The sequence below is a fragment of the Butyrivibrio sp. XBB1001 genome, assembly GCF_000424505.1.
GTDB lineage: Bacteria > Bacillota > Clostridia > Lachnospirales > Lachnospiraceae > Butyrivibrio.
The window spans coordinates 173,014-288,356 of the sequence record NZ_AUKA01000001.1 but is presented as its reverse complement, the minus strand read 5'-3'; the positions used below and the strand labels follow the sequence as shown (position 1 = coordinate 288,356).

Here is a 115,343-nt window from a genome sequence, read left to right as displayed (position 1 = left end):
TTGAGAATAAAAAAATAACTATCCATGTTATTGAAGGACTGTTATAATAATATTCTTGGACTGTGTAATATTTAATGACTTTTAATATTAAATGTCATATAATTATAATTATTAAAATATGAAAAAAATATAAATTCTAAATGTATCTAGTTTTATATTAGTGGGGTAATATATGGTCGATTATACAGAAGGTGCTGGCTATCAGTACCATACTCATGTAAAAAAAGGTGATGTAGGAAGATACGTTATCCTGACAGGTGATCCTGGAAGATGCGAGACTATATCACATCTGTTTGATAATCCAAAATTTGTAGCTTACAACAGAGAATACAATACCTATACAGGAACTATTGATGGAGAGATGGTTACTGTAATGTCTCATGGCATTGGCGGTGCTTCTACAGCTATTGCAATTGAAGAACTTGTAAAATGCGGAGCAGATACTTTCATTCGAATGGGTACTTCTGGAGGAATGCAGGAAGATGTCATTGGTGGTGATATTGTAATTGCCAATGGCGCAATCAGAGCTGAGGGTACTTCCAAGGAGTATGCGCCTATCGAATATCCTGCTGTAGCATCTTATGATGTAGTTAATGCACTTGTTGAGGGGGCAAAAAAGGCTGGAGCCAAGTACCATGTAGGCGTTGCCCAGTGTAAGGACTCTTTCTTTGGACAGCATGAACCAGAGACTAAGCCTGTAGGACCAGAGCTTTTGTACAAATGGGATGCCTGGATCAAGTGTGGAGCACTTTGCTCCGAGATGGAGTCTTCTACTTTATTTATTGTTGGAAATTATTTGAGAGTTAGAACTGGAGCTGTTCTTTTGGTTGTTGCTAATCAGGAGAGGGCAAAAAAAGGACTTTCTAATCCTCAGGTTCATGATATGGATACTGTATATCGCACAACAATTGAGGCTATTCGTAACCTTATTGCTTTGGATAAAGCCTGAAAAGGTTTTATTATAAAAAGTCAACTTAATTCAAAATGGAGGGAAATTATGAAAAAGAGACTTTTTGCAGTCCTTATGGCTGCGACAATGGTTGCATCACTTGTAGCATGTGGTTCTACAGAGCCTGCAACTACAGAGCCAGCAACAGAGGAGGCAGCTCCTGCTACAGAAGAGGCAGCTCCTGCTACAGAAAATGCTGAGGCTCCAGCTACTGAGACAAGCTCAGACCTCAAGATCGCTATGATCACAGACTCTGGTGACATCACAGATATGTCATTCAACCAGACAACTTATGAGGCATGTGACGCTTTCTCTAAGGCTAACGGTCTTACATTCCAGTACTATAAGCCATCAGAAGACTCTGATGAGGCTCGTACTGCAGCTTTCAACAACGCTGTTGCTGATGGTTACAATGTAGTTGTTGTTCCTGGTTACCTTTTTGCTTCTATGATCGCTACAGTAGCTGACGCTAACCCAGACGTAACAATCATCGCTCTTGACGTTTCACAGGGTGACTTTGAAGGTGCTGGTATGACAGAGCTTCCTGCTAATGTTTGCTCATTCACATATCAGGAAGAGCTTGCTGGTTACATGGCTGGTTATGCAGTAGTTAAGGAAGGCTACAAGAAGCTTGGTTTCCTTGGCGGTATCGCAGTTCCTGCTGTTATCCGTTATGGTTATGGCTTCGTTCAGGGTGCTGACGCTGCTGCTACAGAGCTCGGTATTGCATCTGATGTAGAAGTTAACTATGTATATGGCGGACAGTTCTTTGGTGATGAGGCTGTTACAGCTACTATGGATACATGGTACTCAAATGGTACAGAAATCGTATTTGCATGTGGTGGCGGTATCTTCACATCAGCTGGTGAGGCTGCTAAGAAGGTAGATGGTAAGGTCGTTGGTGTTGACGTTGACCAGACTGGTACAATTGATGGACTTTACGGTGAAGGCGTTTGCGTAACATCTGCTATGAAGGGTCTTGCTGCAACAGTAAACACAACTCTTACAGATGTACTTGATGGCAACTGGGCTGCTCATTCTGGAAAGATTGAGAACCTTGGTATCGTTTCAGGTGATGACCCATCTCTTAACTACGTACAGCTTCCAACTGAGACATGGTCAATGAAGAACTTCACAGTTGATGATTACAAGGCACTTGTTAAGTCAATGGCTGATGGCTATGTAACAGTAGATAGCAATATCGATGTTATGCCTACAACAGCTATCAAGGTTACAACTTTTGATAACATTCACTAATTGAATAATTAGTTAGTTATGTTGTTCTTCAAAAGGGAAGGAAAACTATTTCCTTCCCTTTTTTAAGCAAATGATTTATACAAGGGCATAAATAGTGATATTACAAATAGATCTGTAATGTTACTTTTTATGGTTTTGTAACCAATTATTATTTTGTTAGGAAGGTGTTTACGTATGGATGATTATGTAATTGAGATGTTGCATATCACAAAAGAGTTTCCTGGCATAATTGCAAATGACGATATCACTTTGCAATTAAAGAAAGGTGAGATACATGCACTTTTGGGGGAAAATGGTGCAGGTAAATCAACTCTTATGAGTGTTTTGTTTGGACTCTATACACCTGAAAAGGGTGTTATCAAGAAAGATGGCAAGGAAGTAACCATCAAGAATCCAAATGATGCGACAGATCTTGGGATTGGAATGGTACATCAGCACTTCATGCTTGTAGATATTTTTTCAGTGCTTGATAACATCATTCTGGGGGCAGAGCCTAATAAGTTTGGCTTTTTGACCAAGAAGGAAGCAAGAAAGAAAGTTCTTGCTCTTTCTGACAAATATAATCTTAAGGTTGATCCCGATGCTCTTATTGAGGATATTACCGTTGGTATGCAGCAGCGTGTAGAAATCCTTAAGATGCTCTATAGGGACAATGAAATTCTTATCTTTGATGAGCCTACAGCTGTTCTCACACCTCAGGAGATTGATGAGCTTATGAAGATCATGAAGAATCTAGCTGCTGAGGGCAAGTCAATTCTTTTCATTACTCATAAGCTTAATGAGATCATGGAAGTTGCTGACAGATGTACTATTCTTAGAAGAGGAAAGTACATTGGAACAGTTAATGTTGCTGAAACAACCAAGGAAGAGCTTTCTTCTATGATGGTTGGCCGTGATGTCAAATTTGCTGTAGACAAAGAAGAAGCCAAGCCTGGGAAGGAAATTCTCAGAGTTGAGAATGTCTGCGTAAAGAGTAAAATACATCAGAACGATTCTGTACACAACGTTTCTTTCAATGTAAGAGAAGGTGAGATTGTATGTATAGCTGGTATCGATGGAAACGGCCAGACTGAGTTCATCGGAGCGTTGACAGGACTTGATGATATTTCCAGCGGTAAGATTTCGTTTATGGGGGATGATATCACTCATAAATCAATCAGATACAAGAATACACACGGTATGAGTCATGTCCCTGAAGATAGGCATAAACATGGCCTGGTTTTGGATTATACTCTAGAAGAGAATATGATCCTTCAGAGATACTTTGAACCTGATTTTTCATCTCATGGATTTATCAAGAAAAAGTCTATGAGAGAGTATTCTGATAGATTAACCGAGGCTTTTGATGTTAGAAGTGGACGCGGTGCTCAGACTATAGTAAGATCCATGTCTGGTGGTAATCAGCAGAAAGCTATCATTGCAAGAGAAATGGATAGAGATCACAAGCTTTTAGTTGCTGTACAGCCTACAAGAGGCCTTGATGTAGGAGCTATCGAGTATATCCACAAAGAAATAGTCAAGCAGCGTGATGAGGGCTGTGCTATTTTGCTTGTTTCGCTTGAACTTGAAGAGGTTATGAACCTTTCAGACAGAATACTTGTAATGCATGAAGGAGAGATTGTTGGTGAGGTGGATCCTAAGACAACAACTCTTCAGGAACTTGGCCTTTACATGTCAGGAGCCAAGCACGATGAGAGAAAGGAGGCGTTTAAGTAATGAAAGACAATACAAAATTTTTCAAGAAACCTGCTGTGCAGACAATTCTTGCTTCAGTACTATGCGCTATCCTTGGTATCGTTTTAGGATATATTATCCTGTTGTGCATGAATCCAGGCCATGCTACAGAGGGTATGATCGCTATTCTCAGAAATTTCTTTAAGTATAGTGCCAAGCCAACACAGCTCTGGTATTATTTTGGTTCAACCCTTGTTAAGGCAGTACCTGTAATACTCTGCTCAGAGGCTATTTTATTTGCTTATAAGGCAGGCCTTTTTAATATCGGTGTTGCAGGACAGTACACAATTGGTATTTTAGTCAGCCTGTATACATCACTTGCTCTTGGCTGGAACTGGTTTTTCTGCCTTCTTGCTGCAGTTATCTGTGGCGGTCTTTGGGGTGCTATCTGCGGATTCTTCAAGGCTTACTGCAATGTGAATGAAGTAATAGCTGGTATCATGCTGAACTGGATCAGCTTATACCTTTGTAATATTATTCTTTCTAATGAAAAGACTATGAATATCACTAAGTCTGAGACTTATGATATTGCAGCCAAGAATAAGGCAGGACTTCTTCCTGGTTTTATGCAGAGTGTTTTCGGAAATAACCAGTATATGACTATCGCAGTACCTATAACAGTTATAGTTGCTATTTTAATCTGGGTAGTACTTAGTAAGACAACCTTTGGCTTTGAGCTTAAAGCTACGGGACACAACAAGGATGCAGCTAAATATGCAGGTATGAATGCTAAGAGAAATATCATTCTTACACTTGCAATTTCTGGTGCTGTTTCAGGACTTGCAGCTTCACTTTTCTATCTTACAAGTATTGAGCATTACAAGATTGCTTCATCAGTTCCTGGAATGGGATTTTCAGGAATCGCTGTAGCTTTCCTTGGTGGTCTTCATCCAATAGGAGCCATAGTGGCTGGTCTTTTCGTTGAGTATATAACACTTGGCGGACAGTATCTTAATACAAACTACTTTAACCCACAGGTAGCGGATCTTATGATTGCAATTATCATTTACCTTTGCGGTTTTGTTCTTTTCTTTAAGACTGTGATCAACAAGCCAGGTAAGGCCAAGAAAAAAGATGCTGCGGATGAAAAAGCTGCAGCTAAAAAGGAGGTGAAGTGATGATACTACTTATTCAGTATACACTTATCTTCTCAGCAGTACTTATTCTGGTAGCTCTCGGAGGTATGTTCTCTGAGCGAAGCGGTATTATTAACTTGGGACTTGAAGGAATAATGGTTTTTGGTGCTATGGCTGGTGCTATGGTCATGGTTCTTTTACCTGATACTGCATCTAGATTTACTATTGTAACTCTGACTCTTTTAGCCGCAGCAGTTGTTGGAATGTTGTCATCACTTTTGATCGGTGTTGCCTGCATATATTTTAAGGCTGATCAGACACTTATAGGTACAGCTGTTAATATGCTTGCTACAGCCGCTGCAACAGTTATTGTCAAGGCATTTAATACTGCCCGTTCAAAGGGATCGGACTTTTCAGCCAAGCTTGACTATGTACGAGGCCATGATGCATTCATGTTTAATGTAGGATCACTTCAGCTTAGCTGGTTTATAGTAGTTGCAGCAATTCTTCTTGTTGTTGCTATAGTTCTTTTCTACAAGACTAAATTTGCACTGAGACTTCGTGCTTGTGGTGAGCATCCTCAGGCTGCCGACTCTGTTGGTATCAATGTCTATGTTATGAGATATGCAGGTGTGCTTATGTCTGGTTTCCTTGCAGGTCTTGGTGGACTGATCTATATAGCAGCAGCCAACTCCACATGGCATTTTGATTATGGCGTTGCTGGTGCTGGTTTCCTTGCTCTGGCTGTTATGATCTTTGGTCAGTGGAAACCAGAGAGAATTGCCTGGTCAGCAGTACTTTTTGCTGTATTTAGATCACTTTCAAATGTTTATATGGGAATTGGGTTCCTTAGTGTACTGAAAATTCCTGGTACAGTTTATAATATGTTCCCTTATATTGTTTCACTTATTGTTCTTGCATTTACTTCACAGAAGTCAAGAGCACCTAAGGCAGAGGGAATACCTTACGATAAGGGGTCAAGGTAATATATGACAACAGAAGAAATAAAGAGCCTTATTGAAAAGGCATTGGATATGAGAAATTTTTCTTATACTCCATATTCACATTACAATGTTGGGGCAGCACTTCTTGCTGCAAATGATGTAGTCTTCACAGGCTGTAATATTGAAAATGCATCTTTTACCCCTACTAACTGCGCTGAGAGAACAGCATTTTTTAAAGCAGTAAGTGAGGGAGTAAAGGAATTTAAAGCAATTGCTATCTGCGGAGGCGCGGAGGGAGCAGAAGTTTTAGATGATTGCAGCCCTTGTGGAGTATGCAGACAGGTTATGAGCGAGTTCTGTACAGATGAGTTTATTATTATCTGCGCTAAATCTGTAGATGATTATAAGGTATACACACTGCCAGAAATTTTGCCTGACAGATTTGGACCTTCTAACTTAATTAGGGCATAAAATTGTATAAATTATTGACTTCTTCCTGCTTGGTGTGTTATAGTATAGTACGTTGTGACAATCAGACGGTCCTCTGCTATAACATTAACCCAATTAACACTCGTTTATGGCAAGAACGTCCATAGAATAGGAGAAGAAATATGAGTACAATTATCGAAGAGCTCGAGAAAGAGCAGCTGAACGCTAATGCGCCTCAGTTCAACACAGGTGATACTGTAAGAGTACACGCTAAGATCAAGGAAGGAAACCGTGAGAGAGTACAGGTTTTCGAGGGAACTGTTAAGAAGATCCAGGGCGGAAGCAACCGTACAACTTTCACAGTAAGAAAAGAGTCTTACGGTGTTGGCGTTGAGAAGACATGGCCACTTCACTCACCTATCGTTGAGAAGGTAGAGGTTGTTAGAAGAGGTAAGGTAAGAAGAGCTAAGCTTAACTACCTTAAGGGACTTACAGGTAAGAAAGCTAAGGTTAAGGAACTTGTTACCAGATAATTTGTTTGATAGAGGCAGTTACTTTTTAGTAATTGCCTCTTTTTTCTTTAATAAAACTTTTTTGGGGAAAGAAAATGCGACGTAGGAGAAACAAACTATCTTTTTATCAGAAGAAGAAAACAATATCACCTAAGGTTATTAGAGAGGTCTTTTCATGGATAACTATGACCATAGGAATTGTAGCTTTCGCATTTTTGGTAGTATTTGTTTTTGGAATGCAGGTCAAGGTAATTGGTGATTCCATGGAACCTTCTGCAGTGAATGGTCAGACTGTCCTTGTTAACAGGCTGATTTACAAGATCCTTGGGCCATCTACCGGGGATATAATAGTGTTTTTACCTAATGGTAATTCTAATTCTCATTATTATGTAAAACGTGTAGTTGCTGTGCCTGGAGATAAGGTTCAGATAATAGATGGTCTTTTATACATAAATGGAGAAGTCCAGACGAAAGACCAGGAAAACTATGATAAAATGGAAGATGCAGGAATTGCTTCCAGTGAGATCAAACTTAAAAGCGGAGAATACTTTGTCCTTGGTGACAATAGAAATAGTAGTGAAGACTCAAGAAGTGCAAATATCGGCGTAGTTACCCAGAGTATGATGGTGGGTAAGGCATGGTTTAAACTAGGTTTTAAAGATAGTAGCGGAGGCTTTATTTTAAAGTAGTTAAAAAGGAAAGGTGAATTATGAATTTTCAGTGGTATCCAGGTCATATGACCAAGGCTATCAGAATGATGCAGGAAAATATCAAGCTTATTGATATCATTATTGAACTTACAGATGCCAGAATACCTGCAGCTGGCAGAAATCCAGACATTGATGAACTTGGCAAGAATAAGTACAGACTGATCATTTTGAATAAAGCTGATCTGGCGGATCCTAAGGTGACTAAGGAGTGGAAGGAATTCTATCAGAAACAGGGCTATTTTGTTATGGAGATGAATTCCAAGACGGGTAATGAACAGGGAAAGGTCAAGGAGCTTGTTCAGAATGCCTGCGCTGAGAAGATAGAAAGAGATAAAAAAAGAGGTATTGTGGGAAGACCTATCAGAGCTATGGTTGCCGGGATTCCTAACGTTGGAAAGTCGACTTTTATAAATAAGCTTGCAGGTAAAGCTGCAGCTAAGACAGGCAATAAGCCAGGCGTAACTAAGGGTAAGCAGTGGATTGCTCTTGGTAAGAATATGCAGCTTCTTGATACTCCAGGTATCCTATGGCCTAAATTTGAGGACGAAGAGGTAGGACTGCATCTTGCACTTATTGGCTCTATGAATGATGACAACCTGGATGGCACAGAACTTGCCTGTGAACTTATCAGAATTTTGAAAGAATCCTATCCAAATGCCATTAACGAGAAGTATAATATAACTAAGGAACAGCTAGAGGAACTTGAAAATGAGCAGTACGCAACTCCTCTTAGTGCTGTACTTTCTGCAATTGCGATAAACAGAAAGTGCTTTAAACAAGGGGCACAGCCTGATATGGACAGAGCAGCTGCACTTCTTTTGGATGATTTCAGGAACGGAAGGTTGGGTAAGCTTTCACTAGAAAGACCAAATGCCTAAATAATTAACTTACATTGGAGAGACCCGAATGGATATGAAAAAAGTATTAAAGGAAATATTGAGCACTATAATTTACTTGGGAGTTGTTTTTTTACTGACTTTTCTTTTTATTACCTTTGTAATGCAGAGAACAGAAGTAAGTGGACATTCAATGGAACCTACTTTGTATGATCATGACTCACTTCTTATCGAGAAGGTAACTTATAGATTTGGCGATGCCAACAGGTATGACATCGTTGTATTTCCTTACAGATATGGCAAAGATGAGTACTTTATCAAAAGAGTCATTGGACTTCCAGGAGAAACAGTTAGTATCGACTTGGAGGGCACAATCTATATAAATGGAGAAGTTCTGGACGAGCATTATGGTGCGGAGACTATTCTTGACCCAGGTGTAGCCTTTGACGGAGTTACACTTGGCGAAGATGAATATTTTGTAATGGGTGATAACAGAAACCACAGTATGGATAGTCGTGATCCATCTGTAGGTGTTATAAATAAAAAAGATATCCTGGGTCATGCGTTCCTGAGAATATACCCATTTGACAGCTTCGGAGGAATCAACTGATGCAGGCAATATCCGAAATAAAGGATGCTCTTAAGGCTTCTGATAATGAGGAAGCTTTAAAGGCTTTTATAAATTCTTATTCTGAAGATGACAGGGCAGGCGTTAAAAAGCTTGTGGAAACAGCTTCCAAGAAGCTGGATGCTCTTTATAAAGAGATAGACAGAATTGAGACTATGAAGAAATATGAAAAGGAATATGATAGTCTCGGCTTTTTATGCGGAATAGATGAAGTAGGTAGAGGGCCTCTTGCTGGACCTGTCTATGCTGCAGCTGTTATTCTTCCTAAAGATTGCGATATCTTATATCTAAATGATTCTAAGAAATTATCCGAAAAAAAGAGAGAAGAGTTATATGATGTTATCATGGAGAAAGCTGTCGCAGTAGGCATAGGCTCTTCTACATGTGAACGCATTGATGAGATCAATATTCTACAGGCAACTTATGAAGCTATGACTAAGGCTGTTAATAGCCTTTCCGTCAAGCCAAATGCTCTTTTGATAGATGCTGTTCATATACCTCAACTTGAGGATTATAAGCAGATATCAATCATTAAGGGAGATGCAAAAAGCGTTTCAATAGCTGCTGCCAGCATTGTTGCCAAGGTTACAAGAGACAGGATCATGAAGGAGTATGCAGAAATATATCCTGAATATGGATTTGATTCCAATAAGGGATATGGCAGCGCTGATCACATAAGCGCCCTCAAAAAATATGGTCCTTGCCCGATTCATCGCAGATCTTTTATAGGAAACTTTGTATGAGTAATATTTCTGGCGTTTCAAGTTCAGGTAATAACATACTCGTAACTGAAGGTCAGGTTTCTGACCTTCAGTCCAAGGCAGTCTCCGTTGAACTTAAAAATGGAGCTATGCTTAGCGGGAAAGTTTTGTCTGTAACCGACCTTGAGGGCGAGAAAATTGCTAGTATAGATATAGGAAACGCTACAATTTCTGCTAAACTTTCTGAAGGAATGGGCCTTAAAGAAGGACAGACTCTTATGTTTGCTGTCAGGGGTGCTAGCGCTGACAGCGTTTCAATCACACCGCTTTTTGAAAATACATCTATTTATCAGAGTACATTAAGGGCTCTTGAAGCTGCAGGACTTGAAGCTAATAATGAGTCCCTGCAGATGGTAAAAGATATGATGGAAGCAGGCCTTCCAATAGATAAATCATCTCTTCTGGAAATGAGCAAGAATCTAAATACCTTTTCTGATACAAGTATTCAGACACTTGTAGAAATGAAAAGTCTTAATATTCCAATAAATGAAAATAATATTGAACAGTATACAAGCTACAAAAATTATGAGCACCAGGTTACTACTGAAATGAGCAGTATAATTGATGAGCTTCCAAAGGCCTTTGATTCACTTATGGAAAGTGGCAATACCAGTGCGGCAATAAATTTGTATGGCAATATCCTGAAACTCTTTGGAGGAGAATTATCTTCTGAAGGCTTACAAAATGCCGTGAATACAACTCCTTTGTCACCTGAAAAGGCAGTTGAAGGTAGCGCAGAAAATGAAGAGGGGCCTTCTTTAGGTCTTTTAGGCGAAAAAGAGATAACAGCTGAATCTAGACAAAGTGCTGCTGACAGGGCACTTGCTCTTTTGCAGGGACAAAGCGATACTCCAAAAGAAAACGGGGAAAAAGGCTTAAATGGCCAGCTTCGGCTTTCGAATGACTTTTTGGATAACCTTCAGAATCTTAATATATCTGAGAAAACCTTGCAAAGTCTTGTAAAAGGTTTAGCGCTAGGAAATACTGATGCAAGTAAAACATTGTTTAAAGAGCTTGCAAATGCCTTCGAATCAGCTGATCTTTCTAACCCTGTTGAACTTGCCTCTTTTAAAAAGCTCTTTTCTTCAGAGGAATTTAAAGGCCTTTTGAAAGAAAATATAACTGATCAGTGGCTCCTTAGACCAGGCGATGTGGAGAAAAAAGAAAATATTGATAACCTCTATCAGAGGCTTGGCGCCCAGGCAAAGGGTCTTTTGGATTCAATTTCTGATACACTTGGACCACAGTCAAAACTTGCACAGTCTGCAAATAATCTTAGTAATAACCTGGATTTTATGAATCAGCTAAATCAGATGTTTCAGTATGTTCAGTTACCTCTTCAGATGGCTGGGCAAAATGCCAATGGAGATCTTTATGTCTATAGAAACAAGAATAAAAAAATGAGTGAAGATGGGTCAGTTAGTGCAATCCTGCATCTTGATATGGATAATCTGGGACCCATAGATGTTTATGTAAAGATGAAGGATATGAAGGTCACAACAAATTTTTATGTGGCCGATGATAGCGTTCTTGACCTGATAAATGACAATATTCATATTCTTAATGACAGGCTGGAAAAAAGGGGATATTCACTTAGTGTCAATTTGATGCTTCATGGGGATGAAAGCGGTGAAAATGATGCTGTGGATGAACTTTTATCAGTTTCAAGGACTCCACTTTTAACAACAAATTCTTTTGATGCGAGGGTGTGATAATGGCTGATGAAAAGAAAAAAGTAAAAACTGCCGTAGCCCTTGGCTATGATCCTGGAGAAGACGGAGCGCCTAAGGTAATAGCATCAGGAAAAGGAGCTTTGGCTGACAAGATAATAGAACAGGCTCAGAGTAATAAAATACCAGTCCATCAGGACGATAAGCTTGCAGATACCTTGTCCAAACTTGAAATCGGAGAGATGATCCCTCCAGAGCTTTATGAGGTTGTGGCTGAGATTCTCGTATTTGTTGATGCAATGGACAAGATAAAGGCAAAAGATAAGGCGAGAAAATAATAATTAGACAAATGTAAATTTTTATGATATCATGCCATTTATGTTTTTAAAGATGGGAACTAAATAATGAATAAGAGACAAGTAGGAGATTATTATGAATCCCTTGCTTGTACTTATCTTCAAGGCGAGGGAGTCAGGATAGTTGAGAGAAACTATAGGGCTCTTAGAGGTGAGATTGATATCATTGCCCGGGATGGGAAATACCTTGTCTTTATTGAAGTCAAGTACAGAAGGGATAAACGATTCGGAGCCCCTGAGGCTGCCGTTACATTTTCTAAACAAAGGCAAATCTGCAAGCTTTCTAAGCTTTATCTTTATTCAAAGAAATATTCCACTGATTTTCCAATTAGATATGACGTAATTGCTATTACAGATGTAGACAATACTGCTACAATTAGATGGTATAAGAATGCCTTCGATCATGTGGGCTAATATAAAGTTTTGTTTTGGGAGAAAATAATATGAAGAATATTTGTATAAGAAGAACTGGCGGAGATAGAACCCTTGAGCTAAGAGAAAAAAATGGAGTATATTATTTTGTTTTTCCAAGGCTTGAAAAAATAGATTTTATTGATCATCTGTTTAGCACAAGGCTAGGTGGAGTAAGTAGCGGCTGTTATAGTCAGATGAATCTAAGCTATACAAGAGGCGATATAAAGGAAAATGTGGATGAAAACTATATGAGAATTGCAGAATGCATGGGACATGGACATAGCCTCAAAGATTTTGTGTCTACCTTTCAGACTCATACTACTAATGTGAGGGTAGTCACAGAAAAAGACAGAGGAAAGGGCCCTTATATAGAAAGAGACTACACTGACGTAGATGGCCTTGTGACTAATGTTCCTGGAATCATTCTTTCTACCTTCCATGCGGATTGCCCACCAATTTATTTTGTGGACCCTGTACACAGGGCAATTGGCCTTTCACACTCAGGCTGGAAGGGAACAAAGGGCGAAATTGCAGTAAGAACTATAGAGGCTATGGCTCAAAACTATGGAACAAAGACGGAAGATCTTGTGACAGCTATCGGCCCTTCTATATGCGGACCATGTTATGAAATTGGAAGTGATGTGGCAAAAGAGTTTTCTGAGAACTATTCAGAAAAAGAACTTTCAGAAGAAGGAATACTTATTCCTTACCCAAATGACAAATACAGACTTTATCTTTGGAATGCCATTAGATTGTCTTTATTAAAGAGCGGAGTTAAAAAAGAAAATATTCTTGTTACTGATGTTTGTACTAAATGTAATTCCGATATTTTATTCTCTCATAGAGTACAACATGAAGATCGCGGCAATCTTGCGGCTTTCCTTAGTATAAGAGAGTAATAATAAACGAATAAGCGTAAATTTCTTAAGAAAAGAGGCAAAAAGATTAATAAATTTCGATGGTAAATCTTAAGAATTTAATGATTTAATTAAGATATAGATTGTAAAAAGGTGATAGTTATGGAAAACATTCTTGTTTGTGATGATGATAAGGAAATAGTAGATGCCATTGATATATATCTGGCAGAAGAGGGCTACACTGTGTTTAAGGCCTATGATGGACTGCAGGGACTGGATATTATCAGAAGAGCCAGAATACAGCTTGCAGTTGTAGACATAATGATGCCTAATATGGATGGTATCAGAATGGTCAAGGAACTTAGAAAGTTCAGCTCTATTCCGGTAATCTTTTTATCTGCCAAGTCCGAAGATTCAGATAAAATCCTAGGGCTTAATATTGGGGCGGATGATTATGTGACCAAGCCTTTTAATCCACTTGAACTTGTAGCCAGAGTTAAATCAAATATGAGAAGGTACACATCTCTTGGCTCTGAAACAGAAAATGATAATGTCTATTCTGCTGGAGGCCTTGTGGTGGATGACAACTCCAAGGAATGCTTTGTGTTTGGTGAAAACATAAAGCTAACTCCTTTTGAGTACAACATTCTGTGCTTCCTTGTCAAAAATAAAGGAAAAGTTTACTCAATTGACCAGATTTATGAAAACATCTGGCATGAGAGTGCCGGCAGATCAGATAATACTATTGCAGTTCATATCAGACATATTAGAGAGAAAATAGAGATTAACCCTAAGGAACCTAAATTCCTAAAAGTTGTTTGGGGAGTTGGCTACAAGATTGAGGATGAGGACTTATAATGCGACTTACAGGGAAACTAAAAAGAATACTAAAGATTTTTCAGCATGTACTTGCCGGCTTTATAGCTTTTGTGCTGGCTTATTCAATTTCCGGTTCAAGTATTGTCCTGACAGGAGCTGATGGCGATTATACTTACAATCTGTATAAGTCTGACAGAACACGAACATTTGAGGAATCTCTTTTGTTCAATAACATATTTGGCAATAATGCAGCCAGTGTACTAAGGCTTGTTTCCTTTAAAAGTCTTATGGAAACTGATGGAAACTATGATGGCGACAAGAACATAGATGTTACCGCCTATGTTAACAGGTTTACAATGGTGCCTGGTGACTATGTTACAGCTGTTTACCATTTATCAGACCTGTTGAAATGGGGACAAAGCGGTATTGATGTTGAAACCAAAGAGTTTACATCTGAGGAGGCTGCTTCTTTTCTTGGAGGAGCCACTACCTATACTCACATAAATAATAACAACTTTTCGGGTGGAATGAATTCCTATCTTAATTCTCAAATACCTGATAACACTCTTACCTTTACGATTTCTGGCAATTCCGTTATGGATTCTGGTGTTCATAATATACTGGTATCAAGATATCAGACTGTTGATGGCAAGAACATAGAGGACCTTGTTACAAACTGGGATGAATACATTTCTCTTTGTACAAATATTCAGGAGACGATTGGAGAACTGACAAGCAATTTTAAGGAATATGGCCAGCTTACTACTTATTACCAGTATCAGAATAGCAATGTAAGATTCTATGTTTCAAGAGTAATTAATGGCAAGACTCAGGTTTTCACTAACGTCAAGGAATTATCTGGAGATACAGTAGGAATCGATATTTTGGAAGTTTTCAAGGGCTATGGCAAATATGCTTATTATTGCCCCTATGAACTTAGATATGATACCAACACCCGGATTAAGGAAAATGTATTTAGATCATTAGTAAAGTCCTACAGCTATGCTTTTCCTGATCAGACTAAGATTTATATAGCTGTAGATACAGAAAACTATCCATGTAGTGATGATTTTACTCAGGGAAAGGCAAACTTTACAAAGTATATGCCTTATAGGACACAACTGTATATCTTATGCGGCATTGCCATAATAGCCTATATTGGGATTTTTGCTATCATATTCAGGGATGCCAGGAGAAAAAGGGCTGACGATGAAAATATTTCTAATGGACAAGCCTCCAGCGGTATTTTCTATTCTGAAGGAGTATTCCTTTTAGGTCTTGTTCTTGTTGCTATACCTATAATGATATTTATTATCGCAAGCTTTGCTATGAAAACCAGCTTTATCAAAATGACGCAGCTTGAGACCTTCCCTTATTATGTTGGGCTTTCTGCAATCCTTGCTGATATAGGTATACTGTATGTAATATATGAATTTACAAACAGAATAATTAATAGAAAACTGTGGAAGAGCAGCTTTACAAGAGTGGTGAGCTTTGGGGCAAGGGACGTTATCGTAAATACCACTGATAATGGTAATGTCTTTATCAGGACATGGGTCCCATATGTGATATTTGTTGCAATAAACCTTCTTTTGTTTGAGATAGGCCTGGCTGGTATTGTGATTGCTATCTTCATGGATCTTTTGATCGGAATATATCTGTATAGGCAAAATACTGACAGGGACAAGATCATACATGTCATAGAAAATATCAAAAATGGAGATGTCAAAGCTAAAGTTGATACTAGAGATCTACATGCTGATAATATCCTATTGGCTGACGCTGTTAATTCAATCGGAGAAGGTATAGAAAAGGCTGTAGAGACTAGCATGAAAGATGAAAAGCTTAAGGCTGATCTTATTACAAATGTTTCTCACGATATCAAGACACCGCTTACTTCTATAATTAACTATATTGGTCTTATAAAAAGAGAAAAAATTGAAAATCCAAAAGTCTCTGAATATGTTGAGGTCCTTGATAATAAGTCCCTTAAGCTAAAACAGCTTATTGAAGACTTACTTGATGCTTCAAAGATAAGCTCAGGCAATATCAGCATTACTCTTAGCAAGATAAACTTTGTTGAGCTTGTTAATCAGAATATTGGAGAATTTTACGAGAAGTTTGAAAATGCCAGACTGCAGCCAATCTTTAGATGCAATGAGAGTAGTATCCAGATCATGGCTGACCCAAGACACCTATGGAGGGTAATAGAAAATCTATTTAGCAATACTTGTAAATATGCGCTTCCGAATACAAGGGTTTACATGGATATGAAGCGCAAGGAAAAAGAGGATGGAAAGAGAGTTGTAGAATTTTCAGTAAAGAATATTTCTGCAAGAGAGTTAGATCTTGATGGAGATGATCTGGCTGAGAGATTTATAAGGGGAGATGAGTCAAGAACAACTGAAGGAAGCGGACTTGGCCTATCTATAGCCAAGAATCTTACACTTGCACAGGGAGGCGACTTTAAGATCAAATTAGATGGAGATCTTTTCAAGGTAATCCTTACCTTTGAGGAGGCATGATTTAAAAAGTTAGAAGCATTAGCAATTAGTTGATTTCTTTAAAAAAAGAGCCATGAAAACCAGAATAATACTGGATTTCATGGCTCTATTAACATCAATCAAAAAGTTCTGCTGGAGTCTTACAGCCTGAGTTATACTTACCGACAATCTCATGGATTTTGTCAGTAGGCATATTAACTGTTGACATTGAAGCGTCGTGATTTAAGAAATCGATAATAGTAGCAAGGAATTTGCCCATATCTGCAATAAATACGTATTCCCTTGACTTAACATCATCATTCATGTAAGTAAGGTTAGTGGTAATAACCGCATCAAAATAACCATTCTTGTAACCATCATCAAATTTGCTCATTCCGTCTGTGAAAAGACCAAATGTGGTACAGATGAATACGCGCTTTGCTCCCATGTTCTTTAGCTGTTTGGCAGTATCTATCATACTGGAACCAGAAGAAATCATATCGTCAATTATGATAACGTCTCTTCCGGAAATATCTGAACCAAGGAATTCGTGAGCTACAATAGGATTAGTTCCGTTTACAACATGAGCATAGTCACGTCTCTTGTAGAACATACCTGTATCTGCGCCAATTACGTTGGCAAAATATACGGCTCTGTCGAGAGCACCTTCATCAGGAGAAATAACAGTCAGATGATCTTTATCAACAATAAGGTCATCGATATGGGATAAAAGAGCCTTCATAAACTGATAGGAGGCAAGGAAATTATCAAAACCTCCAATTGGCTTGGCATTAGAGATTCTGGGGTCATGAGCATCAAAGGTGATGAAATTAGAAATACCCATATCATGAAGCTCTTTAAACATGGCAGCTGCATCAAGAGATTCCATACCATTTCTCTTGTGCTGTCTTCCCTCATATAAGAAAGGCATGATGACATTTATTCTCTTGGCCTTACCAGTAATTGCACCAATCACTCTTTTTAAATCCTGGAAGTGATCGTCGGGAGATTTGTGGTTGACGAAATTGTACATCTTGTAGGTGATGCTATAGTTGCAGACATCTGTAAGAATGTAGACGTCATTACCACGAACACTCTGTGCAATAGTAGCCTTGGCTTCACCACTTCTAAATCTGTCAAGGTTGATCTTGATCTGATAACTGTCCTTGACATAACCATGGAAAGCTGGATCGTTCTCGGGCATCTTGTAAAGTTCATGCCTGAACTGAGATATATATTTGTCTACACTATCTCCAAGATCCCTTGCTGAATCCATTACGATAAGGTTAAGCGGAGCTACAGGAATAGTAGCTTCTAGCTTGTGAAAATCTGGCATAATTATCCCCTTTTTTCATTGATAACATGTAATTGATACCTGGTTTTGATATCATATGATCGCGGTTTTCTTAAGTAAAAATTGCTCAAGATCCTACATCTTATGTTTTACCATCTTATTTACTGACACGTCAAGGAATTTCATGTATAATGAAGGTTATGAAAAAGTATAATGGACATTTAATAGGCAATGTTGAAGACGGCAGCATTGCTCAGGAACTAAATATAGAAAAGGGTGACTACCTACTGAAAATTAATGATCAGGAACTGGAGGATGTATTTGACTATCAGTACCTAGTACAAGATGATCATTTGGATGTTCTTATCAGGAAGGCTGATGGAGAAGAGTGGCTTCTGGATATTGATAAGGATTTTGATGAGGACCTTGGAATAGAATTCGAAAATGGCCTCATGGACAACTATAGACGTTGTAGTAATAACTGTATCTTTTGCTTTATTGACCAGATGCCAAAGGGAATGAGAGATACCCTGTATTTTAAAGATGATGATTCAAGACTTTCCTTCCTACAGGGGAATTATGTAACTCTTACTAATATGTCTGACAAGGATATAGACAGAATATTAAAATATCACCTATCACCAATCAATATCTCTTTTCAGACTACTAACCCAGAACTGCGCTGCAAAATGCTGGGAAATAGATTTGCTGGAGAAGCTCTTAAAAAGGTAGACAGACTCTGCGCTCCAGGAACTGGTATAGAAATAAACGGACAGATTGTTCTATGTAAGGGTGTCAATGATGGCCCTGAGCTGACAAGGTCCATAACAGATCTTACCAAGTATATTCCTAACCTTCAGAGCGTATCTGTTGTGCCAGTTGGTCTTTCCAAATATAGAGATGGCCTGTATCCGCTTGAGCCGTTTAACAAGGAGGATGCAGAAAAGGTTATCGATGAGATTGAATCCTGGCAGAAAAAGGTTTATAAGGAGCATGGAATTCATTTTATACACGCGAGTGACGAGTGGTATTTTCTGGCAGGCCGAGATTTCCCTGAGGAAGAACGATATGATGGTTATATCCAGCTTGAAAACGGTGTAGGAATGGTTCGGCTTCTCATAAATGAATTTGAAGAGTCTATGAAAATAGCTCTTTCTGAGCATATGGATCACATTAAGGGCCTTAAGAGGCATATCTCTTTTGCAACTGGTAAACTGGTATATCCTTGTATAAAAGAGCTTGTAGATAGAGCTGTATCAGTTTGCCCTGGACTAAATACATCAGTTTATGAGATAATCAATGAGTTTTTTGGCGAGAGGATCACTGTATCAGGGCTTTTAACTGGTCAGGATATTATAAAACAGCTAAAAGGTAAGGATTTGGGAGATGTTCTGTATCTTCCCGAGAACCTTCTTAGAAGCGGAGAAGATTATCTTCTTGATGACGTAACAGTAGGAGATATAGAAAGAGAGCTTAATGTCAAGGTGGGCATTGTCAAGTGTGATGGACATGACCTTGTATCCAAGCTTTTTGATATACATGTTGATGAGCTTTTCTGATTATTTATCAGGAGCTTTCCACTTAAATAGTAATACATAGATAAGGAAGTTTTTATGAGTAAAAGAAATATTGTAGCGGTGGTCGGTAGACCTAACGTAGGTAAATCTACACTTTTTAATGCGCTTGCTGGTAGCAGGATCGCTATTGTGCAGGATACACCTGGAGTAACAAGAGACAGAATATATCAGGATGTAGAGTGGCTGAATCACAGCTTTACTCTTATTGACACAGGCGGTATCGAGCCTGATTCCAAGGACATCATTCTGGCACAGATGAGAGATCAGGCCCAGATAGCTATTGATACAGCTGATGTTATCATCTTCATGGTTGATGTTAAGCAGGGACTTACAGATTCTGATTCCAAGGTTGCAGATATGCTTAGGAAATCTGGTAAGCCTGTTGTTTTGTGCGTAAACAAGGTTGATAACTACAATAGGGATTCACTTGATGTATATGAATTTTATAATCTGGGAATTGGAGAGCCTTTCCCTATTTCTGCTGTTAACAAGCAGGGTATTGGTGATCTTTTGGAAGAAGTAGTAAGCCACTTTAGCAAGTCATCTACTGATGAGGAAGAGGATGATTCTACTAAGATTGCCATTATTGGTAAGCCAAACGTTGGTAAGTCATCTATCATTAACAAACTTATAGGCGAGAACAGACTTATTGTTTCTGATATTGCAGGTACAACAAGAGATGCCATCGATACTCAGGTTAAATATAATGGCAAGAAATATACATTTATCGATACAGCAGGCCTTCGCAGAAAGAATAAGGTCAAGGACGAGCTTGAGCACTACATGATTGTTAGAACAGTAGGAGCTGTAGAAAGAGCAGATGTTGCTATCCTTGTTATCAATGCAGCTGAGGGCGTAACTGAGCAGGACGCTAAGATTGCTGGAATCGCCCATGAAAGCGGCAAGGCAGTTATTATCGCTGTTAATAAGTGGGATCTTATCGAGAAGGATAACCATTCTGTAAAAGAGTTTACTAAGGACATCAGAAATACTCTGGCCTTTATGAACTATGCCGAGATAATCTTTATATCAGCCGAAACAGGACAGAGACTTGTTAAGCTCTATGACATGATCGATATGGTTTCTGAGAACCATGCTATGAGAGTATCAACTGGTGTTCTCAACGAGATCATGACACAGGCTGTAGTAATGCAGCAGCCACCAAGTGATAAGGGCAAGATGCTTAAGCTTTACTATATTACTCAGGCTTCTGTTAAGCCTCCAACATTTGTTATCTTTGTAAATGACAAAAAGCTTATGCACTTTAGTTACACAAGATATATTGAGAATCAGATAAGAGAGGCCTTTGGATTTAAGGGAACACCTCTACGATTTATCATAAGGGAGAGAAAAGAGGACAAGTAAAATGGGACTTGGTTTACTACTTGAAAGAGTAATTTGCTTGGGGATCGGCTATGTATTTGGAATGATACAGACTGCAGTTTTTTATGGAAGACTTAAGGGAGTAGACATCAGAAAGGTTGGAAGCGGAAACGCTGGTACAACCAACACATTAAGAGTATTAGGACCAAAGGCTGGAGGAATAGTTCTTCTTGGCGATATGCTTAAATGCATGGCTGCCATTTTTATCACTTATCTTCTTTTTGGCAGAAGTAATCCTGATTTTATTATTCTTTATATGACTTATACAGCTGCGGGAGCTGTTCTTGGGCATGATTTTCCTGTTACTCTTAAGTTTAAGGGTGGCAAGGGAATTGCTTGCACTGCGGGCTACACAATTTATGCTGGAATACAGTTTACATGGCTTTTTATCCTTATGGGAGTAATCTCATTTTTCTTGCCATTTAACTTATTCCACATTGTCTCTGTTTGCAGTTTGTTTTACTACACCGCACTTCTTGTTATGTCTATAATCTATGGCCAGATGGGACTTTTTGGCGGATTGCCACAGGCTAACCTTATTGAAGTGTATGTGCTCTTGGGATTCCTTACTTTCCTTGCTTTTTATCAGCATAGAGGAAATATCAAAAAGCTCCTTGCGGGTCAGGAGAGAAAGACCTATATTTTCAAAAAGAATAAGATAGATTAATCGTAGGAGAAAATTGATCTTGGTAAAAGAAATAGGCATTATAGGTGCTGGTAGCTGGGGAATTGCCCTTGGTTACCTTCTTAAAAATAATGGTCATAATATTACTATTTGGTCCAGAAGACAGGAAACAGTAGATAAGCTTAGAGCTTATCACGGGAACGAAGACAAGCTTCCAGGTGTTATTTTGGATGATTCTGTTAAGTTTACCTGCAGTATGGAGGAAGCTATAAAGGATAAGGACATCGTAGTTTTAGTTGTCCCATCTTCTCATATGAGAGAGACTGTAAGACAGATGAAGCCTTATATTAATAGCACTGATGAACATCCTCAGATCATTGTTAACTGCTCAAAGGGTATAGAGGAGCAGAGCCTTATGGTCATGTCAGATGTTATTCTTGATGAACTTCCAGGAAGCCAGGTCTGTGTACTATCTGGCCCTTCACATGCAGAAGAGGTTGGAAAGGGCATGCCTACATCTATTGTAGTTGGAGCTTTTGACAAGGAAACAGCAAGGCTTGTTCAGAATGTCTTTATGAGTAATGTTTTCAGAGTTTACATCAGTCCAGATATGCTTGGAATAGAGATTGGTGCAGCTCTTAAAAATGTTATTGCACTTGCTTCTGGTATTGCTGATGGCTATGGGCTTGGAGACAATGCTAAAGCGGCCCTTATAACTCGAGGCATAGCAGAAATTGGAAGACTTGGAATGGCTATGGGTGGTAAATTTGAGACCTTTAGCGGACTTTCAGGTATTGGAGATCTTGTTGTTACCTGTGCTTCTATGCACTCTAGAAACAGAAGAGCAGGTATCCTTATTGGTCAGGGCAAATCTATGCAGGAAGCTATGGATGAAGTCAAAATGGTTGTTGAAGGCGTGTATAGTGCCAAGGCAGCAAGACTTCTTGCAGAGAAATATGATGTGGAGATGCCTATTGTAACTGCAGTTAATCAGGTTCTCTTTGAAGGCAAATCTCCAGAGGAAGCCCTCAATGATCTTATGATCAGAGATAAAAAGATTGAGAGCAGTAATCTTGATTGGTAATATTTTTTGATATTTAATTTCATAAAATCCATTGCAATTTGCAGGATATTACAGTATTATATGTGCAAATAAAAAATGTTTATGCAGAGTAGACGTTAGAGCGTTAAGTGCCTGGTGAACAGGGAGTTGTCATCGGGACGAAGAGTTTTTGACTCGCGGTTTTAGTGTCGCATCCCGCTGCTACATCATGTATAAGGATTATTATCATGCCTCTGATGTGGTTAAAGGAAAACTGCAAAGGAGGTATTATTATGTCTAAAAATCAATCTGTAACTGGAAAAGAAAACTTTTTTAAAAGAACTTTTGGCTCTCTGACTCAGCTAAAAGAAACTAAGGTTCTTACTATATGTGGCCTTATGGGAGCTCTTGCTATTATCTTGGGGCAGGTAGCGACAATCAAATTTGGCCAGTATGTACGTATCGGTTTTTCAGGGCTTCCCAATCAGATAGTAGATTACCTGTTTGGACCATGGATTGGAGCAATCTTTGGCGGAACCATGGACGTTGTTAAGTGGTTTATAAGTGGAGATGGAGATTTCTTCCCTGGATTTACTCTAACAGCTATGATAGGAGCCTTTTTATATGGCATTTTTATCTATAATAAGCCTGTAAAGCTTTGGAGAGTAATTTGTGCTCAGATATCTGTTAAGATAGTCTGCAATATTATTTTAAATACTTTGTGGCTTAATATGCTTTATGGAAAAGCTATAGCAGCTATTCTTCCAGCAAGAATTGCATCCAATGCCGTGATGCTTCCAATCGATACATTTATTATGTTTGTTATGCTTCAGGTAGTATGTAAGGTGAAAAAGAATATTTTTGACACCTGATGATATACGTTTTTTCCTTGACTTTTATTAATAAAAAAACTAATATATCTAAGTAAATAGAAATAGCGATGATCGGAATAAGTAAGAATCGCAGGCTGACAACAGAGAATAGCCGGTTGGTGAGAGGCGTATGTTAAGAGCGATGATGAATACCTCCGTGAGCTGCAGGTCGGAATGTTCCTTTGGAATTAGTATGATCTGCCGGTATTGACCGTTATATCAAGAGAGTATCGCTTATTTTTTGAGCCGTACTTACTGAGGCATATAGCGTGAGCTATGTGTGAATGAAGGTGGTAACACGAATTATTCGTCCTTCGTAATCAATAATGATTGCGAAGGACTTTTTTTGTGTAGAGAACTTGCTGAGGTATTATCGAAGCTAGTTCGAACCACTTCCGGACACTTAACGAGATTCTTTCGAGTTTAGTGAAGCGGAAGTTTCCTTTCTTCTCGCAATCATACATAATTTTGGAGGTGCGTAATGCAGATTTTTGAAGAGTTAAAGGCAAGAGGACTTATTGCCCAGGTAACAGATGAAGAGCAGATAAGAGAGCTTGTTAACACAGGTAAGGCAACATTCTATATTGGTTTTGACTGTACAGCAGATTCCCTTACTGCAGGTCACTTCATGGCGCTTACTCTTATGAAGAGACTTCAGATGGCTGGCAATAAGCCAATCGCCCTTATTGGTGGCGGTACAACAATGATCGGTGATCCATCAGGTAGAACTGATATGAGAAAGATGCTTACAAGAGAAGACATCGATCACAATGCAGAGTGCTTCAAGAAGCAGATGGAGAAATTCATCGACTTTGGTGAAGGCAAGGCTATGATGGTCAACAACGCAGACTGGCTTTTAAACCTTAACTACATTGAACTTCTTCGCGAGGTTGGTGCATGTTTTTCAGTTAACAATATGCTTAGAGCTGAGTGCTACAAGCAGCGTATGGAAAAAGGACTTTCTTTCCTTGAGTTCAACTACATGATCATGCAGTCTTACGACTTCTACTACATGTTCCAGAAGTACAACTGTAATCTTGAATTTGGTGGAGATGATCAGTGGAGCAATATGCTGGGCGGAACAGAGCTTATCAGAAGAAAACTTGGTAAGGACGCTCATGCAATGACTATTACCCTTCTTACAGACTCTCAGGGCAAGAAGATGGGTAAGACTGCTGGAAATGCTGTATGGCTTGATCCTAATAAGACATCACCATTTGATTTCTATCAGTACTGGAGAAACGTTGGCGATGCTGATGTAGATAAGTGCATTAAGATGCTTACATTTATTCCTATCGAGGAAATCCTTGAGATGGAGAAGTGGGATGACTCAAGGATCAATGAGAAGAAGGAAATTCTTGCATTTGAGCTTACAGCTCTTGTACACGGTAAAGAGGAAGCTCAGAAGGCGCAGGATGCTGCTAGAGCGCTTTTTGCAGGTGGTTCTGACATGACTAACGTTCCAGCTACAAGCCTCAAGGAAGAGGACTTCAGAGATGGAGTTATTGATATTCTTCAGGTACTTGTTTCTGCAGGCCTTTGCAACACAAGAAGTGAAGCAAGACGTGCTGTAGAGCAGGGCGGTGTTACATTTAACGACGAGAAGGTATCAGACGTTAAGACAACATACACCAAGGATGTATTTGCTGAAGGCGTTATGGTTCGTAAGGGCAAGAAGTCATACAAGAAAGTAACATTCTGATAAATACTAGATTTAATTGGCCTGTATTTTCGTAAATACGCGAAAATACAGGCTTTTTTTATAAAATTAAATCTAAAAATACTAACTAAAGGTTAATGTTTTTTCATTTTAATACATTATAAAATTAAAAATGGTGGCGCTCCTTTTTGAAATCAAAAAAGACGCCATTTCGCAAAAGGTTTTCTTATGAGAAAGGTGGGATTACATGAGTAAAAAGTTTCTAACGAAATTGCTAGCTCTAACATTGTGTGCAGGCCTTGTTCTTCAGCCTGTTACAGCTTTTGCTGACACTCCTGTTGAGAGTGAGACGACTGAAGTGGTAGCAGAAGAAGTTACTGAAGATATAACTGAAGAAATTAAAGAAGAAGTGCCTGAAGTAAAAGAAGAACTTCCAGAAGAAGTTACTCCTTTAGAAGCTGCAGCCGAAGAAGTAAAGCCAATGGATAATTCTTCGCTTCCTACCCTTAATGCATATATTAATGATGGATGGCTGTATATTGACTCTATTGGTGATGACTATTTTTACGATATTGTTGTTGATAATGGAGCAATAACTACCTCTAATATACCTTATAATCTTAATAAGTATTGCAATGAAATTGGTCTTTCAAGTGGTTCTTATAAAGTAACAGTTAGAGCATTAAAAAAACATACTTATGAGGTTTCTTCGCAGACAGCAGAGCTTACTTATGACTTTGTTGCTGATGATATTGTTCTTAGACCACTCACAAATGTTAAGATTGAGGAGGATATCCTTACATTTGATGCGTATGCAGAGAATTGCTTATATTTTGTGAAGGTGGATGGTCATGACCCAATCATAGCTACTACAAACAGGGTTGATCTTATATATAATTTCTTTAATATGGGCTTTACTCCTGGCAAATATATGCTACATATAACAGCCACAAAACAGAATTTTAAGCCTATTTCTCAGACCTATGATATTGAATATGCATACGCTATGGAGAAACCAGATCCGGAACCAGAACCGAAGATAGTTACTATTACAGAGGATTCGGTTTCTTCTGATGACCTAAAAAAGATGGGTAAATTTGGGCAAGATTGCGTGGCTCCAACATTTAACAGCTTTAATACTGCACTAGAATATACTTTTAAAGGATGGCAGGTTCATTCTGAAAAATATGATCCTAATAATCCATACGGTGACTGGGAGGATGCTGCAAGATTCATTGAAGGAAAGTATAGAGCTCTTTTATCAGTTAAAATTCGTGATTGTTACAATAATTATGAATTAGATCCAAATTTTAGACTTTATGTTAATGGTATCGGTTGGCGTTGGGTAGGTACTACATATGATGAGAATTTTAACTTAACTAGCATGACGTTTGCTTCTCCAATATATGAGTTAGAAGCTCCTGAATTACCCGAACCTACAATAATTTCAAAAGCTAATATAAAATCAGATCCTTCGCTTACCTTTACCATTGTTGATTATGGTAAATGCGTAGAACCTACACTTATCCCAGAGACTAATGGAATCAAGGTTACTTTCCTTGAATGGGTAAGAAAGAACGAAGAAGGCGATTTTGAAAGCTATAAAGAAGACAGGTTTGATGTAGGTTATTATAAGGCACGATTCAGAGTAGAAATTGATCCTGAGTATAAAAATAATAATTATAATTATTTATTAGATGCTGATTGTGAATACTATATGGATGGCAGAGATTGTTCTTTAGTATCAAGGGCATATGGACCAGAAGATAAAGCAACTGTGTTATCAGCTGTGGTTGATTCTCCTGAGTTTTACTCAAAATTCACTTATGGAGAGTACCTTTCAAGAGTAAGAGTAGAAAATGGAGTAATACGTTTTGATCCATACAGAGGTGCTGATAAATACGAAATTATTATTGCTCAGGAATCTTTCTATACTGAGGATAATTTCTTTGACCCTACAAATGCATTTTATAAGAAAGGTCTTCCATTTGGTTCCTATACAGTATATGTAAGAGCAGTAAAATCAGATCTGAAGCCTATCTCAGCTCTCACAGAGTTGAGATATCAGTATAGTAAATTGCCAGAAGCGGGCAAGCATAAGATTGAAACTATTAATGCCAAATCAAATATTGAAAAGATATTTGTAGAGGGCCAAAAATATGAAAATCTTACATTTGATGGTCCTGATACCGTTACATTTATGAGCATTCACTGGCAGAAGTATCTGCATGAGCAGTTCATTCCAGTAACCGCAGATGATAAGGATTACTTCTCAGAGGGCAGGTATCGTTTCAAGGTACTGTTACATATTAACAGTGAATATTATTATACACATGAGTTTGCAGATAATCCAAAGCTTATCGTTAATGGCGTAGAGTGGACTTGTGATGGTACGGATGCTTATGATGACGGAAGTATAATGAACATCTACTTCCTGTCACCTGAATATACAATTAAGGGGCAAGATGACCCGGATGAACCAGAAGATCCAGAAAAAATTAAGGGTACATGGACAACAAAGTATGGTTCTGTTTACTTTGTAACAGAAGATGGCCAGTATCTTACAGGAATGCAGAAGATTGATGGAGAATATTATCTCTTTAGTAAAAGAGGCACTCTTCAGAAAAACGTATTCTATACGGAAAATGGCAAGACTTACTACTTTGCTAAGGATGGCAAGATGGTAAAAGGCTTTAAGGACAAGTGGAGCGCAACTTATTACTTCGATGAAGAAGGCGTAATGCAGACTGGATTTGTAGACATTGATGGTGATACCTATTACTTCAAGGCTGATGGTAGACAGACTAAGAGTACATGGATCACTGTTGGCGGAGCTAAGTACTATACTAAGGCTGATGGAAAGCTTGCCAAGTCTGAAACTATTAAGAAGTGGGGCAAGAACTATTCATTTGATGCTGATGGAGTTCTGATTCCTTAAACTTTTAAGGCCAGTTGCTGATAATATTTCAGCAACTGGCCTTTTATATTGCAGAGCCGCTGATATGAAATATGTCAGCTAAGCTGACCAGCGGCTCGCAGACGAGTAGGAAGACTGACCGTCTTCTACTCGATTGTAATAGGAAAATATTAGTGGGTTTGAGCTATTTCTAAAGAAAAAAGAAATAGCTCATTTTTTTGTTGACAAAAATGAATATATGGGATAGATTAAACATATGAACAGATATTCATATGTTTGAATTAAAAGAGGTGATTTCTATGGCAATGAATGATGTTGAGCTGTGCGATGAGTTCTGCACCCACAGTAATGTAGTTCTTAAGACCAAGAGGCTTATGCCTGATGAAGATGAATTATATGATCTTGCAGAGCTTTTTAAGGTTTTTGGAGATTCAACCAGAATAAAGATTCTGTTTGCTTTGTTTGAGCAGGAAATGTGTGTATGCGATATTGCAGAGACACTTAATATGACTCAGTCAGCAATTTCTCATCAGCTCAAGGTTCTTAAACAGAGTAAGCTGGTTGGAAACAGAAGAGAAGGTAAGTCCATAATCTATTTTTTGGCTGATGATCATGTTAGAACCATTATTGATCAGGGACTTAATCATATTGAGGAATGATACAGAATATAGCTTTCAGAATTAAATCTGAAAGTTAATAATAAAAAATTCTAATGTAAAAAGGAGATATAGATATGAAGAAGACATTTAAGTGTGAAGTTGATTGTGCTAACTGTGCAGCTAAGATGGAAGATGCTGTCAAGAAGATTGAAGGTGTTGTAAACGCAAGAGTTAATTTTATGACTCAGAAATTTATTCTTGAAGCAGCTGATGACGTATTTGACAGCGTTTTTGAACAGGCAGTCAAGGCTTGCAAGAAGGTTGAACCTGACTGCGAAATCGAAGCCTGACATATTAAATGGTCTATGAGCTATTCAGACATACTTATAAGTGAATTATATTTGGCAGAAAGACTACATGATTAAGTGTATCAGAGGATACTTGTATGACAAAAAAACAGAAAAAAGTAAGAAACAGAATAATTGCTGTACTAATAGCTTTCGTAGTACTTCTTATACTTGATAAAACAGGTGTGCTTGAGCCTCTTCCATGGTTTGTTACACTAATAATATATGCAATCCCTTATGCAGTTATTGGCTACGATGTAATCAAAAAGGCCTGTATCAACATAAGTCACGGACAGGTTTTTGATGAGAATTTCCTTATGATGATCGCAACCTTTGGCGCTTTTGGAATTCAGGAGTATTCAGAGGCTCTTGCCGTAATGCTTTTTTACCAGATTGGTGAATTATTCCAGTCTGTAGCAGTTGGAAAGTCCAGGCAGTCTATAACTGAACTTATGAGTATTGCTCCAGAGTCAGCAAACCTTGTAGATGCTGATGGTAATGTGACAGAAGTTGATCCTGAGGAAGTTAGCGTTGGAGATATTATTCTTGTTCGCGCTGGAGAAAAGATACCTGTGGATGGCACAGTTATAGAAGGCGAGAGCTTTATTGATACAGCTGCTCTTACAGGAGAGTCAGTTCCAAGAAAAGCAGTTTCTGGAGATGAAGTTATAAGCGGCTGCGTTAATGGGGAGGGCATAATCAAGGTCAAGGTTGAAAAAGATTATGAAAACTCAACAGTTTCTAAAATTCTTGAACTTGTTGAAAATGCCAGCAACAAGAAGTCCAGAATGGAGAATTTTATAACAAGATTTGCAAGGGTATATACTCCGGTTGTGACTATAGGAGCTCTTTTACTTGCTATTATTCCTCCGATTTTTGGCCTTCTTCCATGGGCTGACAGTATAAGAAGAGCCTGCATTTTCCTTATTGTATCTTGCCCATGTGCACTTGTTATTTCAGTTCCTCTTGGATTCTTTGGCGGAATTGGAGCTTCATCCAAGATTGGTGTTCTTGTAAAGGGCAGCAATTACCTTGAATCTGTATCAAAGGTTGACACTGTTGTTTTTGATAAAACAGGAACCATAACAAAGGGTGAGTTTAAGGTTACTGAGATTATTTATAACAAAGGCCTTTTATCATCTGAGGCTGAGCTTTTAAAGATTGCAGCACATGGAGAGTCTTTATCAAACCATCCTATTGCCAGATCAATTTGCACTGCCTATGAAGAGGGAATATTTAGTGGTGGTACTAAAAATAAGATCGATAATGCGCTTATTGATGAGTCCAGAACAAAGGAAGAGTCTGGCCACGGCGTTATCTCTTTTTATCAGGGAAAAGAATTGCTTCTTGGAAATAAGAGACTGCTTGAAAGCAGGAATATAAAGTATGAAGCTATAGACAGAGCAGGAACAGTCGTTTATGTCGCTCTTGATGGAAATTACCTGGGAGCTGTCATAATTTCTGATGTTATAAAAGAGACATCTGCAGAAGCGATAAAGAGCCTTAAGGAAACTGGCGTTAAAAAGACCATTATGCTTACTGGAGATAGAGAAAAGGCTGCAAAGGATGTGGCTGAAAAAGTTGGCATAGATCAGGTAATTGCAGAGCTTCTTCCGGCCGATAAAGTCAGCAGGGTTGAAAAATTACTTTCTTCAATGGATAATGGTAGTAAGCTTGCATTTGTCGGAGATGGTATAAATGATGCTCCAGTACTTATGAGAGCTGATGTTGGTATCGCTATGGGATCTCTTGGAAGTGATGCTGCTATTGAAGCGGCAGACGTTGTCATAATGGATGATGATATTTCCAAGATTGCTTCAGTTATCGGAATTGCCCGCAAGACAATGAGAATTGTAAAAGAGAACATTGTATTTGCGCTGGCTGTTAAGCTTATAATCCTTGTACTTGGAGCGTTGGGACTTACTACTATGTGGCTTGCTGTATTTGGAGATGTAGGTGTTGCTGTCATTGCAATACTCAACTCCATGAGAGCACTTAAATATAAAAAATAATAGACATCTCCCCTTGCGATACTTACTTGATGACTGAAATTTGTTAGGGGGTAATATAAATGCCAAGAGCAGAACTAGACGTCGGTGGACTTTTGATGAAACTGGTAGCCAGAGAAACTGGCGAGATCAGTAAGGTTGATTATCATCCGCAGAAACCGGAATTTTCTCATGAAAGTGTTATTGGAGAAACTTATCTTGAGAGAAGATCACCAGAATCCCAGGGACTTAGTTCTGCTTTTTTTGCGTCCCTTATAAGAGACCTTAATGAGTCAAAAGATTGCAATATTCATAAGTTCATGGCGCTTCGCCATGGTAAGGTAGTGGCAGAATGCGCATTTGAGCCTTACGATATGGACACCTGGCATGTCTCTTTTTCCATGTGTAAGAGCGTTATAGGCATGGCTATTGGTATCCTGGTTTCTGAGGGAAAACTGTTTCTTGATGAAAAATTAAGCGATATCTTCAGTTCCAGAATGAGTCCTTTCGGGTTCCTTAAGAAAAATATTACAGTTAAAAACCTTCTTGTTATGAGCAGCGGAGTAGATTTTAGTGAAGCTGGAGCTATAAGCGGCAACGATTGGAGAAAGAGCTTTCTGGAGGCTTCTTTTAAATTTGAGCCAGGGGCCATGTTTGAATACAATAGCATGAATACTTACATGCTATCTGCGATCATCACAGAAAAGACTGGGATGAGCGCCTATGATTACATAAAAGAGAAGATTTTTATGCCAATGGGAATACTTAGAACCTATTGGGAGAGCTGCCCTCAGAGCATCACAAAAGGCGGATGGGGCCTGTTTATCAGGATAGAAGATATGGCCAAGCTTGGACAGTTATATTTGCAAGATGGCATGTGGGATAGACATCAGATTGTGCCAAAAGAGTGGGTGGAAGAATCCACAAAATGGCAGATTGAGACAGGAAAACCTGATAATGAACACTATGGTTATCAGCTATGGATAAATGACGACAGACCGGGCTCTTTTGCCTATAACGGAATGCTGGGACAAAATGTATTTGTATATCCTGATGTTGATATGGTTGTAGTCACAAATGGCGGAAATAGCGATATTTTCCAGACTAGTAAAATGGCAACAATTATCAGAAACTATATGAAGGAGCTGGTAATAGAAGAGGAATCAAAACCTGAAAATTTTGCTGATCTTAATAAGCTTAAGGCAATTTGTAAGTTTGTAAGTGGCCGCAGCAACAACTATCCAATAATCTGTTCTGGTGGCTGGAAGGAACGCAATATTAAGATGACAAAGGGAACACCTAGAAGATATGCGGTTTCATCAAATAATAAGCGTGCAAGCTTTAAAACAGCTGTGAGATCCTACAATGTCAGAAATGAGAACCACCTTATTTACGAATGGTTATCCAAGCTTGATGGTAAATGCTATGACATAGAACAAAAGGGTGTTGGCATCTTTCCTATCATGATGCAGGTTGTGCACAATAATTTTACAGATGGCATAAACAAGATAGGATTTAGGCTCTGGGATAAGAATTTCTTTTACATAGATATTTATGAGGGTATTGAAATCTACAGCCTTAGATGCGGCTTTGGTGGTAAAAGATATACCAGTAAAATTAACATGCACGGTGAAATCTACGAGGTTTCTCTTGTTTCTGTTATTACTACAGATGAGTATAACAGGCTGGTTATCAAAAATGAGATAAATTTCCTGGAAGAAGCATGTCTTCGAACATTTAATATCTATTTTGAAGATGATGCCTCAGACAGAGAAGACAGGAAAGGAACTTTTATATATCCATCTGTTCCATCCAGGATTGAAGTCAGGCTTCTTGAGACTCCTGGTACAGATATGCTGATTTCCACTATGAAAAGTATGGCACCAGATGCTTTTTCAGGAGTTCAGGGAATGGTTGTTAGCAGATTTTTTAAGGGAGGCCTAAAGGAAGCTCTTGAGCATGCAGTTAAAAATACAATTCAACCTGTTATTACAGGAGTTTTAGAGATCCCCGAACCTCTAGGAATAGAAGATGCAGAGGATGAAGAAAACTTAGATTCTGATGAAAATGGTTTAGATTTGGCAAACGATATAATGCCAGATAAAGCCGATGATGAAAATGGCAAAAATCCTAGTAATTAAGCCATGTTTCATGGTATACTCATATGTGCACTGATAGAAAAAATATCTTTTTGATAAGTATTATAAAGTGAGGTATTAAGATGAAAAACGCAATTTATGAAAAGCTTGAAAGCTGTGTAAAGGCAGTTAGAGAGAAGACAGATTTTGTGCCTGATGTTGCACTTGTTCTTGGCTCAGGCCTTGGTAACTACGCAGATAATATTAAGATTGAGACAGAGATCAGTTATAGCGATATTCCAGGATTTCCTGTTTCTACAGTTCCAGGTCATGCTGGAAAATTCATTTTTGGATATGTTGATAATGTGAAAGTTGTCTGCATGAAGGGCCGTGTTCATTTCTATGAAGGCTATGATGTAACAGATGCTGTTCTTCCTGCAAGACTTATGAAGATGCTGGGTGCAAAGATTCTTTTCCTTACTAATGCAGCTGGCGGACTTGGAGAGGGCTTTAAAGCAGGTGACCTTATGCTTATAAATGATCATGTTTCTATTTTTGCTCCTAATCCTCTTATCGGACCAAATGTTGATGAACTTGGCCCTAGATTTGCGGATATGTCTGAAGTTTATGACAAGGACCTCCAGGAAGTTATCAGAAATGCTGCCAAGGCTGAAGGCATTGACCTCAAGGAAGGTGTATACTGCCAGCTTACAGGTCCATCCTTTGAGAGCCCTGCTGAAATTAGACTTCTTGGTAAGCTTGGTGTATCAGCCGTTGGTATGAGCACAGTTATAGAAGCTATTGCAGCTAATCACATGGGCATGCGTATTTGCGGAGTTTCCTGTATTAGTAACCTTGCTGCGGGTATCAGCGATCAGCCTCTTTGCCACGAAGAGGTTCAGGAGGCTGCAGACAAGGCAGCTCCACTGTTTACAAAACTTGTTACAGAATCAATAAAAGCATTCAATATCTAAAATATAAAAAATGGAAAATGCCTATATACCAACCTATATAGGCATTTGACGTATATGGAGGAGATAATGAGAACCCGTTTTTTTAATGCAAGAGTTCTTACAATGGAGCCGGGGAAAGATATTTTTAAGGGCGAAGTCTGGGTTGTTGAGGACAGAATAATCTTTGTTGGAACAGAAGAAGAGGGAAGAGAATACTTAGCATCTCACAGGGAGGCAATGCTTGTCTGGGATAGAGAAATAGACTGTCATGAGAATCTTCTGATGCCAGGCTTTAAAAATGCTCATACACATTCTGCTATGGCTCTCATGAGATCTAAGGCGGATGACCTTCCGCTTCAGGACTGGCTTGGAAATCAGATTTTCCCTATAGAAGCCAAGATGACAGCAGAAGATATATACCATCTTAGCAAGATTTCTATTATGGAATATCTTACAAGTGGTATTACTGCGGCTTTTGAGATGTATCTGACTCCGTTTTCAGTTGCTGATTCCTTTAGGGACTGTGGTATGAGATGCGTTCAGACTAGCTGTGTCAATAATTTCAGCCAGTCAGTGGAGCTTTTAGAGCGCTACTATAATGAACTAAATGGAAGAGACCAATATAATTTCTTTATTCTCGGAGTCCATGCGGAATACACCTGCTCTAAAGAGCTTTTGGAAAAATGCGCTGACCTTGTAGAAAAATACAAGGCTCCTTTCTGGGCTCATATTCAGGAAACTGAAAAAGAAACAAAAGAGTGCATAGAACGATATGGAATGACTCCTATAGAGTTTTTTGATTCACTTGGCTTGTTTAACTATGGTGGAGGTGGCTATCACCTTGTCTGGACCAATGACAAAGATAGAGAAATCATGAAAAAAAGAGGCCTCTATGCTGTTACTAATCCTGGGTCCAATACCAAGCTTGCAAGCGGCATAGCTCCTATAGAAGAATATTTAAAGTGTGGGATACCTGTTGCAATTGGAACTGACGGTCCTGCCAGCAATAATTGTCTTGATATGTTTAGGGAAATGTTCCTGGTTACTGGCCTTGCGAAACTTCGCAGCATGAATGCAGCATCTGTTGATGCAGGTGAAGTTCTTAAGATGGCTACTGTAAATGGTGCCCGTGCTATGGGGCTTAATGACTGCGACTATCTTGCAGAAGGAAAGCTTGCTGATATCATTATGCTTGACTTACATCAGCCTAATATGCAACCAGTCAACAATATAGTAAAGAATATTGTATATAGTGGTAGTAAGAGCAATGTTCTTTTGACTATGATAGGTGGCATCATCCGCTATGAAAATGGTAAGTTCAATATCGGTGCAAGCCCTGAGGAAATATATCAGAAGGCAGATGAGATAAAGGCCAGATTATATAGTTAAAATGCAGCTTTTGTCAGACTTTATGTGAAAAGGAAAAAGTTTTATGGAGAGTATTATTTTACTTAGTATCTTAGCTGGAATATGTTTGATTGCTTACTTATTAGGGTTAAGGGATCAGAAAATTGCCGAAAAGGTGCTGATAAAGAAATTAAGGGATGGTTTTGGACAGGCGCCTATGAGGGAGTACAAGCAGGATGACTTGGATCATATTCCTGGTTACTATTCCAAGCATAAAGAGAGTTTTCAGATTGATGATACAACCTGGAATGATCTTAACATGGATGGAGTATTTGCCAGAATGAACTATTGCCTTAGTGCGACAGGAGAAGAATATCTCTATCACTTGCTTAGAAGCCCCAGACAGGAGGATGATTTTACTGATCAGGAGTCACATGTTCTTTTCTTTCAGAAAAATGATGAGGCAAGGCTTAAGTGCCAGCTTATTTTTGCGAAGATCGGAAGAAGAATAAGATATTCTATTTACGATTATATTGATTATCTGGACAAAGCTCCTGATGTATCTAATGCAAGGCACTTTTTGATGTTAGGTCTTATGCTTGCTGCAATTATTGGCTGCTTTTTTAATTTTAAAGTATTCTTTATAGTATTTATTTCACTTGTTGCCTACAATATTTTCAAGTATTTTGGCATTAAAAATCAGATTGAGCCTTATCTTGCATCTTTTGCATATATTCTGAGAGTAATCTATGCAACGGAGTACTTTGAAAAACTTGACTACAAGGAACTTAAAGAGGATATAGACAAAATGAGTGCTGCCGCTAAAAAGCTACGCCCATTTACAAGAGGCTCTTTTATCCTTATGAATAATACAAAAGTTAATGCCAGCGGAAATCCTATCGAGATTCTGCTTGACTATGTCAAGATGGCCCTTCACCTTGATCTTATTAAATTCAACCAGATGTACAAGCAGATCATGGACAATAAGGACGTTCTTGATGAGATCATAACAATTACAGGTAAGCTTGAGGCGGAAATTTCTATTGCCTGCTTTAGAGAGTCAAATAGCGGTTTTTACTGCCTGCCAAGCTTTGAAGGGGATAGATATGAAGGAAAAGATCTGATACATCCTCTTATTGCTGATTGCGTAAATAATAGCGTTGATACTAAAAAGGGTCTTCTTATCACCGGATCTAATGCTTCTGGTAAGTCAACTTTTCTTAAGACCTGTGCTATAAATGCTGTTCTTGCCCAGACAATTCATACAGTTCTGGGAAAAGAGTACAAGGCTCCACTATTTAGAATTTACTCTTCAATGGCTCTTAAGGATGATATTTTTGGCGGTGATAGTTATTATATTGTTGAGATCAAATCTATAAAAAGAATTCTTGATTCAAACAATGAGAAAGGCTGCCCAGTTCTTTGCTTCGTAGATGAAGTACTTAGAGGAACAAACACTATTGAGAGGATAGCTGCTTCAACCCAGATTCTTAAGAGCTTTGCAGAATCTAAGGTTATGTGTTTTGCGGCAACCCATGATATAGAGCTAACTGCACTTCTAAAAGAAGACTTTGATATTTATCATTTTGAAGGAAATGTTTCAGACAATGACGTTCACTTTGATTACATGATAAAAGAAGGACCTGCTACTAACAGAAATGCAATAAAGCTTCTGGGAGTTCTAGGTTATGATAAAAAAATTGTAGATGATGCTCAGATAATGGCTGAAAAATTTATTGAATCGGGCGTTTGGGCATAAACAGGAGTTAAATTTTTTATGAGAGTAGAAATATATTCTGATGGATCAGCTAGAGGAAATCCAGATGGACCAGGTGGGTATGGAACAATACTCAGATATGTAGATAGTAAGGGAGAAGTTCATGAAAAGGAACTTTCTGCTGGCTACGATAAGACTACTAATAACAGGATGGAGCTTATGGGTGCCATAGTTGGACTCGAAGCTCTTTTAAAGCCCTGCGATGTAGAAATGTTTTCAGATTCACAATATGTGATAAAGGCCTTTAATGAGCACTGGATAGATGGCTGGATCCGAAAAGGCTGGAAAACAGCTGGCAATAAACCAGTTAAAAATGTTGAATTATGGAAGCGCCTTTTAAAGGCCTGCGAGCCCCATGGCATACGCTGGAACTGGGTAAAGGGACACGCTGGCCATCCTGAAAATGAAAGGTGCGATGAGCTTGCTACTAAAGCTGCAGATCAGGAACCATCACAGCTATTGCACGATGATGGTGGGGATCTGAAGTGATCATCTTATGTGATCAAAAGCGTATATTGTTAAAATCATAAAAATCTCGACAATGCTTGTAATGTCGAGATTTTTTCTTTGTTGCACAAGACCGGCAAGCGAATGGATGCTTGCATACAAATTCATTAGCCGGTCGTAAGAATATGGAGCACTAAGTGCGGAATGTTCGTGTGCGAAATCGAGTAGGAGTCAGCATCTAAGATTATCATTTAATTTGATCCATTCAGATAGAGATAATGGAGTGTAGTCCGAGCGCTTGCAGAAACAATTGATCATATTACAGGGAATTGTGCTTTCATGCTCACTGCCTATTGGATAGTAAGGCGTTTCTCTTATTAGCTTTACTATCTGTTGCATTAGAATTTCATCCCTTGTTTCATGAACATGACCATATAGCATATAGTTTTTAGCGTCACCATTGTGACGCTTCCTGTATTGACCTTCGTAGAAGGGAATAGGATAATGAGAGCAGATAACTTTTTTTTGAGAATCTGTGATTTCACGATAGTTATCAATCCACTCAAATCTACCCAAGTCAAAATCAGGCTTTCCAACAAATTTATCATGATTACCTACAATGAGACAGAGTTTGCCCTTCAGGCGATGAATAAGTTCGTTTGTCTCCTCGACACTTCCAAGAGATAAGTCACCAAGAATGACCACAGTGTCTGACTTGGTGACTTTATTATTCCACTTTTCAATCATGTATTCATTCATTTCTAATACGGAGCCAAAACCACGCTTATCCATCTTCGTATTAAGTGCTCCATGATAAAAATGACAATCTGCAATATAATAGATCAAAATAAAAATCCTTTCCTGAAAACGATAAGATTATGCAAAGCCCGGAATGGTTTACAAAACGGCAAATACTCATTTGATTTATTGGCCTCGACTCCGCAGTTTAAAAAATCGCAAAATAATGAGCATTCTTGCCTCTTTGTAAACCGCTCCGGACCTTTGCACTTCTTTTACTTAGGATAGCATTTATGTGTTGGTATTTGCAATGTTTTGATATGTTGCGTGATGCAGACAATATGAAAATTTGTATTATACATGACTTGATATTTCTGGAATGATGCAAGATTATGTAAAAAACCTGTTATGTATCAATAGATTTAGGTAACGTAATGCAAATAATAGAAATATTTGCATTATACATGACTTGATATCTCAGGAATGATGCAAGATTATGCAAAAAACTTGTTATGTATCAATAGATTTAGGCAACGTGATGCAGACAATATAGAAATTTGTATTGTGCATGACTTGATGTTTCCAGAATGATGCAAGATTATGTAAAAAATTTGTTATGTATCAATAGATTTAGGTAACGTGATGCAGACAATATTAAAATTTGTATTATACATGACTTTATATCTCAGTATTGATGCAAGCAATAGAATAATCAGCATTTTGCATGACATATTCACTTTTTATTTTAGGATGCAGGTTACTTGCGGCTCACACCAAGAATAATGTGGCAAGGCGGATTTTTACTCGCGAGTGAGAAAAAACGCCGCCACAGGAATTCTTGGAAGAGCCGCCCTCAAATTAATATATTCTGTAGTTGCCGGAAAGTGCAAGTAACGCGAACATGTAGAGGCAGTTGTCATAGTAGCGGCGGATGCCCTTTCTAAGTGGCTGATTCCAGAACCATAAAACCCACTTCTTTGCAAGCTCAATTTCCTCTGGAGTAGTTGCTACCAGGGCGCCCTGAGCAATTGTAGATAAGAGTCCAAGAGGGTGGAGAACGGGCCTTTCTGTAGGAGTGCCATCTACCTTGTATGCGCACCTTACAGCTTCTAGACTTGTTCCCAAAAATTTCATCATACGAAGTGGAACTTCTCGCTGGCCCTTATCTTCTGAAAACCATACGCTGTCAAGGCCGATATTTGCTGCTGTTCTGTAGGCATCACTAAAGAAATCTCCAAAGTAGCCCCATGGGAGTTCCTTGTCCATTGGAGTGCCATCAAAATTTCCATATTCAGGACTAAGCCCTGTTTCAGGATGACAAGCCTTTACAAGATATTCTCTGCTAGCAGCTGCTGCCTCCTTAAAGAACTTCTTGTCCTCCTCATTGGCCCAAAGAGCAAATAACTCATAAAAGTGTGGGAGATGATAGGAAGGATCTGTAAAGCCAATTCCTGGAACAAAGAGAATCTGATGATTGTCATGATTCCACATAGGTGAACCTTTTCGTCCATTTTCACCTTTATGGATGCAGGCGCTTAAAATTTCGCGAGCTTCTCTACTATATTCAAAGATTCCTTCTCCATCGCCCCATCTATGGGAAGCAAAGAAAAGAGCCATTGCATAGAACTCTTCACCATCAGGAGCAGGGCCGTCTGCATTCTTTTTGCCATCTGTCTGACATGACCAGGCAAAATATCCTTCATTTTCACCTTCTGTCATGAACATATAGGTCTTGGACCATTTCCAGATACGGTCAAATTCTTCCTTCATATCAAGCTGAACACACATCATCATTCCATAGCTCATGCCTTCAGTTCTGGCATCATTATTGCCTGTATCGCACAGATAACCCATATCAGATCCTGCTTCATGATATATGCGTTCATTTTCATCGTAAAAGAAAGTTTGAACGGCCTCTTTTATTCTGGCCTGAATTTCATTTTCTGGAATTCCAATCTCCCTTAAAAAGTTTCTGTAATTGCCTGTTTTAAATGCTCCCATTGTGTATCTCCTAAATTTAAGCTGTTTTGTCTTTTTTCTGGTCTTTATTATTAAGGACCAGCTTATTTACTTTTATATCAAAAAGAGGCTGAGCCTTCTTTTTTCCAAGTATCACATCGTGCAAGCTCTTGAGAAGGATAGCAGATGGAAGACCAAGTGCAAATACTACAAGAACATATACGATCACGTATTTAATGTGATGTGGGCTCTTTACACCGCCGTCAAACTGCCAACCGAAGAGCTCTACATAAAGACCATGGATAAGATAGAATTCAAGAGTAATCTTGCCCATGAAATCAAGGAACTTGTTGCCAATCTTAAACTTCATTCCAAGAAGTAAAAGACACATTACGAACCAGGTGCAGAGAACTGACTGAGCAAGAACAGTAATTTCCCTGTTCTTTACAATGATTTCCTGTGGAAGCCAGCCTTCACCATAGTAGCCAAACATATTACCTACAATGCCTGTTCCTACGCGGATAGGGTAGTAAGCAAGAAGGAAAAGAGCCAGGTATGCCCAATAGAACTTCTGAACATGAGGAATTATCTTATTCTCAAACTTAGCAAATATGATTCCTACAGGGAATAGAAATACGCAGTTATACCACCACTCACCTCTTATCCAATAGTCGTTATGATTGATCCTTGTTCCAAGGAGCATATAAAGAACTACTAGCAGAGTAGTAGAAGTTACAGCAAGTCCATCCTTCTTAAAGAGTTTAAAGGAAATGTAGAAAAACAGATAAAAGAAAGGAAGGACAATTACGTACCAGGTATTTGGATTACATAGATCCAAACTTGTAAGATACAAAAGGATCTGCCTTCCATCCATCTTTTCCCCAATAAGAAGTCTTACAACAAAGAAGATAAATGTAGTTGTGTAAAGAGCAAGAACTACAGGCAGGATACGCTTTTTAAAGTAGCCCTTAAGATAGTTTTCCTTGGAATGGAAACTCTTGTAAACTCCATATCCATTAAAGAATAGAAACACTGAAACTAAAAGAAATCCCATATCAACGAAAATATCAAGACCATGAACAATTCTTGACTGTGGCTGGATCCAGGATGCACAGGTTTTCTGCGCAATGTGATGCAGCATTATGCAGATTGCAAGAAAACCTTGAAAAGCCTTGGTCTGCCTTAAAGATAGGAATTCTTCGTTAAACTTTTTGGGGCCAGTAAATTTGGCTCCCCATAATAAAATAACTGGTAAGATTACGTAGACTGAATAGATTGCTTGTTTCATACCAATACCTCCATAAAAAAATTTAGTCTAAAGACTAGTAACCCCACATAAATACTAGCTTTTTGAAGTATTTTTTTCTACGCATTTGTTTCTAAACAGTTGTCAGTTATTGCGAAATATTGAGTCCAAATTAGTGATCATAAAAGGTTATAAAAATAAGAAAAAAAAGAGTGACAGAAATTGTAAATCTGTCACTCCATAAACCTTGTTAAAAACTTATGTAAACGGCAATTATATCAATCGCTTACTAAATAATTACTCACCAAATACTGCAAGGTAGTCCTTCTGGAACTTCTCGATACCAGCATCTGTAAGTGGATGATGAACCATCTGCTCAATAACCTTGAAAGGAACTGTAGCGATGTCAGCACCTGCAAGAGCGCAGTCTGTAACGTGCATAGGATGACGGATAGAAGCTGCGATGATCTCTGTCTCAATGCCGTGGATGCTGAAGATCTCAGCAACTTCAGAAATAAGATCTGTTCCACGAACGCTGATGTCATCAAGTCTTCCAAGGAATGGGCTTACAAATGCAGCGCCAGCTCTAGCACAGAGAAGTGCCTGGTTAGCTGTGAAGATAAGTGTCATGTTAACCTTGATGCCTTCGCCTGAAAGAACTTTACAAGCCTTAAGACCTTCCTCAGTCATAGGAATCTTAACAACCATGTTAGGGTGAAGCTTTGCAATTTCACGGCCCTCTTTGATCATGCCTTCTGCATCAACAGTAGTAGCCTTAACTTCTCCAGAAATAGGTCCATCAACGATTGAAGCAATCTCTTTAACTACTTCATAAACGTCTCTGCCTTCCTTAGCAATAAGTGATGGGTTTGTTGTAACACCACAGATAACCCCCATGTCATTAGCTCTTCTGATTTCATCAATATTGGCTGTGTCCACAAATAATTTCATTGTTCATACTCCTCCTAAAGATAAGTTTATTACCAACCTAAATAATAATAACACGTAAATACACCGATTTATAATCTATTCTTGCTAGAACCTTATTATTTTATGCTTTTAAAAATAATTGACTTAAATGATTTAAAGCATTAAAGTAGTAAATAGGTCTATTAAAAATCTTATGGAAAAAAGTGTATTATTTGGGAGGATGTCTATGGTCATCAAAATTCTTTTGCTACTAGTTTTCTTTGCAACTATGCTCACCATTGGCTTTATCTGCCGGAAAAATTCAACTGATGTAAATGGTTTTGTTCTTGGAGGAAGGTCTGTAGGACCATGGGTTACAGCTTTTGCCTATGGAACTTCATATTTTTCTGCAGTCATATTTGTTGGATACGCAGGGCAGTTTGGCTGGAAATATGGAATAGCTGCAACCTGGGTGGGAATAGGAAATGCCCTTATTGGATCACTTCTTGCATGGAGAATACTTGGAAGAAGAACAAGAATCATGACACAGCACCTGGATTCTGCTACAATGCCTCAGTTCTTTGCAGCAAGATTTGGAGGTAATTCTCTTAAGATAGCAGCTTCCATAATAACTTTTATTTTCCTTATCCCATATACAGCATCCCTTTATAATGGCTTATCAAGGCTATTTGGAATGGCCTTTAACATTGATTATTCTATTTGCGTTATCGTAATGGCTGTGCTTACTGGAATCTACGTTATTGCTGGCGGCTACATGGCTACAGCTATAAATGATTTTATTCAGGGTATTATCATGCTCATTGGAATTAGTGCAGTTGTTTTGTCTGTTCTTAGCTCAAAAGGCGGATTTATTGCTTCCCTTGATGGGCTTGCCAGAATTTCTGATGAGGCTGTTTCTACTACACCTGGCGTTTTTGCATCTTTCTTTGGACCAGATCCTGTAAACCTTCTTGGAGTTGTTATTCTTACATCACTTGGCACATGGGGACTTCCTCAGATGGTTCAGAAATTCTATGCAATAAAAAGCGAGAAGGCCATTTCAAAGGGAACAATAGTATCAACTATGTTTGCTTTTGTGGTAGCCGGTGGATGTTATTTTCTTGGAGGCTTTGGAAGACTTTTTTCCGATAGAATAGATATAGCAGCAGGTGGCTATGACAGCATTATTCCGGCTATGTTATCAGGCCTTCCAGATCTTCTTATTGCTGTAGTAGTAGTACTTGTCTTATCAGCTTCTATGTCGACGCTTTCATCCCTTGTTCTTACAAGTAGTTCAACCCTTACCTTAGATCTTTTAAAGGGCCATGTGGTAAAGAATATGAATGAAAAGAAGCAGCTCCTTATTATGAGAGCTTTGGTTGTTGTATTTGTAGCTATTTCAGTTGTGATTGCTATTGTTCAGTATAGGCAGAATGTTACATTTATTGCTCAGCTCATGGGAGTATCATGGGGAGCCCTTGCAGGAGCCTTTCTTGCGCCATTCCTATATGGGCTCTATTACAAGGGTACAACTAAAGCTTCTGTCTGGTGCAGCTTTATCTTTTCAACTGTTGTAATGCTCCTTAATATGTTTGTCAGAAGCAGTTTCCCTAAACTTTTACAGTCTCCCATCAACGCAGGAGCCTTCTGCATGCTTGCAGGCCTTGTAATTGTACCTGTAGTTTCTTTGTTTACAAAAAAGCCTGATAAGGACTTGGTTGACAGTGCTTTTGCGTGCTATGATAAAGAAGTTATGGTACATCAGAGCCTTTCATTATCTGATGATGAGGATGTAGCATAAAAATCTCAACTGTAATGATGCAGGCTGCAGGAAATAAATGACTTCGGGGGGAGAATATGAATATTAGACGCGCGCAAGATAAAGATGCAGAAAAGATTTTAGAACTCTTAAAACAGGTGCTAGAGCTTCATGCACACATTAGACCTGATATATTTGTATCCGGAACTACCAAATATTCAAGAGAAGAGCTTCTTGAAATAATAGCTGATGATAAGAGGCCTATTTTCGTTGCAACAGATGAAAAAGATGATCTGATGGGCTATTGCTTTTGTGTTTTAATGGAGCAGCCAAAGAAAGAATATATGGTTCCTTTTAAGACTATATATATTGATGATCTCTGCGTTGATAAGCATTACAGAGGAAGACAGGTAGGAACTGCATTATTTGATTTTGTAAAAAAGTATGCCAAAAATCTTGGCTGTTATGATATTACACTTAATGTCTGGGAGGGCAATGAATGTGCCCAGAGATTCTACAATAAACTGGGAATGAGAGTTAAGGAAACTAATATGGAGTTTATATTATGATTTCCATCCGACTTTTGTAGCAGGTACGAATATGTGATAATATTAATGTTAAATGCAGTTATTGTTTTTGAGGGGGCTTAGCATGGATAATAACGAGTTTAACGGCGGAAATTCTCTGATGCTCAAGATCTGCGCTTTTATCGTAGATAAAAGAAATCTTTTCTTTCTGATATACGCTATTCTATGTATATTCTCTGCAATTTCCAGAAACTGGGTCAGTGTAGAAAACCAATTGGCTGAGTATCTGCCGGAATCTTCTGAAACCTGGCAGGGTCTTAAACTTATGGAAAAAGAGTTTACGACCTATGGTTCAGTTAAAGTCATGGTAGCAAATATTGATATTGACCAGGCGCTTCTTATCAAAGACGACATTGAAAATATTGATGGCGTCTTTTCCTGTGAGGTAGATGATTCTGAAGATCACTACAACGATGGTTGTGCTCTTTTTAATATTACCTTTGACTACGATGAGAAAGAGGAGATATGCCTTGATCTTTTAGAGCAGGTAAAAAAATATTTTGATAGATATGACTATTACCTATCAACAACCCTTGGTGACACTCAATCTGAGCTTATAGACAAAGAGATGAGTGTTATTTCTATTATTGTCGTTATTGTTGTAGTTGCAGTTTTGCTTTTGACGTCCCAGGCCTATGCAGAAGTTCCGGTTCTACTTCTTACCTTTGGAAGTGCAGCTCTTGTACAGATGGGAACAAATTTCCTTCTAGGAACCATTTCTTTTGTCTCAGATTCAGTAACTATCGTTCTTCAGCTAGCACTTTCGGTGGACTATGCTGTCATATTCCTAAACAGATATAAAGAGGAACATGAGAGCCTTCCCTATAGAGAGGCCTGTATCATGGCCCTTTCCAAGTCAATTCCTGAAATCTGCGGAAGTTCTCTAACAACAATCGGCGGTCTTGTTGCTATGCTATTTATGCAGTTTGGAATTGGCAGAGACATGGGCATCGTTCTAATAAAGGCTATTTTACTTAGCCTTTTGTCTGTATTTCTTTTGATGCCTGGTATCATCATGATCTTTGCCGGACTCATGGAAAAGACCCAGCATAAAAACTTTATTCCTAAGATTCCCTTTGTTGGGAAATTCGCTTATGCCACAAGGTACATTATTGCTCCCGCTTTTATTGTGACAATCATTGTTGCAAGCAGAATTTCAGCGGGAACTCCTTATGTTTATGGCTATTCACAGATTACACCACCCCTTATAAATGAGGTTCAAAAGGCCCAAAATATGCAGGATGAGAACTTTAATTCTGACAATATGGTTGCTCTTGTTTTCCCAAGTGGTGATTATGACAAGGAAAAAAAGCTTATCGAAGATCTTCTTGCTCAGGACTGCGTAACTAAAGTTACAGGTCTTGCTAATACAGAGGCTCTAAATGGCTATACGCTTACAGATAAGCTTACTCCCAGGCAGTTTTCGGAACTACTTAATATTGATTATGAGATAGCAGAGCTTGTTTATACAGCTTATGCCGTCAATGATGAAGATTACGCCAAGGTTGTAAATGGTCTTGCAGGCTACAAGGTTCCTCTTATAGATATGTTCATGTTCGTATATAAAGAAGTTGATGAAGGATATGTTACTTTATCTGACGAACTTATGGATAAGCTTGAAAACGCTAATACAATGATGAACTTTGCAAAAAAGCAGCTGCAGGGAGAGGAGTATTCAAGAATTCTGGTATTCCTTAGCCTTCCCCAGGAATCTGATGAGACTTTTGCGTTTCTTGAAAAAATGCATACTATGGCAGAAAAATATTACGACGAAGATAAAATATATGTAGTAGGGGAATCTGTCAGTCAGTATGACCTTAAAAAGTGCTTTGGAAGAGACAACAAGGTAACTGGCATTATCTCAATCCTGGCGGTTTTGGTGGTACTTCTTTTTACCTTCAAATCTGCTGGAATGCCGGTTCTTCTTATTGCCGTTATTCAGGGGTGCATCTGGATCAACTTCTCAATCCCTGCAATTGAACACGACAATCTCTTTTTCCTGGGATATCTGATTGTAAGCTCTATTCAGATGGGCGCTAACATCGACTATGCAATTGTTATTGCAGGGCGCTATACAGAGCTAAGAGCAGGCATGGGCAAAAAAGAGGCTATCATAAATACCATGAATCTGTCATTTCCAACTATCATAACTTCAGGAACTATGCTGGCTGTAGCTGGAACCTTAATTGGTAAGATGACGTCTGACTGTGCTATCTATGGTATTGGAAAATGTCTTGGCCGTGGAACAATCATATCTATTTTGATCACAATGTTTGTGCTGCCGCAGATACTTCTGGTGGGAGATAAGATAATCGAGCTTACAGCCTTTGTTATGAACATGCCTATGCAGGCGGAAGCAAGATCAGGGTCTATGAGAATTGATGGCCTTATAAGGGGCCACGTAGACGGCAATTTATATGGAACCTTCCATGGTATCGTTAGGGGCAAGATAAATGCTTTTATCGATAATAATGATGTAAAAGAGCTTGATGAGAGCAATGAGCTTTCAAATGATGCGACAACAGAGGAGGGCTGATATGAAAAAGAGATTATTTGCATTATTATTTGCCTTCATGCTTTTTGTTCATCCCGCTATGCTGGTATATGCTGAGAATTCTGAAAGTGAAAGCCTACTTCCTTCTGCTGACGACTTTAGGGATAAGAATCGTGTGGGCCTTTCTGAAAGCGGAGAAGTTGGTACAGGAACCCAGGAAGGAGCCAGGGAAAATGAGATAGACGTTGATGAGGACATCAAGGATGAAGTAAGTGCTCAGATACCTGATGAAATTGAAGAAATCACTATAAACTCTACTGAAGATTTTTTGAGATTTGCTGAAAACTGCAGGCTTGATACCTGGTCGGTTAATAAAAAGGTATCTTTAAATAGCGATATATCCCTTATTGGCACTGACTTTACAAGGATTCCTCAGTTTGGCGGATTCTTTGATGGTGGCGGGCACACCATAAGCGGACTTAATATTGGAACAGGTATTTCTAACTGCGGACTTTTTTCTAACATTCAAAAAAGTGGAGTAGTAATTAATTTAAATGTAAAGGGCACAATAATCCCATCAGGTGAGCAGGTAATGGTGGGAGGAATTTGCGCAGAAAATAGCGGAGTTATCAGTAAGTGCAGTTATACAGGCGTAATATCTGGTAATGACTATGTTGGCGGAATTGCCGGTATAAACCAGCTCTCTGGCGTTATAGATGATTGCACCTGCACTGGATATATTCACGGGGTTCATTTTACAGGAGGTATCTGCGGCGAAAACATAGGCAATATTACTGACTGCGTAAATAACGCTTCTGTTAATACTACAAATACTGATACGAAGATTACTATTGATGCCATGAGTACTCTTAATAAGGTTATTTCCCTTGTTAAAAATATTGATGAAACAAGCACAGAAGCAAATTCTGATGTTACAGTATCTGATGCAGGCGGTATTTCAGGTCTTTCTATAGGTATTATCTCAAGGTGCGTAAATACTGGTGATGTCGGGTATGAGCACGTTGGTTATAATATAGGCGGAATTGCAGGAAGACAGTCTGGCTTTGTTTATAAATGTACAAATAGTGGCTTGATCCTTGGAAGAAAGGATGTGGGAGGCATTGTAGGTCAGGCTGAACCTTATATTACAGTTGATCTTAGCACAGACGTAGCCTATCAGCTCTCTGAAGCTATAGGTAAGCTTCATGATATTGTAACCAAGACCCTTAATGAAACCAAGAATCAGTCCAACGTAATTTCTGGAAGGCTTTCAGTTATCCAGAATTTTACTTCGGGTGCCTTAAACGATGTTAAGTATATTGCAAATGGAACTATAGATTACGCAAATGGGATTTCCGGAGCAACTTCTGAAGCCTTTTCAAGAGTTGAATATGTTCTTGATGAAACCACCAAGCAGGGAGGCGTATTGGATCATACTGAAAGCGCAGCCGGCTATGGTAAAGATACGGCAAAAGAGCTAAAGGAGGCAGCTGATAATCTTGATGTCGACAAGTATCTGACAGGAGATGAGAAGCAGCAGTATGAGGAAGCATCTTCTTTACTTGAAACTGGTAGTGTTCAGTACGGAGAGCTGTATGATAGAGCCTATAGGCCTTTTTATAACTATTATGTTTACAATGGAGCTGGAGGTATAGATGGAGTAAAAGGTAGGACTGATACCTCGAAATTAGATTTTGTCAGGTCAGATGGAAGTGTTGAGACGGATTATACAGGCTGGAATTTGACTTATGAAGATTATCATGGAATTCATGATGGTACTTCTGAACATCCTAATGACGGAACTACTGATGACAAGACAATCTTTAGTTATATCTTAAACAAGCAGAAATTTGCCCAGGATGGAAGCTATAAATATAGTGACGGGACTAGTTTTCCTAATACCTCCGACACGGCTCTTTCAGAAGAAGCAAGAAAGGCTGCAAAGGAGGCTGCAGAAAAGTATGCAAGGTATTACTGGCAAAATCCAACTTCTGGTAAAGAGAATCATACTGGTTTCTACCTAAACGGAAGCGATTATGTTGCCTATTATGATACTGATATGGCCGCAGCTAGAGCTGTTGTAACAACTGTTATAACAAATCACAGACAGGACATACTTGTTGCCTTCGACAATGCAGGTGAAGATGCGGCAGTTGCCATGAGTTCTTTTGAAAAGGCAATGGACGAGCTAAAGACTGCAGGAAGCGGCACCAAGGATATTTTAAAGAACATTGCTGGAAGAGATAATATCTCTTTTCCTCAGTTTACCGATGAATACAAGGCCCGCACCACATCCTTTGTAAGCAACATGCAGGGGATGAACGATAACTTTGGACTTCTTAATAGTGAGATGAATAATGCTACAGGTGTAATAGTAGATGACCTTCAGGAAATGTCAGATCAGTTCAATGTGATCATGAACCTTTTCGCTGATGCGGTAGATGGCGTCCTTGAGATGGACTATACACAAAGCTTTGAAGATGTCTCTTTTGACGAAGCAAGAGAGTGCACTGATGCCACTATCGATATGTGCGTAAACTATGGACAGGTTGAGGGAGATATTGATACAGCCGGAATTGCCGGAACAATGGCTATTGAATATGACTATGACAAGGAAAGTGATATTACAGGAATAAAAGATAGCAAGCTAAATACTTCCTACATCACAAAATGTGTTATTAGAAACAGCGAGAACTATAACAGTATAACCTCTGAAAAGAACTATGTAGGCGGAATCTGTGGTCTTCAGGAGATGGGAACTGTCATAGGATGCGCAAACATGGGAAATCCAAAATCCAGCTCTGGTGAGTATGCTGGCGGCGTCTGCGGCAGGTCTTTATCCTATGTTACAGAGTCTACCTCTAGTGGGATTCTTGATGGAACATCATACATAGGCGGTATCTGCGGAGACGGCATGCATATTTCTGACTGTATGTCACTTGTAAAGATATGTAATGCAACAAGCTATTTTGGCGCTATTGCAGGGCATGTATCTGATGAGGGGGTTGTAAGAAACAATACTTTTATAAGTGATGAACTTGCTGGCGTTGATATATCAAGCTTTGCGTCCAAGGCTTATCCTGTTGAATTTGATGCAGGGTCTGTACCTTATGATTTTAAGAGCCTTACAATTAGTTTCGTTTTGGAGGATGACGAACTAGATAAGGGAAAAAAGATCATAAAAAAAGCCAATAAAAAGTATGGCGATAGCCTTGAATTTTCTGAGTATCCCCGAATTGACGAAAGGGAAGGATACTACGTTGACTGGGATATAGAAAATATAGTCAGAATAACAAACGACGAGATCGTTACTGCCAGATACGTTAAGTATAAAACTACTATAGGGGAAGTATTTACATCGGGACAGGATGATCTTTATCAGGGTGAAATCCTTGTTGATGGTAGCTTTAAAGCAGATGATAAGCTCGAAGTTGATAGAAAAGCAAACTATACAGTAGACACTATATCTGAAAGGATAGAAAACCTTTCTCAGTTTAGTGATTATGAGACAATAACAGTTAAAGTGCCAGAAGATGGCAATAAGGTTCACCGGATTAGATTTAAGCCAGAACTTGGACTTGGCGTATTGTTTCCTGAGTACAGCCTTTATCTTGTAGATGAAAATGGAAATAAAGTTGATCTTGCAAGCATTGGCGAAAAAGGGAAATACAGGTTATACGAAGTTGAAGGTGATGATTTTACCATTGGCGTAAGGTTTGAATCTACTAAGAAAAGAATTTATATGTTTATTGGATTAGCCATTGGTATTATTCTTGCTGTAATTATCGTAATAATAATTGTAATTGTAGTATTATCTCGCAAGAAAAATAAAATTTCTGATGCTATCAATGTTATTGCAAATAAAGTAACTGAAAAGATTGAAAGTAAAGAACAGCTATTTTATGATGATAGTAAGGATGAAAATAACGTTAAAAAGAATGAGAATAAAGAAAATAACGACATAAATAATTCTGACAAGAGTGAAAATGACGGTGATGAAAGCATGTAAAACAGGAGTATTTATGGAAACTGACCTACAGGCAAATTTGAGAAAATATTATACGAATATCAGACTAAGCGGTGGTTTTATCATAGTGTACATATTCTGGCAGATTTTAAAGATGCTTATGTTAATGTTTTTTGGCTATGAAAACGTGTATGATTTTTTTGAAGTAAGCAAGGAAGATTATGAAAGCTTAAAATATATTTTGATAATTATCACAGTGCTAATATATTTTGTTTTCTTTTCATTTCATTTATATGTTGGAATTGGCGCTTTTAGATTTAGAAGCGGACAAAAGATTAAGAAACGTTTTATTGTAGCCACAGTAATACTTCTTGTTATGTCTGTATGGAGTGCATTTCAGAATTTTTACAAAGATAATATAGATGATACTGTAATAGCCTCATTTATTCTGGATGCTACGCTTTGCTTTATTTTATCAGATCTTCTGATAACTCTTTTTAAAATAAAAAAGTCCCAAAAACTAGTAGAGGGGTAACTTATGCAGGAAGACTTCCACTATTATGCTACATATTGTGCTGCTTTTCTTGCGGGCTTTAGCCATGATGAGAGCCTTGATATTTGTTATAGTGCTCAGTTTGTTGATCTGTGCTCTAAGACTCTTTTACTCAAACTAAAGGCTCCTCTGATTGCAGCTACGACCCAGCTTCAACTTGAAATGATGGATTCAAGGACAGATATCCTTGCTCTTCAGGACATAACAAGGATATGGGCATCTTTTCATTTCCTTCCAAGAGACCTTTATGCCAAAAAGAAGTGGGCGACAAAAAGGTATTTAAATAAGTATCGCCTAATATGTGGCCCTAATGGTGAACTGGTAAAAGAGACAGTTGAGCTTGCCAAGGATAAGTCACTTCAGGCAATTGGCATTGCTATGCATGTTCTTGCGGATACCTGGGCTCATATGTATTTTGCGGGGACACCATCACTTTGTATCAATAATATCACTGGTGACTTTTATGAGAACTATGAAGATGGGGATCGGAAGATAAAGTTTAAACATAACCCTACTTCTCCTGATGACGTAGAAAAAGGAGCATATACAAACAGTCTTTTTCAAAGTAATGAAAATTCTATTATGAACCTTGGCCATGGAAGAGCAGGGCATTTCCCAGACTATTCTTTTGCCAGATACAGATATGTGCCTGCCTGGGGAGACTATAGCCTTATCTATAAGGATAATCCATCTGATTATTTGAAGGCTTTTTCTCAGATGGTCTATGCTCTTAAATATCTAAATGGAAGATTTTTTTCTTTTGACATAGAGCGTTATGACTATGAAGCAATAGAGCCCTATCGGGAAAGAATTGTGAAAATCCTGAAAAAAAGACAGTTAAATGCCTGTGCAGACTGGAAAGCCTTTGGAGAGGAACTATCAGGAGAGAGTATTCCGGATTTTGATATAGAAAGGTATCAATATGAATATATAAAGGCTGACAGAAGATACAAAAATAAAACCTTTTTAGCCAGGTTTTTTGCTGCAGCCATAGCACAGAAAGCCATGGTCACCAATGAAATTTTTAAGTCCGGTAATATTCTTGCGGGATTTACAAAAGAGATCAAGTACCAGGAAAAAGAAGATGATGATGACAAAATTAGAGAGTGGCTAAATAGCAAGATCAGGCAATGACAGGAGCTTTTCTATGACAAATATCCAAAAGATAAATAATGTAGTACTTGGAATTATATCAATAGTAGTAGCCATCTATATGATAATTGATCCTCAAGATGGCTACCTGCTCATGCTCTTTATTTTGTCTTTTAGTCTCGCTTTTAGAGGGCTAAAAGAGCTTTTTTACTTTTTTACCATGGGAAGACACATGGTGGGTGGAAGGTTCTCCCTTTATAAGGGAGTCTTTCTTTTGGACATCGGCTTTTTTACCGGCTCACTTATTGATATACCCAAAACGTACGTGATGATCTATCTTGTTATCATAAATGCCTTTGCTGGTCTTGTTGAAATCTTAAGGGTTATGGAAACAAGGCGCTATGGCTCTAAATCCTGGAAGCTTAAATTTTCTCATGGAATTATAAATATACTTCTGGCTGTTTTTTGTATTGTGTTTATAAAACACCAAAGAACGGTAATCCTGGTTTATGCGCTTGGACTTATTTATTCAGCCCTTATAAGGATCTTTTCAGCATTTAGAAAGACTGCATTTATTTTTATACAATAGATATCATTAAATGTTTGCGATATCTTCCTGGGAAAGGAGCTTAAGACCTGTATTTGCAAGTTTGGCCTCTGCTGCCTTGGTATCTGCAACTCTAAAGATCATGTATGCCTGAGACTTTGCACTGCGGCTTGGGAAGGCGTACATATACTCTATATTTACATCAGCCTCAGCAAAGTAATCAAGAAGCTTATCAAGTCCGCCAGCTTCGTCAGGGATTTCCACACCAAGGACAGAAGTAAGACTTGCTACAAAATCATTCTCTTTTAATGTATTTACTGCTTCGTAGGCGTCGTCCACAATGATCCTTGCAATACCAAAGTCCTTAGTCTCTGCAAGTGAAGTGGCACGCATATCTATATTGTTCTTGGCAAGTACACTTGTTAGCTTTTTTAAGGTGCCTGGCCTGTTTTCAAGAAAAACTGATATTTGTTTAATACTCATAAAATCCTCCGAATGATTTCTTTAAACTACGTTATCATTTGTTGATATACGAAACATACCTTGAACTAACGTCATTTTCGAAGTTCTATATCACTATGATATCATATTTTACGCTTATCAATAACTCTTACAGCCTTACCTTCACTTCGTTCTATAGTCTTTGGAGCAACAAGAGAAATCTTAACCTTGATTCCAAGCATAGCGTGCATGTCTGCTACAAGTTTCTTTTGTCTTTCCTCAATTTCACCCACATTATCAGTGAACATTTCTGGTGTCATTTCAACATTTACATCAAGGGAGTCAGTGTTGTTTTCTCTGTCTACTATAATCTGATAGTTAGCAGCATAACCGTTGTTTAAAAGAACTGTCTCTATCTGGCTTGGGAATACGTTTACACCGCGTACAATAAGCATATCATCGCTTCTTCCCATTGGCTTTGCCATCTTTATAAAGGTTCTACCGCAGGAACATTTGCCTCTTGTGAGCTTACAGATATCCCTTGTTCTGTACCTGATCATAGGGAAGGCTTCCTTGTCCACTGCTGTAAAAACAAGCTCGCCCTGACTTCCCTCTGGAAGGACTTCTTCTGTATCAGGGTCTATGATCTCTGCGATAAAGTGGTCCTCGTTTATATGCATGCCATCCTGAGCAGAACATTCAAAGGCAACTCCAGGGCCTGATAGCTCAGTCAGGCCATAAATATCATATGCTTTGATGCCAAGATTTTTCTCGATGTCCTGACGCATTTCTTCGCTCCAGGCCTCAGCTCCAAAAATGCCTGCCTTAAGAGGAATATCATCAGGGCCGTAGCCTTCTTCCTTAAATCTCTCAGAAAGATATGCTGCGTAGCTTGGAGTACAGCAGAGGATAGTGGCTTTTAAATCCTGTATGAACATTATTTGCCTGTCTGTGTTTCCTGAGCTTATGGGAACTGTAAGGCATCCTACCTTATGAGAGCCTCCGTTAAGTCCGGCGCCGCCTGTAAAAAGTCCAAAACCGTAAGCAACTTGGCACACATCATCTTTAGTTCCACCTGCTGCCACAATAGCTCTTGCGCAGCAATCCTCCCACAGATCAACATCATGCTGGGTGTAGAAAGCTACAACGCGTTTTCCCGTAGTTCCAGAAGTTGAATGGATTCTTACGCATTCAGACTGAGGAACACCAAGAAGACCAGTAGGGTAAGCATCTCTTAAATCTTTTTTAGATAAAAATGGAAGTTTATACAGGTCATCAACTGACTTGATATCATCTGGTGTAACACCTTTTTCTTCCATTTTTTTGCGGTAATAGGGGACGTTTTCGTAGACTCTTTTTACTTGTGCAACTAGTTTTTCGCTCTGCAATTTTTTTAGCTCTTCAGAAGAAGCTGTCTCAATTTCTTTTTGAAAATATTGTTCCATTTTTTTATCCCCCAACAGTTAAGAATGATTTTTGCCAAGTTCAAAGGCTTTCTTGTTCATTTCAAGAAACTTTTCTGGAACATTGGCTTCAAGACTCTTTATCCAGGCATCTTCTGGCAGATCAAAATAGTGAGAGAGCCTTCCAAGAAGTACAATATTCACTGCCTTTGATGAGCCGGCCTTGGTAGCAAGAGATAAGCAGTCAAGAGCATCAACTTTAGCTCCTGTAGCCTTTAATTTTTCTATTATGTTTTCTGGATACTCGCATGCACCTGTAATAACTGGCATTGGATCTATCTGCTGAGTATTTGTCACAATCTGTCCGTCCTTTTTAAGGTACGGAAGCCACCTTGCAGCTTCTAAGGCTTCAAAAGATACTATGAAATCCGCCTGGCCCTTGTCTATGACAGGAGAGTAGACTTTATCGCCATATCTTACGTAAGTTACAACGCTTCCGCCTCTCTGGCTCATGCCGTGAACTTCAGAAACTTTTACATCATATCCCTGAGATAAGAGAAGGTGCCCAAGGAGTTTACTTGCAAGAAGTGACCCCTGACCTCCGACACCTACGATCATTATATTTTTTGTCTCCATTTATTTTTCCTCCATTTTCGACCTAAAAGTGAACCCTAAACTTTTGTCCCCTAGTTCCATTTGCTCTAGGCAAGGGCTGAAACAGGGCAGAGCTGACTGCAGACATTGCAGCCTACGCAAAGAGTTATGTCGATGTGAGCCTTCCCGTTCTTCATTGATATAGCTGGGCAACCGATTCTCATGCAGGACTTACATCCAACACATTTTTCTGTGTTAACAGAAAGCGGAGGATTATGTTTGACGTATTTTAGAAGTGCGCAGGGCCTTCTTGAAATAATGACAGAAGGAGCATCAGCTGAGAGTTCTTCTTTTAAAACCTTGTCGCATTCTTCCAGGTTATAGGGGTCAACTACGCGAACTCTTTCAAATCCCATTGCTCTGCAGAGAGCTTCAAGATCAATCTTTCCAGCAGGATCACCTTTTATGTTGTAACCAGTTGTAGGATTCTGCTGATGGCCTGTCATTCCAGTTATAGAGTTATCAACGATAACTATTGTTGAGTTTGACTGGTTGTAGGCAACGTTTGCAAGGCCTGTCATACCAGAGTGCATGAAGGTTGAATCTCCGATAACAGCAACGGTCTTATGCTCGCTTTCTGCTCCTCTTACCTTGTTAAAGCCGTGGAGAGCGCCTATGGAAGCACCCATGCAAAGAGTCATTTCAATAGCTCCAAGAGGAGGAACAGCGCCAAGAGTGTAGCATCCAATATCACCTAAAACTGTACAGTTATTTTTTTTAAGAGTGTAGAACAAGCCTCTGTGAGGGCAGCCTGCGCACATTACAGGAGGCCTGTTTGGAATTTCAAAGTCTGTGGCAAAAGAACTGTCTACATCTCTGCCAAAAGCCTTTGCTATAAGATTTTGTGAAAACTCGTCAACTATTGGAAGTGTATCTTTTCCAGATACAGAAAGACCCAGGGCCTTTACATGATTTTCTATGATTGGATCAAGTTCTTCTACAACGTAGAGTTTATCTACTTTTGATGCAAAATCTTTTATAAGTATTTCTGGAAGTGGATTTGTCATACCAAGTTTAAGTACAGATACAGTATCTCCAAATACCTCTTTTACATACTGATATGAAGTTGAACATGTGATAATTCCAATTTCAGAGCCTATTACCTCTTCAACTCGGTTTAGAGGACAGTTTTCTGCATATGCTATAAGGTCTTTTGTACGCTGTTCTACGATGGGATGACGCTTTTTAGCATTTCCAGGCATCATAACGTATTTGGCTATATTTTTTTCATAGGGCTTATCTGGAACAAATCTATCCCCAACAGATACAAGGGACTGAGAGTGTGCAACTCTAGTGCACATTTTAAGAAGGACAGGAGTATCAAACTTTTCTGACATTTCAAAGGCGATTTTTGTAAATTCCAAAGCTTCTTCTGAATCAGAGGGCTCAATCATAGGTACCTTGGCTGCAATTGCATGGTGCCTTGAATCCTGTTCATTCTGAGAAGAATGCATGCCTGCATCATCAGAAACATCAATTACAAGTCCTGCGTTAACCCCAGTGTAGGACATAGTATAGAGGGGATCTGCTGCCACATTAAGGCCAACATGTTTTTGGGCGCAGAAAGCTCTTTTGCCGGCAAGGGACGCGCCAAAGGCGGCTTCCATAGCTACCTTCTCATTGGGAGCCCACTCGCAGTAGATCTCATCGTACTTGGCAGCCTCTTCAGTTACTTCTGTACTAGGAGTACCAGGATAACTTGAAATAAAACAGACGCCAGCTTCATATAATCCACGGGCAACAGCCTTATTGCCCAGTAGTAGCTGTTTATTAGTGCTAGAACTCATTAAAAATACCTCCTACCAATACTTTTTTAGGTCAACTTTCACATGCTTATGATTTAAAGTGGTAAAGTGGACCTATATAACAGAATAATAAAAAATAGATACAAAATCAAGCTAAATCTTGATATAGGGAGATTTATAGTTTATAATTTACTTTAGCACTTTAAAGTGCACAAGAAGGGGATTACATTTATGCCAATAACAGATTTACTTGAACGAAATAGCAAACTCTATGGGGATGAGGTAGCTCTTGTTGAGATAAATCCTGAAATTAGAGAGGAACAGAGAGTTACCTGGAGAGAGTACGAGCTGATACAGCCAACCTCCACAGCTTATTACAGAAGACAGATTACCTGGTCTGTGTTTGATGAGAAGGCAAATCGTGTAGCAAATATGCTTATGGAAAGAGGAATAAAGAAGGGGCAGAAATGCGCTATTCTTTTGATGAACTGCCTTGAGTGGCTTCCTATATATTTTGGAATCCTGAAATCCGGGGCTGTGGCTGTACCTTTAAATTTTAGATTTGATTCTGAGGAAATTGATTATTGCCTTAAGGCATCTGATTCTGATGTCTTATTCTATGGTCCTGAATTTATAGGAAGAATTGAGGATATTGCTCAAAAGCTTAAAAAGGAAATGCTTCTTTACTATGTTGGAGATCAGTGCCCATCATATGCAGAGGATTATTTTAGGCAGGTTTCCAATGCTTCTTCTGTAGCACCTAAGGTTTTACTTGAAGATAGTGATGATGCAGCTATTTATTTTTCATCTGGTACTACAGGTTTTCCAAAGGCTATTTTGCATATTCATACAGCTCTTATGCAGTCAGCCAAAATGGAGGCTATGCATCACGAAACAAAACATGAAGACTGCTTTTTATGCATTCCGCCACTTTATCATACAGGGGCCAAGATGCACTGGTTTGGATCATTATTTACAGGTAGCAGAGCAGTTCTTTTAAAAGGAAATTCCCCAGAATCAATATTCAGGGCAGTTTCTGAGGAGCATTGCACTATAGTTTGGCTTCTTGTGCCTTGGGCTCAGGACATACTGGCAGCTCTTGACAGCGGAAAACTTAAGCTTGAGGATTATAAGCTTTCTCAGTGGCGACTTATGCATATTGGTGCTCAGCCAATCCCACCATCACTTGTAAGGCACTGGCTTGAGTATTTTCCTCATCACAAATATGACACCAATTATGGACTTTCTGAATCAACAGGTCCTGGATGCGTACATCTTGGAATGGATCATGTTGATAAGGTTGGGGCAATCGGAGTTCCCGGCTATGGCTGGAAAACAAAGATTGTAGATGAAGAAGGAAAGCCTGTAGAAAAGGGAGAAATTGGAGAACTTTGTGTTAAGGGGCCTGGAGTTATGGTATGCTATTACAAAAATCCTGAGGCTACAGCAGAGATACTCAAGGATGGATGGCTCTTTACAGGTGATATGGCTCGTCAGGACGAAGATGGCTTTATCTTCCTTGTTGACCGTAAAAAGGACGTCATCATATCAGGCGGTGAGAACCTTTATCCTGTGCAGATTGAGAACTTCCTTATGAAGAATGATAAAATACATGACGTCGCAGTTATTGGTCTCTCTGATCCGCGACTTGGTGAGATTGCAGCTGCCATCATTCAGGTAAAAGAGGGAATGACTCTCTCGGAAGATGAAGTTGAAGCCTTCTGCGTGGATCTTCCCCGTTACAAGAGACCAAGAAAGATAATTTTTGATACTGTTCTTCGTAATCCTACAGGCAAGATAGATAAACCAAAGCTTCGCTTAAAGTACTGCGGAGATCACCTTGTTGAGAAGCAAAATAGGGCTTAAAACCTATCATATTTTTTTGTAAAAGAAGCTGCTAAGTCAGCTTCTTTTTTCTTTTTGAAACAATTTGCAAAATCCGATTGTTAGAATATTTAGAAAGATCATGATATATATACATTTAGCCTAAATGTATTTATAATAATGTCTATTTGAGTAGAGCTAAAATAATGAAAAAAGTTGAGGGAAACAATAAATGAGAACTAAGAAATTAAAAGATCTACAAAGTTCAGCAAGGCTTCTTTTTGCCTATCTGATGTTATCACACGCTATTCCGATTACCAGTGGTATTTACTTTGCCTACAAGGTTATTCCAGATTTTAAAGGGCAGTTTCTTCCATGGCTTTTACTATCCTTACTGGCATGTGTTTTGAACTTTATTCTTTACATTGTCTCTGTTGTTGGGATTATAAGAAACTCGACTCAGGTAGGGATTGTAACCAAGACAGTTGTATATTTCTGGGGATGGATATGGCCTTTTGATCTGTACATCTTGCCAAAGATCATTAAAACTGCCAAGGAAGAAGCTAAGTTTGAAAACAGCAAAATCATAACAAATGAGCAGAGGGCACCATATAGGATATGTCAGACTAAATATCCAATTCTAATGGTTCATGGAGTTTTCTTTAGAGACTTTAAGCCTGCTTTTTTAAATTATTGGGGAAGAATTGCTCCTGAACTTCAGCAAAATGGTGCAACAATATATTTTGGAAATCAGCAGTCTGCAGCATCTGTAGAAGAGTGCGGAAGAGAACTGGCTTTTAGAATAAAGCAGATCGTACAAGAAACGGGCTGCGAAAAGGTAAATGTAATTGCACATTCCAAGGGAGGACTTGATACAAGAGCAGCAATAGCAAGGTACGGAGCTGATGAGTATGTTGCAAGCCTCACAACAATCAATACACCTCACAGAGGTTGCGAATTTGCAGATTTTCTTTTAGATAAGATAGGACAGGGCTTTAAAGATAAAGTGGCTAATTCCTACAATGCAGCCTTAAGAAAGATTGGAGATCCTAACCCTAATTTCATTGAAGCTGTAACTGATCTTACTCATTATGCCTGCTCTGAGTTTAATAAAAGAACACCAGATTCTCCAAAGGTTTATTATCAGAGCGTTGGAAGCTATATGGGAAAGGCTTCTGGCGGAAGATTTCCTCTTAATTTTTCCTACCACCTTGTTAAGTACTTTGATGGCAGAAATGATGGCCTTGTTGGGGAGAAGTCTTTTAGCTGGGGATCGAATTTTACTTTCCTGAATCCGCCTTGTAATAGAGGTATATCTCACGGCGACATGATCGACCTAAACAGAGAAAACATACCTGGATTTGATGTCAGGGAGTTTTATGTTCAGCTTGTAAGCAATTTAAAACAACTTGGCTTTTAATCTTTTAAGGTCTTGTCAATTACAAGTGCAAGTAGAGCACCAAAAAATGCCATAAAAAATGAATCAAAATTAGAAATCAGATATTGTAGAAAACCTTCTGTGACATCAATGCCCTCGAGTCTTGCTACGGAAGGTTTTCCGCTTACTACAAGGTCTGCAGAATCTCTGCCATAAATGTACGTGGTCTTTAACTCTTTACCAGCTGTATACAAGTTCTGGTTCCCGCAAAAGAAACTATTCTGGGAAGCAGAAGATGTGTAATAAAGCTCAGCATTATCATTTTCTAAGGTGCCATAGACTTGTTTTACGGCTCCATTTAAGTAAAAATCATCATTAGAATCAGAGAGAGTCATCTGTAAGCTTTCTGAATCACCAATAGTAAAGCTGCAGCAATCTTTTAAATCTAGTTGTCCGCCGTTTTCGCTAATAACTTCTCCCTTTAATTTAATAACAGTATTAGAATCTGCAAATAATGGATATTCATTCCATATATGCAAATAATCAGAAGATAAAAAGCCTGACATATAAATCTCTGTATTATTTATAACTGTTTTCTGGCTTGTGCTGGCTTCATCAGTATAACCTTCAGTCAAACGATCACCTTTTTTTATTCTGATGGTATCAGCAAAGACCGAGATTGATTCAGAATCGGAGGGTGTAAAATGCATCTGAGGGCTTGAAATGCTGCCGGAAATGTTCTGCCCATAGTCAGAAACAGCATTTTTAAATTCTATAACAAGGTCATGAGGCTGTGCGCTATAGGTCTTTTCATCCAAGGAAAAAGAAATAGCGTCTTCGTTTGTTATAAAGCCGCCTTCAGCACTTACTGTAACGGCAACGAAATCAAGATTACCTTCAAAGCCATCAAGAACAATGTTTTTAGGATCACCCTGGATTATTATGGATGAATTATTTCGTTTTACAAGATACAAAATGCTAATGATTAAAAAAACGATAATAAAGATTCCAAGAAGAATAAAATAGATAAGATTTTTCTTTTTGCTAGTCATTATTATTTCCCCCGAAACACGTATTCTCATGGATAGAAGATAACTAGAACTGTAAATAGACTACTTTTATTACATAATAACATGATATTTATGCTGATTTGAAATTTTTCTAGAAAAATATTATTATAATAAATAATTGTACAAAATCTTTTTACTGGAAAAGGAAAAATTATATGGATAAATATATAGTAACGGGCATGAGCTGTGCTGCATGTCAGGCTAGGGTTGAAAAGGCCGTAAGTGGCCTGGAGGGAGTTGATAGCTGTAGTGTTAATCTTCTTACTAACACGATGTTAGTTGAGGGTAACGCAAATAGTAGTCAGATTATAGATGCAGTCGAGAAGGCAGGCTATGGAGCAAGCTCCATGAATGGTGAATCTAAAGTTTCATCAAGTGAAGCAGGCGCTGATAGTGGCAATTTATATGCTGCAGAGGAAGAGGCTCTTAAGGATCATGAAACTCCTGTATTAAAGAAAAGACTTATTTATTCTATTGGCTTTTTGATTGTCCTGATGTATTTTTCAATGGGGCATATGATGTTTGGATTTCCGCTTCCAGGCTTCTTTGATGGAAATCATGTGGCTATGGGGCTTGTACAGATGCTTCTGGCCATAATAATCATGTTTATCAACAAGAAGTTTTTTGTAAGCGGCTTTTCTTCTCTGATACATAGAGCGCCTAATATGGATTCCCTGGTTGCACTTGGAAGCGGTGCGTCATTTTTATACAGCCTTGTGGCTTTGTTTTTGATGACGGATGCTCAGGTAAAGGGCGATGCTGATGCAGTTATGGGCTATATGGACAATCTATATTTTGAATCAGCAGCTATGATCCTGACTCTTATCACTGTTGGAAAGATGTTAGAGGCAAGGAGTAAGGGAAAGACAACGGATGCTTTAAAGAGTCTGATCAAGTTATCTCCCAAGGAAGCTGTAATTTTAGATGATGCTGGAAAAGAGATAACTGTTCCAATTGAGAATATCAAGAAAGGAGATATTTTTGTTGTCAGACCTGGAGAGTCCATCCCAGTTGATGGCGTCATAGTAGAAGGAAACAGCGCTGTTAATGAATCTGCCCTTACAGGAGAAAGCATTCCTGTAGATAAATCTATAGGAGACAATGTTTCATCTGCAACAATAAACCAGGATGGCTTTATTAAGTGCAGAGCTGTCAGAGTCGGGAAAGATACATCTCTATCGCAGATAATCCAGATGGTAAGTGATGCTGCATCAACAAAGGCTCCGATAGCCAAGGTGGCAGACAGAGTAAGCGGTGTTTTTGTTCCTGTAGTTATAGGAATAGCTCTTTTGACCTTTATAATATGGCTACTTGTGGGAGCAAGTTTCCCGTTTTCTTTATCAAGAGCGATTGCAGTTCTTGTAATAAGCTGTCCATGTGCCCTTGGCCTTGCTACTCCAGTTGCCATCATGGTTGGAAATGGAATGGCTGCCAAAAACGGCATAATGTTTAAGACCGCTTCAGCTCTTGAAAATGCAGGAAAGACCAAGATAATAGCTCTTGATAAGACAGGAACTATCACAAAGGGTGAACCTGTTGTGACTGATGTTTTTACAGCAGAACACTTTTCGTCAAGCGGTTACTCAATTGGAAGACTTTCTGAGGATGAGCTTTTGGAAACTGCTGCAGCCCTTGAGAAAAAGAGTGAACATCCTCTTGCTAAGGCAGTTGTGAAATATACTGATGAGATAATTGTAGATTTAGAAGAGGAAGTTACAGATTTTAAGGCATATCCAGGAAATGGGCTAGAGGGATACTTTAACGGAAATCTGGTAAGGGGCGGTAACCTTGAATATATTAAAGAAAATGCAATTGTCTCTCCTGAAGTAGAATTGCGAGCCAAGGAACTTTCAAAAGAGGGTAAGACACCTTTGTTTTTCTCAAAGGGCAATGCTCTTTTAGGCATTATTGCTGTTGCTGACACTATTAAAGAGGACTCAGCCACAGCAGTCTCGCAGCTTAAGAATCTTGGTATTCATGTTGTCATGCTAACAGGCGACAATGAAATGACTGCCAGAGCAATTGGCCAAAAAGCTGGCGTTGACGAGATAGTTGCCGGAGTAAAACCTGAAGGAAAAGCCCAAGTGGTAAAAGAACTGTCTAAAAAAGGAATGGTTGCAATGGTTGGCGATGGAATAAATGATGCACCAGCCTTAACAACAGCAGATTTAGGAATTGCAATTGGAGCAGGAACTGATGTAGCTATTGATGCTGCAGATGTTGTTCTTATGAAGGATTCACTTCTCGATGCTGCTGGTGCCATAAGACTGTCCAGACAGACACTTAAGAATATCCATGAGAATCTTTTCTGGGCATTCTTTTACAATGTACTTGGCATACCGCTGGCCGCTGGAGCTTATTATCATGCATTTGGCTTGTCCTTAAGCCCTATGATAGGAGCTGCAGCTATGAGCTTATCAAGCTTTTTTGTAGTTACAAACGCCCTTAGACTTAATCTTTTTGATATAAAAGATTCTTCAAGGGATAAAAAAGTAAAGAATCCTGTTACCATAGATATCTATAGTAAAGATGCAAATAGTGATAAAATAGATACTAGTAATGAGGATTTAAATATAAAAACGGAGGAAAAACAAATGACAAAGACAATGAGAATTGAGGGCATGATGTGTGGCCACTGCGAAGCAAGGGTTAAGAAGGCTCTTGAAACAATAGAAGGAATTACACTTGCTGAAGTTAATCATGAAAATGGAACAGCTGTCATAACACTTACATCAGATGTATCTGACGATAAGCTTCGCCAGGCAGTAGAAGATCAGGATTACAAAGTTCTTGGAATCGACTGATATCATCTGTAGTGCTTGATTCATTAGCTAAGAAAGTATGGGCTGTTATCATTTTTGGTAACAGCCCATATAATTTTGGTTTATTGTAACATGGCGATAATAATGATATTCTAATTCATGGATTAGAAATATGAAAATGGGAGAGTGTTATGGAGAAGACAATAAAGATCAAATATTTTAATGATAAGCTTCAAAAGCTTGAATATATAGATGGAAAATCCGATTGGATAGATCTTAGAAGTGCAGAAGATGTTGATCTTAAACAGGGAGAGTTTAAGCTTATTCCACTTGGCATTGCCATGGAAATACCAGAAGGTTATGAGGCTCATGTGGTACCACGCAGTTCTACTTTTAAGAATTTTGGAGTGATCCAGGCTAATTCAATGGGCATCATAGATCATTCCTACTGCGGAGATAATGATCAGTGGTTTATGCCGGTAATTGCAATGCGCGATACTCATATTTCTTTTAACGACCGCATTTGCCAGTTCCGCATTATGGAGAATCAGCCAACTATTGTATTTGATGAAAAAGAACACCTTGAAGGCGCAGATCGTGGCGGCTTTGGATCAACTGGCAAAAATTAAGAGTTCTTTTGACACAGATTTCTTATTGTGCTATAACAGAACATTGTGACAAAAAAGTTTTTATGCTTCAATTTTGGAGCTTACAAGAATAATAAAACAAGGAGAACATCATGAAAATTCGTACAAGATATGCACCTAGTCCAACAGGACGTATGCATGTAGGTAACTTAAGAACAGCTCTTTATGCTTATCTTATTTCTAAGCATGAGGGTGGAGATTATATTCTGAGAATTGAGGATACAGACCAGGAGCGTTTTGTAGAAGGTGCTACTGAGATCATTTATCAGACACTTAAGGATACAGGTCTTGTACATGATGAAGGTCCTGATATCGGAGGCCCTGTTGGTCCTTATGTTCAGAGTGAGAGACAGAAATCCGGCATCTATATGCAGTATGCCAAGGAGCTTGTAGACAAGGGCGAAGCTTATTACTGCTTCTGTGATGAGGAGAGACTTGCTACTCTTGTTCAGGAGATTGATGACGGAAACGGCGGCAAGAAGCAGATCAGTGTATATGACAAGCACTGCCTCCACCTTTCAAAAGAGGAAGTTGAGAAAAACCTTGCTGAGGGTAAGCCTTTTGTTATCAGACAGAACAATCCTACAGAGGGAACAACTACTTTCCACGATGAGCTTTACGGAGATGTAACTGTCGAGAATAAGGAACTTGATGACATGATCCTTATTAAGTCTGACGGATATCCAACATATAACTTTGCAAACGTTGTTGATGATCACCTTATGGGTATCACACATGTTGTTCGTGGTAACGAGTACATTTCATCATCACCTAAGTACAACAGACTCTATGATGCATTTGGATGGGAAGTTCCTAAGTATATCCATTGCCCACTTATTACAGATGAGGAGCATCATAAACTCTCTAAGAGATCTGGTCATTCATCATTTGAGGATCTTATCGAGCAGGGCTTTGTTGCAGAAGCTGTAGTTAACTTTGTAGCTCTTCTTGGCTGGTCTCCAGAGGATAATAACGAGATCATGAGCCTTGATGATCTTATCAAGAAGTTTGACTATACACGTATCAACAAGTCTCCAGCTGTGTTTGATTATACAAAGCTTAAGTGGATGAACGGTGAGTACCTTAAGGCTATGGATGATGACAAGTTCTTTGAAATGGCCAAGCCTTACCTTGATAAAGCTATTACAAATGAGGCTCTTAAGTCAGATGACAAGAAGATGCATCAGATTGCATCAATGGTCAAGACCAGAATTGAGATATTCCCTGATATTGAGGGTATGGTGGATTTCTTTAATGAGATGCCTGAGTATGATACAGCAATCTTTACACACAAGAAGATGAAGACCAATGAAGAGACATCACTTGCTGTTCTTAAGGAGGTTTTACCTCTTCTCGAGGCACATGATGACTACACTAATGATTCACTTTTTGCACTTCTTTCAGACTATATCAAATCTCACGAGTACAAGAACGGATATGTTCTCTGGCCAGTTAGAATTGCAGTTTGTGGTAAGGAGATGACACCATGTGGAGCTACTGAACTCATGGAAGTTATCGGCAAGGACGAGACGATCGCCCGTATGAAGAAGAGCATAGCACTTCTTGAAAAATAATATAAATGGTAATGCCGCTCAGATGGAGGCAATTCTTCACGAGGATGGCCCTGCAATGATTCTTGCAGGGCCAGGGAGCGGCAAAACCTTTGTTATTGTCCATAGACTAAGACATCTTGTAGAGGAGTGTTCAGTAGATCCTTCACAGGTTTTAGTCATTACATTTACAAAAGCTGCCGCCCTTGAGATGCAGCACAGATTTTTAAAGATCACTGATTCTAATTATCCTGAGGTGTGTTTTGGCACATTTCATTCTGTTTTTTACCAGATCATTCGATCGTCGAATCCATCAAACAGATTACAGATCATAAGTGAGATTGATAAGTACAAGGTTGTTAAGGATATTATCTTAAGATTATCTAATAATGCCGGAAGTAACAGGCAGGATTTTATTGACTCTTTAGATATGATAGGAGATATACTGTCAGAAATATCGAGAGTTAAAAATGTAGGTTTTTCCAAGGAGGATAAGCACGAGAATGTCCCTCTTGGCAGTTATTTTAATGTGATATTTGAGGAGTATAACAAAGCTCTTAGGGAATTTGGACTACTGGATTTTGATGACATGATAATTGAATGTTACAAGCTTTTATGCGAAAACCAAGGCATACTTGAGAGTTTTAGTGAACGCTTTAGATATGTTCTGATTGATGAGTATCAGGATATAAATATGATGCAGTATAAGGTCATAAGACTCCTATGCAAAACTAATAATCTCTTTGTTGTAGGAGACGATGATCAGTCAATTTATGGCTTTAGAGGGTCGGACCCTTCAATCATGCAAAAGTTTGAGACTGAGTTTGATGGTATAAGTCCTAGGATCATAAATCTAAATATAAATTACCGTTGCGGTAAAAAGATATTATCAGCATCTAACAAGCTGATTGCAGATAATACAATCAGGTTTAAAAAAGAACTTGTTGCAGATGATTCAAATGGGGAAGGCTATGTTTATCCAAGGAGATATATTGATAAGGCTCAGCAGAATAAGGCAATCATAACCTTTTTATCTGATCATATGCATGAACTTGACAGAATTGCCTTTATCTTCAGGACAAACTCTGAGGCAATGTTCCTTGCAAATACCTGCAAAATGGCAGGTATTCCAACAAATCTTGATACAAAAGCAAAAAGTTTTGCGGACTCAAAAGCTGTAAGACTCTGCGAAAATTATTTAAGGTTTGTGTATGAGGGCAAAAAGAGGGAGTTCTTTTTCAAGATCATGAACAGTCCTAAAAGGTACATTAGTAGGAGTGCAGTAACGCAGAGCATTGTAAATGAGGCACTTCTTAGAAACTACTATCGGGGAAATTCAGAAAAGCTAAAGGAAATAGATAAACTATTTAGGCAACTTAATATGTTAGGACACATGAGGCCTACACTTACTATTAGATTCCTTAGAAATGAAATAGGAGTAGATAAGCTTTATCCTGGAGAAATCGATGCTTTAAACGAACTGTCAGAGCTGGCAACAAAATTTGAGGATAATAAATCTCTTTTAAAAGAGCTATCTGATATACGTGAGAAAAGTTTTCAGTTTCTCAAAAATCCTACAGCAAAAAGAAATGGAAAATGCGTATCTCTTCTAACGATGCATGGCTCTAAGGGGCTTGAATATGACTATGTTTGGCTTCCTGGACTTAATGAGGGAATAATTCCTAGTAGGAGTAGCGTGACCTTATCACAGATAGAAGAAGAGCGCCGTATGCTCTATGTCGGGATGACCAGGGCAAAACAGGCGCTCATAATGTCATATATTACAGGAACAACAGAAAATCCTATGTTGCCGTCAAGATTTCTAAGGCCCATAAGATATCTATGGGAGAAGGATCATTCTTCCCCGTCAAGTCCTTCCTCAGGAAGCTCTACAAGTTCATCAAACTCAACGTCATCAAGATAGAGGTCAAAGGCTTCAGATACAGCTTCATATTCAGCATCATCACTGATGTAACCAAGCTCGGGCTCCTTGTCATCTGAACCATCCCAGATAAATTCGTAGAACCAGACATTACCATCATTATTCTGACCATTTTTATCAAGTGGCAGAAGAACAATGTAATCTTTATTGTTAACTGTCAGAACAATCATAATAGCGCAATTGACAACCTCGCCGTGATCTAGCTCGATTTCTACGGTATCCTGCTCGCCATTTTCTATTCTGGTGTTCATTTCAGTAGCTACTTTTGAAAATTCCATAAATAGGCTCCTTTATATGTGTTTTACTAATTACACCTAGATTATAGCATAGATTGTGTGCATATAAAGCAAATATGTGATAAAATAAGACGGCTATTGTGAAAAATAAGGAAGTGTATCATGCGGGGAAAATTCGAAATTTGTAATGAAAAGCCATATCCTCTTGGCTGTTATATTGACTATGATAAGAGTCTTGTTGTAAGAACAGTTTTTTCAGAAGATGTAAAATGCGGTATTACTCTGTATCCTGAGTCTATGCAGGATGGCCTTGAGCCTTTATCCATAACCTTGCCCTCATCTCTTAAAAAGGGTGCTATTTATTCTGCCAGAATAAAGGGTATTGATAATATCGACAAATACAGATCCTACAACTATTTTCAGGGAAATTCATATTTTTGCGATGCCTATGCAAGGCATGTGATAGGCCTTGAGAGCTTTGGCAAGGATGTTCCTGACAATGAGATCAGGGCTTTTCTGACCAATAAATCCCGTTCAGATTATGATGTTTCTTGTTTTGATTGGGGTGGAGACGTATCCCCTAATATTCCTTACGAAGATAGCTTTGTTTATCTTTTGCATGTGCGCGGATTTACTAAGAGTTCTGGCAGCGGTGTTACACTTTCCAAGAGAGGAACTTTTGGAGGAATCCTTGAAAAGATCCCCTATCTAAAAGAACTTGGTGTTACAACACTTGAACTGATGCCTGCTTATGAGATGAATGAGGTTGAAAATCCTTTAAAGAGTGCCAGTAGCCTTGAAAAGATAGTTTATTCCAGAGATGGTTCTTTAGTTGATGGAAAAGATATCACAAAGAGGCTTAACTATTGGGGCTATAAGAGAGGTTACTATTTTGCTCCAAGAACTGCCTATTGTGAAAAACCAGAAATGGCAGAAACTGAATTTAAGACCTTTGTAAAGACTCTCCATGAAAATGGAATGGAAGTTATTATGCAGTTCTTCTTCCAGGACAATGAAAATGAGTCGCTTATTATAGATGCTCTTAGATACTGGAGATGTTCCTATCATATTGATGGATTTCATCTTAAGGGCGGACGTATCCCTGTCAGGCATATAGTGAAGGATCCGCTTTTTACAGATGTTAAGATCTGGTATGACTGGTTTGATACAAGAGATATTTATGGAAATATCATTCCAAAAGAGAGAAAGCTTGCTACATATAATAACGCATTTTTATATGCGTCCAGACGCTTTTTAAAGAGCGACGACAATACAGTTTCCGATTTCTTTAAGGCTGAAACCTTAAATGATGAGAGTCAGGGAAATATTAATTATATCTGTGATTATGAGGGCTTTAGATTAGCCGATCTTGTGGCCTATGAACACAAGCATAATGAAGAAAATGGAGAAAATAATAAAGACGGTTCTGACAATAACCTTAGCTGGAACTGTGGAATAGAAGGTAGGACCAGAAAACACAGTATTCTTGCACTTAGAAACAAGCAGATAAAAAATATTCTCACCATGCTGTTCATGGCTCAGGGAACACCTATGATATTTAGCGGTGATGAGTTTGGCAATTCTCAGGGAGGCAATAATAACCCTTATTGTCAGGACAATGAGACTGGCTGGGTAGATTGGAAGGCTCTTGACAAGAACAAAGAGATATATGAATATGTTAAATTCCTTGTGGGCTTAAGATTTTCTCACAAGTTCTTACACAACCGCAGACCGTTTAAACTTATGGACTATATTTCCTGCGGATATCCGGATCTTTCATGTCATGGCAAGGAAGCCTGGAGGCCAGATCTTTCTGGCTATAGTCATGTCCTTGGTATGTTATATTGCGGGCAATATGACAAAGATGATGATGAGAAGCCTTTTATCTATATCTGCTTCAATATGCACTGGAATATGACTGAATTCGCTCTGCCTAAGCTTCCAGACGGGCTAAAGTGGAGTCTTTTATCTGATACAGAGAGTTCTAATGCAAGTTATAAGGATATTGAGAGACCTGATAAAGATTTGCTTTCAGAGAGAAGCGTCAGGATCTACAAAAGTGTTAAGGACCCTGAATACAAAAAGAAAAAGGAAGTCAGGAGAAAGAAAAATGGGAAAAATTGACGTAATAGAAAAATTTTTAAGATATGTAAAAATTGATACTCAGTCAGATGATACTACAGGTACATCTCCATCTACAATGAAGCAGCATGACCTTGCCAAGTTACTTGCGGATGAGCTGACAGCTATTGGAGCCTCTGATGTTTATTATGACAAGGACCACTGCTATGTATATGCCAGCATTCCATCCAATATTGACGATGGTAAGGAAAGACCTGCTATCGGTTTTGTATCACATATGGATACATCTGATGAAGTAAGTGGCAAGGATGTTAAGCCAAGAATAGTAGAGAGTTATAAGGGAGATGATATTGTTCTTTCTGCAGATGGCAAAGTTGTCCTTTCTCCAAAGGATTTCCCTGAGCTTTTAAATCATGTTGGAGAAGACCTTATCGTAACAGATGGAACAACTCTTCTTGGTGCAGATGACAAGGCAGGAGTTTCAGAAATCATGACAATGGCTGAAACTCTTTTGACAGATTCATCTATTAAACATGGTGATATCAAAATTGCCTTTACACCTGACGAAGAGATTGGAGCAGGCACAGCATTCTTTGATATCAAGAGGTTTGGAGCTAAATATGCCTATACTGTTGACGGTGGCAAGCTTGGAGAGCTTGAATATGAGAACTTTAACGCTGCTGAAGGTAACATAACAGTTAACGGCAGAAGCGTTCACCCTGGTGATGCCAAGAATAAGATGGTGAATGCGGCTCTTATCTGCTATGAATTTCATTCACTTCTTCCTGTGTTCCAGAATCCTATGTACACAGAAAAGAGAGAAGGGTTCTTTCATTTAACAGAGGTAAATGGTGGATGTGAAAAGGCTACAGCTTCCTATATCATAAGAGACCATGATGAGAAGCACTTTGAGGAAAAGAAAGCTCTTTTTGCTGCTGCCGGAGAATTTCTAAACAAGAAGTATGGCGCCGGAACTGTGGAGGTAGAAATCCATGATCAGTATTACAACATGATCGATAAGATACGTCCTCATATGCACCTTGTTGATAATGCCAAGAAGGTTATGACTAGTCTTGGGATCACACCTATTGATTCTCCTATACGTGGTGGCACGGATGGAGCTGCACTTTCATATAAGGGACTTCCTTGTCCAAATCTTTGCACTGGTGGTTACAACTATCATGGCAAATATGAGTATGCTTCAATCCAGGAGATGAAAAAGGTTGTTGATATTCTTCTTAGAATAGTAGATGCCTATGGCAAGGATTATTAATTAGTTATTGTTTGATTTAGAAAGAGTTAGTAAATGAGTAAAGAAATAAATATTTTAAATAGTAATAGATCAGAAGTGTCAGATAACGAGAGCCTTAAGCAGCTTGAGTTTATTGAAAAGGCCAAGGTTTATGTATCTGACCTTGAAAAGGAACTAGGAAGAAAGCCCACAGCCTGTGTTGTAACCTTTGGATGTCAGATGAATGCCAGAGATTCAGAAAAGCTTCTCGCTATCCTAAAGCTTGTTGGCTATGAGGAGACTGAATCTGAAAAGGCGGATTTTGTCATCTATAATACTTGTACAGTCCGTGATAATGCAGATCAGAGAGTTCTTGGAAGACTTGGCGCATGCAGCAATCACAAAAAGAAAAATCCTCATATGAAGATTGCTATATGTGGCTGTATGATGCAGGAACAGTCAGCTGTTGAGAAGATACAAAAGAGTTATAGATTTGTTGATCTTATTTTTGGAACACACAACATCTATAAGTTTGCTGAACTTTTATGTACATGTCTTGAATCAGACAGAATGATAATTGATATCTGGAAGGAAACAGACAAGATTGTAGAAGATCTGCCTGTTCTTCGTAAATATCCATTTAAGTCAGGCGTTAATATCATGTTTGGTTGTAATAATTTTTGCACCTACTGTATTGTGCCTTATGTACGAGGAAGAGAGCGCTCAAGATCTCCAAAAGATATTATTAGAGAATGTGAGAAGCTTGTGGCTGATGGAGTTAAAGAGGTCATGCTCCTTGGACAAAATGTTAACTCTTATAGTAATGATTTTGCAGATAATGATCCAAACAAGATCACATTTCCTCAGCTTTTAGAGGAAGTATGCAAGGTAGAGGGACTAGAGAGAGTTCGCTTTATGACTCCTCATCCAAAGGATTTTTCCGATGAACTTTTGGATGTTATCGGAAGAAACCCTAAGATTGCAAGGCATATCCATCTGCCTCTTCAGTCCGGAAGTACAGAAATCCTTCGCAGGATGAATAGAAAATATACTAAGGATCAGTATCTTGAACTTGTAGATAAGATCAGAAACAAGCTTCCTGATGTAGCTATTACTACAGATATTATCGTTGGTTTCCCTGGAGAGACACCTGCAGATGTTGATGAAACCATAGATGTAGTTAAGAAAGCACAGTTTGACAATGCTTTTACATTTATTTATTCAAAGAGAACAGGCACTCCTGCTGCCGGCTTTGCTGATCAGGTTCCAGAAAAAGAAGTAAAGGAAAACTTTGACAGGCTTCTTAAAGTTGTTCAGGAAACAGCGAGAGTACAATCTGAAAAAATGACTGGAATGAGTGCTGATGTACTTGTTGAAAGCGTCAATGATCAGGATGCATCTTTAGTAACAGGCAGGATGAGCAATAATACACTTGTTCATTTTCCTGGTGATGAGTCACTAATAGGGGAAATTGTTAAGGTGAAGCTTTCTGAATGTCATGGCTTTTATTTTTCAGGGGAAAGAGTATAAATATATTTTGTATTAAGGGGAAATTTTGTTGTGGAGAGCTTAAGCACAGCTTCGTATAACACAGTAGATACAGAAAAAGTATCACCTATGATGCAGCATTATCTGCAGACCAAAAAAGAGAATAAGGACTGTATTCTCTTTTACAGGCTAGGAGACTTTTATGAATTGTTCTTTGATGATGCTATTGTTGCATCCAAAGAGCTTGAATTAACACTTACAGGTAAGGCCTGTGGCCTTGAAGAGAGAGCTCCCATGTGCGGAGTTCCTTTTCATGCTGTAGATTCTTATCTTACAAAGATGGTTTCAAGAGGGTATAAGGTTGCAATCTGCGAGCAGACTGAGGATCCCAAGCTTGCTAAAGGTATCGTAAAAAGAGAAGTCACAAGGATTGTAACTCCTGGTACTAATCTTAATATGCAGTCCCTTGAGGAGACCAAGAATAATTACATAATGAGTATCCTGTATACTCCTGATAATGTTGGCATTTCCATAGCTGATGTAACAACTGGAGATTATTTTCTTACAGAGGTTTCAACCTTAAGAGAAACTCTTGATGAAATTGGCAAATACATGCCGTCCGAGATTATCTGTAATGAAGCATTTTCTTTTAGCGGAGTAGATATTGAGGAACTAAAAAACAGACTGCAGACCTTTGTTAATCCTCTTGAAGCAAGATACTTTGATGAAGACAGTAGTAAACGTCTTATCATGAGACATTTTAAGGTTTCATCCCTTATTGGCCTTGGACTTGATGACTTTCCTAACGGAGTTGTTGCCGCAGGAGCTCTTCTTCAGTATCTTATCGATATGCAGAAGTCAGATATTTCAAATATCACTCATGTATATCCTTATCTTGCAAGCAAATATATGCTTCTTGATAGTTCCACAAGGCGTAATCTTGAGCTAGTTGAGACTATGCGAGATAAGCAAAAGAGAGGATCTCTTTTGTGGGTACTTGATAAGACCAAGACTGCAATGGGAGCAAGAACATTAAGGAGCTTTATAGAGCAGCCTCTTATTGACAAAGAAGAAATATTAAAGAGACAAAGCGCAGTTGGTGCTCTGGTCAAGAATGTAGTAACAAGAGAAGAAATCAGAGAGTATCTTGGGCCTATATACGATTTAGAGAGACTTATGTCCAAGATTGTATATAAAACAGCAAATCCAAGGGATCTTTTGGCTTTTAGAAATTCAATAAAAATGATTCCTGCCATAAAGACTTCTCTTTTAGATACTGCAGACAATGAGGAGCTTTCAAGACTTCAGGATGAGCTTGATCCTCTTCATGATATTTACGAACTGATCGACCAGGCAATTGTTGAGGAACCCCCTCTTGCCATAAAAGAGAGCGGTATCATCAAGGATGGCTTTGATCAGGATATTGACCATTTCAGAGAAGCTGGAACCAATGGTAAACAGTGGCTTGCTGAAATGGAAGACAGCGAAAAAGAAAAGACAGGCATAAAGAACCTTAGAATTAAATATAGCAATGTATTTGGCTACTCCTTTGAAGTAACAAATTCCTTTAAAGATAAGGTTCCTGACTACTTTATCAGAAAGCAGACTCTTACTAATTGTGAGAGATACACTACTCCTGAACTTAAGGAACTTGAAGATACAATACTAAATGCTCAGGACAAACTAAATAACTTAGAGTATGAGATGTTCTGTAAGATAAGGGATTCCATTTCACTGGAGATAGACAGAATCCAGACTACTGCCAAAGCAATTGCGCTACTTGATGTCTATGCTTCACTTGCTTATGTGGCTGAAAAGAATCACTATGTTAAGCCTTCTATAAACGAGAAGGGGGCAATAAATATCAAGGACGGAAGACACCCTGTAGTTGAGAAAATGCTAGATACATCAGATATGTTTATCTCAAATGACACATATCTTGATAATAAAAAGCACTGTATTTCTATTATCACAGGCCCTAATATGGCAGGAAAATCAACCTATATGAGGCAAACTGCACTTATAGTTTTGATGGCTCAGATAGGAAGCTTTGTTCCTGCATCAAAAGCAGATATGTGTGTCGTTGACAGGATATTTACAAGAGTTGGAGCTTCTGATGATCTTGGTAGTGGTCAGTCTACATTTATGGTTGAGATGAATGAAGTTGCTAATATCTTAAGAAATGCTACTCCGAATTCTCTTTTGATCCTTGATGAAATTGGAAGAGGAACCAGTACCTATGATGGACTTGCTATAGCATGGGCTGTTACAGAACATATCAGTAATAGAAAAATCCTCGGAGCCAAGACCTTGTTTGCTACTCACTATCATGAGCTTACTGAGCTTGAGGGCAAAATGGATAATGTCAATAACTACTGCATTGCAGTTAAGGAAAATGGTGATGATATTGTCTTTTTACGAAAGATTGTAAAGGGCGGTGCAGATAAGAGCTATGGTATACAGGTTGCTAAGCTTGCCGGAGTTCCTGATATGGTAATTGACAGGGCAAAAGAGATTGTGGCTGAGCTGTCTGAAAATGATATTACAGAAAAGGTTCAGGCTATTGCCAGAGACAATAAGAGCGATAAAAAAGTTAAGGTCAAGCACTACGATGATGTTGATACAAATCAGATGGCGCTGTTTGATACAGTGACGGATGAGGATGTTTTAAAGAGGCTTCAGGAGATAGATATTACTACGCTGACGCCAATGGATGCTTTAAACACGCTTTACAAATTACAAAGTGACTTAAAGAACAGGTGGAAAAACTAAATGGCCTTCATAAATGAGCTTGATAAAAATACTATAGATCAGATTGCAGCTGGAGAGGTGGTAGAAAGACCTGCCAGCGTAGTCAAGGAACTTGTTGAAAATGCTATTGATTCAGGCGCCACAGCAGTTACTGTTGAGATTAAGGGCGGCGGAATCGATATGATACGTGTATCGGATAATGGAAGCGGTATAGAAAAAAGTCAGATCAGAAAGGCTTTTAAGCGTCATGCCACAAGTAAGCTCAAAAATATAGATGATCTTTTTAGTATTCACTCCTTGGGATTTAGAGGTGAAGCTCTTTCTAGTATTTCTTCTGTAGCACAGGTTGATATGATAACCAAGACAAAAGAAGATCTGACTGGAACAAGGTATTCTATAAATGGCGGAGAAGAAGTTGCCTTTGAGGAAATCGGTGCCCCAGAAGGGACAACATTTATTGTAAGAAATCTTTTTTATAATACTCCAGCCAGAAAGAAGTTTTTAAAAACACCACAGACGGAAGGAAGCTATATAGGGGATGTTATGGAGCACCTTGCTCTTGATAATCCATCTATTTCTTTTCACTACATAAATAATAAGGACGACAAATTCTCAACTTCAGGAAATGGCGACCTTAAGGAGCTTATATACAGGATCTATGGTAGAGATGTTTCTGTAAGTGTAAGACCAATAAATGTAGAAGAAAAGGGAATAACAATTGAGGGCTACCTTGGAGAGCCTTCTCTTAACAGGTCTAACAGGAACTTTGAAGTTTTCTTTGTTAATGGCAGATATGTTAAAGATAAAGTGATTTCAAAGGCTTTGGAAGAAGGATATAAGGAATATCTTATGATGCATAAGTTCCCCTTTGCTATCCTTCATATCAGAATGGACCCTTCCATGGTTGATGTAAATGTACATCCTGCCAAGCTCGAAGTGAGGTTCGACAATCAGGCTGTTATTTATGAAGTCATAAGGTCTAATGTTGAAAAGGTGCTTAGTACTCAGGAGATGATTCCAGATGCTCTTTTATCCAGTAAAGAGGATGAAAATGAAGAGAAGAAATCTCAAAAAGAAGAAGCACCTGTAGAAACAAATGAAAAACCTATTACAAAGCCTTCTGCTCCTCAACCTTTTGAGAGAGTTCGCTTTGAAGAGAACATTATTTCCGAGAAGTCAACGCCTGTATATGCTACAGGAGTTAAGGAAGAACCTATAAAGATTGAAGACGTCAATAAATCAGCGGTATGGACCAGAATTTTCGGTGACTTGGACGGAAGAGAGGCAGAAAAGAAAGAAAAGCCGTCTCCTATAATCAAAAGTTCAGAGGCTATTGTTATTGAGAAAAAGCCTGTTCAGCTGGATCTTTTTGAAGAAAAGGTATTATCAAAAGAAAATGTCAAGGAATATGAAATTCTGGGACAGATTTTTGGTACATACTGGATCATTGCTTTTAAGGATAAGATGTTCATGGTAGATCAGCATGCTGCTCATGAAAAAGTAAACTATGAGCGCATGATAAAGAGATACAAGTCAGGTGATATGCTCTCGCAGATGGTCAATCCGCCAGTAATAGTGACATTATCTTCTGCCGAAGAGGAAATCTTTTTACAGTACAGACAGTATTTTGAAAAACTTGGATTTAATATAGAGAACTTTGGTGGTCATGAATATGCCATGAGAGCTATTCCAATGGACCTTTTTGGATGTGATAACGAGAAGGATATGTTTATTCAGATTCTTGATGAACTTTCTCATGAAACAAGCATGGACAGAACGCCAGATGTAATAAATTACAAGATAGCAAGTATGGCCTGTAAGGCTTCTGTAAAAGGAAATACTAAGATGACCAGGCAAGAGATGGAAGCTCTTTTGGATGAACTTCTGACACTTAATAATCCCTATAACTGTCCTCATGGCAGACCAACAATCATTTCAATGAGCAAATATGAAATAGATAAAAAGTTTAAACGAGTGGTTGAATAATATGCAAAAGCTTATAGTTTTAACTGGCCCTACAGCAGTTGGAAAAACTAAATTATCAATCGAACTTGCAAAGAGACTTGGCGGAGAGATCATCTCCGCTGATTCTATGCAGGTTTATAAGTATATGAACATAGGCACAGATAAGATAACTCCTGATATGATGGAGGGGATACCACATCATCTTATAGATTTTTTAGAGCCTTCTGAGGAATTTAATGTATTCATGTTCCAAAAGCTGGTAAAGGAAGCAATACAAGACATCGCATCAAGGGGAAAACTCCCTATTATTGTTGGGGGTACAGGCTTTTATATACAGGCTGTATTATATGATATTGATTTTACTGAAACAGACGAAGATGACTCTTTTAGAAAAGAACTTGAAAAAAGAGCGATAGAAGAAGGTAATCATGTCCTTCATGAAGAGCTTAAAGATATTGATTCTGAATCCTATGCTGGAATTCATGAAAACAATGTTAAGCGAGTTATCAGAGCACTTGAATATTACCATAAGACTGGTAAGCCAATATCAGAGCACAATAAAGAGCAGAAAGAGCGGACTTCGCCTTACGACTTTAAGTATTTTGTCTTGACAGATGATAGAAAAACGTTATACTCACGCATAGACAAAAGAGTGGATATGATGATGGAAGAAGGACTTTTAGAGGAAACCCAAAAGCTTATCCAAATGAATATCCCCTTTAGCTCTACGGCTTCTAAGAGTCTCGGCTATAGAGAAATGTTTGACTACCTTGAGGGAGAATATGACCTTGATAGGGCAGTATATCTTATAAAACAAAACACGAGACATTTTGCTAAAAGACAGCTCACCTGGTTTAAGGGTGAAAAAGATGTGATCTGGATCGATAAAAGAGATTTCGGACACGACGATGAATTAATTTTGAAAGAGATGATTAGGATTTATGAACAAGGAAATGTATAAGGCACTTGGTATTTCAGAAAAAGTAGTTGATTTTGGAGAAAAGATATTAAGTGACCTGGAAGTAAGATTTAAGAAAATTGATGAAAATGCAGAATATAATCAGCTTAAGGTTTTGAAGGCAATGCAGGAGAACAAGGTTAGCGAAGCTTGTCTTCTTGGAACCACTGGCTATGGATATAATGATATAGGTCGTGAGAAGCTTGAAGCAGTTTATGCGTCCGTCTTCCATACTGAGGATGCTCTTGTAAGACCACAGATTACTTGTGGAACACATGCGCTTGCGCTTGCTCTTATGAGCAATCTTCGCCCTGGAGATATGCTTTTTTCACCTGTCGGCAAGCCTTACGACACACTTGAAGAGGTTATTGGAATAAGACCTTCCAAGGGTTCTCTTGCAGAATATGGTGTAAGCTATAGCCAGGTAGATCTTTTACCAGATGGCTCTTTTGACTTTGAAAATATTAAAAAGACTCTTCTTGAAAATGATAATATTAAGCTTGTTACTATACAAAGGTCCAAGGGATATCAGACAAGACCTACACTTTCAGTTAGCAGAATAGGGGAACTGATTTCCTTTATCAAAGGCATCAAAAAAGATGTTAAATGCATGGTAGATAACTGCTATGGTGAATTTGTAGAAGAGAAAGAGCCTTCAGATGTAGGTGCTGATATGGTTGTGGGCTCACTTATCAAGAACCCCGGCGGCGGACTTGCACCTATAGGTGGTTACATCGCTGGAACAAAAGAGTGTGTTGAAAATGCAGCTTTCAGATTAACTTCTCCAGGACTTGGAAAAGAGGTTGGTGCTTCACTTGGAATTCTTCCTCAGTTTTACCAGGGATTTTTCCTTGCTCCTACTGTTACTGCATCTGCTCTTAAGGGTGCTATTTTTGTAGCAAATATTTATGAAAAGCTTGGTTTTGAAGTTTGTCCTAATGCAACTGAGGACAGACACGATATAATTCAGGCTGTGACTTTTGGAAAGCCTGAGGGTGTTATTGCTTTTTGTCAGGGAGTACAGGCGGCTGCTCCTGTTGATTCATTTGTAGCCCCTGAGCCTTGGGATATGCCAGGATATGATGCACAGGTCATTATGGCTGCAGGTGCTTTTGTTTCTGGCTCTTCAATAGAGCTTTCAGCAGATGGTCCTATAAAGCCACCTTATTCTGTATTTTTCCAGGGAGGTCTCACATGGCCTCACGCCAAGCTTGGAATACTTAAGACTCTTCAGAGTCTTGTTGATGCGGGACTTATAAAAGAATCTAGTTTAAACTAATCACTATTTGTGGTAAAATACATAGTGGTCTTTTTCTGATTGTCTGGAGTTGTTATCAGAAGGAGACAATATGAAATCATTCAACAAACTACTTGCAGAGAATACTGTTTATCAGGAATCTCTTCCTTACGAGAGATTTTTAAACTTTGGGCCTGAGAGTCTTACTGATGCTGAGCTATTGGCGATAATAATCAGAACTGGTACTAATGTGAGTTCTCCAGTTGATATAGCAAATCAGATAATCAGTATGGGTCGAGGCAAGGAAAGAGGGCTTAATGCACTTTTTTCTTTATCCCTTGATGAACTTATGAGTATTCACGGAGTGGGTCAGATCAAGGCTGTTAAGCTTAAGTGTATAGCTGAACTTGCCAAGAGAATGTCTTATCATAAAAATCTTGAAGAGCTAGATTGTAGTAATTCGCAAAATGTTGCAGATTACTACATGGAGAGGATGAGACATGAGGAACAGGAGAAGGTAATTCTTTTGTGCCTTAACACTAAAATGGGGCTGATCGAGGAATGTCTGTTATCAATTGGAACAGTTAATTCTGCTAGTCTTTCCCCCAGGGATGTATTTATGCATAGCCTGAAATGTGGAGCATCTAATCTTATACTTCTTCACAATCATCCAACAGGCGATCCTACTCCCAGTAAGGCTGATGTAGGAGTAACTAAGAGGATCATAGAATCAGGCAATATGCTTGATATTCATTTAAGAGACCATATTATTATTGGAAATAAGTCATATTGCAGTCTTTTGGAAAAGGGACTCTTGTGGCTATAAGGAGGGCGTTTTGGGTAATATTTTTGGAATTGATCTTGGAACAAGTAACATCAAGATCTACAACAGAGACGAGGATTCATTAACAGTTGAGAAGAATATGATTGCCATTGAGAATAAGACAAATGTCTTTGCATATGGTAATTCTGCATATGAGATGTATGAAAAGGCACCAGATAAGATCAAGATTTCTTATCCTCTTAACAGTGGTGTAATTGCTGATATTGAGCATATGGAGACTTTGGTCAAGCTCTTCTTGACAGATCAGATGAAGGGCTCAGTTAAGCCTTGTGAAGTTTATATTGCTGTTCCCAAGGATGTTACAGAAGTTGAGAGAAGGGCCTTCCATGACCTGATAAATGATGCTGGTATCAAGGCCAAGAAGATCATGATGGTTAAAAAGCCACTTGCTGATGGACTTGGCATGAATGTAGATGTTATGAATTCCCAGGGTGTTCTTGTAGTTAATGTGGGATATGACACAACTGAGATTTCTATCTTGTCTCTTCGAGGAATTGTTGTTAGTAAGCTTATTAAGGTTGGTGGCAAGAAGTTTGATGAATCTATCAGAAACGTTATCCGTAAGGAATTTGGTCTTCTTATTGGTGAGAAGACATCAGAAGCTGTAAAGATTTCTCTTAAAGACCTTGAAAAGGAAGGCAAGGATGCTGTTGTTTATGGTAGAGATATTGTAACAGGTCTTCCTGTTGAGCGTAAGATTCCTACTGAACTTCTTAATCAGGCACTTATCGAGAACTTTGATGCAATTCTTGATAACATCAAGGCAGCTCTTGAGAAGACTCCACCAGAACTTGCTGCTGATATTTTCAAGCATGGTCTTTACCTTACCGGTGGCGCTTCACAGGTATGCCATCTTGCACAGAGACTTAGTAATGGTGTCGGCCTAAATGTAAATATTGCTGAGAATCCAGTGGGTTCAGGAGCTCTTGGACTTGCAAAGATCATCAAAGAAGACCAGTATAAAGCTCTTGCATATGGAATTGAAGAGGATAAATAATGAGTCCCATTATCAAGAGAAGAGGAGAAGAATTTACTCTGCCAAGTAAATATCTCCTCTTTATTTTAACATTGTTGTGCATTGGCACGATTGTCATAACTTTTAATACTAATCTTTTTACAGGCCCGCTTAATTCTTTTGCTGGCATTTTTGTTGTACCTTTTCAGAAGGGGATCACAACTGTAGGAACGTATATGAGAGAAACTTCTGACAAGCTTTCCTCTATAACAAAACTTCTTGAAGAAAATGAAAGATTGAAGAAGGAAATTGATGATCTCACAATTCAGAACACTACTCTTGAACAGGAAAAGTACGAACTTACTGAGCTTAGAAATATGTATCAGTTGGATGGTCCATATGAACAGTATGAGAAGGTTGGAGCCAGAATAATAGCCAAGGATGCTGGCAACTGGTATCACTCTTTTGTCATTGACAAGGGGTCTGATGACGGCCTTGCTATTGATATGAATGTTATGGCTAATGGAGCTTTGGTAGGAAGGATCATTGATGTTGGTCCTGATTGGGCCAAAGTTCAGTCAATAATTGCAGATAATGCTTCTGTCAGTGGCATGGTGCTTGCTTCTTCTGATAATCTTATTGTTTCCGGCGATCTTGAACTTTACAAGCAGGGATTTATCAGATTTTCCAAACTGGTTGATGATGTTGATAAGGTGAGCATAGGAGATAAGGTTGTAACTTCAAATATCAGTGACAAATATCTCCCAGGCATCCTTATTGGCTATATCTCAACTATTGATGATGATTCCAATAACCTTACCAAATCCGGAACTATAACGCCTGCCGTTGATTTTGAACATATGAATGTTGTTCTTGTACTTTTGGAGCTAAAAAAAGATATCGGTGATTAAGGGAAATATAAATGAATATCAGACGTATAATTTACAATTTCATTTTGGTGCTTGTTTCCTTTATTTTACAGACTACTGTCTTTAGAGCCCTTGACTTTGGCGGTATTGCGCCAAATCTTATGATAATAGTAGTAGCTTCTACTGGATTCATAAAGGGAGACCGGTCGGGTCTTGTAATTGGCTTTTTTAGTGGACTTTTGATTGATATCTTTTTTGGTACATATATTGGATTTTTTGCTCTTATATACATGTACATTGGGTTTATTGTCGGGAAATTCCATGAGATATTCTTTTCACAGAATATAGCTATTCCTATTGTTTTTATAACTATAGCAGATTTTCTTTTTGGATTTATCTGTTATATTTTGATGTTCTTGTTCAGAAATAAGTTTAACATTGGTTACTATATGATGAGTAATATCATTCCGGAAATGGTGTACACTGCACTTATTGCTATTTTCTTTTACCCTGTTATCCTGCATATGAATAACAGGTTTGATGAGAGAGAAGAAAGGAACGCCAAGAAATTTGTTTAGTGAGATTAAGGATGCGGTTATAAAGTTCATAACGTCCAGGGCTGTTATTGTTTGCGTTGTTCTTACTTGTCTTGCAACTATCATGATATACAGGCTGTTTTCATTGCAGATAGTAAATGGTGAATACTATCTTGATACTTTTAAACTTCGTATCAAGAAGGAAAAGAGCATTGCTGCTACAAGAGGTAATATTTATGACAGAAATGGTAAGCTTCTTGCTTATAACGAGCTTGCGAATTCTGTTACTATCGAAGATGTCTATAAGTCAGGAAGAGGCAAGAATAAGTCCATCAATGAAACTTTGAACAGACTTATTGATATTATTGAGGATAATGGCGATTCTGTAGATCAGGACTTCAAGGTTGTAATTAATGAGAATAATGACTTTGAATATACTGTTGAAGGTAACAGTCTTTTAAGATTTTTAGCTGATATTTATGGCAGGACCTCAATTAATGACCTTAAATATGAGGAAAAGACAAAGACAGCACAGGAAGTTGTCGATGATATGTGCAAAAATTTTGGTATTGGTGAGAACGAAGTAGAAGGAGATTCGTCTACATTTGTTCCTAGAAAAGGTTATACCAATGACAGAGCACTTAAGATTCTCAATGTAAGATATAACATGAGCACAAATAGTTATCAGAAATACATTGATACTACAGTTGCTTCTGATGTAAGCGATCAGACTGTAGCTGATGTCATGGAAAATGCTGATACTCTGGCAGGCGTATCTATTGAAGAAAGTACCGCTAGAAAATATGTAGATTCTGTATATTTTTCTCAGATTCTTGGTTATACAGGTAAAGTTTCTGAGGATGAACTCTATGCTCTTCAGCAGGAGAACAGTAATTATGGCTTAAATGATACAGTTGGAAAATCTGGCATAGAACAAGCCATGGAAAGTGTTCTTCAGGGAACAAAAGGCTCAGAAACAGTATATGTTGATAATACCGGTCAGGTTATAGAAACCAGTAACTACGTTGACTCTGTTGCTGGCAATGACGTATATCTGACAATTGACAAGGATCTTACAGAGGCTTGCTATAACATTATCGAGCAGTCGCTTGCTGGTATTCTTGTTTCAAAGATTCAGAATATAAAGACCTATACTTTTACCGAGACATCAAGTTCCAGTAATATTGTTATTCCAATATATGATGTCTATTATGCTGTATTTGATAATAATATTGTAGATGTAGAGCATTTTTCTCAAGATGATGCTGGAGATAATGAGAAGACCGTTTATGATGCATTTACTGGCAAATATACTACTGTGACTTCGGAACTTAGAAGTGAGCTTACTGAGAAAAAAACAAGCTATGATCATCTTTCCAAAGAATATCAGTGGTATATGAGTCATATTGCTTCTCTCCTTTATAACGACGGAATATTGGATTCATCCAAGGTTGACAGAGATGATTCAACTTACATAGCCTGGACTACTGATGAGACCATTTCTCTAACTGAATATCTTAAATATGCTATAGCCATGAACTGGATTGATGTTTCAAAGCTTAGTATAGATAATCAATATGCTGATTCCGAGGAAATTTTTGGTCAGATAACAGATTACATCATTTCTTCGCTTGAAAATGATGCTGAATTCAAAACAAGGCTATATAAATATCTTTTACTTGATGGTTATATTTCCGGAACACAGGTATGTGAGATACTTCTGGAACAACAGGTAATAAATATAGATGAGGATGAATTATCACTTTGGAAAAGAGGCGGAGAGTCAGCCTACACATTTATGATCAACCGTATTTCCAATCTTGATATTACTCCAGCTCAGCTTGCGCTTGATCCTTGTACTGGTTCTATGGTCATCACAGATGTTAACACGGGAGATGTACTTGCTCTTGTGTCATATCCTGGATATGACAATAATATGATGGCCAATGGAGTTGATGCCGAATATTATGCCAAACTGCGTAATGATAATTCAAATCCTTTATACAACTATGCCACACAGCAAAAGACTGCTCCAGGATCTACCTTTAAAATGGTTTCTTCAACTGCTGGTCTTATGGAGGGAGTCATTACTACAGATTCTGTGATCTACTGTGGTGGTATTTATGATAAGCTTGATAATCCGCCTAGATGTTGGATTTATCCAAGAGGTCATGGAGGACTAAATGTTACAGGCGGCATCAGAAATTCCTGTAACTGTTTCTTCTATGAAGTTGGTTTTAGACTGGGACTTGATGAGAACAACAATTATAAGCCTGATATAGGTCTTGAAAAGCTTGCTAAATATGCTGAGTTATATGGCCTTACAGCCAAGTCAGGTATAGAAATTGCTGAATCTGAGCCTCAGGCATCTGATATCGATGCTGTTCGTTCTGCTATTGGTCAGGGTACAAACTCTTATACAACTGTAGGACTTGCCAGATATGTTACAACTGTTGCCAATAGTGGTACTTGCTATAATCTTACTCTGATAGATAAGACTACTGACTCTAATGGCAACTTGCTTCAGGATTACTCAGCAGAAATAAGAAATGTGATTGATATGCCTCAGTCATACTGGAACGCCATACATCTTGGAATGAGGCAGGTAGTACAGGACAAAGCTTATTACTCAAATCTGGGTGTGTCTGTTGCAGGTAAAACTGGTACAGCCCAGGAATCAAAGAGCAAGCCTAACCATTCTCTTTTTGTTTGCTATGCTCCTTATGAGAAGCCTGAAATTGCTGTTGCCACCAGAATAGCTAATGGTTACACATCAAGCTACGCAGCACAGATTACCAAAGAGGCACTGGCTTATTACTTTGATCTTAGAGATGCGGATGATATAATTTCCGGAACAGCTCAGACTCTTCAGGATGGCGCAACAAACGCTGACTAAGTTTACGAGGAATTCTTTTGATGATTAAAAAATACAGGATCATTGATTACGACTTTATACTGGTGATCATGATAATGGTACTCACAACAATTGGAATAATGGCTATAAATTCAGCGGATCCTTCTTCTCGCAACAAGCAGATTGCGGGATTTGCACTGGGTGTAATTTTGATGGTCTTTATTTCACTGCTTGATTATCTTTTTATCATAAAACTATATTTGCTTTTTTATCTGATAAATGCAGTTTTACTGGCTTTGGTTCTATCACCACTTGGTAGTAGTACAAATGGTGCACAGAGATGGATAAGTCTCTTGGGTATTAAGTTTCAGCCTTCTGAGGCCGCCAAAATTTTATTGATTTTATTTTATGCACAGTTTATTATGAAATATAAGGATAGAATAAAGTCCTTTGGATTTGTTCTCGTTTGTCTTGTGCTTTTGGCATTGCCGCTTGGCTTGATAGCTATGCAGCCTGACTTATCTACCTGTATTATGGTCATGATGATCTTTAGCTCGATCATGTTTGTAGCTGGTATCAGCTGGAAGATTGTTATAGCAGTTCTATCTGTTTCGATTCCATCTGTTTTATTTGTTATCTATAATGCAGTACAGGGAGAGAGTAGTCTTTTGCATGATTATCAGCAGCGTCGTATCCTTGCTTGGCTTCATCCAGAAGACTATGCCAATTCAGAAGCTTATCAGACTCTGAATTCCATGATGGCTATTGGCTCAGGACAGCTTTATGGAAAAGGTTATAATACTAATGAGATAAGTTCTGTTCTTAATGGTGGTTTCATTTCTGAATCACCGACAGACTTTATTTTTACTGTAATCGGCGAGGAATTTGGCTTTATTGGAGCCTGCATCGTTGTCGTTCTTATACTTCTTATCTCTACGAGATGCTTTTTGATCTCTATGAGAGCCAGAAACAGGGCAGGAGAGATTATTGCCGCTGGTGTTGGTGCCTGGATTGGATTTCAGGGATTTATCAATATTGGTGTTGCAACTGGTGTAATTCCTAATACAGGAATACCGCTTCCCTTTGTTAGTTATGGACTTACATCTCTGCTTAGTTCATATATGGGTATCGGTTTTGTATTAAATGTCAGATTACAGAGTAATAAGTATAATTTGGGGAGGGTTTAGCCCATGAATATCGCACTTATAGCACACGATGCTAAGAAAAAGCTTATGCAGAATTTCTGTATTGCTTACAGAGGAATTCTTAGTAAGAATGACCTTTATGCTACAGGAACTACTGGAAGGCTAATAGAAGAAGTTACAAATCTTACTGTTCACAAATATCTTGCAGGTCATTTAGGTGGTGCTCAGCAGCTTGGAGCAGCAATTGAGCACAATGAAATTGACCTCGTTATTTTTCTTAGGGATCCACTTACTGTTAAAAGTCATGAACCTGATGTTAATAATGTAATGACTCTCTGTGATATGCATAATATTCCTGTTGCTACAAATCTTGCATCAGCAGAGCTTTTGATCAAATCACTTGACAGAGGGGACCTTGAGTGGCGTGAAATGTACAAATAAAGGCCTTTCACTTGTGGCCATTTTATTGATAACTGTATCTTGTCTAACGGGATGTTTTGGTGGCGCGACAGCTGCCAAATATTCCGTTAGTTCTTTTTCATCAGACAGCAAGGAAAGGCTTGTATATCCTACCTATGCTTCTGATCTTTGTGTCGTTAATTCCGACATCAATAATTCCGATTCTTCTATAACAGAAAAAGTTAGTGCAGGTCTTTTTGATCTTACCAATAAAGAGACTCTTTATGCTCAGAACGTTAATGAAAGAGTAATGCCTGCAAGCCTTACTAAGGTTATGACAGCCTACGTAGCTCTTAAATACGGAAGCCTTGAGCAGGTTCTAGTTGCAGGACCTGATGTTTATGTCAATGAAGCTGGCGCACAGAAAATCGGGCTCAAGGAAGGTGACAGGATGACCCTTGATCAGGCGCTTCATATACTGCTTATCTATTCAGCAAATGATGTAGCCAATCTTATAGCTACTAATATTTCTGGCTCTATTGATGATTTTGTGGAACTTATGAATCAGGAAGCCAGGGCTATTGGTGCTACAAATTCTCACTTTGAAAATCCGCATGGACTCACTAGTGATGAGCATTATGTTACCGCTTATGATATGTATCTGATTTTTAATGCAGCTATGCAGTATGATACTTTTAGTGAAACTATCAATATGAATACCTATACTACATCTTATCTTGATTCTACCGGTGCTTCCAAGGATGTAGATATAAAAAATACAAATGCTTATCTGGCAGGCAACCAGCAGGCTCCAAATGGGGTCACTGTAATTGGAGGGAAAACTGGTACTACAAATGCAGCTGGCCATTGCCTTATTTTGCTTGCAAGAGATACAGCCGGTAATCCTTACATCGCAGTGATCATGCGTGATACAGACAGCGGTACTTTGTACGCAGATATGTCAGAATTGTTAAAGGAAATCGTTAATTAAGGTTGTCTTTTAACATTCAATAAACTATAATTAATACATCAATAAATTCTTGCTTGCAGGAGGGTATGCCGATGGTTCAGTTAATTGTTGGGAAAAAGGGTAAAGGAAAGACCAAATGCTTATTGGACAAGGTAAATACCGAGGTGCAGAACGTACTCGGAAGTATTGCCTTTCTTGATAAGAACACTAAGCACATGTATGAGCTTAACAACAAGATCCGTTTAATAGTAGTATCAGATTTTATGATCTCAAATGCCGATGAGTTTATCGGTTTCGTCAGTGGTATTATTTCTCAAGACCATGATCTCCAGCAGATGTATTTTGATAGTTTTTTAAAGATTGCTTGCCTTGAAGGTGAGGATATTTCTGAAACTATCGACAAATTGGAAAAGCTCTCTGAGAAGTTCAATATTGATTTTGTTCTGAGCCTTTCAATGGATGAGGAAGAGGTTCCAGAATCCGTAAGATCAAAGATTGTTATTTCACTTTGATTATTTTCTGTTATAGCGAGTATTGTGATAAGCCGCGGAATACCGCGGCTTATCTTTTGAAAAGTATTTTTGGAATGGGGAAATAGGATTTGGCAAAGGGACGAAAAGTCACAAAATATCCTAGAAATCTTAATAACATAAATATTGGTGTAGTTATATTTGGTTTTATACTTATTTACGTTATTATCAGTGTTATCACATATTTTCGTAAGGATCATATTGTCGGTTATGAGGTCAAAGAGGGGGCGCTTTCTACCAATAATATTTATGATGCTGTGGCGCTTAGGCAGGAGACTATTGTAGAGAGTGATACAGCTGGCTATGTCAACTATTTCGCGGCTGAGGGAGCTCGTGTGGCTTATGGTAATCTTGTATATACGGTTGATGAGTCTGGCCAGCTTCTAGAATTCCTTAAATCTCAGGGTTCTGATGATGTTAATTTAAGTGATGAAGATCTATCTGAGCTACGTTCTCAGATTGTTGACTATATGTCCTCTTTTGACAAAGAGGAGTTCTATACTGTATATGACTTCAAGATAGGTCTTGATGGTACTGTACAAAAGCTTTCCAATAACTCAATACTAAATAACATCAATTCGCTTAATTCTAATAGTGCCGCATTGGCCGCCATAAATTATAAATATGCGACAGGGACAGGAATAGTAGTATATTCTACAGATGGATTTGAGGATAGAAATCCTTCTGATCTTACTGTAGATATGTTTGATCTTAATAATTATTCCAAAAATCAGCTTATAAACAACACTCTTGTAAAAGCTGGAGATCCAGTATATAAGCTTTGTACCAGTGAAGACTGGTCTATTGTTATCCATGAAAGCGATCCTGACAAGGTTCAGGAACTTTTGGATCTTGGCTATATCAAGGTTCGATTTCTTAAAAACCAAAATGAATCATGGGGTAAGGTATCAAGCGTAACTAATGCTAATGGAGATACTTTTCTGGTCCTTAGTTTCTCCAATTCTATGATTACTTTTTGCAGAGACAGACTTCTATCTGTAGAGTTGATCACTGAAGATGAGACAGGGCTTAAGATTCCAAATTCATCTATTGTAAATAAGAGTTTCTTCCTGATTCCTAAAGAGTATATTATAAAGAATAATGATAATACCACAGGAGTTCTGCGTGACAAATATGACGAGCAAGGCAATGAAACGACTGAATTTGTATCTTTATCTCTTTATAATGAGAATGATACTGAATACTACGCTGATATGTCTACGCTTAGATCTGGAGATGTACTGATCAAGCCTGATTCTAATGACAGATTTGCTGTGGGCAAACAGGATACTCTTGTAGGAGTTTATAATATTAACAAGGGATATGCAGACTTCAGGCAGATTCGTATCTTATATCAAAATGATGAATATTCTATTGTAAGATCCAATACCATGTATGGTCTTAGTGTTTATGATTATATTGTGCTAGATGCAGCTGCCGTAAACGAAGATGGAGCAAGTGCTGCTGGCAAGACTTCTGGTGGTACAGATGATAGTGTTCCAACAAGCGATAACTCCAGTAATCTAGGTGCAGAAGAGGGCTCTTTAGGCGATTCATCAGCTGAAGGTAGCTCACAAGAGAGTACTTCTGATAGCTCATCAGAAAATGACAGTACGCAAGGATCTTCAGAAGAAACTTCTACTGAATCTTCATCTTCGGAATAGCTTGATTTTCGGGCTTATAAATTTGACAGATTCTGTAATATTACGTAAAATGATATTTAGTTTTGTTGGGAAAATAGTTGCGAGGAGTATAATAGCATGAGCGTAATGGATAAATTTTTAAAAGCAATTCAGCTAAATGGGGATGATGATAGCGGTTATTATGATGACTATGATGAGGGTTATGATAATACCACATCCAAGATTGAATCAATCAACAATTCCGCGCCAATTGGAAAAGATGATCCAAGTATAGAGATTTCTGAGGAGAAGATTAAAAAGGCATCTCCTAAGGTAGTACCTGCCCGTAGCAAGAAGAGCGTTTCTGGTGCAGGAATGGAAGTTTGCGTTATTAAGCCAACTTCTGTAGAGGATGCCAGAGAGATTACTGATACTCTCTTAGCAAATCGTACAGTTGTACTTAACCTTGAAGGTCTTGACGTTGACATTGCCCAGAGAATCATAGATTTTACTTCTGGCTCAACTTACGCTATAAGCGGAAATCTTCAGAAGATTTCCAGGTATATTTTTATTATTACACCAGCTTCTGTTGATATTTCAGGTGATTTCCAGTCTATGATCAATGGTGCTTTTGGTTCTGGCATTTCCGATGGACCTCAGCAGATAGACTGATCAGTTTGATATTATTAAGGCTGTTGACATGCCAGATACTCGTCAACAGCTTTTTCTATTTTTTTTATTTTATACTAAAACTTTGGAGACAAGATATGAGCGATACATTAGAAATAAACTACCAGGGCAAACCTCTTTATAATATAGTTTTTGAAGAATCATTTAGCAGACTATCTGAAGAGATTAAGAGAATTGGTTTTGAGGGAAGAAAGATTGCAGTTATAACAGATAGTAATGTAAAGTCCTTATATTTGGATGAAGTTTATGAAAATTTAAAGGGTAGCTTTGACAAGATTTTCAGTTTTGTTATTCCTGCAGGTGAAGAGAACAAGAATCTAAAAGAAATAGAGAAGATATATGAATTTCTGATTAAAAATAAATTCGACAGACATGATTTGTTATTAGCACTTGGTGGCGGTGTAGTTGGCGATATGGTAGGCTTTACAGCTGCTACATATCTTAGGGGTATTTCTTTTGTACAGGTTCCGACAACGCTACTAGCTCAAACAGATAGTAGTATTGGCGGCAAGACTGGTGTAGACTTTAATGGTTATAAGAATATGATTGGTGCATTCCATATGCCAGCTCTTGTTTATACAAATATTTCTACTCTTAATTCCTTATCTGGAAGGCAGTTTGCATCTGGTTTTGCTGAAGTTATGAAGCATGGACTTATCAAGGATGCTTCATTCTATACCTGGCTTTTAGAGAACATGTATGAAATTTCAGACAAGGATCCTGAGATTTTGCTTTCTATGATAAAGAGAAGCTGCGAGATCAAAAAAGCTGTCGTTGAAAAGGACCCAACAGAAAAGGGAGAAAGAGCACTTCTTAATTTCGGGCACACCTTAGGCCATGCTATTGAAAAGGCCAAGGATTTTTCTTTGTTCCATGGTGAATGTGTTGCTCTTGGCGCCGTAGCTGCAGCTTTTATATCCTGGAAAAAGGAATATATATCTATGGAAGAGTATTATGAAATCAGGGATATGTTTGTTCCTTTTGATCTTCCCATTTCTGTAGAGGATCTGGATGTAGATACTGTTATAAGCCTTACTAAAAATGATAAAAAAGCTGATAGCAACAAGATAAAGTTTGTTCTTCTCAAGGGTATTGGTAAAGCTTTTATATCTACGGATGTCACAGAAGATGACATGAGAAAAGCTCTTGAAGAAATCATTTATATAGAAAATAACGACTAAGAAGGAACCAATTTCATGAATACACTTACAAAGAAAAAGAAAATATTTCTTGCAGTAGATTTTTGTCTGATCATTTTTTTAGTATTTCTTGATCAGTTTACCAAGTATCTTGCTGTTGTTCATTTGCAAGATAAGCCTGCTTTTAAGATTATTAATGGTGTTTTAGAACTTAACTTTTTAAAGAACTCTGGAGCTGCTTTTGGTATGCTTCAGAATCAGAAAGTCTTTTTCGTTCTTGTGGCTGTACTTATTCTTCTCATCATAGCTTATGTATTATTCAGACTTCCAGATGATAAGAAGTACAATATAATGCATTTTCTTCTTGTATTTATAGCAAGTGGAGCAGCAGGTAATATGATTGACAGGGTCAAAAATGACTATGTTGTTGATTTTATCTATTTTGTATTAATTAACTTCCCAATCTTTAATGTGGCTGATATATATGTTACTGTAGCCACTTTTGTGTTTATCATCTTGTTTTTGTTTTATTATAAAGAGAGCGATTTTAATTTCTTAAGCTTTAGACAGCAAAAGAAATTCAGGGAATTTAAGTAATGGAACAAAAAAGCGATTTTTTTGAAGTTACAGTTACAGATGAATATGATGGGATGAGGATTGACAAGCTTATTAGTGAGTTAATTGATTCTTTATCCAGAACCTATATTAAAAAGCTTATTGATGACAAAAAAGTTTTTTGTAATGGTAAAGCTGTTAAGGCTTCTCTCCATGTTTCTGATGGTGATGAGATCAAAATGGAAATACCTCCTGTTGAGATTCCAGAAATCCTTCCTCAGGATATTCCGCTTGATATCATTTACGAGGACGATGATGTGGTTGTCGTAAATAAGCCCAAAGATATGGTTGTTCATCCAGCGGCTGGCCATTACAAGGATACTCTTGTAAACGCCATCATGTTTCATTGCAAGGACAATCTTTCTGGAATAAATGGTGTTATGAGGCCAGGTATTGTACATAGGATTGACAAAGATACAACTGGTTCTGTCATTATTTGTAAAAATGATAACTCTCACAAGGTAATAGCTGATCAACTAAAAGAACATTCCATAAACAGAGTTTATCATGCTATATGCTACGGTATTCTCAAAGACGATGAGGGAGATATTACTGCACCTATTGGCAGAAGTCCTCAGGACAGAAAGAAGATGGCTGTTGTTCCAAATGGCAAATTTGCATCGACCCATTATAGAGTTTTAAAGCGTTTTGAGGAGGATGGTTTTACATACATAGAATGTAAATTGCAGACTGGACGAACTCATCAGATCAGAGTTCATATGTCATATATAGGTCATCCGCTACTTGGAGATGAAGTTTATGCTGGTGGCAGACACTCTAAATTTAAGACACAAGGACAGTGCCTTCACGCTAAGACACTAGGTTTTATACATCCTGTTACTAGAGAGTATATAGAAACCGATGCGCCTCTTCCAGAGTACTTTAATCATTTGCTAGATGTGCTTAAATAGGGTAGAATAAAACAAAAGACAGCTTTATGTTTCACACACATAGGGGGATACAGTATGAATACTATTATTACTATTGGTAGACAGTTTGGTTCTGGTGGAAGAGAGATAGGCGAGATGCTTGCTAAGCAGTATGGCATCAAGTGCTATGACAAGGAACTTCTTAGCAGAGCAGCCAAGGAGAGCGGATTCTGTGAGGAAATGATTCAGAATCACGATGAGAGACCTACAAATTCGTTTTTGTATAATCTTGTAATGGATACTTATTCCTTTGGCTATAATGCATCCAGTTTTGTTGATATGCCAATTAGTCATAAGGTGTTTCTTGCTCAATTTGATACTATCAAAAAGATTGCTGAGGAAGGTCCTTGCGTAATTGTAGGAAGATGCGCTGATTATGCTCTTTCAGATTTTGATAATGTCCTTAATATTTTTATACATGCTGATGAGGAATCCAAGATAAAGCGTATCAAGGAACGCTTTGCCGATGTTAAGTCTGACGAACAGGCAAGAGATATGATGAACAAGAAAGACAAGCAGCGTCAGAGCTATTACAACTATTATTCTTCCAAAAAATGGGGAAGAGCAGACAGTTACGATCTTTCTATTAATTCAAGTATCCTGGGAATTGAAGGTACAGTTAAATTTATCAGTCAGTATATTGAAGATTTTGAACAAAACAGGAAATAACATATTACGATTTATAATTATATTATTGAAATTTTGCTTCCAGATAACCTTGTTTATCTGGAAGTTTTTTTCGCTATGACAATTATTTAATAGATATTTTATTGTTATTTCGAAAGCATAATGTTAGGCTCAAATTAACCATAAGGAATAATAGGTTTTTTTATTCTTATTTTGATTTTGGGCTCGTAGAATGGATTCTGCGATGAGAATTCAAGGAGGAAACATATGGCTAATAACGTTAATGGTAACATTAATTCGTTACTACGTGGTATAGATAAACCGCAGGGTAACGTTGCCAGCAAGATCAGAGGGCCATCATCGAAAGCTTCAGATGATAAGAAAATCTCTTCACTTAATGCTAAGTTTGGCGAAAGCGCCAAGGTAGAGTTTTCTCCCGAAGTTGAGATGTATGGTAAAGTCGTAGATCTTTTGCAAAAGAAATACGACAATGCTGATGTCTTTGTAGCTGGTCCGCAGGATGATCTCTCTCAGATTGGCGGAGATCTTGAGTATAGCATTATTTTATCTGAAGATGAGTTAAAATTATTGTCTTCAGAAGATCCTAAAGATAAAAAGGAAAAAGATAATCTGTTATCCCAGATTGATGATGCTATGAATAAGATCACGGACTTTAGTAAAAAGATAAGTGAAAATACAAATGAAGAAGATTCCATTTCGAATTTTGGAATTCGTATGGGCAAAGATGGAAAAATAGATTTCTTTGCTGAGATAAATGGAAAATCTTACGCTGATACATCAATGGATGCATTGGTTAAAAGTTTAGTATCTGACAAAACAGCAAACTGATCTGTCATAAAAATAAAAGGTTAAAAAACGAGTAGAAGACTAACAAAAAGCCTTCTACTCGTTTATTATTTTTTAAATGGCTTTCTTTGACTCATCAACCTTGCGCTGAGCAGTAGAAAGCATAAGCTTGATTCTATTTAGCTGGTTAACTTCAGAAGCACCTGGATCATAGTCAATGGCAACAATGTTACATCCTGGATATAAATGACGCATCTGTTTTATAACACCCTTACCTACAACGTGGTTTGGAAGACATCCAAATGGCTGTGTACAAACAATATTATTTGCACCCTCCATTATAAGCTCAACCATTTCACCAGTCAGGAACCAACCTTCACCAGTCTGGTTACCTATTGAAACAATAGGCTCTGCATATTCTACAAGCTTGTAAATACTTGTTGGTGGATCAAAGTGCTTACTCTTTTCAAATGCTCTTGAGGCACCGCCACGAAGCTTTTCAATTGCCCAGATAGCAGCCTTCATAAGAGTAGCAGTCTTCCTTGAAGTTCCAAATTCCTCAGCCTTATAGATCTGGTTGTAGAAGCAATAGAGCATAAAGTCAATAAGATCAGGTACTACAGCCTCAGCGCCTTCAGCCTCCAACAGATCCACCAAATGATTATTAGCAGCTGGAGCAAACTTAACAAGAATCTCTCCAACGACGCCAACTCTTGGCTTAACTTCATCTGTGATTTCTATTTTATCGAAGTCTTCGATAATCTGTCTGCATAATCTCTGGAACTTGAAAAAGCTCATGTGTTTGGCTGTAACAAACTCTTTGACTACAGGAAGCCATTTTTCATGACAGGCATTAACAGAGCCTTTTACCTTTTCATAAGGACGCATTCTATATACGCACCTCATAAAGATATCACCAAATACTGCGCCATAAGCTGCTCTCTGAAGCATCTCAAAGTTGATATGAAATCCTGGATTTGATTCGAGCTTGGAGAGATTAAGTGAAACAACTGGAATCTGCTCCATACCTGCCTTTTTAAGTGCTCTTCTAATAAATCCTACATAGTTAGTAGCTCGGCATCCGCCTCCTGTCTGAGACATAATGACAGCTGTTCTGTTAAGGTCATATTTACCAGAATGAAGTTCATCCATTATCTGTCCAACAACCCAAAGAGAAGGATAGCAGGCATCATTATTTACATATTTAAGTCCCATGTCTATAGCATGTCTGTTGTCATTTTGCATTACTACGAAGTTGTAACCACAGGCAGCAAAGGCAGGCTCTAAAATGTCAAAATGAATAGGAGACATCTGTGGGCATAAAAGAGTGTAATTCTTTCGCATATCCTCAGTAAATAAAACTCTATGGTTAGAGCAGTCATTTACAGTCCTCTTTTTATTCTTTTGTTTACGGACTCTAATAGCAGCAAGAAGTGAACGAACTCGTATTCTTGCGCTTCCAAGGTTATTTACTTCATCAATCTTTAGGCATGTATAGATCTTATCCGAGCCTGAAAGAATATCATTAACCTGATCTGTTGTTACTGCATCAAGGCCGCATCCGAAGGAGTTTAGCTGAATAAGATCCAGGTCATCTCGTGTACGAACATAGCTTGCAGCAGCATATAATCTAGAATGATACATCCACTGGTCAGACACTATAAGTGGTCTCTCAGGAGTTCCAAGATGAGATATGCTGTCCTCCGTAAGTACTGCAACACCATAGGAACAGATCATATCTGGAATTCCATGATTTATTTCAGGATCAACATGGTAAGGACGCCCTGCAAGGACAATACCGTGACGGCCATTTTCTTCAATCCATTTAAGAGTTTCTTCACCCTTATCCTGAACATCTTTTCTGGCCTTGGCCATTTCTTTCCATCCCTCGCTTGCTGCGGCTACGATCTCCTCAGCAGGGATTTCTTTAAACTCTTTAACCAGAGCGCTTGTAGCTGTTTCAAGAGAAGTGAAAGCCATAAATGGATTTCTAAGTCTTACACTTCCATTAGTAATAGCTTCAACATTATTCTTTATGTTCTCAGAGTAAGAAGTAACGATAGGGCAGTTATAATGGTTAGTTGCGCCTTCTACTTCCTCACGCTCATAGAAAAGCCCAGGGTAGAAGATAAAATCAACCTTCTGTTTAATAAGCCATTCAATATGGCCATGGCTTAGCTTGGCTGGATAGCACTCTGATTCACTAGGGATTGATTCAATACCAAGCTCATAAATCTGATGAGTTGATCTTGGTGATAGTACAACCCTATAGCCTAGTTTAGTAAAGAAAGTAAACCAGAAAGGATAGTTCTCGTAGAAATTAAGAACTCTTGGAATACCTACAGTGCCTCGTGTAGCCTTGTCTGCTGTAAGAGGCTCATAACCAAATATTCTCTTATATTTATAATCAAACAGGTTAGGAATTCCCTCGGCATTTTTTACCTTGCCAATTCCTCTTTCACAACGGTTTCCTGAGATATGCTGACGGCCGCCAGTGAACTTATTGACAGTGAGCCTACAGTGGTTAGTACAGCCCTGGCAGGTTGTCATGCTGGTAGTATACTCAAGACCATTTATCTGATCGATAGAAAGCATAGTTGTCTTGTAATCAGTAGTTTCGTTATATCTGTCCCTGGCAATAAGAGCTGCTCCAAATGCACCCATGATACCAGCGATATCAGGACGTATAGCTTCAGCCCCTGAAATAATCTCAAAAGCGCGAAGAACAGCATCATTATAGAATGTTCCACCCTGAACAACGATATGCTCGCCAAGATCCTTAGCATCAGAAACTTTAATAACCTTAAAGAGGGCGTTCTTGATAACTGAGTACGCGAGACCTGAGGAAATATCTGCGACATCAGCGCCTTCCTTCTGAGCCTGCTTGACCCTGGAATTCATAAATACAGTACATCTTGTTCCAAGATCCACAGGAGACTTGGCATACAGAGCAACCTTAGCAAAATCCTGAACACTATAGTCCAATGATTTGGCAAAGGTTTCTATGAAAGAACCACATCCTGAGGAACATGCCTCGTTTAGCTGAACTGAATCTACAGACTGATTCTTGATATGGATACATTTCATATCCTGACCACCGATATCAAGTATGCAGTCAACCTCAGGATCAAAGAAAGCTGCCGCATTATAATGAGCGATAGTTTCAACTTCTCCGTCGTCTAATAAAAGAGCTGATTTAAGAAGCGCCTCACCATAGCCAGTAGAACAAGATCTTGCAATTTCTACCCCCTTAGGCATAAGCTTGTATATTTCCTGAATAGAAGAAATAGCTGTTTTAAGAGGACTTCCATTGTTACTGGAATAAAAAGAGTAGAGCAGATCTCCATCCTCACTAATGAGGGCACACTTTGTCGTAGTAGAACCTGCATCAATACCAAGGAATGCCTTGCCTTGATATGAGTCAAGTTTCCTTGTCTTTACCTTGTACTGATCCTGCCTGTTTCTGAAAGCCTTGTACTCATCTTCATTTCGAAACAGAGGATCAAGTCTTGAAACCTCAGCATCCATAACTATCTTATGAGAAAGCTTGCCCACCATTTCATCCATTGTATAGGATGTTTCTTCTTTTGCATTGAGGGCTGAGCCTATAGCTGCAAAAAGATGAGAATTATCAGTATCAATAGTATGTTCGTCATCGAGTTTTAAAGTACGGATAAAAGAAGCCTTCAGCTGATCCAGGAAGTGAAGAGGGCCGCCTAGAAATGCAACATGTCCTCTTATTGGCTTACCACAAGCAAGGCCAGATATAGTCTGGTTTACAACAGCCTGGAAAATAGAAGCTGCCAGGTCTTCCTTGGTGGCACCTTCGTTAATAAGTGGCTGAATATCAGACTTAGCAAATACGCCGCATCTTGCTGCAATTGTATATAATGATTTGTAATTTTTGGCATATTCATTAAGACCAGAGGCGTCTGTCTGCAGAAGAGCAGCCATCTGGTCAATAAAAGAACCCGTACCACCGGCACAGATACCATTCATTCGTTGTTCAACATTACCATCTTCAAAATAAATGATCTTGGCATCCTCACCACCAAGCTCAATAGCAACGTCTGTCTTGGGTGCAAGTTCTTTAAGAGAAGTAGAAACAGCTATAACCTCCTGCACAAAAGGAACTTCCAGGTGCTTGGCAAGAGTAAGACCACCTGAACCAGTGATAACAGGATGCAAAATAACATTTCCGCTGACAGCTCTAGCTTCTACAAGAAGATCTGAAAGAGTTTCCTGAATGTTAGCAAAATGCCTCTTGTAATCTGAAAAAACTATATTGTGCTCAGAATCTAAAAGGGCTATTTTAACAGTGGTTGAACCAATATCTATACCTAATGTGTAATCTTTGGATATCATTGAAAAAATCACCTCATGTCTATTAAATGTAAGTCTTTCTTCTAATTAAATGTATAAAAGACAATCTCTATGATTATAATGCACAGATTGTGAAAAATCAATTGATGGAAGTTGCACAAAAAATACGATGTGTCTAAAACTTTATAGAAAATTTCTTGACATTTTATGATATCATTGTCTTATGAAATATTGAGGGGTGTATAGTAATGTTCAAAAAAATCACAAGAAGATTCTTTCTATTTTTCTTGATAATTATTCTCAGTTCTTTATGCATACCAGTCAGATCTTATGCTGCATCAGAATCCAAAATCATAAAAGTTGGATATTATGAAAATGAAGTGTTTGAAGAAGGTGCTTCAGATGACAGCATTAAAGCTGGCTATGCTTATGAATATTATCGTAAGTTATCTGAGTTTACTGGATGGAAATATGAATATATCTATGGGGATTTTGTAGATATATATAATATGCTTCTTGATGGTGAAGTCGACATGGTAGCCGGCCTTGCATTCCTTGAGGAAAGAGAAGATATGATCCTTTATCCCGACAGGCCTATGGGAACAGAAAGCTATAGCCTTGTCAAGCATGAGGATGATGATACTATTTCAACTCATCTTACTTCTCTTAATGGCAAGAAAATCGGAGTCCTTGATAGTGCCATAAAGAACAAACTTATAGATTTTCTTTCAGAAAAAAAGATAAACTCCAACATCATTACCTATACTAGTTATGATGCTCTTTTTGCTGCCTTTGATAAAAAAGATATAGATGTAATGGCCGCTGAAACAGATGGTACAAATTCAAGAACTCACGCTGAAATTCTTTCATCTTTTGGATCATCAGATTATTACTTGTGTGTTTCTAAGAATAATCCCAAGCTGTTAAAAGAATTAAATGCAGCTCAGGAGCAGTTGTATTATGAAGATCCAAATTACATTAGCCTTTTACGCAATAAGTACTATGCATCAAGTCTTACTAGCAGAGCCTTTTCGGAAGCTGAGAAAGAATGGATTGCTGAAAATACTGAGTTAAGTGTAGGCTATCTTGAGAATTATCTTCCATATAGTGACACTGATAAAGATGGCAATGTAACAGGTTTCGTAAAAGATCTTGTGCCTGAGATTTTCAAGAACTTAAGCCTTGATTCAGTAAAAGTGAGTTATCAGGGGTATCAGGACTATGATGATCTGACAGAAGCTCTTTCTAAAGGCGAGATTGATGTTGCATTTCCTGTTGGTGGAGGTCTGTTCTATTCTGAAGAAGATGGTTTGTATTTGACTAGCGCTGTTACTTCAACTGCAGTTAACCTTATATATAGCGATGATTTTATCAGCGCTTCTAATGCTGATTTTGCCATAAACAGAAACAATAAAATGCAGTACTACTTTGTAAAAACGCATTATCCTGATTCAACAATAACCTATTTTGATTCTACAAAAGACTGTTTGACAGCGGTTTTAGATGGCAAAGTTAAATGTACAACATTAAATGGTCTTAGAACGAATACCCTGCTCAAAAACAGAGCTTATAGATTGTTGTCATTTAGACAGCTCCCATACACTGATGATAGATGCTTTGGCGTAAAAATCGGTAACGAGGGACTATTAAAGCTTCTAAACAGAGGAATGAGTGTTACCGGGCAGGAATTTTCTCTAAATCTTGCATATCAGTATTCTGAAGGCCTTGCAAAATATACTCTTGCTGACATGTTTTTTGATAACATATGGGCAATATTTGTATTTGCGCTTCTGATTCTGGCTGTTATTTTGTTCTTCTCACAAAAAGATCGTCATAAATCTTTAAAAGCAGTAAAGGAGAAGGAAAAAGCCCGTATTGAAATGGAAAAAGCCAACATTTCAAAGACTCTTTTCCTAAATAGATTATCAGAAGATATGCATAACTCTGTTGACAGTATCATTGATTATGCTAATATAGCAGGAAAAGACAAAAGTGGCAGAACGGATGAATATCTTGGTAAGATCAAGGACCTGAGCAGCCATCTGTTGTGGCTTATTGATGATGTCCATGATTTTAGTAGTGTAGAGAGTGGACATTACAATTCCAATGATCAGAACCTGAAGTTCAGACAGTTTATCCTGGATATAAAGGAAGCTACATCAGAAAACATAGAAGAAATTCTTTCTGCCTATGACTTTAGCGGTAATAGGACACTTATTGTTGATTCTATTACAAGTGTCAGGAATAATGTTGCAGCTCTTCTTAAAAAGACAGGCTTTGAGGTTCAAGTGGCCAACGATGGAACTGACGCAGTCAATAAGATAGTTGCTGCGCCTGCAGGATATTTCGATCTATTGATCATTGACATTCAGACACCTAATGTGGATGGATATGAGGCATCAAGACAGATACGTAACCTTGGAAATTCAGAAAAAGCAAGAATTCCTATAGTTGCTGTGTCTGGAGATGAATTTAAAAACATTAAAGAGGTAAATAAATGAACAAATTTATAAATAACCTGGAGAAAAAATTTGGAAAGTACGCAATTCCAAATCTAACTCTTTACCTGGTTGTTCTATATGCTATAGGATATGTACTTGAACTTGCACCAGCGCAGGTTAATATTATTAGTTTTCTTACATTAAATCCTGAAATGATATTGAGAGGCCAGATTTGGAGACTTGTTACCTGGCTTATAATTCCTCCTTCAAGGGTTAGCATTCTGGTCATTATCACGTTGCTTTTTTACTATTTTGTTGGATCCAATATGGAGAGAACGCTTGGGACCTTCAGATATAACCTATTTATCATATCTGGTGCGCTACTTATGATAATAGGTGCATTTTTGGCGTATTTCCTTAATGTAAGTATGTATGGCATAGAGTTTACACAAACATATATGCCAATTATTTCATTTACCTTTAGTAGCTATTACCTGCAGCAGATAGTGTTCCTGGCTTTTGCTATATTGTATCCGAATGTTCAGGTACTTCTTATGTTTCTTATACCAATCAAGGTCAAGTACCTTGGATATTTTTACGGAGCATTCCTTGCATATCAGTGTTTTATAGCGTTTATTCAACGTGACTACGCTGTATTTTTTGCAATTGGATCACAATTTATTAATTTGCTGTTGTTTTATGCTGCTCTTGGTAAGTTAAATAAATATAAACCTGGTGAGATGCACAGAAGATCTGAATTTCAGAAGAATGTTCGCATGGCGCCAAGGGGTGTGACAAGGCATAAATGCGCAGTTTGTGGCAGAACAGAAGTTACAAATCCAGATCTGGAATTTAGATTCTGCTCTAAATGTAATGGTAATTATGAGTATTGCCAGGAGCATCTATTTACACATCAGCATGTTAAATAAGGAGTATTATGGGTAACATTGACAATAAAGAAAAAGAGTTTGCAGAAATATTAAAGCTTGTAACAAGAACTGCAAGAGAAAATAAAAATGTAATATCAAAAGAACAGGTTGAATCAGCCTTTTCAGAGCTTGAGCTCGATGACAAGCAGATGGAGATGGTTTTTGAATATTTAAAAAGCCACAAGATCGGCATTGGCGAGGCTGTAGATACAGATGAATTTAATCTAACTGATGAGGAAAATAATTATCTAAATAGCTATCTAGATAGTCTTAAGGATCTTCCAGCATATACAGATGGAGAGAAAACAGCTATTAGTATGTCAGCAATTTCAGGAGATAAAGATGCTCAGAGAAAGCTTATTGAGTGCTATCTCCCTTTGGTAGTAGATGTAGCAAAAATGTACACCGAGCAGGGAGTTTATCTTGAAGATCTAATTGGTGAAGGTAACTTTGCCCTGACAAGAGGCGTAACTATGCTTGATGCAGTTGGCGAGCCAGAGGAAGTTGAAAGCTTTTTATACAAGCTTATGCTTGATGCGATGGAAGCAGCAGTAGAGAATAATCTTGCGGAAGATGCTGGAGAGCAGAAAGTTTTAAAACTTGTTCAGGAAGTAGCTGACAAGGCAAGCGAACTTGCTGAGGACCTACGAAGGAAAGTAACCGTCAAGGAACTCATGGATGAGACTGGATGGGATGAAGATAAAATTCGAAGCGCTATAAAATTTAGCGGAGATAATATCGAAGATCTTGATAGTGGAGAAAAAAAGAATTGAACAATATTGTCAATGAAAATGACTTTAAGTACTATATGCAGGATATAGAGAGATATTATTTTGGAGCACGCTATAATTATAACGAGCTTTTGAATAATGAGATGGTTCCTTTTAAATTTAAGACAATTATTTCTAAATATTTAAAGGATGATGTTGATCTTGATACTACTTTAGAGAGTCATTTCTTTTACTTAAACAAGGATAGTTTTGATTACAGAGTATTCAAACAGCTAAGGAGCAGGATAAGAGTTTCTGAATACAAAAACAATGTAGATGAGTCAAAGGGCTTTAAGGAAAAGGTCTACACAGTAGAGCAGCTTACAAAGATGAGTCCCGAAGAAAAACTTTCTAAAGGAATCATAATAAGAGAGCTTATAGTTTCAAAGCTTGCACTTTTTGCATTTTCTGTCTGAAGAAGATAGAAGATGCATTTTTTTTAATAAAATATGGCAACAAGCAATTTCTTATCCAATAAAAAAACCACCTGAATAATCAGGTGGTAATTTTTAATACTTAATTAACTAAACAATTAAGCTCTTTCAACTTTGTTTGATCTAAGGCAGCTTGCGCAAACGTGCATTCTCTTAGTAGAGCCATTAACCTTACAAGCAACGTGCTGAACGTTTGACTTCCAAACTCTATTAGATCTTCTATGAGAATGGCTTACGTTGTTTCCGAAATGAACGCCCTTGCCACAAATATCACATTTAGCCATTTTGACACCTCCTTATAAGCCATGTAATGTTTAAATCTAATCAATTTCATTGCGGTTTGCGTCCGCAACATTGATATATTAGCAGAAAGTAAATATAATTGCAAGTAAATCTTACAAAAAATATGGTTTATTTTTTATTAAACTGCTATTATAATACTATATGTATGCGATAAGATGGCTATTTAGGCTATCTTCTATAAACGCGTTAAGGAGGAAATATATGAAGGCTTCTGTAGTGAATACGCATATGGGAAATATTTCTATTGATAACGAAGTAATTGCCCAGTACGCAGGTGCTGTAGCAATGGAGTGTTTCGGCATTGTTGGTATGGCAAATGTTAATGTTAAGGATGGACTTGTTAGTCTTCTTAAACTGGACTCTATGACAAGAGGAATCAACGTAACTCTTGACGAGGGTGATAAACTTAGACTTGACTTCCATGTTATAGTTGCTTATGGTGTTAGTATTTCTGCTGTATCAGAAAATCTTATAGATACTGTTAAATATAAGGTAGAGGAATTTACGGGGCTTGAAATCGAGAAGATCAATATCTATATCGAAGGCGTCCGTGTAATTGACTAATTCGATTGCAAGTTCTAGGAGGAATTTATTTTGAGTAACAATTGTTTAGACGCTAAGATGCTGTCAAAGATGTTTTTGACTGGTGCCAAGAACCTTGAAGCCAAGAAGGAATGGATAAACGAGCTTAATGTTTTCCCAGTTCCAGATGGAGATACAGGTACCAACATGACAATGACAATCATGTCTGCAGCCAAGGAAGTAAGCTCCCTTGGAGAGAATGCTTCCATGGAAGCCATCTGTAAGGCTATTTCTTCTGGCTCACTTCGAGGGGCTAGAGGTAACTCAGGTGTTATTCTTTCACAGCTTCTTAGAGGATTTACCAAGGTTGTTAAGACCCACGATGAAATTGATGTAAAGATTCTTGCAGAAGCATTTGATAAAGCTGTAGAGACTGCCTACAAGGCAGTTATGAAACCCAAGGAAGGTACAATCCTTACCGTAGCCAAGGGTGCTAGCGAGAAAGCTAAAGAGCTCGCTGTAGAAGGTACAGAGGATATTGAATATTTCTGCAATGAAGTTATTAAATATGCAGATGAGGTTCTAGCCAAGACTCCTGATATGCTTCCTGTTCTAAAGCAGGCTGGCGTTGTTGATTCAGGCGGACAGGGTCTTATGCAGGTTCTCAAGGGAGCTCTTGATGGTTACCTCGGCAAAGAGATTGATCTTTCTATAACAGAAGAACAGGTAACACCTGGAGCCAGAACCAAGGCAGAGCCCAAGGAAGAGGATATTAAGTTTGGCTATTGTACAGAGTTTATAGTTCTTTTAAATAAGCCTTTAAATGTTAAGCAGGAGATTGATTTTAAGGGATTTCTTGAATCAATCGGTGACAGTATTGTTCTCGTTGCAGATGATGAAATCTGTAAGGTTCATGTTCACTCAAATGATCCTGGACTAGCTATTCAGAGAGCTCTTATGTATGGTCAGCTTTCAAACATGAAAATTGATAACATGAGAATGGAACATAGAGAAAAGCTTTTCCATGAAAATAGCGATGGGTCCTGGGCTGAAATCAAGACGGAAATCAACGGTGCTGCTGAAATGACTCCAACTTACTCCAAGGATGATGAGATTCCTCTTGGAAACAAGGTTAATATGGATAGCAAAGAGGAAAAGGCGCCTGCTGAGCCGCCTAAGGAGATTGGATTTGTTACTGTTTGCGCAGGAGCAGGCCTTGCTGATATCTTCAGAGGACTTGGCGTTGACTACGTAATAGAGGGTGGTCAGACCATGAACCCAAGTACTGCAGATATTTTAGATGCAGTTGAGAAGGTTAATGCTAAGACAGTTATCGTTCTTCCTAACAACAAGAATATTATTCTTGCTGCTAATCAGGCTGCAATCATGTCTGAAGATAATGCAGATGGAAAGAAGATTGTAGTCGTTCCATCCAAGACTGTTCCACAGGGAATAACAGCTATTATTAACTATGTACCTGAGACTCCTGTAGAGGAAGTTGTAGCTGCTATGACAGAATCACTTGGCACGGTTAATACAGGTGAGGTAACTTATGCTGTAAGAGATACTAAGATTGATGATGTTGAGATCAGACAGGGCGACTACATGGGTATTGGTGATGCAGGTATTCTTGCAGTTGGAGGAGAAATAGCTGATGTCACATTTGATATGCTTGATAAGATGATGTCTGAGGAGCTAGAACTCATCAGTATTTATTACGGAAGCGATGTAGATGAGAAAGATGCTGATGCTCTTAGAAGCAGAGTCTCTGAGAAGTTCCCTAATTGTGATGTAGAACTTCAGTATGGCGGACAGCCAATATATTACTACATAGTTTCAGCTGAATAATAAGAACATTTTTGCCGGGCTTTTTAGCCCGGCTTTTTCTTTATGCACAATACAATGTATAATAGTTTTATCTTTGATTTTAGGAAGGTGCCATTATGGGGAGTGGTTATTCTCAGGAACTAGTAATAAACTTAAAAGGAGTCGGGGAGAAGACATCTAAACTTTTTGAAAAATGTGGTGTAAGGACTGTTGGAGATCTTTTGTCCTACTATCCAAGAGCCTATGACGGTTTTCTTGCCCCTGTAAGAGCATGTGATGCCATTTCAGGCCAGGTTAACGCTGTAAAACTTACTATAATTGGCAGTATAGTGAAGCGTCGTGTCAGAAACCTCTCTATTATTGCTTTTGAAGCTGCTGATGAAACTGGCAGAATAAAGATGACCTATTTTAATGCTCCATATCTCGCTTCTTCTCTTAAAAGCGGAACAACTCACATATTTAGGGGCCTGGTTCAAAAGAAGGGCTCATTTTTAACTATGGATCAGCCCAAGATGTATAGCATAGAAGAGTATTCATCTCTAATTGGAAAGCTTCTTCCAAGATACCCTCTAGTAAAAGGACTGACTAATAATGCGGTTATGAAAGCAATGGAACAGGCCTTTCTAGGAGCTGAAGCCTCTAAAGAGTATATTCCAAGCGATATTCTGGACAGATTAGGGCTCATCGGGCTTTCAGAGGCTGTCAGAGGCATTCATTTTCCTGCAAATGAAAAAATGCTTGAAGATGCCAGAAGAAGGCTTGCATATAATGAATTTTTACTATTTGTGTTAAGACTAAGGCTCCTTAAGAAGAATTCTGAAGAATTGTCTAATTCTTTTCCTATGCTCGAAACATCAGAAACCAGACGTTTACTAGAAGTTTTACCATATAAATTAACAAGTGCTCAGCTGCAAGCCTGGGAGGATATACTTCATGATATTTCAGGGCCTTCTGTAATGAACAGGCTAATTCAGGGTGATGTGGGATCTGGTAAGACAATCCTGGCTTTCATGGCTCTTTTAACAGCTGCAGCAAATGGCTATCAGGCAGCCCTTATGGCTCCAACTGAAGTCCTGGCAGCCCAGCATTTTGAAAGTTTCAAAGAGCTAATTGATAAATACGATATAAAAACTTTAAAACCAGTTCTTTTGACAGGTGCACTTTCTGCCAAGGATAAAAGAGAAGCTCAGCGCCTTATAAGTCTTGGGGAAGTTAATTGCATTATCGGGACAAATGCACTTATACAGGATAAAGTGGATTATAAGAATCTGGCCCTTGTAGTCACCGATGAGCAGCATAGATTTGGAGTTAGGCAAAGAGAAGCTCTTGCAGGCAAAGGATTTAATACACATGTTCTTGCGATGAGCGCAACTCCAATACCAAGGACCCTGGCAATAATTCTTTATGGAGATCTGCACATATCCATAATTAATGAGCTTCCTGGCGGACGTCTCCCTATAAAAAACTGCGTTGTGGGAACCGACTACAGGCCAAAGGCTTATAAATTCATAAAGGATCAGGTAGAAGCCGGAAGACAGGCTTATGTCATCTGCCCTATGATAGAAGAAGGAGAACTAGATGGCGTCTGCAATGTAACTGATTATACCGAAATCCTGCGACAGAACTTGCCAGAGAGTATTCGCATAGAAATGCTTCATGGTAAGATGAAGCCAAGGGAAAAGGACGAGATAATGGAAGCCTTTGCAAGAAAGGATATTGATGTTCTTGTTTCAACCACAGTTATAGAGGTTGGAATAAATGTCCCTAATGCAACAGTAATGATGATCGAAAATGCTGAAAGGTACGGTTTATCTCAGCTGCATCAGTTAAGAGGAAGAGTTGGACGTGGAAAGCATCAGTCTTACTGCATTTTTCTAAATACCTCAGAAGGCGAAGATGCAAAAAAGCGTCTCGATATCATGAATAAGTCAAATGATGGATTCAAGATAGCAGAGGAAGATTTAAGACAGCGAGGGCCTGGCGACCTTTTTGGAGTTCGACAGAGCGGAGACCTTAATTTCAGGGTAGGGGATATCTATCATGACAGTGATCTGGTAAAAGAATCTGCCATGGACGCTGATAGAATTTTGTCCGAAGATCCAGATCTAAGTCTTCCACAATATCGTGTACTTAAAGAGACACTAGCCACAAAATCTGCAAATTTTATTGACTTTGCTACTTTATAAAAGTAAGATATCTTTAGTTGAATAAGAAAATAGGAGTATTATCGGCACAAGCCGGGACAGGGGAGAAAATGTCTAAGATAGCAGTTATAACTGATAGTAATAGCGGAATCACACAGTCTCAGGGTAAGGAACTTGGTATTTTTGTTGTTCCTATGCCATTTACAATTAACAACGAAGATTATTTTGAGGACATAAACCTGACTCAGGATGAGTTTTATAACAAGTTAGCAGAAGATGCTACTGTTTCTACAAGCCAGCCATCTCCAGATTCTCTTATGACTCTTTGGGATAAGGTTTTAGAGGAGTATGACCAGATAATTTATATTCCGATGAGTAGCGGCCTTTCTGGATCATGCCAGAGTGCTTTTATGATTGCATCTGAGGAATATGAAGGCAAGGTGTTTGTTGTAGACAATCAGCGAATATCTGTAACTCAGAGACAGTCAGCCTTAGATGCCAAGGAAATGGCAGAGGCCGGACTTTCTGCAGAAGAAATCGTTGAAAAGCTTATGGAGAATAAGTTTGAATCAAGCATATATATTATGCTTGATACTCTATATTACCTTAAAAAGGGTGGCAGGATCACGCCTGCAGCAGCAGCACTTGGTACACTGCTTCGTTTGAAGCCAGTTCTTCAGATTCAGGGCGAGAAGCTTGATGCTTTTGCCAAGGCAAGAACAAGTTCTCAGGGCAAGAATATCATGATAAATGCCATTAAGGCAGATATAGAGAACAGGTTTGGAGGCATGGAAGCCAAGGACTTCTGGATTTCCTGTGCCTATACCAAAGACTTAGAGTCTGCAAATGCCTGGAAGAAGGAGCTGGAAGATGCTTTTCCGGGATTTGATATAAATATGGATCCTCTTTCATTATCTGTTGCATGTCACATAGGACCTGGTGCACTGGCAGTAACAGTAACGAAAAAGGTTCATTTCTGATTTACAAATTATTATTTTAGAAAAAAGTTTTATTAAAGGGGTTTTATAGCATGGCATCATTTGAACAATATGACGCTTCCAGTATTACAGTACTAGAGGGGCTTGAAGCAGTTAGAAAGCGTCCTGGTATGTACATTGGAAGTGTTACCACTCGTGGACTTAACCATCTGGTTTATGAGATCGTTGATAACGCGGTGGACGAACATCTGGCAGGATTCTGCACAATTATCCATGTTACTCTTGAAGCTGATGGTTCAGCTACAGTTGAAGATAACGGAAGAGGTATCCCTGTTGGAATGCACGCAAAAGGCATTACTGCTGAGCGTGTAGTTCTTACTATGCTACATGCCGGCGGTAAATTTGATAATAATGCATATAAGACAAGTGGTGGACTTCATGGTGTAGGTTCATCAGTTGTTAACGCGCTTTCAACGAGAATGAGCGTTAGAATTAAAAAGGATGGCTTTATCTATGAGGATTCCTATGAGAGAGGAATTCCTACGACCAAGCTTGTTGATGGGCTTCTTACACCAGTTGGAACAACTAGGGAAACAGGAACATGCATAAATTTCCTGCCTGATGATACTATTTTTGAAAAGACCAGATTTAAAGAGGATGATATTAAATCAAGGCTTCATGAAACTGCTTATCTTAATCCTGAACTTACCATTATTTTTCAGGATAAGAGACCAGGCGTTGAGGAATATATAGAGTTCCACGAACCCGACGGTATCACTGGCTTTATCAAGGATATGAATAAGTCAAAAGAGTCTGTGCATGAGGTAGTTTCCTTTAGCGGTGAATCTGAAGGTGTAGAGGTTGAAGTTGCCTTTCAGTATGTCAATGAATTCCACGAAGAAGTCCTTGGCTTTTGTAATAACATCTACAATGCCGAAGGTGGTACACATCTAACCGGCTTTAAAACTATGTTTACTAATATCATCAACCAGTATGCAAGAGAACTCAATATCCTAAAGGATAAAGACAATAACTTTACAGGTACTGATGTTAGAAATGGTATGACTGCAGTTGTATCCATAAAACACCCTGATCCTAGATTTGAAGGTCAGACCAAGACTAAGCTTGACAATCAGGACGCTGCCAAGGTTGTTTCAAAGATAACTGGCGATGAGATGACAAGATTTTTTGATAGAAATCTTGAAGTCCTTAAGTCCATTATTGGCTGCGCTGAAAAAGCTGCCAAAATCAGGAAAACTGAAGAAAAAGCCAAGACCAACATGCTTACCAAGCAGAAATATTCCTTTGATTCTAATGGTAAGCTTGCAAACTGCATCAGCAAGGATGCTTCTAAATGCGAGATATTTATTGTAGAGGGAGATTCTGCCGGCGGCAGTGCCAAGATGGCAAGAGACAGGAATTTCCAGGCTATTCTTCCAATCAGAGGTAAGATCCTAAACGTTGAAAAGGCTAGTATCGATAAGGTTCTTGCCAATGCTGAGATCAAGACCATGATCAACGCCTTTGGCTGTGGCTTTTCAGAAGGCTATGGCAATGATTTCGATATTAATAAACTTCGATATGACAAGATAATTATCATGGCGGATGCCGACGTTGATGGTGAGCATATAGCAACGCTACTTCTTACCTTGTTTTATAGATTCATGCCTGAACTAATATTCCAGGGGCATGTTTATATTGCCATGCCGCCTCTTTACAAGGCTATTCCTGCAAGAGGTAAAGAAGAGTATCTATATGACGACTCAGCTCTTGCAAAATATAGAGCTACTCATAAGGGCAGCTTTACACTTCAGAGATATAAGGGTCTTGGTGAAATGGACCCTGAACAGCTGTGGGAGACAACTCTGGATCCAGAAAAGAGACTTTTAAAGGCAGTTGAGATTGAAGATGCCAAGATGGCTTCTCAGATGACTGAGCTTCTTATGGGTGTTGATGTACCTCCAAGACGAGAATTTATTCATCAGCATGCCACAGATGCTGAACTTGATATTTAACATGATATAGGTTAAGCATTTTGACTTTACATAGTATTACTCGGGAGAAAAAATGGAAGATAGAATTATCAAAACCGAATATTCGGATATAATGCAAAAATCATTCATAGATTATGCTATGAGTGTTATTGTTGCCCGTGCGCTTCCTGATATCAGAGATGGTCTCAAACCTGTTCAGAGAAGAACTCTTTATGATATGTATGAACTGGGCATCAGATATGACAGACCTTACAGAAAAAGTGCCAGAATTGTGGGCGATACCATGGGTAAATACCACCCACATGGTGATAGCTCTATTTATGACTGTCTTGTAGTAATGACTCAAGACTTTAAAAAGGCTGTACCCCTTGTAGATGGTCATGGTAACTTTGGCAATATTGAGGGTGACTCGCAGGCAGCCATGCGATACACCGAGGCTCGTCTAGCCAAGATTACCCAGGAGCATTTCCTTGAAGATCTGGACAAGAATGTTGTTGATTTTGTTCCAAACTTTGATGAAACTGAAAGAGAACCATCTGTACTACCAGTTAAGATACCTAATTTCCTGATAAATGGATCTGAAGGTATAGCTGTAGGTATGGCAACCAGCACTCCTCCTCACAATTTAGCAGAAGTTATTGATGCTGAAATTGCCTATATGCAGGATGATACTCTTACTACCAAGGATCTTATGAAATACATAAAAGGTCCGGATTTCCCTACAGGCGGCATAGTCATCAATAAAGATGAACTTTTAGAAATCTATGAAACTGGTGTTGGTAAGATAAGGATCAGAGGTAAGGTAGAGACCGAAAAGGGCAAGAATGGTCATATCAATCTTGTTATTACTGAAATTCCATACACCATGATAGGTATGGGAATCGGTAAGTTCATGTCTGATGTAGCTGAGCTTGCTGAAAAGAAAGTTACAAACGATATTATTGATATTTCTAACCAGTCCTCCAAGGAAGGTATCCGCATTGTTATCGAACTTAAGAAGGATACTGACGTAGAGAACTTCACTAATCTTTTATACAAAAAGACCAAGCTTGAGGATACTTTTGGCGTTAACATGCTGGCCATCGATAATGGAAGGCCAGAGACCATGTCCCTTAAGGAAATCATGAGGGCCTGTGCCGATTTCCAGTTTGAAGTTGCTACACGTAAATACACAACACTTCTAAAAAAGGAACAGGATAAAAAAGAAATACAGGAAGGTCTCATAAAGGCTTGTAATGTAATTGATCTTGTTATTGAAATCCTTAGAGGTTCCAAGGATAGAGCTATGGCCAAGAATTGCCTTGTAAACGGAATCACTGATGGTATCAACTTTAAATCAAGAGAATCCAAGGCTATGGCTGCTCAGCTCATGTTTACTGATGCTCAGGCTGATGCAATTCTTGATATGCGTTTATATAAACTGATTGGTCTTGAACTTGAAGCTCTTGTTAAAGAGCACGAGGCTACAGTTGCAAATATTTACAGATATGAAGATATTCTTGAAAGCCACGATTCTATGTCAATGGTAATTCAGAATGATCTTCAGAAGATAAAAAAGGAATTCCAGTCTGCAAGGAGAACTGTTATCGATAACAGAGAAACTGCAGTTTATGAAGAAAAACCAGTAGAAGAGATGGACGTGGCTTTTATCATGGATAGATTCGGCTATGCCAAGACAATTGATGCTTCTACCTATGAAAAAAATAAAGAAACCATCCTTGCTGAGTTCAAATACTCATTCATAATGAAAAATACAGGAAAGGTATGTTTCTTTACAAATACCGGTAATCTTCATACAGTCAAGGCAATGGATCTTCCACAGGGCAAGATGAGGGATAAGGGAGTACCTATCGATAATGTAAGTAATTTTGATACTTCCAAGGAAACAATCATTCTTGCAGCCAGTCAGTCAGACCTTAATCTTTACAGAATTCTTTTTACAACCAAGATGTCTATGATGAAAATTGTAGATGGCGGAGAATTCGATGTTTCAAAGAGAACAGTAGCTGCCACAAAGCTTGCTGATGGGGATGAAGTTGTAAATGTTGAGATACTTCATGCTCAGAAGACTGTTATACTTAGGTCTAATGACGGATTCTTCCTTAGATTCTATGTAGATAGTATACCAGAGAAGAAGAAGGCTGCTGTTGGTGTAAGAGGAATGCGCCTTGGCAAAAATGATTATATTAGAGATGTCTTTTACCTTAACGATATGGAAGAAAGAGCAATAGAACATAACGACAAGGAGCTTCAGCTTGGACATCTTAAGGTAACCAGTCGTGATACAAAAGGAACAAAGGTAAGATTATGAGAGTAATTGCAGGTAGTGCCAGAAGACTTAAACTTGTAACTCCTGAGGGAAATGATACAAGACCAACTCAGGACAGAATCAAGGAAACATTATTTAATATGCTTCAGATGCAGGTTCCAGGGGCCATTTTCATTGATCTTTTTGCTGGAAGCGGTGGAATCGGTATAGAGGCGCTTTCAAGAGGAGCCAAAAAAGCTTACTTTATTGAAAATGCTCAGGGCGCTTATAAATGCATAATGGCCAATCTTAAGACTACTCATTTTGAGGAAAATGCAACAGTTCTCAAGCAGGACGTTGTTATAGGACTTAGAAATATTCAT

General features: G+C 38.4%; 93 protein-coding genes, 1 riboswitch and 1 other annotated feature (2 of these 95 only partly in view). Of the genes, 80 read left to right on the top strand and 13 right to left on the bottom strand.

All coding sequences use genetic code 11. The features are described from left to right. The 18 genes from rimM to G631_RS0101170 all read left to right on the top strand — a co-directional run. A protein-coding gene (gene rimM, locus G631_RS0101255; RefSeq protein WP_026487887.1) for a ribosome maturation factor RimM crosses the window boundary here: on the top strand, positions 1–47 show its end. Its footprint begins 466 nt before the window's first position; 47 of the gene's 513 nt are visible here — the last part of the coding sequence; its start codon lies off the left edge, out of view; the stop codon is at positions 45–47. Between the two features lie 125 nt (positions 48–172). After that, entirely contained in the window at positions 173–949 is a 777-nt protein-coding gene (gene udp, locus G631_RS0101250) for a uridine phosphorylase (RefSeq protein ID WP_026487886.1), read from the top strand. A 48-nt stretch (positions 950–997) separates the two neighbouring features. After that, positions 998–2,206: a BMP family lipoprotein gene (locus tag G631_RS0101245; protein ID WP_026487885.1), complete on the top strand. Its 1,209-nt coding sequence runs from the start codon at positions 998–1,000 to the stop codon at positions 2,204–2,206. A 174-nt stretch (positions 2,207–2,380) separates the two neighbouring features. Continuing rightward, complete coding sequence (locus G631_RS0101240; protein ID WP_026487884.1) at positions 2,381–3,922, top strand: ABC transporter ATP-binding protein; 1,542 nt, start codon at positions 2,381–2,383, stop codon at positions 3,920–3,922. Next, positions 3,922–5,058, top strand: coding sequence for an ABC transporter permease (locus tag G631_RS0101235; protein WP_026487883.1), 1,137 nt, complete (start codon positions 3,922–3,924; stop codon positions 5,056–5,058). Before G631_RS0101240 ends, G631_RS0101235 begins: the two co-directional genes overlap by 1 nt. Then, entirely contained in the window at positions 5,058–6,002 is a 945-nt protein-coding gene (locus tag G631_RS0101230; protein WP_026487882.1) for an ABC transporter permease, read from the top strand. The genes G631_RS0101235 and G631_RS0101230 overlap by 1 nt, the downstream gene beginning before the upstream one ends. A 3-nt stretch (positions 6,003–6,005) precedes the next feature. Continuing rightward, a complete protein-coding gene (gene cdd / locus G631_RS0101225; RefSeq protein ID WP_026487881.1) occupies positions 6,006–6,431 on the top strand; it encodes a cytidine deaminase in 426 nt (141 codons plus the stop codon). Between the two features lie 140 nt (positions 6,432–6,571). Then, positions 6,572–6,922, top strand: a complete 351-nt coding sequence (gene rplS / locus G631_RS0101220; protein WP_026487880.1) for a 50S ribosomal protein L19 — start codon at positions 6,572–6,574, stop codon at positions 6,920–6,922. 74 nt (positions 6,923–6,996) lie between these two features. Then, positions 6,997–7,590, top strand: a complete 594-nt coding sequence (gene lepB, locus G631_RS0101215) for a signal peptidase I (RefSeq protein WP_026487879.1) — start codon at positions 6,997–6,999, stop codon at positions 7,588–7,590. Positions 7,591–7,610: 20 nt separating this feature from the next. Continuing rightward, entirely contained in the window at positions 7,611–8,489 is an 879-nt protein-coding gene (ylqF, locus tag G631_RS0101210; RefSeq protein ID WP_026487878.1) for a ribosome biogenesis GTPase YlqF, read from the top strand. 34 nt (positions 8,490–8,523) lie between these two features. Further along, positions 8,524–9,057, top strand: coding sequence for a signal peptidase I (gene lepB, locus G631_RS0101205; RefSeq protein WP_026487877.1), 534 nt, complete (start codon positions 8,524–8,526; stop codon positions 9,055–9,057). Continuing rightward, positions 9,057–9,818 carry a ribonuclease HII gene (locus G631_RS0101200; RefSeq protein ID WP_026487876.1) on the top strand — a complete coding sequence of 254 codons (762 nt, stop codon included), beginning with the start codon at positions 9,057–9,059 and terminating at the stop codon, positions 9,816–9,818. Before lepB (G631_RS0101205) ends, G631_RS0101200 begins: the two co-directional genes overlap by 1 nt. After that, entirely contained in the window at positions 9,815–11,548 is a 1,734-nt protein-coding gene (gene fliK, locus G631_RS0101195; protein ID WP_026487875.1) for a flagellar hook-length control protein FliK, read from the top strand. Before G631_RS0101200 ends, fliK begins: the two co-directional genes overlap by 4 nt. 2 nt (positions 11,549–11,550) lie before the next feature. Then, positions 11,551–11,844 (top strand): EscU/YscU/HrcU family type III secretion system export apparatus switch protein, encoded by a 294-nt coding sequence (locus G631_RS0101190; RefSeq protein ID WP_026487874.1) that lies wholly within the window; start codon positions 11,551–11,553, stop codon positions 11,842–11,844. Between the two features lie 66 nt (positions 11,845–11,910). Further along, the gene (locus G631_RS0101185) at positions 11,911–12,276 is read left to right on the top strand and encodes a YraN family protein (RefSeq protein WP_026487873.1); all 366 of its coding nucleotides are present in this window, start codon (positions 11,911–11,913) and stop codon (positions 12,274–12,276) included. A 29-nt stretch (positions 12,277–12,305) separates the two neighbouring features. Continuing rightward, the gene (gene pgeF, locus G631_RS0101180; RefSeq protein WP_026487872.1) at positions 12,306–13,175 is read left to right on the top strand and encodes a peptidoglycan editing factor PgeF; all 870 of its coding nucleotides are present in this window, start codon (positions 12,306–12,308) and stop codon (positions 13,173–13,175) included. 120 nt (positions 13,176–13,295) lie between these two features. Next, on the top strand, positions 13,296–13,991 hold the full coding sequence (locus G631_RS0101175) for a response regulator transcription factor (RefSeq protein ID WP_026487871.1): 696 nt from the start codon (positions 13,296–13,298) through the stop codon (positions 13,989–13,991). After that, the gene (locus tag G631_RS0101170; protein ID WP_026487870.1) at positions 13,991–16,477 is read left to right on the top strand and encodes a sensor histidine kinase; all 2,487 of its coding nucleotides are present in this window, start codon (positions 13,991–13,993) and stop codon (positions 16,475–16,477) included. Before G631_RS0101175 ends, G631_RS0101170 begins: the two co-directional genes overlap by 1 nt. A 94-nt stretch (positions 16,478–16,571) precedes the next feature. On the opposite strand, the gene G631_RS17610 is transcribed toward G631_RS0101170, so the two are convergent. Beyond that, positions 16,572–17,771 (bottom strand): ribose-phosphate pyrophosphokinase, encoded by a 1,200-nt coding sequence (locus G631_RS17610; RefSeq protein ID WP_035789084.1) that lies wholly within the window; start codon positions 17,769–17,771, stop codon positions 16,572–16,574. A 158-nt stretch (positions 17,772–17,929) separates the two neighbouring features. Between G631_RS17610 and G631_RS0101160 the strand changes: the two genes are divergently transcribed. The 15 genes from G631_RS0101160 to rnhA all read left to right on the top strand — a co-directional run bounded on the left by G631_RS0101160 (position 17,930) and on the right by rnhA (position 37,383). After that, on the top strand, positions 17,930–19,288 hold the full coding sequence (locus G631_RS0101160; RefSeq protein ID WP_026487869.1) for a DUF512 domain-containing protein: 1,359 nt from the start codon (positions 17,930–17,932) through the stop codon (positions 19,286–19,288). Positions 19,289–19,342: 54 nt separating this feature from the next. Continuing rightward, positions 19,343–20,671, top strand: a complete 1,329-nt coding sequence (gene der / locus G631_RS0101155) for a ribosome biogenesis GTPase Der (protein WP_026487868.1) — start codon at positions 19,343–19,345, stop codon at positions 20,669–20,671. A gap of 1 nt (position 20,672) precedes the next feature. Continuing rightward, positions 20,673–21,356 carry a glycerol-3-phosphate acyltransferase gene (locus G631_RS0101150; RefSeq protein WP_026487867.1) on the top strand — a complete coding sequence of 228 codons (684 nt, stop codon included), beginning with the start codon at positions 20,673–20,675 and terminating at the stop codon, positions 21,354–21,356. 19 nt (positions 21,357–21,375) lie between these two features. After that, positions 21,376–22,398, top strand: coding sequence for an NAD(P)H-dependent glycerol-3-phosphate dehydrogenase (locus tag G631_RS0101145; RefSeq protein ID WP_026487866.1), 1,023 nt, complete (start codon positions 21,376–21,378; stop codon positions 22,396–22,398). An 82-nt stretch (positions 22,399–22,480) separates the two neighbouring features. Beyond that, positions 22,481–22,580: riboswitch (THF riboswitch) on the top strand. Between the two features lie 69 nt (positions 22,581–22,649). After that, positions 22,650–23,228 (top strand): folate family ECF transporter S component, encoded by a 579-nt coding sequence (locus G631_RS0101140; RefSeq protein WP_026487865.1) that lies wholly within the window; start codon positions 22,650–22,652, stop codon positions 23,226–23,228. A gap of 59 nt (positions 23,229–23,287) precedes the next feature. Continuing rightward, positions 23,288–23,546: a binding site (T-box leader), on the top strand. A 163-nt stretch (positions 23,547–23,709) separates the two neighbouring features. Continuing rightward, positions 23,710–24,930, top strand: a complete 1,221-nt coding sequence (tyrS, locus tag G631_RS0101135) for a tyrosine--tRNA ligase (RefSeq protein ID WP_026487864.1) — start codon at positions 23,710–23,712, stop codon at positions 24,928–24,930. A gap of 205 nt (positions 24,931–25,135) precedes the next feature. Then, entirely contained in the window at positions 25,136–27,826 is a 2,691-nt protein-coding gene (locus G631_RS19800) for an N-acetylmuramoyl-L-alanine amidase family protein (protein ID WP_026487863.1), read from the top strand. Between the two features lie 278 nt (positions 27,827–28,104). Next, positions 28,105–28,464, top strand: a complete 360-nt coding sequence (locus G631_RS0101125) for an ArsR/SmtB family transcription factor (protein WP_026487862.1) — start codon at positions 28,105–28,107, stop codon at positions 28,462–28,464. A gap of 74 nt (positions 28,465–28,538) precedes the next feature. After that, positions 28,539–28,754 (top strand): cation transporter, encoded by a 216-nt coding sequence (locus G631_RS0101120; protein WP_026487861.1) that lies wholly within the window; start codon positions 28,539–28,541, stop codon positions 28,752–28,754. A gap of 95 nt (positions 28,755–28,849) precedes the next feature. Further along, on the top strand, positions 28,850–30,763 hold the full coding sequence (locus tag G631_RS0101115; RefSeq protein ID WP_026487860.1) for a heavy metal translocating P-type ATPase: 1,914 nt from the start codon (positions 28,850–28,852) through the stop codon (positions 30,761–30,763). Positions 30,764–30,822: 59 nt separating this feature from the next. Next, the gene (locus G631_RS17600) at positions 30,823–32,880 is read left to right on the top strand and encodes a serine hydrolase domain-containing protein (RefSeq protein WP_051196698.1); all 2,058 of its coding nucleotides are present in this window, start codon (positions 30,823–30,825) and stop codon (positions 32,878–32,880) included. 80 nt (positions 32,881–32,960) lie between these two features. After that, positions 32,961–33,791, top strand: a complete 831-nt coding sequence (locus tag G631_RS0101105; protein ID WP_026487859.1) for a purine-nucleoside phosphorylase — start codon at positions 32,961–32,963, stop codon at positions 33,789–33,791. A gap of 66 nt (positions 33,792–33,857) precedes the next feature. After that, complete coding sequence (locus tag G631_RS0101100) at positions 33,858–35,159, top strand: amidohydrolase (protein WP_026487858.1); 1,302 nt, start codon at positions 33,858–33,860, stop codon at positions 35,157–35,159. Positions 35,160–35,202: 43 nt separating this feature from the next. After that, positions 35,203–36,876, top strand: coding sequence for a MutS-related protein (locus G631_RS0101095; protein ID WP_026487857.1), 1,674 nt, complete (start codon positions 35,203–35,205; stop codon positions 36,874–36,876). Between the two features lie 18 nt (positions 36,877–36,894). Beyond that, positions 36,895–37,383, top strand: coding sequence for a ribonuclease HI (gene rnhA, locus G631_RS0101090; protein WP_026487856.1), 489 nt, complete (start codon positions 36,895–36,897; stop codon positions 37,381–37,383). 189 nt (positions 37,384–37,572) lie between these two features. Here the strand turns inward: rnhA and G631_RS0101085 are convergent, their stop codons facing one another. The 4 genes from G631_RS0101085 to fsa form a co-directional block, all read right to left on the bottom strand. Then, complete coding sequence (locus tag G631_RS0101085) at positions 37,573–38,187, bottom strand: metallophosphoesterase (RefSeq protein WP_026487855.1); 615 nt, start codon at positions 38,185–38,187, stop codon at positions 37,573–37,575. Positions 38,188–38,937: 750 nt separating this feature from the next. After that, a complete protein-coding gene (locus G631_RS0101080) occupies positions 38,938–40,080 on the bottom strand; it encodes a glycosyl hydrolase family 8 (RefSeq protein ID WP_026487854.1) in 1,143 nt (380 codons plus the stop codon). A 16-nt stretch (positions 40,081–40,096) separates the two neighbouring features. Then, positions 40,097–41,326, bottom strand: a complete 1,230-nt coding sequence (locus G631_RS0101075) for an acyltransferase family protein (RefSeq protein ID WP_026487853.1) — start codon at positions 41,324–41,326, stop codon at positions 40,097–40,099. Positions 41,327–41,581: 255 nt separating this feature from the next. Continuing rightward, a complete protein-coding gene (gene fsa / locus G631_RS0101070) occupies positions 41,582–42,235 on the bottom strand; it encodes a fructose-6-phosphate aldolase (RefSeq protein WP_026487852.1) in 654 nt (217 codons plus the stop codon). A gap of 205 nt (positions 42,236–42,440) precedes the next feature. Here fsa and G631_RS0101065 point away from each other — a divergent pair, with 205 nt between their 5' ends. The 7 genes from G631_RS0101065 to G631_RS0101035 all read left to right on the top strand — a co-directional run bounded on the left by G631_RS0101065 (position 42,441) and on the right by G631_RS0101035 (position 53,234). After that, on the top strand, positions 42,441–43,994 hold the full coding sequence (locus G631_RS0101065; RefSeq protein WP_026487851.1) for a sodium:solute symporter family protein: 1,554 nt from the start codon (positions 42,441–42,443) through the stop codon (positions 43,992–43,994). Between the two features lie 56 nt (positions 43,995–44,050). Continuing rightward, positions 44,051–44,521, top strand: a complete 471-nt coding sequence (locus G631_RS0101060) for a GNAT family N-acetyltransferase (RefSeq protein ID WP_026487850.1) — start codon at positions 44,051–44,053, stop codon at positions 44,519–44,521. An 82-nt stretch (positions 44,522–44,603) separates the two neighbouring features. Then, on the top strand, positions 44,604–47,075 hold the full coding sequence (locus G631_RS17595; protein ID WP_035789080.1) for an efflux RND transporter permease subunit: 2,472 nt from the start codon (positions 44,604–44,606) through the stop codon (positions 47,073–47,075). Position 47,076: 1 nt separating this feature from the next. Continuing rightward, positions 47,077–51,042 (top strand): hypothetical protein, encoded by a 3,966-nt coding sequence (locus G631_RS0101050; protein WP_026487849.1) that lies wholly within the window; start codon positions 47,077–47,079, stop codon positions 51,040–51,042. A gap of 13 nt (positions 51,043–51,055) precedes the next feature. Then, positions 51,056–51,535: a hypothetical protein gene (locus G631_RS0101045; protein ID WP_155833851.1), complete on the top strand. Its 480-nt coding sequence runs from the start codon at positions 51,056–51,058 to the stop codon at positions 51,533–51,535. A gap of 3 nt (positions 51,536–51,538) precedes the next feature. Further along, positions 51,539–52,687, top strand: coding sequence for a DUF6765 family protein (locus G631_RS0101040; RefSeq protein WP_026487847.1), 1,149 nt, complete (start codon positions 51,539–51,541; stop codon positions 52,685–52,687). Positions 52,688–52,700: 13 nt separating this feature from the next. Continuing rightward, positions 52,701–53,234, top strand: coding sequence for a DUF308 domain-containing protein (locus G631_RS0101035; protein WP_026487846.1), 534 nt, complete (start codon positions 52,701–52,703; stop codon positions 53,232–53,234). Between the two features lie 6 nt (positions 53,235–53,240). Here the strand turns inward: G631_RS0101035 and G631_RS0101030 are convergent, their stop codons facing one another. The 4 genes from G631_RS0101030 to iorA form a co-directional block, all read right to left on the bottom strand. Then, positions 53,241–53,675, bottom strand: coding sequence for an ACT domain-containing protein (locus G631_RS0101030; protein ID WP_026487845.1), 435 nt, complete (start codon positions 53,673–53,675; stop codon positions 53,241–53,243). 101 nt (positions 53,676–53,776) lie between these two features. Then, positions 53,777–55,078, bottom strand: a complete 1,302-nt coding sequence (locus tag G631_RS0101025; RefSeq protein WP_026487844.1) for a phenylacetate--CoA ligase family protein — start codon at positions 55,076–55,078, stop codon at positions 53,777–53,779. 18 nt (positions 55,079–55,096) lie between these two features. Further along, complete coding sequence (locus G631_RS0101020) at positions 55,097–55,672, bottom strand: indolepyruvate oxidoreductase subunit beta (RefSeq protein ID WP_026487843.1); 576 nt, start codon at positions 55,670–55,672, stop codon at positions 55,097–55,099. Positions 55,673–55,737: 65 nt separating this feature from the next. Further along, a complete protein-coding gene (gene iorA, locus G631_RS0101015; RefSeq protein WP_026487842.1) occupies positions 55,738–57,477 on the bottom strand; it encodes an indolepyruvate ferredoxin oxidoreductase subunit alpha in 1,740 nt (579 codons plus the stop codon). 189 nt (positions 57,478–57,666) lie between these two features. Between iorA and G631_RS0101010 the strand changes: the two genes are divergently transcribed. Both G631_RS0101010 and G631_RS17590 read left to right on the top strand, forming a co-directional pair. Continuing rightward, positions 57,667–59,301, top strand: a complete 1,635-nt coding sequence (locus G631_RS0101010; protein WP_026487841.1) for a class I adenylate-forming enzyme family protein — start codon at positions 57,667–57,669, stop codon at positions 59,299–59,301. Positions 59,302–59,491: 190 nt separating this feature from the next. Further along, positions 59,492–60,679: an esterase/lipase family protein gene (locus G631_RS17590; protein ID WP_035789079.1), complete on the top strand. Its 1,188-nt coding sequence runs from the start codon at positions 59,492–59,494 to the stop codon at positions 60,677–60,679. On the opposite strand, the gene G631_RS0101000 is transcribed toward G631_RS17590, so the two are convergent. Beyond that, positions 60,676–61,689 carry a hypothetical protein gene (locus tag G631_RS0101000; protein ID WP_026487840.1) on the bottom strand — a complete coding sequence of 338 codons (1,014 nt, stop codon included), beginning with the start codon at positions 61,687–61,689 and terminating at the stop codon, positions 60,676–60,678. The two genes, G631_RS17590 and G631_RS0101000, sit on opposite strands and share 4 nt — an antisense overlap. 173 nt (positions 61,690–61,862) lie before the next feature. On the opposite strand from G631_RS0101000, the gene G631_RS0100995 reads away from it, so the two are divergent. From G631_RS0100995 to G631_RS0100980, 4 genes are all read left to right on the top strand, one after another. After that, positions 61,863–64,511, top strand: a complete 2,649-nt coding sequence (locus G631_RS0100995) for a heavy metal translocating P-type ATPase (protein WP_026487839.1) — start codon at positions 61,863–61,865, stop codon at positions 64,509–64,511. Between the two features lie 149 nt (positions 64,512–64,660). Next, on the top strand, positions 64,661–65,098 hold the full coding sequence (locus tag G631_RS0100990) for a dUTP diphosphatase (protein WP_026487838.1): 438 nt from the start codon (positions 64,661–64,663) through the stop codon (positions 65,096–65,098). A 107-nt stretch (positions 65,099–65,205) separates the two neighbouring features. Then, a complete protein-coding gene (gltX, locus tag G631_RS0100985) occupies positions 65,206–66,690 on the top strand; it encodes a glutamate--tRNA ligase (RefSeq protein WP_026487837.1) in 1,485 nt (494 codons plus the stop codon). Further along, entirely contained in the window at positions 66,680–68,590 is a 1,911-nt protein-coding gene (locus tag G631_RS0100980; protein WP_026487836.1) for an ATP-dependent helicase, read from the top strand. Before gltX ends, G631_RS0100980 begins: the two co-directional genes overlap by 11 nt. Here the strand turns inward: G631_RS0100980 and G631_RS0100975 are convergent. Further along, a complete protein-coding gene (locus G631_RS0100975) occupies positions 68,521–68,886 on the bottom strand; it encodes a DUF1292 domain-containing protein (RefSeq protein ID WP_051196696.1) in 366 nt (121 codons plus the stop codon). The two genes, G631_RS0100980 and G631_RS0100975, sit on opposite strands and share 70 nt — an antisense overlap. A 120-nt stretch (positions 68,887–69,006) precedes the next feature. Here G631_RS0100975 and G631_RS17585 point away from each other — a divergent pair, with 120 nt between their 5' ends. From G631_RS17585 to G631_RS0100860, 23 genes are all read left to right on the top strand, one after another. Continuing rightward, the gene (locus G631_RS17585; RefSeq protein ID WP_051196694.1) at positions 69,007–70,968 is read left to right on the top strand and encodes an alpha-amylase family glycosyl hydrolase; all 1,962 of its coding nucleotides are present in this window, start codon (positions 69,007–69,009) and stop codon (positions 70,966–70,968) included. Then, the gene (gene pepT / locus G631_RS0100965; RefSeq protein WP_026487834.1) at positions 70,955–72,199 is read left to right on the top strand and encodes a peptidase T; all 1,245 of its coding nucleotides are present in this window, start codon (positions 70,955–70,957) and stop codon (positions 72,197–72,199) included. Before G631_RS17585 ends, pepT begins: the two co-directional genes overlap by 14 nt. Before the next feature lie 33 nt (positions 72,200–72,232). Further along, on the top strand, positions 72,233–73,687 hold the full coding sequence (gene miaB, locus G631_RS0100960) for a tRNA (N6-isopentenyl adenosine(37)-C2)-methylthiotransferase MiaB (RefSeq protein WP_026487833.1): 1,455 nt from the start codon (positions 72,233–72,235) through the stop codon (positions 73,685–73,687). A gap of 87 nt (positions 73,688–73,774) precedes the next feature. Beyond that, positions 73,775–76,417, top strand: a complete 2,643-nt coding sequence (mutS, locus tag G631_RS0100955) for a DNA mismatch repair protein MutS (RefSeq protein ID WP_026487832.1) — start codon at positions 73,775–73,777, stop codon at positions 76,415–76,417. Beyond that, the gene (gene mutL / locus G631_RS0100950; RefSeq protein ID WP_026487831.1) at positions 76,418–78,382 is read left to right on the top strand and encodes a DNA mismatch repair endonuclease MutL; all 1,965 of its coding nucleotides are present in this window, start codon (positions 76,418–76,420) and stop codon (positions 78,380–78,382) included. It begins immediately after the preceding gene. A 1-nt stretch (position 78,383) separates the two neighbouring features. Continuing rightward, positions 78,384–79,322 (top strand): tRNA (adenosine(37)-N6)-dimethylallyltransferase MiaA, encoded by a 939-nt coding sequence (miaA, locus tag G631_RS0100945; RefSeq protein WP_026487830.1) that lies wholly within the window; start codon positions 78,384–78,386, stop codon positions 79,320–79,322. Continuing rightward, positions 79,303–80,598, top strand: coding sequence for a methionine gamma-lyase family protein (locus G631_RS0100940; RefSeq protein ID WP_026487829.1), 1,296 nt, complete (start codon positions 79,303–79,305; stop codon positions 80,596–80,598). Before miaA ends, G631_RS0100940 begins: the two co-directional genes overlap by 20 nt. Positions 80,599–80,668: 70 nt before the next feature. Then, entirely contained in the window at positions 80,669–81,382 is a 714-nt protein-coding gene (radC, locus tag G631_RS0100935) for a RadC family protein (RefSeq protein WP_026487828.1), read from the top strand. A gap of 10 nt (positions 81,383–81,392) precedes the next feature. Continuing rightward, positions 81,393–82,397, top strand: coding sequence for a rod shape-determining protein (locus tag G631_RS0100930; protein ID WP_026487827.1), 1,005 nt, complete (start codon positions 81,393–81,395; stop codon positions 82,395–82,397). Next, positions 82,397–83,266, top strand: coding sequence for a rod shape-determining protein MreC (mreC, locus tag G631_RS0100925; RefSeq protein WP_026487826.1), 870 nt, complete (start codon positions 82,397–82,399; stop codon positions 83,264–83,266). The genes G631_RS0100930 and mreC overlap by 1 nt, the downstream gene beginning before the upstream one ends. Before the next feature lie 11 nt (positions 83,267–83,277). After that, complete coding sequence (gene mreD / locus G631_RS0100920) at positions 83,278–83,802, top strand: rod shape-determining protein MreD (RefSeq protein ID WP_051196692.1); 525 nt, start codon at positions 83,278–83,280, stop codon at positions 83,800–83,802. After that, entirely contained in the window at positions 83,765–86,656 is a 2,892-nt protein-coding gene (locus tag G631_RS0100915) for a penicillin-binding transpeptidase domain-containing protein (RefSeq protein WP_242829040.1), read from the top strand. Before mreD ends, G631_RS0100915 begins: the two co-directional genes overlap by 38 nt. A gap of 20 nt (positions 86,657–86,676) precedes the next feature. Further along, complete coding sequence (locus G631_RS0100910) at positions 86,677–87,801, top strand: FtsW/RodA/SpoVE family cell cycle protein (RefSeq protein ID WP_026487823.1); 1,125 nt, start codon at positions 86,677–86,679, stop codon at positions 87,799–87,801. A gap of 3 nt (positions 87,802–87,804) precedes the next feature. Further along, positions 87,805–88,200, top strand: coding sequence for a methylglyoxal synthase (mgsA, locus tag G631_RS0100905; protein WP_026487822.1), 396 nt, complete (start codon positions 87,805–87,807; stop codon positions 88,198–88,200). Continuing rightward, complete coding sequence (locus G631_RS0100900; RefSeq protein WP_242829039.1) at positions 88,184–89,149, top strand: D-alanyl-D-alanine carboxypeptidase family protein; 966 nt, start codon at positions 88,184–88,186, stop codon at positions 89,147–89,149. Before mgsA ends, G631_RS0100900 begins: the two co-directional genes overlap by 17 nt. Before the next feature lie 71 nt (positions 89,150–89,220). After that, entirely contained in the window at positions 89,221–89,640 is a 420-nt protein-coding gene (locus G631_RS0100895) for a hypothetical protein (RefSeq protein WP_026487820.1), read from the top strand. Positions 89,641–89,729: 89 nt separating this feature from the next. Then, positions 89,730–91,322, top strand: a complete 1,593-nt coding sequence (locus tag G631_RS17580) for an HlyD family efflux transporter periplasmic adaptor subunit (RefSeq protein ID WP_242829038.1) — start codon at positions 89,730–89,732, stop codon at positions 91,320–91,322. A 96-nt stretch (positions 91,323–91,418) separates the two neighbouring features. Beyond that, complete coding sequence (locus tag G631_RS0100885; protein ID WP_026487819.1) at positions 91,419–91,952, top strand: cell division protein SepF; 534 nt, start codon at positions 91,419–91,421, stop codon at positions 91,950–91,952. 95 nt (positions 91,953–92,047) lie between these two features. Next, positions 92,048–93,151: a 3-dehydroquinate synthase gene (gene aroB, locus G631_RS0100880; RefSeq protein ID WP_026487818.1), complete on the top strand. Its 1,104-nt coding sequence runs from the start codon at positions 92,048–92,050 to the stop codon at positions 93,149–93,151. Positions 93,152–93,166: 15 nt separating this feature from the next. Further along, positions 93,167–93,706, top strand: a complete 540-nt coding sequence (gene lspA / locus G631_RS0100875; protein WP_026487817.1) for a signal peptidase II — start codon at positions 93,167–93,169, stop codon at positions 93,704–93,706. Further along, entirely contained in the window at positions 93,706–94,635 is a 930-nt protein-coding gene (locus tag G631_RS0100870; RefSeq protein ID WP_026487816.1) for an RluA family pseudouridine synthase, read from the top strand. Before lspA ends, G631_RS0100870 begins: the two co-directional genes overlap by 1 nt. A 54-nt stretch (positions 94,636–94,689) precedes the next feature. Further along, complete coding sequence (locus G631_RS0100865; RefSeq protein ID WP_026487815.1) at positions 94,690–95,322, top strand: cytidylate kinase-like family protein; 633 nt, start codon at positions 94,690–94,692, stop codon at positions 95,320–95,322. A 225-nt stretch (positions 95,323–95,547) separates the two neighbouring features. Next, entirely contained in the window at positions 95,548–96,129 is a 582-nt protein-coding gene (locus tag G631_RS0100860; protein WP_026487814.1) for a DUF6033 family protein, read from the top strand. A 72-nt stretch (positions 96,130–96,201) separates the two neighbouring features. Here G631_RS0100860 and G631_RS0100855 read toward each other — a convergent pair whose 3' ends face one another. Continuing rightward, complete coding sequence (locus tag G631_RS0100855; protein ID WP_026487813.1) at positions 96,202–100,452, bottom strand: 2-hydroxyacyl-CoA dehydratase; 4,251 nt, start codon at positions 100,450–100,452, stop codon at positions 96,202–96,204. A 206-nt stretch (positions 100,453–100,658) separates the two neighbouring features. Here G631_RS0100855 and G631_RS0100850 point away from each other — a divergent pair, with 206 nt between their 5' ends. The 4 genes from G631_RS0100850 to G631_RS0100835 are packed head-to-tail and all read left to right on the top strand — an operon-like array spanning position 100,659 to position 104,966. Further along, a complete protein-coding gene (locus tag G631_RS0100850; protein ID WP_026487812.1) occupies positions 100,659–102,911 on the top strand; it encodes a transporter substrate-binding domain-containing protein in 2,253 nt (750 codons plus the stop codon). Further along, positions 102,908–103,780, top strand: coding sequence for a membrane protein (locus G631_RS0100845; RefSeq protein ID WP_026487811.1), 873 nt, complete (start codon positions 102,908–102,910; stop codon positions 103,778–103,780). The genes G631_RS0100850 and G631_RS0100845 overlap by 4 nt, the downstream gene beginning before the upstream one ends. An 8-nt stretch (positions 103,781–103,788) precedes the next feature. Further along, positions 103,789–104,553 (top strand): sigma factor, encoded by a 765-nt coding sequence (locus tag G631_RS0100840; protein ID WP_035789078.1) that lies wholly within the window; start codon positions 103,789–103,791, stop codon positions 104,551–104,553. Then, positions 104,550–104,966: a hypothetical protein gene (locus G631_RS0100835; RefSeq protein ID WP_026487809.1), complete on the top strand. Its 417-nt coding sequence runs from the start codon at positions 104,550–104,552 to the stop codon at positions 104,964–104,966. The genes G631_RS0100840 and G631_RS0100835 overlap by 4 nt, the downstream gene beginning before the upstream one ends. Before the next feature lie 116 nt (positions 104,967–105,082). Here the strand turns inward: G631_RS0100835 and rpmB are convergent, their stop codons facing one another. Then, on the bottom strand, positions 105,083–105,268 hold the full coding sequence (gene rpmB, locus G631_RS0100830) for a 50S ribosomal protein L28 (RefSeq protein ID WP_026487808.1): 186 nt from the start codon (positions 105,266–105,268) through the stop codon (positions 105,083–105,085). A 220-nt stretch (positions 105,269–105,488) separates the two neighbouring features. Between rpmB and G631_RS0100825 the strand changes: the two genes are divergently transcribed. The 7 genes from G631_RS0100825 to rsmD all read left to right on the top strand — a co-directional run. Next, positions 105,489–105,851: an Asp23/Gls24 family envelope stress response protein gene (locus tag G631_RS0100825; RefSeq protein ID WP_026487807.1), complete on the top strand. Its 363-nt coding sequence runs from the start codon at positions 105,489–105,491 to the stop codon at positions 105,849–105,851. A gap of 30 nt (positions 105,852–105,881) precedes the next feature. Beyond that, complete coding sequence (locus G631_RS0100820; RefSeq protein WP_026487806.1) at positions 105,882–107,657, top strand: DAK2 domain-containing protein; 1,776 nt, start codon at positions 105,882–105,884, stop codon at positions 107,655–107,657. A gap of 95 nt (positions 107,658–107,752) precedes the next feature. Continuing rightward, on the top strand, positions 107,753–109,822 hold the full coding sequence (recG, locus tag G631_RS0100815; RefSeq protein WP_026487805.1) for an ATP-dependent DNA helicase RecG: 2,070 nt from the start codon (positions 107,753–107,755) through the stop codon (positions 109,820–109,822). 68 nt (positions 109,823–109,890) lie between these two features. Then, positions 109,891–110,760 carry a DegV family protein gene (locus tag G631_RS0100810; RefSeq protein WP_026487804.1) on the top strand — a complete coding sequence of 290 codons (870 nt, stop codon included), beginning with the start codon at positions 109,891–109,893 and terminating at the stop codon, positions 110,758–110,760. A gap of 50 nt (positions 110,761–110,810) precedes the next feature. Continuing rightward, a complete protein-coding gene (locus tag G631_RS0100805) occupies positions 110,811–112,733 on the top strand; it encodes a DNA gyrase/topoisomerase IV subunit B (RefSeq protein WP_026487803.1) in 1,923 nt (640 codons plus the stop codon). A 52-nt stretch (positions 112,734–112,785) separates the two neighbouring features. Next, entirely contained in the window at positions 112,786–115,023 is a 2,238-nt protein-coding gene (locus tag G631_RS0100800; RefSeq protein ID WP_026487802.1) for a DNA gyrase/topoisomerase IV subunit A, read from the top strand. Next, a protein-coding gene (gene rsmD, locus G631_RS0100795; RefSeq protein ID WP_026487801.1) for a 16S rRNA (guanine(966)-N(2))-methyltransferase RsmD crosses the window boundary here: on the top strand, positions 115,020–115,343 show its 5' portion. Its footprint extends 231 nt past the window's final position; only the first 324 of its 555 coding nucleotides appear in the window; it begins with the start codon at positions 115,020–115,022; its stop codon lies beyond the right edge, outside the window. The genes G631_RS0100800 and rsmD overlap by 4 nt, the downstream gene beginning before the upstream one ends.

Bases quoted from the DNA above. Each gene is read 5' to 3' on its own strand.
- G631_RS0100915 (WP_242829040.1), top strand. From the start codon at position 83,765: ATGAGAGAGAAGAAAGGAACGCCAAGAAATTTGTTTAGTGAGATTAAG.
- G631_RS0101185 (WP_026487873.1), top strand. From the start codon at position 11,911: ATGAATAAGAGACAAGTAGGAGATTATTATGAATCCCTTGCTTGTACT.
- ylqF (WP_026487878.1), top strand. From the start codon at position 7,611: ATGAATTTTCAGTGGTATCCAGGTCATATGACCAAGGCTATCAGAATG.
- G631_RS0100850 (WP_026487812.1), top strand. From the start codon at position 100,659: ATGTTCAAAAAAATCACAAGAAGATTCTTTCTATTTTTCTTGATAATT.
- G631_RS0101245 (WP_026487885.1), top strand. From the start codon at position 998: ATGAAAAAGAGACTTTTTGCAGTCCTTATGGCTGCGACAATGGTTGCA.
- G631_RS0100990 (WP_026487838.1), top strand. From the start codon at position 64,661: ATGGAGAAGACAATAAAGATCAAATATTTTAATGATAAGCTTCAAAAG.
- G631_RS0101095 (WP_026487857.1), top strand. From the start codon at position 35,203: ATGGAGAGTATTATTTTACTTAGTATCTTAGCTGGAATATGTTTGATT.
- G631_RS0101230 (WP_026487882.1), top strand. From the start codon at position 5,058: ATGATACTACTTATTCAGTATACACTTATCTTCTCAGCAGTACTTATT.
- G631_RS0101065 (WP_026487851.1), top strand. From the start codon at position 42,441: ATGGTCATCAAAATTCTTTTGCTACTAGTTTTCTTTGCAACTATGCTC.
- G631_RS0100825 (WP_026487807.1), top strand. From the start codon at position 105,489: ATGAAGGCTTCTGTAGTGAATACGCATATGGGAAATATTTCTATTGAT.
- G631_RS0100810 (WP_026487804.1), top strand. From the start codon at position 109,891: ATGTCTAAGATAGCAGTTATAACTGATAGTAATAGCGGAATCACACAG.
- rpmB (WP_026487808.1), bottom strand. From the start codon at position 105,268: ATGGCTAAATGTGATATTTGTGGCAAGGGCGTTCATTTCGGAAACAAC.
- G631_RS0100910 (WP_026487823.1), top strand. From the start codon at position 86,677: ATGATTAAAAAATACAGGATCATTGATTACGACTTTATACTGGTGATC.
- G631_RS0100860 (WP_026487814.1), top strand. From the start codon at position 95,548: ATGGCTAATAACGTTAATGGTAACATTAATTCGTTACTACGTGGTATA.
- lspA (WP_026487817.1), top strand. From the start codon at position 93,167: ATGAATACACTTACAAAGAAAAAGAAAATATTTCTTGCAGTAGATTTT.
- fsa (WP_026487852.1), bottom strand. From the start codon at position 42,235: ATGAAATTATTTGTGGACACAGCCAATATTGATGAAATCAGAAGAGCT.
- G631_RS0101010 (WP_026487841.1), top strand. From the start codon at position 57,667: ATGCCAATAACAGATTTACTTGAACGAAATAGCAAACTCTATGGGGAT.
- mreC (WP_026487826.1), top strand. From the start codon at position 82,397: ATGAGTCCCATTATCAAGAGAAGAGGAGAAGAATTTACTCTGCCAAGT.
- G631_RS0100895 (WP_026487820.1), top strand. From the start codon at position 89,221: ATGGTTCAGTTAATTGTTGGGAAAAAGGGTAAAGGAAAGACCAAATGC.
- mutL (WP_026487831.1), top strand. From the start codon at position 76,418: ATGGCCTTCATAAATGAGCTTGATAAAAATACTATAGATCAGATTGCA.
- pgeF (WP_026487872.1), top strand. From the start codon at position 12,306: ATGAAGAATATTTGTATAAGAAGAACTGGCGGAGATAGAACCCTTGAG.
- G631_RS0100840 (WP_035789078.1), top strand. From the start codon at position 103,789: ATGGGTAACATTGACAATAAAGAAAAAGAGTTTGCAGAAATATTAAAG.
- G631_RS0101025 (WP_026487844.1), bottom strand. From the start codon at position 55,078: ATGGAACAATATTTTCAAAAAGAAATTGAGACAGCTTCTTCTGAAGAG.
- G631_RS0100995 (WP_026487839.1), top strand. From the start codon at position 61,863: ATGGATAAATATATAGTAACGGGCATGAGCTGTGCTGCATGTCAGGCT.
- G631_RS0101120 (WP_026487861.1), top strand. From the start codon at position 28,539: ATGAAGAAGACATTTAAGTGTGAAGTTGATTGTGCTAACTGTGCAGCT.
- G631_RS0101050 (WP_026487849.1), top strand. From the start codon at position 47,077: ATGAAAAAGAGATTATTTGCATTATTATTTGCCTTCATGCTTTTTGTT.
- G631_RS0100885 (WP_026487819.1), top strand. From the start codon at position 91,419: ATGAGCGTAATGGATAAATTTTTAAAAGCAATTCAGCTAAATGGGGAT.
- G631_RS0100870 (WP_026487816.1), top strand. From the start codon at position 93,706: ATGGAACAAAAAAGCGATTTTTTTGAAGTTACAGTTACAGATGAATAT.
- fliK (WP_026487875.1), top strand. From the start codon at position 9,815: ATGAGTAATATTTCTGGCGTTTCAAGTTCAGGTAATAACATACTCGTA.
- G631_RS17600 (WP_051196698.1), top strand. From the start codon at position 30,823: ATGCCAAGAGCAGAACTAGACGTCGGTGGACTTTTGATGAAACTGGTA.
- mutS (WP_026487832.1), top strand. From the start codon at position 73,775: ATGATGCAGCATTATCTGCAGACCAAAAAAGAGAATAAGGACTGTATT.
- radC (WP_026487828.1), top strand. From the start codon at position 80,669: ATGAAATCATTCAACAAACTACTTGCAGAGAATACTGTTTATCAGGAA.
- G631_RS0100855 (WP_026487813.1), bottom strand. From the start codon at position 100,452: ATGATATCCAAAGATTACACATTAGGTATAGATATTGGTTCAACCACT.
- G631_RS0101200 (WP_026487876.1), top strand. From the start codon at position 9,057: ATGCAGGCAATATCCGAAATAAAGGATGCTCTTAAGGCTTCTGATAAT.
- rplS (WP_026487880.1), top strand. From the start codon at position 6,572: ATGAGTACAATTATCGAAGAGCTCGAGAAAGAGCAGCTGAACGCTAAT.
- tyrS (WP_026487864.1), top strand. From the start codon at position 23,710: ATGCAGATTTTTGAAGAGTTAAAGGCAAGAGGACTTATTGCCCAGGTA.
- aroB (WP_026487818.1), top strand. From the start codon at position 92,048: ATGAGCGATACATTAGAAATAAACTACCAGGGCAAACCTCTTTATAAT.
- G631_RS0101170 (WP_026487870.1), top strand. From the start codon at position 13,991: ATGCGACTTACAGGGAAACTAAAAAGAATACTAAAGATTTTTCAGCAT.
- G631_RS17590 (WP_035789079.1), top strand. From the start codon at position 59,492: ATGAGAACTAAGAAATTAAAAGATCTACAAAGTTCAGCAAGGCTTCTT.
- G631_RS0101100 (WP_026487858.1), top strand. From the start codon at position 33,858: ATGAGAACCCGTTTTTTTAATGCAAGAGTTCTTACAATGGAGCCGGGG.
- G631_RS0101160 (WP_026487869.1), top strand. From the start codon at position 17,930: ATGAAAAAGTATAATGGACATTTAATAGGCAATGTTGAAGACGGCAGC.
- G631_RS0101035 (WP_026487846.1), top strand. From the start codon at position 52,701: ATGACAAATATCCAAAAGATAAATAATGTAGTACTTGGAATTATATCA.
- mreD (WP_051196692.1), top strand. From the start codon at position 83,278: ATGAATATCAGACGTATAATTTACAATTTCATTTTGGTGCTTGTTTCC.
- G631_RS0100940 (WP_026487829.1), top strand. From the start codon at position 79,303: ATGAACAAGGAAATGTATAAGGCACTTGGTATTTCAGAAAAAGTAGTT.
- iorA (WP_026487842.1), bottom strand. From the start codon at position 57,477: ATGAGTTCTAGCACTAATAAACAGCTACTACTGGGCAATAAGGCTGTT.
- G631_RS0101040 (WP_026487847.1), top strand. From the start codon at position 51,539: ATGCAGGAAGACTTCCACTATTATGCTACATATTGTGCTGCTTTTCTT.
- G631_RS0101075 (WP_026487853.1), bottom strand. From the start codon at position 41,326: ATGAAACAAGCAATCTATTCAGTCTACGTAATCTTACCAGTTATTTTA.
- pepT (WP_026487834.1), top strand. From the start codon at position 70,955: ATGGGAAAAATTGACGTAATAGAAAAATTTTTAAGATATGTAAAAATT.
- G631_RS0101030 (WP_026487845.1), bottom strand. From the start codon at position 53,675: ATGAGTATTAAACAAATATCAGTTTTTCTTGAAAACAGGCCAGGCACC.
- mgsA (WP_026487822.1), top strand. From the start codon at position 87,805: ATGAATATCGCACTTATAGCACACGATGCTAAGAAAAAGCTTATGCAG.
- G631_RS0101020 (WP_026487843.1), bottom strand. From the start codon at position 55,672: ATGGAGACAAAAAATATAATGATCGTAGGTGTCGGAGGTCAGGGGTCA.
- G631_RS0101000 (WP_026487840.1), bottom strand. From the start codon at position 61,689: ATGACTAGCAAAAAGAAAAATCTTATCTATTTTATTCTTCTTGGAATC.
- G631_RS0101105 (WP_026487859.1), top strand. From the start codon at position 32,961: ATGAAAAACGCAATTTATGAAAAGCTTGAAAGCTGTGTAAAGGCAGTT.
- G631_RS0101125 (WP_026487862.1), top strand. From the start codon at position 28,105: ATGGCAATGAATGATGTTGAGCTGTGCGATGAGTTCTGCACCCACAGT.
- miaA (WP_026487830.1), top strand. From the start codon at position 78,384: ATGCAAAAGCTTATAGTTTTAACTGGCCCTACAGCAGTTGGAAAAACT.
- G631_RS0101115 (WP_026487860.1), top strand. From the start codon at position 28,850: ATGACAAAAAAACAGAAAAAAGTAAGAAACAGAATAATTGCTGTACTA.
- der (WP_026487868.1), top strand. From the start codon at position 19,343: ATGAGTAAAAGAAATATTGTAGCGGTGGTCGGTAGACCTAACGTAGGT.
- cdd (WP_026487881.1), top strand. From the start codon at position 6,006: ATGACAACAGAAGAAATAAAGAGCCTTATTGAAAAGGCATTGGATATG.
- G631_RS0101175 (WP_026487871.1), top strand. From the start codon at position 13,296: ATGGAAAACATTCTTGTTTGTGATGATGATAAGGAAATAGTAGATGCC.
- G631_RS0101080 (WP_026487854.1), bottom strand. From the start codon at position 40,080: ATGGGAGCATTTAAAACAGGCAATTACAGAAACTTTTTAAGGGAGATT.
- udp (WP_026487886.1), top strand. From the start codon at position 173: ATGGTCGATTATACAGAAGGTGCTGGCTATCAGTACCATACTCATGTA.
- lepB (WP_026487879.1), top strand. From the start codon at position 6,997: ATGCGACGTAGGAGAAACAAACTATCTTTTTATCAGAAGAAGAAAACA.
- G631_RS17610 (WP_035789084.1), bottom strand. From the start codon at position 17,771: ATGCCAGATTTTCACAAGCTAGAAGCTACTATTCCTGTAGCTCCGCTT.
- G631_RS0101150 (WP_026487867.1), top strand. From the start codon at position 20,673: ATGGGACTTGGTTTACTACTTGAAAGAGTAATTTGCTTGGGGATCGGC.
- G631_RS0100805 (WP_026487803.1), top strand. From the start codon at position 110,811: ATGGCATCATTTGAACAATATGACGCTTCCAGTATTACAGTACTAGAG.
- G631_RS17595 (WP_035789080.1), top strand. From the start codon at position 44,604: ATGGATAATAACGAGTTTAACGGCGGAAATTCTCTGATGCTCAAGATC.
- miaB (WP_026487833.1), top strand. From the start codon at position 72,233: ATGAGTAAAGAAATAAATATTTTAAATAGTAATAGATCAGAAGTGTCA.
- G631_RS0101140 (WP_026487865.1), top strand. From the start codon at position 22,650: ATGTCTAAAAATCAATCTGTAACTGGAAAAGAAAACTTTTTTAAAAGA.
- G631_RS0101060 (WP_026487850.1), top strand. From the start codon at position 44,051: ATGAATATTAGACGCGCGCAAGATAAAGATGCAGAAAAGATTTTAGAA.
- rnhA (WP_026487856.1), top strand. From the start codon at position 36,895: ATGAGAGTAGAAATATATTCTGATGGATCAGCTAGAGGAAATCCAGAT.
- lepB (WP_026487877.1), top strand. From the start codon at position 8,524: ATGAAAAAAGTATTAAAGGAAATATTGAGCACTATAATTTACTTGGGA.
- recG (WP_026487805.1), top strand. From the start codon at position 107,753: ATGGGGAGTGGTTATTCTCAGGAACTAGTAATAAACTTAAAAGGAGTC.
- G631_RS0101240 (WP_026487884.1), top strand. From the start codon at position 2,381: ATGGATGATTATGTAATTGAGATGTTGCATATCACAAAAGAGTTTCCT.
- G631_RS0101235 (WP_026487883.1), top strand. From the start codon at position 3,922: ATGAAAGACAATACAAAATTTTTCAAGAAACCTGCTGTGCAGACAATT.
- G631_RS0101045 (WP_155833851.1), top strand. From the start codon at position 51,056: ATGGAAACTGACCTACAGGCAAATTTGAGAAAATATTATACGAATATC.
- G631_RS0100800 (WP_026487802.1), top strand. From the start codon at position 112,786: ATGGAAGATAGAATTATCAAAACCGAATATTCGGATATAATGCAAAAA.
- G631_RS0101190 (WP_026487874.1), top strand. From the start codon at position 11,551: ATGGCTGATGAAAAGAAAAAAGTAAAAACTGCCGTAGCCCTTGGCTAT.
- G631_RS19800 (WP_026487863.1), top strand. From the start codon at position 25,136: ATGAGTAAAAAGTTTCTAACGAAATTGCTAGCTCTAACATTGTGTGCA.
- G631_RS17585 (WP_051196694.1), top strand. From the start codon at position 69,007: ATGCGGGGAAAATTCGAAATTTGTAATGAAAAGCCATATCCTCTTGGC.
- G631_RS0100975 (WP_051196696.1), bottom strand. From the start codon at position 68,886: ATGGAATTTTCAAAAGTAGCTACTGAAATGAACACCAGAATAGAAAAT.
- G631_RS0100845 (WP_026487811.1), top strand. From the start codon at position 102,908: ATGAACAAATTTATAAATAACCTGGAGAAAAAATTTGGAAAGTACGCA.
- G631_RS0100865 (WP_026487815.1), top strand. From the start codon at position 94,690: ATGAATACTATTATTACTATTGGTAGACAGTTTGGTTCTGGTGGAAGA.